Source organism: Azospirillum sp. A29 (genome assembly GCF_042604625.1).
Classification (GTDB): Bacteria; Pseudomonadota; Alphaproteobacteria; order Azospirillales; family Azospirillaceae; genus Azospirillum; species Azospirillum palustre.
This window is the reverse complement of sequence record NZ_CP170467.1, coordinates 102,501-217,843: the sequence shown is the minus strand read 5'-3', so window position 1 is coordinate 217,843 and position 115,343 is coordinate 102,501. Positions and strand designations below refer to the sequence as shown.

Below are 115,343 nucleotides of genomic sequence, written 5' to 3'. Positions count from 1 at the left end.
TCGATGCCGAAGCGCTTCACCTCGTCCGCCGCCAGCCGGGCGATCTCTGCCACCTGCTCGGCGGTCGGGTCGGGGTTGACGTAGGTGTCGGTGATGAAGTGGACGCCCTTCTGTGAGATCAGCGCGTTCATCGTCGCGGCGACCTTCACGCCGTCGCGCAGGCCGATCAGGCCACAGATGTGCGCCCAATGCTCGTTGAAGCGGCCGGTGGTGCCGCAGACCAGCGCATCGGCCTCGCCGCGGCGGACCATCAGGGCGCCGAAGACGGTCGGCTGGGTGCGGACCACATTGGCGGCATGGCTGGGCGAGACGCCGCGGCGGCCCATCAGCTTGCGGTAATGTTCGGTGAAGTTGTGATAGCGCGGGTCGCGGATGATCTCGATGACCTCCACGTCCTGGCCGATCTTCAGGCGCAGGCCCATCTCGGCAATGACACGCTCGATCACCTCGCGACGGCCGATCAGCACCGGGTGCGCGAGGCCGTCGTCGACCACCACCTGGGCACAGCGGATCACGCGCGGGTCCTCGCCCTCGGCATAGACGACGCGCTTGGGCGCGGTCTTGGCCTTGGTGATGACCGGCTTCATGAACAGACCGGAGCGGATGACGTACTGGTTCAGCTGGTCCTGATAGGCGCGGAAATCGGCGATCGGCCGGGTGGCGACGCCTGAATCCATGGCGGCCTTGGCGACGGCCGAGGAGACCTCGACGATCAGCCGCGGGTCGAAGGGCTTGGGCAGGATGTAGTCCGGGCCGAAGCGCAGCGATTCACCGACATAGGCCGCCGCCACAACGTCCGACGGCTCGGCGCGGGCGAGGTTGGCCATGGCGTGGGTCGCCGCGATCTTCATCTCCTCGTTCACCGTGGTGGCGCCGACGTCCAGCGCACCGCGGAAGATGAAGGGGAAGCACAGGACGTTGTTGACCTGATTGGGGAAGTCGGAGCGGCCGGTGGCGATGATGGCGTCCGGACGGGCCTCGCGGGCCAGATCCGGCATGATCTCCGGCTCCGGGTTGGCGAGCGCCAGGATCAGCGGCTTGTCGGCCATGCGGGCCAGCAGATCCGGCTTCAGCACCTTCGCACCCGACAGGCCGAGGAAGATGTCGGCGCCATCGATAACGTCGGACAGCGTGCGCGCCTCGGTGTCGTGCGCGTAGGCGTCCTTGTACTCGTTCATCTCCTCGTTGCGGCCCTTGTGGACCACGCCGATGCGGTCGACCAGCCAGACATTCTCGCGGCGGACACCCAGCGACAGCATCAGGTCCAGGCAGGCGATGCCGGCGGCCCCGCCGCCGGTGGAGACGACCTTGACCTTCGAGATGTCCTTGCCGACCAGCGCCAGCCCGTTCAGCACGGCCGCACCCACCACGATGGCGGTGCCGTGCTGGTCGTCGTGGAACACCGGGATCTTCATGCGCTCGCGGCAGCGGCGCTCGATCTCGAAGCAGGCCGGGGCGGCGATGTCTTCCAGGTTGATGGCGCCGAAGGTCGGCTCCAGCCGGACGATGGTGTCGACCAGACCATCGACGTCCAGCTCGTTCAGCTCGATGTCGAAGCAGTCGATGCCGGCGAACTTCTTGAAGAGGACGGCCTTGCCTTCCATCACCGGCTTGGCGGCCATCGGCCCGATGTTGCCCAGCCCCAGCACGGCGGTGCCGTTGGTGACGACGGCGACCAGATTGGCGCGCGCCGTCAGCTCCGCCGCCTTCGACGGATCCTCGGCAATGGCGGTGCAGGCGTAGGCCACGCCCGGCGAATAGGCCAGTGCAAGATCGCGCTGGTTGGCCATGGGCTTGGTCGCGACGACTGCCAGCTTACCGGGCCGCGGGTTGCGGTGATACTCAAGCGCCATCGCCTCAAAATCGCCGGACATCGGGTCTCTTCCTCCGGTTAACGAGATTTCAGTTAATTCTTTGGGTTCACTTCACCTGGATGGCGGTTATAGCCCATTCGGACTGATGCGCCAACCACCCGGAATACAGAAGGGGACGATTCGAACCAAATCGAAGCGTCCCCCTGATCTTACAGGAACCTTTACCGGGCCGGATGGATCATCTTTGGAATTTCCAAAACCGGCCCGCGCATGCTTGCCGCGCGTCTTGTGCAGGTGCTCACAGACGGGCCAGAGCCGGCTCCTTGAAGTGCTGCTGGTATTCGGCGACCGCCTTGCTCTCGTCGAACTCGCCTTCCATCTTGGCGACGACGACGGTGGCGACACCGTTGCCGATCAGGTTGGTCAGCGCACGGGCTTCCGACATGAAGCGGTCGACGCCCAGCAGCAGCGCCAGACCTTCGATCGGCAGGACGCCGGTGGCCGACAGGGTGGCGGCCAGCGTCACGAAGCCGCCGCCGGTGACCGCCGCCGCGCCCTTGGAGGTCAGCATCAGGATGACCAGGATGTAGAGCTGCTGCCAGATCGTCAGGTCGACGTTGAAGGCCTGGGCGATGAAGATCGCGGCCATCGACAGGTAGATCGAGGTGCCGTCCAGGTTGAAGGAGTAGCCGGTCGGGATGACGAGGCCGACGACATGCTTGGAGCAGCCGAACTTCTGCATCTTCTCCATCATCCGCGGCAGCACGGATTCGGAAGACGAGGTGCCGAGAACGATCAGCAGTTCCTGGCGGATGTAGCGGACGAAGTTCCAGATGCTGAAGCCGTAGGCCTTGGCGATGCTGCCCAGCACGACGAAGATGAAGATCGCCATGGTGAGGTAGACCGACGCCATCAGCTGGCCGAGAGCGGTCAGCGACGAGATGCCGTACTTGCCGATGGTGAAGGACATGGCGCCGAAGGCACCGACCGGGGCGACGCGCATCAGGATGCCGATCACGCCGAACAGCGCATGGCTGATCTTGTCGAAGATGTCCTCGACGGCCTTGCCCTTCTGGCCCATGGCGGACAGCGCGACGCCGAACACCACCGCGAAGAACAGGATCTGCAGCATGTCGCCCTGGACGAAGGCGCCGACGACGTTGTCCGGCACGATGCCGACGACGAAGTCCATGAAGCCGTGTTCCTTGGCGGAGGTGGCGTATTTCTGCACCGCGTCGGCCTTCAACTGGCCGGGGACGATGTTCATGCCGGCGCCGGGGCGGACGAGGTTGACGACGATCAGGCCGATGCCGAGGGCGAAGGTGGTCACCACCTCGAAATACAGCAGCGCCTTGCCGCCGACCTTGCCGACCTTCTTCAGGTTGCCGATGGAGGAGATGCCGGTCACCACCGTCAGGAAGACGATCGGGCCGATGACCATCTTGACCATCTTGATGAACAGGTCACCCAGCGGCTTCATCTCCACCGCGATGGACGGGTAGAAGTGCCCCAGCAGGATGCCGATGCTGATGGCGGTCAGAACCTGGAAGGTCAGGTTGGTGTAGAAGGGCTTCTTCACCGTGCCCTGCCGGACGGCGGTCGCGTCTGCGCTCATGCTGCTCTCCTCGTGGCGTTCCTCAGAACGGCGTTCCTGGCGGGGTGCCCGTTCTTTCGTCCGGCATTCGGCGCCGGCTGGGCGGGCGGCCCCCAACTGATTGCCTATGAAAGCAAGCGGTGGGCCAATTGCTGAATCCAGCAACATCAAGCATTTGGCGAAATGGCGAGGGCGAAAATCCGCACGACACGGGGTCCGGCGATGTGCGAAAATCCACACACTTCACAGCGCTGCGGCATCATTGTTGCGGCGCAGCATGACCAGGGGCGGCGTTGCTTATCCATCCGGGCGAACAGGCGACAGATTCAACCACCCCTCCCGCCCCGGGCGTGACGCTCTCGCCGGCGGCGCAGCTGGTGGCGCGGGCGCTGGAACGGCCGCGCCGGCTGCTGCTGGCCGCTCTGCTGCTGGGCGTGCCGGTGGCGGCCGGGCTTGCGGCGGGCTGGGCCTCGTCGCTGGCGCAGGAGGATCTGCGGGAGAGCGCCCGGGCGCAGCTGGCGCTCTACAACGCCAACCTGCGGGCGGAGCTGGAGCGGCATGCCGCCGTACCGCTCGCCCTGGCGCAGGATGCGGAGGTGCGCGCCCTGCTGGCCAACCCGACGCCGGATGCCGTCGACCGGCTGAACCGCAAGCTCCAGGACATCGCCCGCGCGCTGGATGCGCTGGCGCTTTACGTGATGGACGTCAAGGGAACGACGGTGGCGGCCAGCAACTGGAACAGCCCGGCCAGCTTCGTGGGTGAGAATTTCTCCTACCGGCCCTATTTCCGCATGGCGATGGACCAGGGCGAAGGGCACCATTTCGCGCTGGGCACCACGTCCCTGGTGCCGGGCTTCTACACCGCGAACCGGGTGGTGGCGGAAAACCGCACAGTGGGGGCGGTGGTGCTGAAGCTGGGCTTCGACCGGCTTGAATCGGCCTGGACGCCGGGCCAGGAGAGGCTGCTGGTCACCGACCGCGACGGGGTGGTCTTCATCACCAACGTGCCGTCCTGGCGCTATCACGCCCTGCCCCGCCGCCTGCCGATCAGCCTGCCGATCATCCCCGAAGGCACCAGCGAAGGGCTGGACGTGCTGCCCTGGGCCTTCGGCGGCGCGTCCGACCGCATCGCCCTGGAGGAGAAGGACGGGCAGAAGCGCTATCTGCTGACCTCCGTCGCCATGCCCGGCGGCGACTGGACCCTGCACAGCCTGACCAGCCTTGATCCGGTGACCGCCCATGCCTGGGTCGCCGGGTTGCTGGCCGCGGCGGCGGTGGCGATGGCGGCGCTCGCCGCCTATGCCGTGGCGCTGCGCCGGGTGGCCCTGGTGGAGCGGATCGCCCTGCAGGAGGAGTCGCGGGCGGAGCTGGAGCGCCGGGTCGCCGCCGCCACCGCCGACCTGCGTGCGGCGGAGAACGAGTTGACCCAGGCGGCCAAGCTGGCGGCGCTGGGCCAGATGTCGGCCGGTATCGCCCATGAGATCAACCAGCCGCTGGCCGCCATGCGCAGCTTCGCCGACAACGCGGTGGTGCTGCTGGAACGCGGGCGGCTGGACTCGGTGCGCGACAATCTGGCGGAGATCGCCGAGCTGACCGACCGCATGGCCGCCATCACCCGCCAGCTGAAGGGCTTCGCCCGCCGCGCCTCCGGCACGCTGGGGCCGGTGTCGGTGCAGGGCGCGGTGACCCAGGCGCTGGCCCTGCTGGAGGCCAAGCTGCGGCGCGAAGACATCACCGTCGAGGCCGATCTGCCCGACCAGCCGGTCCGGGTGATGGCGGAGGATGTGCGGCTCCAGCAGGTGCTGGTCAATCTGATCGGCAACGCCGCCGACGCCATGCGCGGCTGTCCGGTGCGCCGCCTGCGCATCGGGCTGGTCGCGGCCGAGGGTGAAGCCCTGCTGAGCGTCGCCGACACCGGCAGCGGCATCGCCGAGGCCGACCTGCCCCGCCTGTTCGTCCCCTTCTTCACCACCAAGGAAGCCGGCGAGGGGCTGGGGCTCGGCCTGTCAATCAGCCATGGCATCGTCGAGGATTTCGGCGGCAGCCTGACCGCCGCCAACCGCAACGGGAAGCCCGGCCATGGCGCCGTCTTCACCCTGCGTCTCACCACCACGGAGCCGTACGCCAAGGAGCAGAATCAATGAGCCGGTCCATTCCCGAGGTCGCCGGCCCAGAGGCCGCCGGCAGCGTGATCTTCGTCGATGACGAGCGCGCGGTGCGGCTGGCCGGACAGCAGGCGCTGGAACTGGCGGGGTTCGAGGTGACGGCCTGCGACGGGGCGGAGCGGGCCTTGCGCCATGTCGGCCGCGACTGGCCGGGCTGCCTCGTCACCGACGTGCGCATGCCTCAGATGGATGGGCTGGCCCTGCTGGCACGGGTTCAGGAGATCGATCCCGACCTGCCGGTCATCCTGATCACCGGCCATGGCGACGTGCCGATGGCGGTGGAGGCGATGCGCAACGGCGCCTACGATTTCCTGGAGAAGCCCTTCCCGTCCGACCGGCTGACCGAGGTGGCGCGGCGGGCGGTGGAGAAGCGCCGGCTGGTGATGGAGAATCGCCGGCTGCGGGCGCAGATCGCAGGGGGCATCGATCCGGCGGAGAGCATCGTCGGCCGCACGCCGGGCATCGAGCGGCTGCGCACCACCATCGCCGCCGTCGCCGACACCGATGCCGACGTTCTGGTGTTCGGCGAGACCGGCACCGGCAAGGAAATGGTCGCCCGCGCGCTGCACGCCGCCAGCGGCCGGCGCAAGAACCCCTTCGTCGCGCTGAATTGCGGCGCCATGCCGGAATCGATCTTCGAAAGCGAGCTGTTCGGGCATGAGGCCGGCGCCTTCACCGGCGCCGCCAAGCGCCGGGTCGGCCGGATCGAGCATGCCGGCGGCGGCACCCTGTTCCTGGACGAGATCGAGAGCATGCCGCTGGCCTTGCAGGTCAAGCTGCTGCGGGTGATCCAGGAACGGGTGGTCGAACCGCTGGGCTCGAACGAGCAGGTGCCGGTCGACCTGCGGGTGGTTGCCGCCACCAAATCCGACCTGCGGCAGGCGGCGGATGCCGGGAAGTTCCGGGCCGACCTCTATTACCGGCTGAATGTGGTGGTGCTGACCATCCCGCCGCTGCGCGAGCGGCGCGACGATATCCCGCTGCTGTTCCAGCATTTCGTCGCCCAGGCCGCCGCACGCTACAACCGCGAGCCGCGGGTGCCCAGCCGTGACCAGATCCAGCGCCTGACGGGGCAGGACTGGCCGGGCAATGTCCGCGAGCTGCGCAACGCGGCCGACCGCTTCGTTCTGGGGCTGGAGGATGTGGCGCCGGCGCCGGTCACCGCACCCTCCGTCCTGTCGCTGGCCGAGCAGGTCGATCTGTACGAGAAGGGGTTGATCCAGGCCGAACTCGCCCGCCACCGCGGCAGCGTGAAGGCCGCCATCGAGGCGCTGAACATCCCGCGCAAGACCTTCTACGACAAGCTCAAGCGCTATGGGCTGAGCCGTGACGACTTCCTCGACTGAGGGTATGCGACATTTTACACCCCGTTCGGCGAACGGAATGGTCATTGTCGCCGAAGGGTTACTGCGGCACCCTACCGGGGGTTGATCGGCGGCAATCGCGGATGCGGCGATGGACGGGGTGACTTCAAAAGCCTTCCGTTTCTTCAATCGCAGGACGGGAGAGCATTTCTACACGGCGAGCGCGGCCGAGCGGGACGGCATCATCGCCGGAATGGCCGACATGAGCTATGAAGGCGTCGCCTTCCTGCAGGGCGGCGGCGTCAGCAACCCGGTGTCGGTGGCCCGCTTCGTCAGGCTGGACACCGGAGAGCATTTCTACACCGCCAGCGTCACCGAACGGGACTACATCCTCCAGAACATGGCGGACCATTACCGTCTGGAGGACCCGCAGGCCTTCCTCGTCTCCGCGACCCCAAACTATCAATTCTCCCAGCCCGTCTACCGCTTCCTCGACACGGCGACCGGCAGTTATTTCTTCACCGCCTCCGAAAGCGAGCGGGACGGGGTGATGGCAAGCCTGTCGAGCTATCGCTACGAGGGGGTGGACTTCTATGCGAGGCCCACTCCGCCGCTTCCCCCTGCCCCGTCGGGCGCTTTCGACGGGACGTGGTATCTCCAGGCCTATCCGGACGTCCGCGATGCGGTGAATGCCGGCTGGATGACCGCCCGCACCCATTACGACGCCTTCGGCAGGCGCGAAGGCCGCCTGCCGAACGACGTGGCGGCACTGAATGGCGACGACCATTGGATCGCCTTCGACGGAGCGCCCGGCCATGTCCGGATTCTGAATGGCGGATCCGGCGATGACTTACTCGACGGGATCGACGGATACACCATTTCCACCAGCACGATGGTCGGCGGCCACACTGGCTACAGCGACTACAGTGACCGGCTGTTCGGCGAAACCGGCGACGACACGCTGTACGGTGCGCAGAACGACACCCTGAATGGCGGAAGCGGCAACGACACCTACTACGTCCATTCCGCCGGCGTGCTGGTGACCGAAGCGACCGATGCGGGCACCGACGAACTTGTCCTGATCGAGGACGGCATCAGCGGCTATTACACCTATTCCATGCCGGCCAACGTCGAACGCATGCGGGTGTTCATCAATCCGATCGCCGATCCGTCGGTTCCGACCATCGCGGGAAGCGCGGCTGACGACTGGATTTCCGCCGGCAGCACCAACAACGAAATCCAACTTCTGGGCGGCGCCGGCAACGACACGCTGAACGGCGGTTTCGGCAGTGGCGGCGGTGCGGTCGTGGAGGGGGGCGCCGGCGACGATTATCTGCTGGCGGTCGGATACAACGACGCGCGATTCTACACTTGGGTGGCGTCGGGCAACGACACGCTGAGCGGCGGTGACGGCGACGACACGCTGGTGGCCTGGACCGGCGACGACCGCCTCACCGGCGGCAATGGCGCCGACACTTTCCTGGTCGATCTCGGCTCTCCGCCGAACCGTCTCTGGCAGGATCCGAAGGCCTGGACCTCCTATCCGGGCCCCGACGGCAGCTCCTATGTCCTTGTGGTCGGGCACGTCGGTAACGACGGTCACGGACTTCCAGCCGGGCGTCGATGTGCTGAGCTTCCGCCACACCTCGCTCGGCCTTTCCGACATCATGGCGCGCTTCACTGACCGCGCGGACGGAATGGGCGTGGTGGCCAGCTTCACCAACGGTGAACTCGGGCTTTCGGCACCGGGCGTTACCGGCAACGGCTTCACGCTCTCGCTCGACAATGTGAAGCAGTGGCAGGTCTCGGCCGACTGGTTCTCGGTCTCTCCGACCTGACGGAACGGCCGGCCGATGGGCTGGCCGTCCCGTCCTGCAACTCTCCCATCGGGGCAGTTGACGAACGCCCAAGCTTGCCAGTGGTTCTGCCGGTTCCCATGTGCCGTCTCCACCCGTCCGGCCGGCGCCGCGGGTGGCGCGGCCGCACGGACCTTTCCTTCGTTCCGGCTGTTGTACCGATAGACCGTGCAGCACCGACGTCGAAGGGGACGGCCTGAGAATGTCACCGAGGATTAGCACCATGACCCCCCGTCTCCTTGCGGAGCTTCTGGAACCGATCCTGACCGCCGCGGATGACGACGAAGAGGCCCTGTCGGAGGCCGTGAACCTGACCGCTGAGGCCATGGCGGCGCTGGGCGCCACCGTGCTCGACCCCGACGGTCAGCCGGCCCGCGGGGTGTCCGATGAACGGGCCGTCGTCGCTGCGCTGAACACCCATGCGCACAACCTGATGCGCGACGGGCGTTTGGACGACGTCGTCGAGGCCCTTCAAGTGGCCGAGAGGATCGGCCGCATCGCCCATCTGCCGCATCACCCGCGAACCGTCTGACCACTCTTTTGGGAGAATGGCGCGGTCGTTCGTGGAAGCGGCTTCGCGGGTGCGGGAACTCCTTCCCTCCGTGCTGTTTGAGCGACGTGCCACCCAGCGCTCAACAGGGGAGGAGCCCTCGTGCCCACTGCGCCGCAGTCACATGCCCAGCCGACCGTGCTGGCGAACCCGCTGGAAAGCGAAATCCTGTCCCGCCTCCAGGACGATCTGCTGCCGGACCATCTGCTGACCCGCCGCTGGTATGCGGCGAAGGACGCCGGACGGCCGGTCGTGCGAATCGTAGATGCCCTGCCGCTGCCGCTGGCCGGCGGGGCGCAGGCCCAGCTCTGCCTGCTGCGGGTCGAACCGCCGGGGCGTGACCCTCAGCTCTATCAGCTTCCCTTGATCCTCGACCGCGGCACCGGCGAGGATGCATCGGCGATTGCCGGTTCCAAGGATTTGCAGATTCCCGGCCGGCTGCGCGACGGCTATGCCGATGACGGCGTGGTCCGTGCGCTGCTGGGCGCCATCCTGAAGCGCGACACGGTGCCGGGGGAAACGGCGCTGTCCGCCGGCCTGACCGCCGGCCACACCCGCGCCTGCGAGGCGCTGTCCGACCGGCTGCGCGCCGACGCCCCGCTGCACCGGATGACGGCGGAGCAGTCCAATACCTCCATCCGCATCGGCGACACCGCAATCCTGAAGGGCCTGCGCAAGCTGGAGCCCGGCATCCATCCCGAACTGGAGGTCAGCCGTTTCCTGACCGAGGTGGCGCAGTTCCCCAACACGCCGGCCCTGCTGGGCTGGGTGGAGCGGGCCAACAGCTCCGGCTCCACCACGCTGTGCGTCATGCAGGAACTGGTGCCGGAGGCGAAGGACGCCTGGGGCCATGTCACCGGCCACCTGAACGACCGCGTCGCCCGCTTCGAAGACAGCGACACGGCCAAGGCCGGCGATGCCGACAGCGTCGCCTTCCTGCGCCTGCTGGGGCAACGGACGGCGGAACTGCACCGGGCGCTCGCCACCCCCGGCGGCGGCGACGCCTTCACGCCGGAGCCGGCGACCGCGGAGCGGCTGACGGAGTGGGCGGGCGGCGTGCGCACCCTGGCCAAGCGCGTGCTGGAACGGCTGCGCGCCGCCGGTCCGACGCTGGACCCGGCGATTTCGGCACAGGCCAACGCGCTTGCCGCCAGCGAGGCCGCGGTGATGGCGCAGATCGACGCGCTGATCCCGGCGACCGCCGATCTCAGCGCCATGCGGCTGCACGGCGACTATCACCTGGGGCAGGTGCTGGTGTCGCGCGGCGACGTGCAGATCGTCGATTTCGAAGGCGAGCCGATGCGCCCGCTGGCCGAACGGCGGGCCAAGCATTGCATCCTGCGCGATGTCGCCGGGATGCTGCGGTCCATCGCCTATGCCGCCGCCATGGCGCGCGACGCGATGCCGGCCGGTCTCGACAGCCCGTCGCGCGACGCCCGCACGGCGTGGCTTTCCTGGTGGGAGGGGGCGGCATCCGCCGCCTTCCTCGACGGCTACCGCGGCGCCATCGGCGATTGCCCCGGTTTTCCGCGCGATGCCCAGGCGGCCCCGGCCCTGCTGAAGCTGTTCCTGCTGGAAAAGGCACTGTACGAGGTCGGCTACGAACTGGCCAACCGGCCGGGCTGGGTGGCGATCCCGCTGGCCGGCGTGACCGCCATCATCCGCGCCGATGCCGGTCCGGAGATCGCCAGCCGCGACCGTGACCGCATCGCCCCGGTGGACGAGCGCCGCCGCAGCCACTCCATGCCCTTCGGGGCGGAGGTGCAGGCCGACGGCTCCGTCCGCTTCTCCCTCTGGGCGCCGTCGGTGGCGTCCGTCCTGCTGTCGCTCGACGATGGCGGGCAGCCGGTGGCGATGGAGGACCAGGGCAGCGGCTGGTTCAGCCTGACCACGGCGCGGGCGCAGGCCGGCAGCCGTTACCGTTTCGTCCTTCCGGACGGGCTGGCGGTGCCGGATCCGGCCTCCCGCTACCAGCCGGACGACGTGCATGGCCTGTCCGAGGTGATCGACCCCGGCGTCCATGCCTGGACCGATGCCGCCTGGACCGGCCGGCCCTGGCACGAGACGGTGCTGTACGAGCTGCATGTCGGCACCTTCACGCCCGGCGGCACCTTCCTGTCGGCCATCGAGCGACTGGACGATCTGGTCGAGCTGGGCGTCACCGCCATCGAACTGATGCCGGTGGCCGACTTCCCCGGCAGCCGCAACTGGGGCTATGACGGCGTGCTGCCCTTCGCCCCCGACAGCGCCTATGGCCGGCCGGAGGATCTGAAGGTTCTGGTGCAGGAGGCCCATGCCCGCGGGCTGATGGTCTTCCTCGACGTCGTCTACAACCATTTCGGGCCGGAGGGGAATTACCTCCACGCCTTCGCCAACAGCTTCTTCACCGAGCGGCACAAGACCCCCTGGGGCGCGGCGATCAACGTCGATGGCGAGCGCAGCGGGCCGGTGCGCGATTTCTTCGTCCACAACGCGCTTTATTGGCTGGAGGAATTCCACCTCGATGGGCTGCGGCTGGACGCCGTCCATGCCATCATCGACGACAGCGACCGTCATGTCCTGGAAGAGCTGGCGGAGAGGGTTCACAGCCATTTCCAGAACCAGCGCCATGTCCATCTGGTGCTGGAAAACGACGCCAACCAGGCGCGCTTCCTGACCCGCCACCGCGAGGGCGATCCGCGCTGGCACTCTGCCCAGTGGAACGACGACCTGCATCACTGCCTGCACAGTGCCGCGACCGGCGAGGATGGCGGCTACTACGCCGATTATGCCCATGATCCGGCCAAATGGGGCCGTACCCTGGCGGAGGGCTTCGCTTTCCAGGGCGAACCGTCGGCCTACCGCGACGGCGAGCTGCGCGGAGAGCCGTCGGCCCATCTGCCGCCGACCGCCTTCGTCACCTTCATCCAGAACCACGACCAGATCGGCAACCGCGCCTTCGGCGAGCGCATCTCCCACATAGCCAAGCCTGAGGCTGTTCGCGCCGCCACCATCCTCTATCTGCTGGGTCCCGGCATCCCCATGCTGTTCATGGGCGAGGAATGGGCATCGGCCAAACCCTTCCCCTTCTTCTGCGACTTCGGCGAGGAGTTGGCCGAGGCGGTGCGCAAGGGCCGGGCGGAGGAGTTCGCCAAGTTCCCCGAATTCCAGGACCCCGAGGCCCGCGCCCGCATCCCCGACCCCACCGCGCCGGAGACCGCGGAATCGGCCAAGCTGGACTGGGAGGCCCGCGGGGCGCCGGAGCATGCCGACTGGCTCGACTGGTATCGCCGGGCGCTGGCCCTGCGGCGGGCGGAGATCGTGCCGCGGCTGGACGGCGTTCCCGGCGGTGCATCGAGCCACGGCGTCGCCGGCAAGACCGGCCTGACCGTCTGCTGGAAACTGGGCGACGGCAGCCGCCTGCATGCCTTCGCAAATCTGGCCGACAGCCCGGCCGCCGGCTTCCCCGAGGTGTCGGGCCGCGTGCTGTGGACCGAGGGTGCCGGGCTGACCGGCGACACGCTCGGCCCCTGGTCGGTGGTGCTGTGGCTGGAGGAAGCCTCCGCACTCGACCGGCTGGCCGACCGCATGGGGGTGGAGCGGTCCTTCGACAATGCCGCCGGGGAAACCGTGACGGCCAGCGAGGACACCGTCCGCGCCCTGTTGTCGGCGATGGGCGTGGAGGCGGGGGACGAGGCCGCCGCACTCGCCCATCTCGACCGGCTGGACGAGGAGGAGTATGGCCGCGCCCTGCCCCCGGCGGTGGTCCGCCGGGCGGGCGAGGCGGTCACCGTGCCAGTCATCCTGCCCCACGGCACCCGCACCCTGCGCTACACCCTGACGCTGGAAAGCGGGGAGACGCAGAGCGGCGTCGTCGGCTTCGGCAGCCTGCCGCGCTGCCGCTGCATCACCGCCGGCGACGTGACCTATGCCGAACGCCGCCTGCCGCTGGGGCGGCTGGCCCAGGCCGGCTACCACACGCTCCGGGTGGAGACGGAGCATGGTGCGGCGGAAACCCGCCTGATCCTGGCACCCGCCCGCTGCCATCTGCCGACGCCGATGCTGGTGGGGGAAAAGCTGTGGGGCCTGTCGGCGCAGCTCTACACCCTGCGCAGCGATCATGACTGGGGCATCGGCGATTTCGGTGACCTGCGGACGCTGGCCGACATCGCGGCGGCGCGTGGGGCGGCCGTGATCGGGCTGAACCCGCTGCACGCCATGTTCCTCGACAATCCCGAACATGCCAGCCCCTATTCCCCGGCCAGCCGGCTGTTCCTGAACCCGCTCTACATCGACGTCACCGCGGTGGCGGAATTCCTCGACGATGCGGATCTGCGGAAGGAGGTCGCCTCGCCGGAGTTCCGGCAGGCGCTGGACGCCGCCCGAGCCACGGCCAACGTCGATTACACGGCGGTGTCCGCGCTGAAGCTGCCGATGCTGGAAAAGCTCTTCGCCGGTTTCCGGACATCGGCCAAGCCGGACCGCCGCGCCGCCTTCGACGCCTTCCGGACCGAGGGCGGCATCGGGCTGGAGCGCTTCGCCATCTTCCAGGCCTTGCGCGAACGCTTCGCCGCCGAGGGAAAGGCGGACTGGCACCGGTGGCCGGCGGACTACCACGACGCCACGGCGCCGTCGGTTGAGCGCTTCGCCAAGGAGAATTCCGACCGCGTCGCTTATTTCTCCTGGTTGCAATGGCTGGCGGACGACCAGCTGCGTCTGGCGGCGGAGCGGGCCGCCGAACTCGGCATGGCCATCGGCTTCTACCGCGATCTTGCGGTCGGCGCCGATGCCAGCGGGGCGGAGACCTGGATGACGCCGCAGGCGGTGGTGGACGCCGCCCATGTCGGCGCCCCACCCGACCTGTTCAACCCGGCCGGCCAGGATTGGGGGCTGCCGCCCTTCCATCCCCAGGCGCTGCGAGCGGCGGGATATCAGCCCTTCATCGATCTGGTCCGCGCCAACATGCGCCATGCCGGTGCGCTGCGCATCGACCATGCGATGGCGCTCCAGCACGTCTATTGGATCCCGGACGGCCACCCGCCGGGCGAAGGCGCCTATGTCGCCTATCCGATGGAGGATCTGCTGGGCATCCTGGCGCTGGAAAGCCAGCGTCACCGCTGCCTCGTCGTCGGCGAGGATCTGGGCACCGTGCCGGAGGGCTTCCGCGAGCGGATGACCGAGGCCGGCGTCCTGAGCTACCGCGTTGTCTTCTTCGAATGGACCGAGGACGGCGCCTTCAAGGGGCCAGACGAGTATCCGGAACTGGCTCTCGCCACCGTCGGCAGCCACGACCTTGCCACGCTGCGGGGCTGGTGGGAAGGTGACGACATCACGCTGAAGGCCGAGACGGGCCTTTATCCGGCCGACGACGAGGAGGAGAAGCAGCAGACCCGCCGGTCGGCCGACCGTGGCGCCCTGGTCGATGCCCTGCGCGCCGCCGGGATCGCCCTGCCCGCCAGCCTCACGCCGGACAGCCCCTATGACGAGGCGCTGGACCATGCGGTGCACGCCTTCCTCGCCCGCACCAACGCCGCCCTGGCGGTGGCGCAGCTGGACGACCTGACGCGCGAGCGCGATCAGGTCAACCTGCCCGGCACCACCGACCAGTACCCCAACTGGCGCCGCAAGCTGTCGATGACGCTGGAGGAACTGGCCGACGCGCCGGAACCGGCGGCGGTCGCCGACATCCTGGCGGCGGCGCGTCCATCCTCCGCCCCCGTCCGCGCTTAAGTCCCTGATCGGTTCCCACTCCGCCCTTCCCATTCCGAGGAGCACACACCCATGGCCCCCGCCGCCGGCAAACCCATCCCTCGTGCGACGTACCGGGTCCAACTGAATGGCGAGTTCGGTTTCGACCGCACCGCCGCCATCGCCGATTACATCGCCCGCCTGGGCGTCAGCCATCTCTACGCCTCCCCCTACATGAAGGCGCGGCCGGGCAGCACCCACGGCTACGACATCGTCAATCACAACGAGCTGAACCCGGAGGTCGGCGACCAGAACGACTTCCGCGATCTGGTGGAGGCACTGAAGCGCAACGGGCTGGGCCAGATCCTGGACTTCGTTCCCAACCACATGGGGGTCGGCGGTTCCGACAACGAATGGTGGTTGAATGTGTTGGAGTGGGGGCCGGAAAGCCCGTATGCCGGGTATTTCGACATCGAATGGGAATCCGACTACCGTTATCTCCAGGGCAAGCTTCTGGTCCCCTTCCTGGGCGACCAGTATGGCGCGGTGCTGGTGTCGGGCGGGCTGGATCTGCGCTTCGATCCGGAGACCGGCAGCTTCGCCGTCTGGGCCTATGACAGCCACAAGCTGCCGGTGCGGCCGCAGGATTACGGCACCATCCTCGGAACCGACCACCCGGATCTGGAGCGGATCGGCGATGCATTCGCCCATCTTGCCTACGCCCGGCCCCATCAGATCGCGCGGGCCGGCGTTCAGAAGGCGGAATTGGCGACGCTGGTGGCGACACGGCCGGACGTGGCCGATGCGATTGCCCAACGGCTGTCCGTCTTCCGGGGTTATCAGGGGGAGATCGACAGCTGGGGTCATTTGCACGAATTGATCGGCCGGCAGAACTGGCGCGTCGCCTATTTCAAGGTCGCGGCCGACGACATCAATTACCGCCGCTTCTTCAACATCAACGAACTGGCCGGCCTGCGCATGGACGAGCCGGAGCTGTTCGACGTCGCCCACCGCATGGTGCTGGGGATGGTGGCGGACGGCACGCTCGACGGCATCCGCATCGACCACATCGACGGGCTGATCGACCCCAAGGGCTATTGCGAGCGGCTGGTCGCCGCGTCCTCCAAGCCCTTCTATCTGGTGGTCGAGAAGATTCTGGCCCGGCACGAGCGGCTGCGGGAGGACTGGCCCATCGACGGCACCACCGGCTACGAATATGCCAACCTGATGGGCGGCCTGTTCGTCGATCCCAAGGCGGAGGAGGCCTTCACCCGCCTCTATGCCGACTTCATCGGCCGGCGCGACGATTTCGAAGAGGTGGTGCGGCAGTGCAAGATCCGCATCATGGAAAGCGAGATGGCGAGCGAGCTGAACGTGCTGTCGCGCAAGGCGGCGCGCATCGCCCGCTCCAACCCCGCCACCGCCGACTTCACCGCCAACATCCTGCATCAGGCGCTGAAGGAGACCATCGCGCGCTTCCCCGTCTATCGCACCTATGTCGACGGCGGCGTGCCGAGCGATCTGGACCGCCGTGACATCGACTGGGCGATCTCCCAAGCGCGGCGGGTCGAGCAGGGACCGGACGGCTCGGTCTATGATTTCCTGCAACGCCTGCTGACCACCGATCTGGTGGCGGCCCCCAAGAGCGGCTACAGCCACCGGCAGGTCACCCGTTTCGCCATGCGATTCCAGCAATACAGCGGGCCGGTGATGGCCAAGGGGCTGGAGGACACCGCCTTCTACCGTTACAACCGGCTGGTGGCGCTGAACGAGGTCGGCGGCCATCCCGACCATTTCGGCGTCAGCGTCTCCGCCTTCCACCGGGCGAACCAGGACCGGGCCCGCAACTGGCCGGGCAACATGCTGGCCAGCACGACCCATGACACCAAGCGCGGCGAGGACACCCGCGCCCGCCTCTATGCCCTGTCGGAGATGCCGGAGGAGTGGGAGCGGCAGATCCAGACCTGGAGCCGGCTGCTGCGTGCCCGCCGTGGCGATGTGGAAGGCACCGCGCCGCCCGACCGCAACGACGAGTATCTGTTCTATCAGCTGCTGCTCGGCGCCTGGCCGGCGGAGCTGACCGGCGCCCCGGTCGACCGGATCGAACAGTCGGCGATGACGGCCTTCGCCGAGCGCATCGTCGGCGCCATGACCAAATCGATGCGCGAGGCCAAGGTGCATTCGACCTGGGCGGCGCCCAACGAGGCCTATGAAGGGGCGGTCGTCAGCTTCATCCACGATGCGCTGGACGTGACCCGCCGGAATGCCTTCCTGGAAGCATTCCTGCCCTTCCAGGCGTCGCTGGCCCGCATCGGCATGGTCAACGGCCTCGCCCAGGCCCTGCTGAAGCTGACCAGCCCCGGGGTGCCCGACATCTATCAGGGCTGCGAACTGTGGAATCTCAGCCTCGTCGATCCGGACAACCGGCTGCCCGTGGACTATGACGCCCGCCGCACGCTGCTGGAGGAGGTCGAAGGTGTCGCGGAGCGTGGTGCCGTCGCCGGCCTGCTGGAGCGCTGGACCGACGGTGCGGTGAAGCTGGCGGTGACCCGTCAGGCTCTGGCGGTCCGTGGCGAGATGCCGGAGGTCTTCAGCGCCGGCGAGTATCTGCCGCTGGAGGCCGCCGGCGAGCGTGCCGACCATGTGGTGGCCTATGCCCGCCGCAACGGTGACGCAACCGTGGTGGTGGCCGTGCCGCGGCTGGTCGGTCAGTTGGGCGAAAAGCCCGATTGGGGCAACACCGCCATCCCGCTGCCGCGCGGCACCGGCTGGCGCAATCGCCTGACGGGGGCGGAGGTCGAGGGCGGTGACGCGGTGATGGCGGCGACACTGTTCGCGGACCTGCCGGTGGCGCTGCTGTCCGCCGAGGGCTGACGGACAGTCTGGTACGGAAAAGGGCGCGCGGGTGACCGCGCGCCCTTCCTCATGTCTGGACCGCCTGGGTCAGCGGGCGGTACTGCCGGTGCCGGTGGAGGAGCCGCCACCCGTCGAACCGCCCATCGAGCCTGACGGCTGCTGGGTGCCGACCGGGCCGTCGGAACCGGTGCCCATCGAGCCGCTGTTGCCCAGGCTGTTGCCGCCGGTGCCGTTGGTCGAGCTGGAAGAGCCGGAACCGGTCATCGACCCGCTGCCCTTCGAAGAACCGCTGGTGGCGCCGCTCTTGCTGTCCACCCCACCCATGCTGCCGCAGCCGAGCTGGTTGTTCGACGTGCAGGGCGGGTTGGTCTGGTTTGAGTTGGTGCTTGAGCCGGCGCTGTTGGCCGCCGGGCTGCCGGAGATTGAACCGCTGTCGGCGGCGAAGGCCGGGGCGGCCAGCAGGGCCAGGGCGGTGGCGGCGCCGATCATCAGGCTCTTCATGGGGATTCCTTTCGCTGGGCGGCCCGTCAACGCCGGATGGCGGCGGGCCGGAAACTTGTCCGTGGGGTCCGGTTCGTCCCCGATTGCCATCACACCAACAAGCCCGGCCAGGAATGATCGCGCGGCCGGCCGAAACGAAAACGCCCGCCGAAGGGCGGGCGTTTCCACGTGTCTCGGCGACAGCGAACGGTCAGGCCGTGCGCGCCTTCGGCAGGCCGGCGGCCATGGCGGCGGAGCCGTGGAAAATCTCCAGCGCGGCCGGCGTGGAGGACGGGCGCAGGCCGCCCAGGATTTCGCCGGCGGCGCCGACGGCCTGGACCAGCGCGTCCGGCATCACCGGCTTGCGCAGCAGGCCCATGGCGAAGGCACGGGCTTCGGCGGCATGGTGATCGAAGCCGGTCATCAGCAGCGACGGGATACCATTCTCCTCCCACAGGCGACGGGCCAGGACCAAGCCATTCTCCCCACCGGCGAGATTGACGTCGACCAGCGCCAGTTCGGGACATTCGCGGGCACCGACCCGCGTAGCCTTGGCGGCGTCGCGCAGCGGTCCAACCACGGTATAGCCCGCATTCTCCAGAACGGCCTTCACGGCCGGACCGATCAGCGGATCGTCCTCGACGACAAGCACCTTCAAGACGGCATGCTCCCTTGAATGACGGTGCGGGCTTATAGCCCGTTCCGTCCGGTTTCCGAAGCCTGTTCGGCTTCGATCAACTGAACCGCCCATGTTTGTCGCGGTTCCGTTCCGTTCAAGAGGTCGAAGGGGTACTCCCTTCCGGTCATGGCGCCCTACTGAACGTCCGGGTTGGAAACATATACCATTGCGGAGCGTTTTACCCGGACGCGAGAGAGGATACACGCAATGGCATTCGTCGAACTGACCGACACGTCCGGGGAAACCGTTTTGGTGAACCCCATCGCCGTCGCCTACCTGCGCACCGCGGGCGACGGCGGCACCGATCTGTATTTCGCCGGCCGGGCGGAGCCGCTGAGGCTGACCGGGGCGCCGTCGGACATCGTCCGCACCCTGGAAAACGCCGCACCCACTCCGCCCGATCCTACCCTGTCGCTGCTGGCCTGACGATAAGCCCGGCCGTTATGGCAGGTTTTCAACGGGGGTAGTTCGGCGCGCGCTTCTCGAAGAAGGCGGTGATGCCCTCCGCCGCCTCCGCCCCATGCAGGGCTTCGACGAAGAAGGCGGCCTCGCGGTCGAGCTGGTCGTCGGGCGCGCCGAAACCGCTCTCGATCAGCCGCTTGGCCCGGCCGATGGCGAGCGTCGGCCCGTCCGCCAGCCGCTGCGCCCAGGCGAGCGCCTCGGCCAGCGTCGCGCCGGGCGCCACCACCCGGTTGACGATGGCAAGCTGGGCCAGCCGCGCAGCACCGATCCTGCCGCCTTCGAACATGATCTCGGCCGCCAGCTGCGGCGTCGCGGCACGGGCGAGGAAGGCCGACGCCCCGCCGTCGGGGTTGAGCCCGACCTTCACGTAGGCGAGCGTGAACACGGCATCCTCCGCCGCGACGATCAGGTCGCAGCCGAGCGCCACCGAGAAGCCCGCCCCGGCGGCGGCCCCCTCGACGGCGGCGATCACCGGCTTCGGGCAGGCGCGCATGGCGCGGGTCCAGCCATGGAAGCGCTCCAGGCTGGCGCGGGTCACCTCCGGGTCGGCCTTGGCGTTGCCGAGCAGCCGGCCCAGGTTGCCGCCGGAACAGAAGGTGCCGTTGGCACCGGTCAGGACGATGGCGCCCACCCCCGGATCCTCGGCCGCCTGCACCAGCGCGTCGCGCGCGGCGGCCATCATCTCCGGGCCCAGCGCATTCTTGGTGGCCGCGTCGTCCATCGTCAGCACCATCACGCGGCCCTGGCGCGCGACGGTCAATTGTCCGCTCATAGCTCGGTTCCCTCCCGGTTTTCGCTGCCCGGCCGGTATTTGAACATGCCTTCCGACGTGGCGATCAGGGCGCCGGTATCGGCGTGGCGGATCTCCGCCGCAATGCCGATGATCTTGCGCCCGCCGCCGCGCAGCCGGCCGATGGCGACCAGCGTACCGGTGCGTGCCTGACCCAGGAAGCTCGTCGACAGGGACAGCGTCACCACCCGCCGCACCCGGCCGGGGAAGGGACAGTATGTTGCCGAGAATCCGGAAACCGTGTCCAAAAGCGTCACCAGAACCCCGCCATGCACCACGCCGGCCCGGTTCAGGTGGCGGTCATCGATGGCCATCGCCAGCTCCGCCTCGCCCTCCTCCCAGCGACTCAAGGCGTAGCCCAGCAGGCGCTGGAAGCCCGATTCCGGCTCCCCGTTCAGCAGATCGTCCATACCCTGTTCCATCACGCGGCTGTTTCGTGCGCGAAGTAAAGCGCGTGAAGACGCTCCAGGTCCACCCGGTCGCCGCGTTCGGACAGCACGACCTTGCCCGACTGCATCAGATAGACATGGTCGGCGATCTTCAGGGCGCGGCTGGTGTTCTGCTCCACCAGCAGGATGGTCAGGCCCTCCGCCCGCAGCCGCGCCAGGATGCGGAAGATCTCGTCCACCACCACAGGGGCGAGGCCGAGCGACGGCTCGTCGATAAGGCAGACGCGCGGCTGCTCCATCAGGCCGCGGCCGATGGCGAGCATCTGCGCCTCGCCGCCCGACAGGGTGCCGGCGATCTGGCCGCACCGCTCCGCCAGCCGCGGGAACATGTCGAAGACCATGGCCTTGTTGCGCTTCCAGTCCTTGCGGCAGCCGCGCGGGAAGGCGCCCATCATCAGGTTGTCCTCCACCGTCATGTCGGGGAAGATCATCCGGCCCTCGGGGATCATCACCAGCCCGTCGGCCACCCTGTCCCAGGTCTTCGCCGCTTTGCGGCTCTGCCCGTCGACGCGGATGTCGCCGGAGGTGGCGGGCACCAGCCCCATGATGGCGCGCAGCAGCGTGGTCTTGCCGGCACCGTTCGGGCCGACGATCACCGTGGTCTTGCCGGCCTGCACCGACAGCGAGACGTCCCACAGCACATTGATCGCACCATAGCCAGCCCGCAGCGTCAGAATGTCGAGCGCGTTGGTCATGACGCCTCCGCAAGGGTGGTTTCGCCGGTGTAGCTGCGGATCACCTCCGGGTCGCGGAACACCGCGTCGGGGGAGCCGTCGGCGATGATCTGGCCGAAATTCAGCACCAGCACCCGCGTGCAGAGCGCGGCGATGGTGGCGATGTCATGCTCGATGATGACCATGGCGAGGCGGTAGCGGTCGCGCACTGCCGCCAGCCGTTCCATGAAGGCGCGCTTGCTGCTGGTTTCCAGCCCGGCCAGCACCTCGTCCAGCAGGAGGAGGCTCGGCTCGGTCGCCAATGCCTTGCCGACCTCCAGCGCCTTGTGCTCGGTCAATGCCAGTTCGCCGGTGGCTTCGCGGTCAGCCTTGTCGCGCAGGTTCAGGATTTCGAGGATCTCGTCGATCCGCTTCGGGTCCTTTTTCCCGGCGCCGAAGCGCTGGGCGACCAGCAGGTTCTCCCGCACCGTGCAGTGGCCGAAGGGGCGCGGGATCTGGAAGCTGCGGCCGATGCCGAGCCGTGCCCGTTTCCATTCCGGCAGCTTCAGCAGCGAGGTGCCGCGGAAGTCGAGCCGCCCGGCGGTCGGCCGCACCACCCCGGAGATGACGTTGAACAGCGTGGTCTTCCCGGCGCCGTTGGGGCCGACCAGACCGATGCTCTCCCCTTCGGCGACGGAGAAGCTGGCGCTTTTCAGCGCCTGGACGCCGCCGAAATTGACCTGGACGCCTTCAAGCGTGAGCATGGCGGCTCTCCTTCACCGGGCGGCGGCGCAGGGCCGGCATCAGCCCGCCGGGGCTGAACAGGATCATGGCGCAGAGCAGCACGCCCAGGATCATCTGGTGGCCATGCGGCAGGATCGGCTTGAACAGCAGCTGGTCGACCAGATAGATCGCCAAGGCCCCCACCACCGGCCCCCACACCGTGCGGTAGCCGCCGAAGATGGCCGCGGCGATCGGCAGCACGGTCCAGCCGCTGGAAAAGGCGTAGTCGGGGTCGAGGAAGCTGATGAAATGGGCGTTGAAAGCGCCAACCACCCCGGTGATGAAGGCCGACAGCACCAGCATCGCCGCCTTCAGGTGGGTGCTGGGTACGCCGACGACGCGGGTCGCCACCTCGGTGTCGTGCATCGCCTTCAGGGCGAGGCCCCAGGTGCTGCGCCGGATGGCGTTATAGGCGAGGGCCGCCAGCACCACGATGGTCAGGATGATCAGGTAGCCGCCCAGCTTCTCGCCGAAATCGAAGCCCAGGACTTTCGGAAAGCGCGGGATCGACAGCAGCCCGCCGGCCCCGCCGGTAACCGGCGTCATCTCGGTCGTCAGAATCTGGAAGATGTGGGCGTAGGCGAGGATGGCGAGCGCGAAATAGGGCCCGCGCAGCCGCAGCGCCGGCAGCATAGCGATGGACGACAGCGCCGCCCCCACCCCGCCCAGCAGCATGGATGCGAAGACCGGCACCCCCAGCTTCATCGCCAGCACGGCGGAGGTGTAGGAGCCCACCCCGAAGAAGGCGGCGTGGCCGAAGCTGACCATGCCGCCGAGATTGCCGAGCAGCGCCCAGGCCACCGCCACCCCGGCGATGGTCAGCGCCGCCACGATCAGCCCCAGCACATAGGCGTTGCCGCCGAACAGCAAAGGCACGCCGACATAGGCGACGGCGAGTGCGGCGATCAGAAGAAGACGGTTCATCTGGGAATTTCTCATCGCGCCAGTGCCCTCCCCCCGCCGAACAGGCCCGAAGGCGAGACGAACAGCACGACCAGGAACAGGATCATGCCCGCCAATTCCTGAAGCGAGGCCGACAGGTAGGTGACCGTCAGCGATTCGATGACGCCGATCATGATCGCGCCGATCAGCACGCCGGGGATCGAGCCCATCCCGGCCAGCACGGTGATGATGAAGGCCTTGACCGTCAGCACATGGCCCAGCGCCGGGAAGACGGTCTTGCCGGTGTAGATGGCGAAGCCGGCGAAGGTGGCGAGCAGGGCCGCGATCAGGAAGGACAGGATCTCGATTTTGCGCGGGTTGACGCCCATCAGCGTCGCCGCCGCCCGGTTGGACGACAGCGCCCGCACCGCGCGCCCCTGCCAGGAATGGTTCAGCCACCACCAGACGCCGGCCATAAGAACCAGCCCGCCGACGAAGGACGCGACCTCCGCATTCATCGCGAACAGCGTGTCGGCGACGACCAGGGAATCCTGGAACCAGGGATCGGACGTCGAATGGATGTCGGCCTTCCAGATCGACAGGATGGCGTTGGTCAGGATGATCCCCAGCCCGAAGGTGAGGATCAGCGAGTTGATCTCACGGTCCTGCCGGATGCGGCTGAGCAGCGCATAGACGATGGCCGATGCCGACCCGACGATCACCAGCGCCACCGGGATCGCCATCACCGGGTTGACACCATAGGTGGTTTCCGCCGCATAGGCGACATAGGCGGCCAGCAGCACCAGCTCGCCATGGGCGAGGTTGATGACCCGCATGGTCCCGAACACCAGCGCCAACCCGACCGCCACGGTCGCGTAATAGCCGCCGGCGAGCAGGCCGGAGAACAGTGCCTGGAGCGTCAGTTCAAGCATGGATGCGCCCTATTGGGGGGTGGCGGGGGGCGAAAGAGGGCCTATCCGCTCACCAGGGCACCGCCGGGAAGTTCATCGTTCCGTTGGCGGCGTCCTTCGGCCAGACCAAAACCACCTTGCTGCCCTGGTGCTGGCCCATGCGGTGGGTGAAGTTCAGGTTGTCGCCGTTCCTGTCGAAGGTGACGCGGCCGATCAGGGTGTTGGCGTCGGTCTTGCGCAGCTCGTCGGCCAAGCCGCCCTTGGACAGCGTCCCGGTATCGTCGGCGCGGACGACGGCGTCGATCAACAGGCGGGTCTGGACATAGCCGAACTGCCCCAGATAGTCGGGATCCTTGTTGAACAGCGTCTTGTAGGTGGCGGCGAACTCGACCGCCTCCGGCTGGGTGAATTCCACCGGGTAGGGCAGCATGGAGGTGCCGTAGACGTTCTCCATCAAGTCAGGGAATTCCTTGGCCATCTGCGCGGTGGCGAGCGACCAGACGCCGACCATCGCCTTGACCTGCGGTTTCAGCACCTTGGCTGCGCGCAGGATGCCGACATAATCGTTCTCGTAGCCGACCATGGCGATGACGTCGGGACGATCCTGCAGCTTGACCTTGTTCATCAGCGGCTTGAAGTCGCTGGTGGAGCCGTCGAACTCGTGCATGCCCACCGTGACGCCCTTGGCGGTCAGCGCGCTGTTGACCTGTTTGGCGAGGCTGCTGGTGGCGTCCTTGTTCAGATAGACGATGGAGACCTTCTTCGCGCCCATGTCCTGTAACATGCCGATCATGGCGAGCGCATAGCCGTCGGTGTTGTTGATGCGGAAGAAGGTGGGATAGCCGCGCTGGGTCAGTTCGGGGGAGACGCCGCCCGAGGTGATGTAGACCAGCCCGGCCTTCTGCGCCGCCTCCGAGGCCGGGCCGATGATGTTGGACCCGTAGCCGCCGGTGATTGCCACCACCCCGTCGCCGGCCAGCTTCTCCACCGCCGCCACGCCCTTGGCGGGGGAGGTTTCGTCGTCGATGGTCTGGACCTTGAAGCTGTGCTTGCCGGCATAGCTTTTGTTCGCCATCTCGACGGCAACGGAGATGCCCTCATGCATGCCCTGGCCGACGCGGGCGAGGCTGCCGGTCAGCGGCAGTTCGGAGCCCAGGAGGAATTCCTTGGCCTGCGCCGCCCCGGCGCCGAACGCCGCCGACAGAGCGAGGGCCGAGACGGTTACGAGATTGACGAGCGTCCGGGTCATGCTTTTGGTCCCTCCCATGGGCTTTGCTTTTTGAGGCTTTGTTTTTCGGAGTCTTTTCTCTGCGTCAGGCGGCCGTCACCTCGGCGGCGAGCGCGCGGAGGCCGCTTTTCAGCAGCTTGCCGGTCGGGCTGGCCGGCAGGGCCTCCATGGCGACGATGCGCGACGGGCGCTTGTAGGGGGCGAGCCGTTCGGCGGCCCAGGCTTTCAGCTCCTCCTCGGTCGCGCCGCGGCCGGGAACGAACTGGACGAAGGCCACCACCTCCTCGTTGCCGGCGACGGCATGGCCGACCACCGCGGCCAGCGTCACTGCCGGGTGGCTGGTCAGCACCCCCTCCACCTCCTCCGGATAGACGTTGAAGCCGGAGCGGATGACGATCTCGCGGATGCGGCCGACCACGGCGACGCAGCCGTCCGGTTCCAGCCGGGCGACGTCGCCGGTCTTCAGCCAGCCGTCGTCGGTGATGACCTGGGCGGTCAGTGCCGGTTCGCGATAATAGCCGAGCATGACGTTGGGGGCGCGGACCCACAGCTCCCCCGGCTCGCCATCGGCCACATCCAGGCCGGTGACATGGTCGACGAAGCGCATCTCCACCAGCGGCAGGGCCGGGCCGATGGAGGTGTCGCCGCGCGGCGCGTCCAGCCGGGTCTGCGTCACCGTAGGCGAGCATTCGGTCAGGCCGTAGCCGTTGTGCAGCGGCAGGCCGAAGACCCGCTCCACCGCCAGCTTCAGGTCGAGGTCCAGCACAGAGCCGCCCGATGACAGGTAGCGCAGGGCCGGCGCGGTGGGCGTGCGGCCGGTGACGGTGGCGTGTTCAACCAGCTTGGCGTACATGGCTGGAACACCCTGGTACACCGTCACCCCATCCTGTTCCAGGGCCTGCCACACCGCTGCGGGGGCGAAGCGGGGCACGGTGTGCAGGCAGCCGCCGGCATAGAGGGTGCCGAGGCAGGTCGAGGCCAGCCCGAAGACGTGGCTGACCGGCAGCACGCCATAGGTGCGGTCGCTGGGCCCCAGCCCGCGCATCCAGCCCGACACCGAGGCGACGAACAGCAGGCCGCGGTGCGACAGCATCACGCCCTTCGGTTTGCCGGTGGTGCCGGAGGTGTAGATCAGCGCGCCGACCTGCCGCATGTTGCCGGCATGGACCGGCTCCGGATCGGCGTCCAGCAGCGGGCCGACCGCCATCGGCGGCAGATCCGGGTCGGCGAGCGGCTCCGCGCCATGGCGGGCGGCGTGGGCAGCGGCCTCATGGGATACCGTATCGGTATAGAAGATCCGGCGCGGCTGGCAATGGTCGCGGATGCCGTCGATCTCGCGCTCCGACAGGCGGGCGTTGACGATGACCGGCCAGGCGTCGCACTCGCTGGCGGCCAGGATCAGGGTGACGGCGGCGAGGCCGTTCTCGCAGACGATCATCACCCGGTCGCCGCCGACCACCCCCAGCCGATTCAACTGCACGGCGGCGCTGCCGACCGCCTGGGCCAGCCGGCAGTAGCTCCATTCCTGCGTCCCGTCGAACAGGGCGGGGGCGTCCGGAGTCCGTTCCGCCCAGGCGAGTGCGGCGTTGCTGAGGCGTGGCGGCAGCGCCGCCACCATTTCAGTGAAATCGGGAACCGGCCGCCCGGCGGTCATGCCGCCTCCCGGATCATGTTGCGGGCGATGACGAGCTGCTGGATCTGGGTGGTGCCCTCGTAGATGCGGAACAGGCGGACGTCGCGGTAGAAGCGCTCGATCCCGTAATCGGCGATGTAGCCGGCCCCGCCATGGATCTGCACCGCGCGGTCGGCGACGCGGCCGACCATCTCGGTCGAGAACATCTTGCAGCAGGCGGCGTCGGTGTTGACGTTCTGCCCGGCGTCGCGGCGTCGCGCGGTCTCCAGCACCATGCAGCGGGCGGCATAGGCCTCCGCCCGGCTATCGGCCAGCATCGCCTGGATCAGCTGGAACTCGGCGAGAGGCTGGCCGAACTGCTTGCGCTCCATGGCGTAGGACAGGCTGTCGCGGATCAGCCGCTCCGCCAGGCCGACGCAGACGGCGCCGATGTGCAGACGGCCGCGGTCCAGCACCTTCATCGCCGTCTTGAAACCCTGCCCCTCCTTGCCGCCCAGGATGGCGCTGGCCGGAACGCGGCAGTCCTCAAAGATCACGTCGCAGGTGTGGGCACCCTTCTGGCCCATCTTTTTGTCGATGGGGCCGAGCGACAGGCCGGGCGTTCCGGCTTCGGCCAGGAAGGCCGACACGCCGCGGGCGTCGCGGCTGTCCAGGTCGGTGCGGGCGAAGACGGTGAAGAGTCCGGCCTGCGGCGCGTTGGTGATGTAGCGCTTGGTGCCGTTCAGGATGAAATGGTCGCCGTCGCGCCGGGCGGTCGTGCGGAGCGAGCCGGCGTCGGAGCCGGACTCCGGCTCGGTCAGGGCGAAGGCGCCGACGATCTCGCCAGCGGCCAGACGTGGCAGGTAGCGCTGTTTCTGCTCCGCCGTGCCGTCGATGACGATGCCCTGGGAGCCGATGCCGTTGTTGGTGCCGATCAGCGAGCGGAAGGCCGGTGAGGTTTGCCCCAGCTGGAAAGCAACCTGCACCTCGTCGGTCATCGACAGGCCGAGTCCGCCATACTCCTCCGGGATCGACAGGCCGAACAGGCCCATCTCACGCATCGCGCCGATCACCTCGGCCGGGATGGCGTCGTCCTCCGCCACCTTGTGCTCCAGCGGGACCAGCTTCTCGCGGACGAAGCGCCCCAGCGTGTCCAGCAGTTGATCCAAAACGTCCGTGTCCAAGGCCATGCGTGCTCTCCGTCCGGGGAGAATGATTTCAGGGGAAATCAAAAATCGAGGGGCGCCGCCTCGTCTGTTCGTTGGCCACGCTGACAGATGCGAAAATGCCTGTCAACAAAATGAAATTGAATTCCGTTAGACGAAATATATGTGGCGGATTGGAGGTCTGCCGCGCGTCTGCGCGGGCTTGCCAGCCGGATCGAAGCGGTTAACCTTTTTCCCGAAATCACGGCCTGGACCATCGGGCCGATAAATCGCAGGAGGGTTTGGGATGATCGACCTCTATTTCTGGCCGACGCCGAACGGCCACAAGATCACGATCTTTCTGGAGGAAGCCGGGCTGGATTACAGCTTCAAGCCGGTCAACATCTCCACCGGCGACCAGTTCAAGCCGGACTTCCTGGCCTTCTCGCCCAACAACCGCATGCCGGCGATCATCGACAATGCCCCGGCCGACGGCGGCGAGCCGATCAGCGTGTTCGAATCCGGCGCCATCCTCGTCTACCTCGCCGAGAAGACCGGCAAGTTCCTGCCCAGCGACGTGCGCGGCCGCAAGACGGTTCTCGAATGGCTGTTCTGGCAGGTCGGCGGCCTCGGCCCGATGGCCGGCCAGAACCACCATTTCGTCCAATACGCGCCGGAGCGCATCCCCTACGCCATGGAGCGCTACGTCAAGGAGACCAGCCGTCTCTATGGCGTGATGGACAAGCGCCTTGCCGACAACGAGTTCCTGGGCGGGGCCGAACTGTCCATCGCCGATATGGCGAGCTATCCGTGGATCGTCCCGCACGAACGCCAGCAGCAGGATCTAGACAACTTCCCCAACCTGAAACGCTGGTTCACCGCGATCAAGGAGCGGCCGGCGGTGGTGCGCGCCTATGAAAAGGGACAGGAGATCAACCCCAACCGCACGCCCACGGTGAATGAGGACAGCAAGAAGATCCTGTTCGGCCAGTCCGCCGACACGGTGAAGCGTTGAGCTCGGGTTCGAATTCCCCTCTTCTCCATGGGGAGGGGAATTCGGACAACTTCGTATAGCCCCCTACCACTTCGCGGCACCCGTTCGCGCCGCGCAGACTTTCGGGTGTCCCCGGCGTAGACGGGACCGTTCGTCTGACCAGCGTGTTGTTTTCGGTAGAGAATATCTACCGGAGATGCCGCGCCGATGAGCATCTGGCCACGCACCGACTCCGACGGCACCCTTCCGCAGAGGGCGACCGGTTCCGCAACCCCAATCGACATACAGGTCGCCCTGCGCGCCCTGCCCTCCATGCCGGAGTTGGCACGGGCATGGACGGAGCTGGAAAGCCGCTCCGACTCCTCCTTCTTCCTGTCCTGGACCTGGATCGGGCCCTGGCTGGCGCAGATGCCGGACGGGATCGAGCCGCAGCTGCTGGTCGCCCGCCAGGGGGGCGAAACGGTCGGGCTGGCCCTGCTCTGCCCGCGCCTGCGGCGACGGTTCGGGCTGCTGCCCAGCCGGTGCTGGATGCTGCACGAGACCGGCGACCGCGGCTATGACCGGTTGTTCATGGAGTATAACGGCATCCTCGCCGACCGCCGTTTTGCCGACGAGGTGACGGACGCCATGCTGCACTGGCTGGGCGAGCGGCTGAGCGCCAATGACGAGCTGGTGCTGGGCGGCCTGACCCTGGCGGCGGAGCGGGCGGCCCGGCGGGTGGCGGCGCGGACCGGCCACACGCTGCAACTGCGCGTCGCCGATTCCGCACAGTGGGTGGATTTCGCCACGGTGCGCGCGGCGGGAGGCGATTTCCGCGGCGGGCTCGGCCGCAACACGCGGGCGGCGGTGAACCGCAGCGAGCGGCTTTACCGGGCCCGCGGCGTGCTGGAACACCGCGTTGCCACGACGGTGGACGAGGCGCTGGAGTATTTCGCCGGGCTGGAGGTGCTGCATCAGGCCGGATGGCAGGCGCGTGGGCAGGCCGGGGCCTTCGCCAATGCCGCTTTCCGCCCCTTCCATCGGCGGCTGATCGCCGAGGGGATGCCGCAGGGCGCCGTGCGGCTGAGCCGGGTCAGCGCCGGCGGGCAGGCGGTCGGCTATCTCTACAACTTCGTCCACCGCAACCGCGTGCTGAACTATCAGGGCGGCTTCGCCTTCGAGGCCGACAACCGGCTGAAGCCGGGGCTGCTGAGCCATGTGCTGGCCATCGAGGACGCGCTGGCCCGCGGGGAGGATTGCTACGACTTCATGTCGACGCCGGCCGGGCACAAGCCGCTGCTTTCCAACGCCGAACAGCCGATGAACTGGCTGACGCTCGGCCCCGACCGGTTCAGCCGGCGGATGGAGGCGCATGTCCGCCGGGCGCGTGGGGTGATGGCCGATGCGGTCAAGCGGTCGCTGCGCGGATGGATCGCGCCGGCCAAAGGTATCTGAGTGCGGGATCCGAACGGGGGAATTGGCGATGAAGACCGGGATGACGGCCGGGCCGCTGGCCTGCGTGTTGGGCGACATGGATCTGGTGCGCCCATTGGGGCTTGCCGGCATCCGCTGTGCCGTGGTCGGGCCGCCGGACGGGGCGACCGCCCATTCCCGCTTCACCGCCCAGCGGATCCCCTGGCAAGGCGGCAATGACGGCACGCTGGTCGACCGTCTGCTGCGCTTCGGCGCCGCCCAGTCGCAAAAGCCAGTGCTCTATATGGAGGAGGACGCCCAGCTCCTGATGGTGTCGCGCAACCGCGACCGGCTGGCCTCGGTCTTCCGCCTTCCGCTGGCCGACGCCGAACTGGTGGAGACGCTGGTAGACAAGGGCCGGTTCCAGGCGATGGCGGAACGGCTGGGCCTGCCGGTGCCGCGGACCCGACGTCTGCGCCCTCTGCCGGGCAGCGAGGCGCCGGATCTGGATCTGCGCTATCCCCTCATCGTCAAGCCGTTGACCCGCCGTCCGCCCTGGGACGAGATCGAGGGGCTGGGCAAGGCGATCCGGCTGGACGGGCATGATGAGCTTCGCGCCCTGTGGCCGCGTCTGATCCCGGTCGGCATCGAGCTGCTGGCGCAGGAGCTGATTCCCGGGCCGGAAACGCGGATCGAAAGCCACCATGTCTATATCGACGCCGGCGGCGCTGTGGCCGGGGAATTCACCGGGCGCAAGATCCGCACCTACCCCGTCGATTACGGCCACAGCACGGCGCTGACTATCACCGACATCGACGGCGAGGGCGCCGATGTGGCGGCGCTCGGTCGGGAGATCGCGGCGAAGATCGGCCTGCGCGGCGTCGCCAAGTTCGACTTCAAGCGCGACCCGGAGGGACGGCTGCATCTGCTGGAGATCAACCCGCGCTTCAACCTGTGGCACCATCTGGGAGCGGTGGCCGGGGTGAACCTGCCGGCGATGGTGCAGGCGGACCTGACCGGCCGGCCCCGCCCTGCCCCGGCCAAGGCCCGGCCTGGCGCCTGCTGGTGCCACATCAGCAAGGACCGGCTGGCGGCGCGGGAGGGCGGCGTGCCGGCGGCGCGCTGGCTGGCTTGGGTGGCGCGCTGCGAGGCGAAGGCAATCGCGCCGGACGACCCGATGCCCTTCCTGCGGCCGAAGCTGGACCGGCTGCTCGCGCGCATGCCCGGCGGCATCCGGTCCGCCCGCCTCGTGAAGCCCTGAGCTCCGATACCCCATGAAGATCGCCCTGATCTCCGACATCCACGCCAATCTGGACGCGTTGCAGGCGACGCTTGACGCCATTCGGGCGGAGGGGGCGGAGCGCATCGTCTGCCTCGGCGACATCGTCGGCTACAACACCGACTTCGCCGCCTGCATCGCCCTGCTGCGGCAGTCCGGCGTAGTCTGCATCGCCGGCAACCATGACCGGGCGGTGGCGGGCCTGATCGGCACCGACGGGTTCAGCGGCCCGGCGGCGCGTGCCGTCGCCTGGACCGTTGCAAGGCTGGACGAGGACAGCCGCGCCTTCCTGACCGGCCTGCCCCTGACCGCCGATGTGGACGGCACGCTGGTCGCCGTCCACGGTGCCCTGCATCCGGAAATGGGCAAGGAGCTGGTCCGGCTCGACGATGACGGAAAGCGGGCCTTGAGCCTGCGGGCGCTCGCGGCGCATCCATCGGGCGCGCGGATCTGCGCCTTCGGCCACACCCACCGCGCCGGGCTGTGGGAATGGCGCGACGGGACGGTGCATGCGGTGCCGCTCGACAGCCCGGCGGGGGTGGAGTTGCGGGCGGAGGGGCTCTACCTGCTGAACCCCGGCACGGTGGGGGAGCCGCGCGGGGCCGACGCCCGCGCCTGCTTCGCCTGTTACGACACCGCCGCGCGCCGCGTCACCCTGCATCGCGTCGCCTATGCCCGCCGCGCCGCCTTGGCGAAGACCCGGCGGGCGGGGCTGGCGCCACGTTTTGCCGCAGTTCCGGCACCGGTTCGGATGAAGTTGATCGAAATACTGAGACTCCTTGGAGTCTACGAGTGGTTGAAAAGTGCACTTCCCCGCGGTGCGTCATCAATATGACAATCCCGTAACGCGGCTTCGCTTCAACAAAGACTGGAAAATGAGCATAATCCTGTGCGGGGGCAATGGTGACGCCGGGCTATGGACATTATCGGTATTTCAATCGGCGCTGCCGGCGGGGTGCGGACCCGGCCCGGCAGGACATCGCCGCCCCTGACCGCATCGCTGGCGCTGGGCCTTGCCATCGGCCTCGCCGCGATCCTGCCGGCCTATGCGCAGGAGACTGACGCCTCCCCCAAGGCGACCGTGGCGGACAGCGGGCCGGTGCGGCTGACCATCCTCTACACCCAGGGCACCACCGACCTGGACGAGACCGCCGGGCGCGGTGGCATGGCGCGGCTGGCCGGCATGATCCGGCAGGAGCGGGCCGCCCATCCCAACCTGCTGGTCCTGCATGGCGGACAGACGCTGGCGCCGTCGGTGCTCGCCTTCTACGACCAGGGCGCCCACATAATCGACCTGCTGAACGGCATGACCATCGACGCGATGGCCGCGCTGAACCGCGAATACCATCATGGCGACGACCGGCTGAGCGCCCGCGCCTTCGAGGCCGGCTTCCCCATCGTCACCACCAACGCGGTCGACCGCTCCACCGGCCGCACGCCGGACGGTCTGGAGGAGGCGGTGGTGCTGACCGCCGGCCCCCTGCGCATCGGCGTGATGGCGGCGACGCCGGTGCTGACGCGGGAGACCACCCGCACCCAGCGTACCGAGTTCCGCGATCCGGTGCGGGCACTGGCTGCCAAGGCCGCGGCCTTGCGGGCGGAGGGTGTCGATCTGGTGGTGGCGATGACCGGCTATGCCGGCGACACCCACCGCAGCGTGCTGGCCGCCCGGCCGGCCGACATCGTGCTGTACCAGGACCGCAGCCGCCCCTTCGCCGTCGATTACGACGGCCGGTTCCTGTCCGCAACGGTCGGGCCGCAGGCCGCCTGGGTGCTGGCGCTCGACCTGACGATGCAGCGGACCGCCGGACCGGACGGCCAGCCGGTGGTGAGCTGGACCCCGGCGCCGCGCCTGATCGACACGGCGACGGTGGCGCCCGACCCGGCGGTGCTGATCCAGGCCAGGGCCTATGCGGCGCGGCTCGACACCATGCTGCGGATGGAGGTGGGACGCCTCACCGCACCGCTCGACACCCGCAAGGAGTCGCTGCGGACGGGCGAGAACGCTTTTGCCAACGCGGTGGTCGACACGCTGCGCGAGGCGCTGGACGGCGACGTGGCGCTGTTCAATGGCGGCGGCATCCGCGGCGACCGCCAGTATCCGGCCGGCACCCTGCTGACCCGGCGCGACATCTACACCGAACTGCCCTTCCACGATGTCGGGGTGGTGCTGGACGTCTCCGGACAGCAGCTCTGGGATGTGGTGGAGAGCGGCGTGTCGGCGGTGGAGCAGTTGCAGGGCCGCTTTCCCCATTTGTCCAATGCCCGGGCCGAGATCGACCTCGGCCGTCCTCCCGGCCAGCGGCTGCGCAGCCTGTCGGTCGGCGGCAAGCCCGTCGCCCTGTCCGGCCGCTACCGTCTGGCGACCAGCAGCTTCCTGGCGGCGGGGGGCGACGGCTACGGCGTCCTGGCCGGCGCACCGCGGCTGGTGGAGGACCGCAACACCGAATTCGTCTCCACCCAGATGATCGACCAGATCGCCCGCAGCGGCGAGTTCGTTCCCCGGCTCGACGGCCGCATGACGGTGAGGCGGTGATGGACGGGCTGTCTTCCACCGCCTTGTCGTCCCCCCCGTTGCCGGCACGCGACGCGGCGGTCATGGACGGCACGGCACGGCGCAAGCCGCAGGCGCCGCCGCCGAGCCGGCGGCGGCGGTTCGGCATCGCCCTCCGCATCACGCTGGGCCTGTCGGTGATGGCGCTGCTGGTGCTGCTGATCGGCGGCGTGTCGATGTCCTCCTTCCGCCTGTTCCGGGCGGAGGTGGCTGCGCTGTCCACCAACACCCTGCCGGAGGTCATCACCAGCGCCGAACTGCACGGATCGTTGCAGAAGCTGGTGGCGCAACTGCCGCAGCTCGCCGGCGCCGCCTCGACGCCGCAGCGCCGGTCCATCTATGACGGGCTGGTGACGGAACTGGATTCGATGCAGCTTCTGGTCGCCCGCATGCGCGGCCTGATGAAGGAGGGCGATCCCGGCGCGGGCGAGCGCGACGGCAATGTCCGCCTGCTGGAGCAGACACGCTCCACCCTGCTGATCCTGGCCGCCACGGTCGCCGACCTGAACGCCGAGGTCACGCGCCAGATCGACTATGGCGACCGTCAGGCCGAAGCCGCCCGCGCGCTGAGCCGGCTGGCGGCGGCGATCGAGAGCATGCCGGACACCGGGGCCTGGGCGGCCCGCATCGGGGCGCTGATGGCGCGGGCGGCGGGAGCGACGCAGCTCGATCATCTCAGCCGCCTGAAGGGGGAGGCGCGGTCCGCCGAACGCACGCTGGCCGAACTGGCCCGCCTGTCGGGCGGCGCCCCCGACCCCACCGGGCAGATGATGTCCACCGTGCAGGAGGAGCTGTTCTCGCTGCTGGTGGCGCCGGGCGGGCTGTTCGAGAGCGCCATCGACAGGCTGCAGGCCCGCAACCGTGCCCAGGCGCTGACCGGACAGGCCCAGGTGCTGGTCGAGACGGTCGAACGCTCCACCCGCGCACTTTACGATTCCATCCGCGACCAGTCGGCCGAGCGCACAGATGCGCTGGCGGCGCTGATCGCCGAACGCACCCGCACGGTGATGGTGCTGGCCGCAACGTCGCTTCTGCTGGCAGTGTGCGTCTATTTCTTCTTCCGCCGCTTCCTGTCGACGCGGCTGGTGGCGATGAATCGGGCGGTGCTGGCCCGGCTGTCGGGAAACCGCCAGTCCCCCCAGTGCGGCATTGCGGCGCCGGCCGGCCGGCCGGTTCCGGTCGACCGGCAGGTTCCGGTCCCGGTGGATGGCGACGACGAGATCACCGACATCGGCGCCTCGATCCGCTATTTTATCGAGGAGATCGACCGGCGCCAGCAGGCCCTGGCCGACAACGAGCGGCGCTTCCGCGATCTGGTCGAAGGCTCGATCCAGGGCATCGTCATCCATCGCGATTTCCATGTGCTCTATGCCAACGACAGCTTCGCCGCCATGCTCGGCATGACGGTGACGGAGGTGGTCGCCCTGCCGTCCCTGCTGTCGGTGGTGGCGACGACGGAACGCCAGGCGCTGATCGAGGGGTACGACCGGCTGCTGGAGAACGGGCAGTCGACACCGCGCCGCCGCATCCGCGCTTGCCGGTCCGACGGCGCCGGGCTGTGGGTGGAGCTGACCGGCCGGCGCGTCGACTGGATGGACGGCCCGGCGATCCAGGCGGTGGTGGTCGACGTGACGCGCGAGGTGGAGGCGGAGCATGCCCTGCGCCAGTCGCGCGACGCCGCCGAACGCGCGCTCGACGAACTGAAGGCGACCCAGGCCAGCCTGATCCAGGCGGAGAAGATGGCCTCGCTCGGCCAGCTGGTCGCCGGCGTGGCGCATGAGGTGAACACCCCAATCGGCATCACCATTACCGGCGCCTCGCAATTGCAGGCGCTGATCGGCGAGCTGTCGGACCGCCACACGGCGAACGCGCTGAAGAAGTCGGACTTCCAGCGCTTCCTCAGCGACGGGATGGAGATGGCCAGCCTGATCCTGTCCAACAGCACCCGTGCCGCCAATCTGGTGCAGAGCTTCAAACTGGTCGCCGTCGACCAGTCCAGCGACGAGCGCCGCCCCTTCCTGCTGCGGGATTACATCGACGAGCTGCTGCGCAGCCTGCACCCAACCTACAAGGCGCGGACGGCCCTGACCATCGACGTTGCCTGCCCGGCCGACCTGGAACTGGACGGCTATCCCGGCGCGCTGTCGCAGATCCTGACCAACCTGATCATGAATGCGCTGGTCCATGCGCTGGACCCGGAGCAGCCCGGCCGGATCGCCATCGCCGCCCGGCTGCTCGGTCCCGACATGGTGGAGCTGTCGGTCGGCGACGACGGCAACGGCATCGCGCCGGACGTGTTGCCCAAGATCTTCGACCCCTTCTTCACCACGCGGCGCGGGGCGGGCGGCAGCGGGCTGGGGCTGCACATCGTCTACAATCTGGTGACCGGCCGCCTGCACGGCGCCATCGGGGTCGAAAGCCATCCCGGCGAAGGCACACGGTTCACCCTGCGCTTTCCCCGAGTCACCGCGGGCGCCTAGAACCGACCGCCGCTTTCCGACCCGCCCGGTCCCGGCCTGCACCTGTCCGCGGACGATCGGACATCCGCAGGTATGGCGCCATCCGCCCAATCCAGGCCCGCCCGTCGGTGCCGGTTGAATTCACGTGCAAACAGTCGGTTTCCTATACAGGTTTCCAATGTTTTTGTCGTTATGCGGGAGCTCGAACAAAATGAATTTCAATCGGCGCGATTTTCTTGCGACGGCCACGGCTGCTGCGGGCACCTCTCTGCTGCCGTTCGGTCCGGCGCGGGCGGCGACTGCGAAATACATCCGCTACAGCGCGACCAGCGACGAAGGCAAGGCGATGCTGCGCAGCTACGCCACGGCCGTGCAAAAGATGGTGGCCCTGCCTCCCGATCATCCGCACAACTGGTTCCGCAACGCCTTCGTCCATTTCATGGACTGCCCACACGGCAACTGGTGGTTCTATGTCTGGCATCGCGGCTTTATCGGCTATTTCGAAGAGACGGTGCGCAAGTACAGCGACAATCCGAATTTTGCCTTCCCCTATTGGGACTGGACGCTCCTGCCGCAGATCCCCAACGAGATGTTCGATGGCGCCCTGACCCCGGTCAGCGAAGCCTTCCTTCCCTACACCAAGGATCTGAAGACCTTCACCGCCTACATCAAGCCGGCGATGAAGGCCTATTGGGACACGCTGAACGAGGCCCAGCGCAAGCAGCTGGACCTTCGCGGCTACAGCAGCTTCGACAAGCTGTGGGACGACGTCACCGGGTGCAGCCACGGCAAGTGCGATCCCGGCAACCAGGCCTTCGCCGCGACCGACCGTGCGCGCTACCTGACCCGCGAGAACCCGAAGCTGGACGACAAGACGGCGAAGGCCTGCTCGCCCCACACGGTGCTGACCGGCCTGCTGCCGGTGGACTACTACAACGCCGACGTGACGCACAGCTTCACCAGCTCCAAGACGGCGTCGCACAACGTCATGCCGGGCAAGGACACCCAGTTCTCGGTGCTGGAGGGCCAGCCGCACAACCTCGTCCACAACTACATCGGCGGTGTCGGCCCGTGGGATCCGGGCCCCTACGGCAACATGACCAACTTCCTGTCGCCGGTGGATCCCGTCTTCTTCCTGCACCATTCGAACATGGACCGCCTGTGGGACGTGTGGACGCGCAAGCAGCAGCGGCTGGGCCTGCCGATCCTGCCGACCGACAAGGAGGAGCTGTCGCAGCTGTCCCGCGAGCCCTTCCTGTTCTTCGTCCGTGCCGACGGCAGCTATGTCCTCGACGGCCGCGCCGGTGACTATCTCAGCACCGAACGGTTCCAGTACGAGTACCGGCACGGCTTCGGCGACGCGGAATCGGCACAGGTGGCGGCGGCCAAGCCGTCGGCTCCGGTCAAGGGCACGGTGGCGAAGGGCGTGGGGTCGGTCCAGCTGTCGGCGGCGCCGTCCAGCCCGGTGGTGATGGCGGTCAAGGTAACCCGCCCGGCCGGCAGCAACGCCCCGCGAAATTTCGACCTGCTGATCAACGCGCCGGCCGGCGTGACGAAGGTGACGGCGGACAGCCCCTATTACGGCGGCACCATCGGCTTCTTCGGCCCGGCCATGCACGGCATGGCGGACGATGCCACCTTCACCCTGCCGCTGCCCGAGCCTGCGCGCACCTCGGCATTGGCCCAGAGCCCGGCCGCGCAGGCGGCGACGCCGGCAACCGCAACGCTGGAGGTCCGCATTGTCCCATCCAACGGCACTGCCACCGCCGCACCGGCGGTCAAGGCGGTCTCGCTCCACACCCTGTAAGGCGGCTTGGCAGGCCGGCAGATTGCCGGTCGCCCTGCTCGCGCTGCTGGTCCTCCTGACGGGCCAGCCCGCGGGCGCGGCATCGGCCGGCCAGTCCGGGAGACCGGACGGGAATGGGGAAACGACGCTCGCCCTGCCGCATCCGCCGCGGCAGGGCGAGGCCGCCATTCTGGCGGTCACCCTGGGCGTGCTCACCCGCGGACAGACGGTGGAGGTCACGACGGCGGACGGCGAGCCGATCGGGACCGCCGCCCCTTTCGGCCCCCAGCGCGGTCAGGGTGCCGGGACGGTCACCATTCCGGTGCCGGCCGGGGCCCTGCGGGACGGTCGCCTGACGCTCCGCCTGCGCATCACCGCCTCCGGCTCGCCTCCCCGTCCGCCGACGGCGGAGGAGGTTGGAGAATTGCGGCTGTCCGTCATCGGCCCGCCGCGCTGACGGCGGCGGTCAGGGCGGCGGTCAGCGCACCGGCCCGTCGAACCAATGCCGGCCCTGGCGGTCCTCCACCTCGATCACCCAGACGTCGGGGTCGTAACGGAGCTGGCGGGCGATGTAGGCGTCGGCGTCGGCCTCCGGCACCGGGTCGGCGCCGGTGCCGCGCGCCCAGAACAGCCGCTCGCCATCGGCCTCGCGCGTCTGGACCAGCACGGAGAAGGTCCGGTCGAGCCGGTTGATCTTCAGAATCACGGTGCCGCGGCTGGGGTCGCCCTTGCGGACCACGGTCATCGCCACGCCCTGGGAATCGGCCGTGCGGATGTGGGCCGAGACCCAGAGATGCGTCGGAAGGCGGTCGTCCATTGCCGTGACGGGCTCCTGATCGTCAGCTCTCGCTGACCTGGGATTTTCGCTGTTCTTCGATCCTCGCTCTGCCCGGCCGGCCGGTGTACAGAAGAGGGTATGGCTACACTCCTGGACGCTCTCAACGCCGCCGTCAACCACCACATGGCCGGCTATGCCGATGCGGCGGCCGACGCCTACCGGCGGATCCTGGCGACGGAACCGGCCCAACCCGACACGCTGCACCTGTCCGGCGTCCTGCGGGCGCAGACCGGCGACGCGGCCGCCTCCGTGCGGTGGATCGCCCGTGCGGTGCGCGTCCGTCCGGCCGCTCCGGCGCCCTGGGGCCATCTTGGGGCGGCCCTGCGGGCGGCGGAGATGCCAGAGCGGGCGGAACCGGTGCTGCGGCGCGCCCTGGCGCTCGATCCGGCCGACGGCGACGCTCTCGAGGCGCAAGGCGCTTCCCTGCATGCGCTGGCGCGCTACCCCGATGCGCGGCGCTGGCTGGAGCGTGCGGCCCGGCTTCGGCCCGGCCATGCGGCAACCTTGCTCAATCTCGGCACCGTCCTGCGCGACCAGCGCCGTTTCGACGAGGCGGAGGCCTGCTTCGACGCCGTGCTGGCGCGCCAGCCCTCCCGTGCCGACGCCCATCTCGCCCGCGCGGTGGGGCGGCTGGTGCGCGGCGACCTGCGCGCGGGATGGGAGGGGTTCGAACGCCGCTGGCAGCGCTTCGCCACCCCGCCCTGGGCCGGACAGCCTCCAGGCGGCGCCACCATCCTGCTGCACATGGACCAGGGCTTCGGCGACGCCATCCAGTTCGTCCGTTATGCCCCGCTGGTGGCGCAGATCGCCGCGGCGGGCGGCGGGCGGGTGATCCTGGAAAGCCATATGCTGCTGTACCGGCTGTTCAACCGCTGCCTGGGATCGACGATCCAGGTGCTGTCGCGCGGCGAGGACCCGCCGCCGCACGACATCCATTGCCCGCTGATGAGCCTGCCGCGGGCCTTCGGCACCGGCCTGTCGGATATTCCGGCCGCCGTGCCCTATCTCGCCCCGGATCCCGGCGACCTTGCCCGCTGGCGCGACCGGCTGGACGGGCTGGATGGACCGGGGGAGGAGGACGTAGCCCTCCGGGTCGGGCTGGTGTGGGCCGGCAACCCCCAGCACCGCAACGACCGCAACCGCTCGATCCCGGCGGCGGCCCTGCTTCCGCTGCTGATGGTGTCCGGCGTGCGCTTCGTCAGCCTGCAAACCGGCGAGGCCGCCGCCGGGCTGGACCGCCTGCCCGGCGTGACGGTGCCGAACGCGATGGAGCGGGTGCGCGACTTCGCCGACACCGCCGCCCTTCTCGCCAACCTCGACCTGCTGGTGACGGTGGACACCGCCATCGCCCATCTTGCCGGGGCGATGGGCGTGCCGTGCTGGCTGATGCTTCCCCATGTGCCGGACTGGCGCTGGCTGCTCGACCGGGCCGACAGCCCCTGGTACCCGTCGCTGCGCCTGTTCCGCCAGCCGCGCCCCGGCGACTGGGCCACGACGCTCGGCACCGCCGCCGCCGTGCTGAAAGCGCAGGCTGCCCGCGCCGTCCGGACCGCCCGGTAGAAGCGGCAACTTCGGCGGGAGCTTTCTGCCCCTCCGCCCCGGCGGCACTAGGCGAAACTTTCCTAGCTGGCGGCAATTTCCGGCCCCGCCGTACAGCTTGTTGAAAGAATATAGCGTTTTCAATGGTTTGGATCCGGAGCGGCAGTTGGCATTCCGCTTGCTAGATAGGGCGCAGAAGACCTTTGCCCTTTCTTTCGGAGACCCCCGGCCATGAGCATCTTCGGTTCGATGACAACCGCCGTTCTCGGCCTGAATGCCCAGTCGAAGGCGCTCGGACATATCTCGGACAACATCGCGAACAGCTCGACCATCGGCTACAAGCGTGTCGATTCGGCCTTCGAGACGATGGTCCTGCAGTCCAGCCAGCGTCTGCACGAGCCGGGCGGGGTCACGGCGCAACCGGTCTTCATGAACAACATCCAGGGCAGCCTGACCCAGGTGCAGAGCCCGACCAACATCGCCATTCAGGGCCAGGGCTTCTTCAGCGTCACCAAGGTGGCGACCCAGGGCTCCAGCACGCTGGTGCAGACGCAGACGGGCACGGTCAATTCGTCGGCCGCCTTCTACACCCGCGCCGGCGACTTCGAACTGGACAAGAGCCGCTATCTGGTCAACAGCGCCGGCTATGCCCTGAACGGCTGGCTGGTCGATCCGGTGACGGGCGTCCTGCACAAGGACCAGGTGGCGCCGATCCAGGTCAACTCCCTGATCGACAAGCCGGTGGCGACCAACACCATCGACCTGGCGGCCAACCTGCCGGCGACGCCCAAGGAAGGCGAAAAGGTCCCCGACAGCAGCATCCAGATCTTCGACAGCCAGGGCAACCCGCGCACCGTCAACTTCAAGTGGCGGCAGCAGGCGGACAGCAGCTGGCGCATGGTCCTGGACGCACCGGGCTCCAACACCAAGCCGGTCGACGGCACCTTCTCGGGCAACCCCGCCACCGTAACCTTCGGCCAGAACATCGCCGGCCAGACCGCGGTGGCACAGGTCAACGTCATCACCATCGCCGGCAACAACACCAACGGCCAGGACAACCTGCGCATCGGCGACACCTACTCGGTGAAGGTCGACGGCACCAACTACAGCCTGAAGGTCACCGCCGACAACATCGGGTCGCTCCGCACTTATTCCGGTCTGGCCGGCGCGCTGGCCAACCAGATCAACTCCGCCTCGCCGGCGGCCTCGGTGCTCGCCACCTCGTCGGGCCAGACGATCCGCGTGACCGCCCGCAATCCCGGCACGCCGTTCAAGCTGAACACGGACGTGGTGTCCGGCACCAACACGACCAACACCATCGTCAATCAGACTTCGACTGCGGCGACCGCCAGCGCGGGTGAGATCGACAAGTTCCAGTTCCCGCAGACCCAGGTCGAGGTCGGCGACTCCTTCACCATCAACGTGAACGGAACGCCGATCAGCTACACGGTGACCGCCGCGACCTATCAGAGCTATTCGTCGGTGAGCGACGTCGTCTCGCAGCTGGCCGGCAAGATCAACCAGGCGCTGGGCTCGTCCGTCACCGCCTCGTCGGCCGGCAATATCCTGTCGATCCAGGCCAATGCGGTGAACACCAACGTCACCTCCAGCGCCACGGTGACCAACTCCTCCACCGCGGTGAACACGATGAGCTCGCTGCCGTCGGTCTCCAGCGTGGCCGGCGTGCGCCAGAGCCGCACGGTGACCCTGACCGGCACGCCGGGCGACATCGGCACGCAGTACACCCTCAGCATCAACGGCACGGCGGTGACCTACAGCACCACCGGTGAAGAGATGACGATGGAGGACATCACCGCGGCGCTGGCGAACAAGATCAACTCCAACACCTCGCTGCCGGTGACGGCAACCGCGCAGGGCGGCGTCATCACCGTCACCTCGAAGACCGCGGCCAGCCCGACCGGCACCAACACGATGACCGGCACCGGCACGGTGACGCTGAACGGATCCACCATCGACATCGGCGACACCTACAACATCACGGACTCCGGCGGCACGACCTACCCGCTGACGATCACCAACGCCAATTACGGCCTGTACGACACGCCGGCCAAGGTCATGCAGTATTTCGCGTCGGTCGTCCCCGGTGCGACCGCCAGCGGCAACACGCTGACGCTGGCCGGTGCGAGCGGCACGGTCGTCGACGCCCCCGCCGCCCAGTTCACCCTGGACCAGAGCGCGGTCGCCGGCCAGACGCCGGCCCATATCGGCCTGACCTTCGGCAAGACCCCGGAGACGGTCGGCACGCTGACCAACATCTCCACGGCCCTGGTCGGCACCGGCTCGGCGGTCAGCGCCGCCAACCAGTCCGCGGGATCCGACGCCAACGTCACCTTCACCGTCGATTACGGCTTCGGCCCGCAGCAGATCACGCTGAACCTCGGCAAGTACCAGAAGCCGGGCGGCCTGACCCAATATGCCGGCGAGGAGATCAACGTCACCCAGCTGGTCCAGAACGGCGCGCCACGCGGGCAGTTCAAGGACGTGGTGTTCGGCGACAACGGTACTGTCATGGTCAATTACGACAACGGACGGTCGAAGATGGTGGCGAAGGTGCCGATCATCACCTTCAACAACCCCAACGCCCTGCAGCGCGAATCCGGCGGCGTCTTCATCGAGAGCGAAGAGGCCGGCAAGCCGAACTTCAACGATCCGGAGACGAACGGCGCCGGTGCCGTGGTGGCGAACAGCGTCGAAAGCTCCAACGTCGACATCGCCGACGAATTCACCAAGATGATCGTCACCCAGCGGAGCTATTCCGCCAACGCGAAGATCGTCACCACCTCGGACGAAATGCTTCAGGAAGTGCTGGGGCTGAAGCGCTAAGCGCGGTCCTGACCTTCTGATTGCCTGATCGCTTCTCTACCGATCGCCAGCTTCCCGATCGCCGGTTCCCTGATCGTTTGAATGGGGGGCGGCAGCCGTCCCGGCACCGCCCCGACCATCCCGATCCGTGAAAGGTCTCCCGCCATGTCCCTCTTCGCAGCCTTGAACAGTGCCACGGCCGGGCTGCGCACGGTCCAGACCAGCGTCAAGCTGGTTTCGGACAACATCGCGCAGGCCAACGACCCGAACCGCACGCGCCACACCGCCCAGCAGTCGGTGGACGCCAGCGGTCAGGTGGTCAGCACGACCTATCGGCGGGAGGTCGACAAGGCGTTGATGGCCCAGGTCATGGACCTGACCTCGCGCGATGGCGGATCGCAGGTGACGACCACCTACATGCAGCAGCTGGGCGACCTGATGCGGACCACCAACGGGACGCCGCTGCTGAACGAGTATTCCGACAAGTTCCAGGCCGCGATCAAGACGCTGTCCACCTCGCCGGAGGATGAGACCGCCCAGTACCAGCTGGTCCAGGCGGCCGAAAGCTTCTCGCGCGAGATCCGCCGCGTGTCGGAGGGGGTGGAGCAGATCGACCGCGACATGAAGACCGACATCACCAAGTCGGTCGACACGGTCAACGACCTGCTGAAGCAGATCAACTCGATCAACAACGACATGGTATCGCTGCAGGGCCAGGGGGCCGCCGCCAACAGCGTCGCCGACAAGCGCGACGGGCTGGTCCGCGAACTGAGCACCTACATGGGAATCCGCACGGTGGAGCGGCCGGATGGCCGGCTGGCGATCTTCACCCCGTCGGGCCTGGCGCTGGTCGATGCGCAGCCGGCAAATCTTTCCTATGACGGCGGCAACATCAACCTACAGGTCGGCAATCAAGTCACCTCGATCAACAACCACCTGACCACCGGCAAGCTGGGCTCGCTGATCCAGATGCGCAAGGACGGCTCGACCACCGAGCCGCCGACCCCGGCCAGCGGCGACCCGACGACGGAGATCATCCGCAAGCTGCGCTCGCAGCTGGACGAGTTCGCCAAGGCCTTCACCGGCCCGACCAAGCCGGGCGAGCCCACCAGCTTCGCCGACGCCTACGACAACGGCGGCACGGCCGCCGCCGGCGAACAGGCCAACCAGTTCTTCACCGGAACCGACCGTTTCACCATCAACATCAACGCCAAGCTCCTGGACAACACCAGCAAAATCAAGCAGTCCGCCATCGACGACATCGTCAAGTCGGTCAATGCCGCCGGCCGCAGCTTCAGCGCCGACGGCCTGCAGATGAAGGACACCACTTACAGCGCCATGGGCAGCGCCATCACCGGCACCTGGATGGCCGCGGCCAAGACCGCCAGCACCGCCGCCGATTCCAACAAGGAGTCCATGCAGCTCCTCAGCGAGCGCTACCAGTCGCAGACCGGCGTGAACATCGACGAGGAAATCGCCCAGCTCCAACAGCTCCAGACCTCCTACCAGGCTTCGGCACGGGTCATGCAAGTGGCCAATGCAATGTTTGATGCGCTGGAGGCGGTGGTCCGATGAGCTCGATAACGGGAGTCAGCAGCTACTCGAAATATCTGAGCCTTGTCCGGAACCTGTCCGGGGGCCAGAACGACATCAACAAGCTGTCCGAACAGCTGACCACGGGCAAGAAGTCGGTCGATCTGAACGCCTACGGTCCGGAGGTGCAGAAGCTTCTGGACCTCAGGGCGGAGATGGCGAAGAAGAGCAACTACATCCAGAGCATCAACACCGCCGCACCGCGCGTTGCCGCGACGGACAAGGTGCTGACCTCGATGGAGTCGATCGTGTCGAGCTGGACCTCCAGCACGACCTTCCCCTTCCAGCCCGGTCCGGCCAGCGTCACCACGCCGACCAACACCAACCCCGACGGGATGAAGCTGTCGATCGACGCGTCCAAGTCGACGCTGACAGTCGGCGCCAAATACACGGTTACTGCGGTCCCGTCGCAGCAGGGCACCAACGGCACCTTCGACGTCACGGTGACCGACGGTCTGGGCGGCAAGACCACCCGCGCCATCAACCTGGGCACCACCCCGCCCAACGACGGCAAGGGCTACAACTTCAACATCTCCGGCGGCCCCGGCGAGGGCGCGATCCTGAACCTGACCTTCGACAGCCTGAAGGCGGCGTCGAGCAGCAGCTTCTCCGTCAGCTTCCCGCAGGCCGACCAGGTCAAGGACCGTGCCGAGGGCGCTATGCGCGACATCCAGGCGCTGCTGAACCAGCGCTTCGGCGACCGCTACCTGTTCGCCGGCTCGCGCTTCGGGACGGAACCGGTCACCGACCTGACGGCGACGACGCAGACCAGCAAGATCACGCTGAACGGCGCGGTGGTGAACACCGACGATTATTTCGAGGTGACTGTCTCCGGCAAGACCTTCGGCTATCAGATCCAGGCATCCGACCCGAAGACGCTGACCTTCGTCGCCCAGACGCTGACCACCCAGATCAACGCCGCCACCCCGCCGCTGCCGATGACGGTGTCGACCTCCAACGGCATCATCTCCCTGGTCGGCCAGCAGCCGGGGCAGAAGTTCGACCTGTCCGCCCGCGTCGTCAACTCCGCCACGGTGGAGAACACCGCGACCGCGCCCTCGACCACCCAGGCGCCGACGGCCACCCTGCCGCAGATCGACCGCTTCACCCTGAACGGCGCCGCGGTGGACATCGGCGACACCTTCGAATTCACGGTCGCGGTCGGCGATCCCGACGATCCGTACAACCAGAACTACTATATGAAGAATCCGACCGAGCCGCACGACCTGCCGCCCTATCAGTCCTACAAGGTCAGCTACACGGTCAGCGACACCGACTATGCCGCCGGCGTCACCAATGTCGGGCAGGTGGCCGACAAGCTGCGCCAGCAGTTCGGCAACCTGAACCCTGCCCCGCCGGTCACCATCGACGCGCTCGGCAACGGTCCGGGCATCGCGCTGACCAGCACGGCCAATGCCGATCCCAACCACCCCGGCCGCTCGTCGCTGTTCTCGACCAGCGCCAAGGTGACGAACGGGTCGCTGCAGAACACCATCTCGGTCGGCACGCTGCCGCCGGAGCAGGACAGCCAGACCGCCGTGCCCAATGCCGAGCCGCCGGACCTGCCCTTCTACGATTCCGAATATCTGACCAAGGGCAAGAATCCCGACGCGTACCGCAAGTCGCAGGTGACGATCGACGACAACCTGAACCTGACCTATGGGGTCAGCGCCGACGATCAGGCGTTCCAGACGCTGGTGAAGGCGATGCAGCTGGTGCGGACGGCGGCGGCCAACCCCGGCAAATGGACCGAATACAGCACCCAGGCGCGCGAGATGCTGACCCAGGCATCCGACCAGATCCGCTCGGTCCACGCCAAGGTCGCCTCCGACGCCGCCACGCTGGAGACCAACAAGGACGCCCACACGGACTCGGTCGCCACCCTGACCGACCGCGTCGCCAAGATCGAGGGCATCGACCAGACCGAGGTCGCGGCCCGGCTGAGCAGTGCGATGAATGTCCAGCAGGCGACCTACACCGTCGCCGGCCAGACACAGAAGCTGTCGCTGCTGAATTATCTGGCCTGAAAAAGAAAGGAGGCGGCCAGACCGGCCACCCCCTGCTTTCCGTCAGAACACGCAGCCGATCACTTGGAACGGCCGGCCGACTGGGTGAAGTTGTCGTAAGGCAGCTCGGCCACGCGGAACCACAGCTGCACCTCCTCCAGGAAGGGCTTCCAGCTGTCGTAGACGGCCTTGAAGTCCGGGTTGGTCTTCGCGATGTCGTCGTACAGCTCGAAGGCGATCTTGTGGGCGGCTTCCATCAGGTCGCGCGGATAGGGGCGCAGCAGAGCGCCCTTGGCGACCAGACGCTTCAGCGCCTTGGCGTTCTCGGCGTCGTAGCGGGCGGTCATCGCGCCGTTCGCCTCGGCGCAGGCCGCGGTCATGATCGCCTGATAGGACTTGGGCAGCGCCTCCCATTCCTTCTGGTTGATGTAGAGCGAGACCTGCGGCCCGCCTTCCCACCAGCCCGGATAATAGTAGTATTTGGCGACCTGGACGAAGCCCAGCTTCTCGTCGTCATAGGGGCCGACGAACTCGACGGCGTCGATGGTGCCCTTTTCCAGCGCCGGGTAGATGTCGCTGCCGGCGATCTGCGTCGGAGCGGCGCCCAGCTTGGCCATGATCTGGCCGGTGATGCCGGCGATGCGGATCTTCAGGCCGTTGAAGTCGGCCAGCGACTTGATTTCCTTGCGGTACCAGCCGCCCATCTGGGCGCCGGTGTTGCCGGCCGGGAACTGGACGATGCCGTGCTTGGCGAAGAAGGTGCGCATCACCTCCTGGCCGCCGCCATACTGGAACCAGGCGTTCTGCTGGCGGGCGTTCGGGCCGAAGGGAATCGCGGTGTCGAAGGCGAAGGTCGGATCCTTGCCGACATAATAGTAGCCGCAGGTGTGGCCGCACTGGACGGTGCCGTTCTGCACGGCGTCCAGCACCTGAAGACCGGGGACGATCTCACCGGCGGCATGCACGCGGATCTGGAACTTGCCGTCGGTCGCCTCGGACACGCGCTTGGCGATCAGTTCCGACGTGCCGACGAGGATGTCGGTGCTCTTCGGGAAGCTCGAAGCCAGACGCCACTGGATGGCCGGCTGGCTCTGCGCGATGGCCGGGGCCGCGAGGGTCGAGGCGGCAACGGTCGAAACGGCACCGACGCCGGCCTTGGTGAGAAACGCTCTTCTTTCCACTCCCGCTACTCCGCAAGATTATTGCTATTGCCGACAATTTCCGCGACCCGCGATGAATCAGGGAATTTCAGCGACTTAGGCGAGAGCGTAACAAAGCATCCGATGCGGCGCCCTGCATCGCATAAATGTGCATGCCTGCCTTTCGAGGGTGTAACCGGCACCCTCGAAGAGCTTACGCAGGGACGGGTCAGGCGGGGGTGCGCAGGCGTCCCAGGAAGACCGACAGCGGCGGCATCACCAGCGTCCGCCCATCGGCGGTCAGCTCCGGCGGCAGGGCGCCCGGCGCGCGGGGAATGGGCAGGGCTTCCGGTTCGCCACGGCCACGCAGAGCGAATTCCGCCGGCCGGTCGGCCATGTTGAAGACGGCGAGGAGACGGTCGTCGCCCGTGCTGCGCTCGAAGGACAACAGGTCGCCATGCTCCTCCACCGCGGTGACGCCGCCGCTGCGCAGCGCTTCCAGGTCACGGCGGAGCGAGAGGGCGGCACGCCAAACCGCCAGCGGGCTGCCCGCGGTCCGTTCCTGCCGGTCGACGGCGAAGTCGCGATGGGTGTCGGGCACCGGCAGCCAGGGGTCGGCGACGGTGAAGCCGGCATGGGGCTCGGCGGCCCGCCAAGGCATCGGCGTGCGGCTGCCGTCGCGTCCCTGGAAATCGGGCCAGTAGGTGATGCCGAACGGGTCGCGCAGTTGGTGCTGTTCCAGTGCCGCGTTGGGCAGGGCCAATTCCTCTCCTTGATAGAGGCAGACTGTGCCGGGCAGCGAGGCCGCCAGCGTCGCCAGCAGGGCGTTGAAGGCCTGTGGATCGGCGCCGGCGGGCAGCCAGCGGCTGGCGGCCCGCTCCACATCGTGGTTGGACAGGCTCCAGCAGATCGACTCCGGCCGTCCGGCGGCGCTCAAGGCCTGGGCGAACCCCTTGGCGCTGAAGGGTTGCTTGGCCAGAGACAGGGTGTAGGCGGCGTGCAGTCCCTGCGGCGTGCAGTAGGCGGCGATGCGTTGGCCGGCACCGGGCTGGCTGGACAGCTCGCCCAGAAGGACGCGGCCGGGATAGCGCTCCACCGTCTCGCGCAGGCGGGACAGGATGCTGCCGATGGCCGGGTGCATCATGTCGTAGATGTGCTGTTGCAAGGCGAAGGGCTTCAGCGGCGGTTCGGACCCGCGCCAGACGGCGGCGGGGTTGGAGCGCAGTTGCGGGTCATGGGCGAAGAAGTCGACGGCGTCGATGCGGAAGCCGTCGACCCCGCGCTCCATCCAGAATTCGGCCGTCTCGCACAGCGCATCCATCGCCGCGGGGTGGTGCAGGTTCAGCGCCGGCTGGCTGGACAGGAAATGGTGCAGGTAATATTGCCGCCGCCGCGGCTCCCAGCTCCAGGCGGCGCCGCCGAACACCGACAGCCAGTTGTTCGGCGCGGTGCCGTCGGGCTTGGCGTCGGCCCAGACATACCAGTCCGACTTGTCGTTGTCGCGCGACCGGCGGCTTTCGACGAACCAGGGGTGGGCGTTGGAGGTGTGGCCGCAGACCAGATCGACCAGCACCTTCAGTCCCAGCCCATGGGCGCGTTCGATCAGCCGGTCGAAGACGGCGAGATTGCCCATGCGCGGATCCACCGCCCGGTGGTCGGCGACGTCATAGCCGAAGTCGGTGCGCGGCGACGGGTAGAAGGGGCTGATCCACACCCCGTCGACACCCAGCGAGGCCACATGGTCCAGCCCCTCGATCACGCCGTCGAGGTCGCCCCAGCCGTCGCCGCCATGGTCGCGGAAGCTGAGCGGATAGATCTGGTAGAGCGCCGCCCCGTTCAGCCAGGACAGGTTCGGGCCGGACGATTGGGAAAGGGAAAGAGTGTGGGGCAAGGCAGCAGGCTCCGCGCCGGGTGGTGCACATGCGGGTCGCAGAGGTGCGGCTCGCGGTATCAGCTTCCTGCCTCATGGCTAACGAAAGGTTACCGGCCGTTCGTCGTCACAGGACTAGGTCGTTGGGCGGGACCGGCCATCGGGACAGAAACTTGCGGGTGGGTGCCCTGAGCCTTGGCCGTTGGGAGGCGCTGCGGCTATACCAGCGGCGCGGTTATGGCGGCTCTGGCCGGGGAGCGGAAATGCGGCGCGACGGAACGGCGGTTGAAACGGCCATGGCGAAAGGCGAAAAGCGGCTGGGCCGTTACCGGCTGCTCGACCTGATCCGGCAGGACGGCGACGCCCGGCTGCACCGCGCCCTGGATGCCAACGGACAGGCGGTGGCGCTGTGGACCGTGCCGCTGGCCCGCCTGTGCGCCGATGCCGCCGGGCTGGAGAAATTCCGGCGGATGGCGGGCGCCGCGGCCCGGCTGTCTCACCCGGCCATTTCGGCAATCCTGGCCTCCGGCGAGCTTGCCGGCACCGCCTTCGTTGCCACCGCACCGGCCGATGGGCCGACGCTCGCCACGAGGCTGGCCGACGGACCGCTGGAGTGGGAGGACACCGTCGCGACGCTGGACCGCGTGCTGGACGCGCTCGCCGCAGCCCATCGGGCCGGCGTGATCCATGGCGCGCTTGGCGCCGACACCGTGCTGCGCGCCGGACCGGCGGCGGTGGTCGCCGGGTTCGGACGTGCGGCCTTGACCGCGGTAGCGGTGGACCGGTGCGACGATCTGGCCGCCGCCGTGGGGCTGACCGAACGGCTTCTGGCCGGGCACGACCAGCGGCCGGGGGTGTCGGCCCTGCTGGCGACATTGCGCGCCGATGGGGCTGGAGCGTTTCCGGATGCAGGTGCGCTGCTCCGGGCCGTCAGCGCGTTGAATGGAGCGTCCGCTCCGTCGGCTGGCGCGGCACCGGGACGAGCCCGCCGCTGGCCGCTGCTGCTCGGCGGCATTGCCGTGCTGGGCGGCTTGGCTGCGGCAGCGGTCCTGGACCGGCCTGCCCCGCCTCTACCGCCACCCGTGGCGATGGTCAAAGACGCGTTGCCCGAACCGGCATCCGAGCCGCCTGCATCCTCCCCTACAGCGCCCCCTGCACCGGCACCCTCCCTGCCGCCGGTCCCTCCCCCGGCAGCACCCCGGCAGCCGCAGGTCGCGGCGGTGGCGGCGGCGCTGCGCTCCATTCCCTGCGCGCTGGTCGGCGTGGAAACGACCGGGGGGAGGCTGCTGGTTTCGGGGACGGTCGCCGGGGCCCGGGCGGAGACGGCGGTGCGCGAAACGGTCGAGACCCTTGCCGCCGGCTGGGACCATGGCTTCGACCTCGCCAGTGCGGATGCGCAGTTCTGTGCGCCCCTGGGCAGCGTCGCCATGGCGCTGGACGCCAACCGCGGCTTGGCCGAGCCGTTGACGGTGAGCATGCCGGAGGGGCCGGCGCTGAATGCCGGCGATCAGCTGATGCTGGAGATCCGGGCGCCGGCCCGTCCGGTCCGGTTGCAGGTCGATTATTTCACCATCGACGGCAGCGTCGTGCATCTGCTCCCCAACCCGTCGGACAGCGCCATCGCGCTTGCGGCAGGCGCATCGCGCCGGCTGGGCGAGAGGGGGGAGGACGGGAAGCCGGGGACCGGGCGTTCCTGGACCATCGGCCCGCCCTATGGAACCGAAATGCTGCTGACCATCGCCACGGCGGTGCCTCTCTTCGCCGCCCCGCGGCCGGAGCAGGAGCCGGCAGCCGACTATCTGGCCGCATTGACCGATGCGCTGGCCGCGCTGCCGGACGATGCCCCGGCGGCGCTGGCGGATGCCCGCTTCATCGCCACCGGGCCTTGACCGACAGGGTGACCGGCAAGGCTCGATGGATGGATCCTGCCGGGACGGTCAGGCAGTCGCGGCGAAGCGTCCGACCACCACCGTCACATTGTCCATTCCGCCGGCCGCATTGGCGGCATCCACCAGCGCGGCGGCGGCAAGGGCGGGGTCGGATTCCTGACGCAGGATGCGGGCGATGACGCCGTCCGGCAGCATGCCGTTCAGCCCGTCGGAACAGAGCATGACGACATCGTCCGGCATCAGCGACTGCACGCTGACGTCCGGCTCCACATCCTCAGCCGTGCCGAGCGCGCGGACGATGATGTTCCGTTGCGGCGCGGTTCCGCGCCCGCCATTGTCCAGCCATATCTGATAGAGGCTGTGGTCGCGGGTCAGGGTGCGCAGTTCTCCGTCGCGCAGGCGATAGACCCGGCTGTCGCCGGCATGGAACACCGCCATGTAGGCGGTTCCGGGAATCCGCCACAGCCCGGCGACGGTGGTGCCCATGCCGCGCCCCGACGAGAACCCGCGGGCCAGATTCAGCTCGTGGATCGCCCGGTTGGCCTGCTGCACCGCAGACCGTGCAACCGACAGCCCATGGCGCACCGCCGGCTCTGTCGCCGCCGGGTCGGTCTGGGTGCGGTCGGCGTCGTCACGCTTCGCCAGAGCGATCGGATTGGACGGCGCATGGTCCAGCAGGATGCCGGAGATCACCTCGACCGCCTTGCGGCTGGCGATGTCGCCGCCGGCATGACCGCCCATGCCATCGCAGACAACCGCGAATTCCCCGGCAATGTTGACCTGGAAATCGTCCTCGTTGCGGGAACGGGCGCGGCCGACGTCGGTCAGCCCGGCGACGGTCAGGGCAAAGGCAACGTTCGGCATTCAGGCGGCGGCTCCCGTCTCGCATCTGGGCCGGCTCGATTGGAACCGGTCCCATCAGGGCCGAAAGCACCGGCGGGATACCGGCGGCAAGGGAAAGGAGCGGCGGCCGTTTGCCCGATAATGGCGCAAGCCCCGCGAAAGATACAGCGGCGATTGCATTGGGGCGTTACAGGCCGGCGATGCTCCGCTGGCGTCGCGCATCCGATGTGGTAAGGTCCCCCGATATGCCGTCGGACAAGGGGTGGACCGCCATGGTCGGCAGTATCGGCATCGCGCTCAGCGGTTTGACCGCCCAGACCCGGCGGCTCGACGCCTCGGCCGCCAACGTCGCGAATGTGCGCTCCACCGGGGCCGTTCCGAGCGCCGACGGCGGGGCGGACGGCAAGCGAGCGGCCTACCAGCCCATCGCGGTCGCGCAGAGCGACGCCAATCCCGGCACGCGCACCAGCTTCACGCCGATCACGCCGGCCTATTTGCAGGAATATGCGCCCGACGACAGTGCGGCGAACGGCGACGGCATGGTCGCGGCGCCGAACGTCGATCTGGCGACCGAGCGCATCAACCAGATGGCGGCCAGCCGGGCCTATGGCGCCAATGTCGCCGTGGTCCGGACCCAGGACGAGATGTTGACGTCCCTGCTCGATTCCAAAGTCTGACCGACGGGAAGCTCGGCTGTCGGGATCTGTTGGTGAGAACTCAGACGGTGATGTTCAGAGTCTGACCGCGCGTCGGCGTGACGTTGCCGCCGCCGGAGCCGCCACCGGAGCCATTGCCCGACTGCATCAGGGTTTCCACCGTCGCCTGCTGCTGTTCGGCATTCTGGTTCAAAGCCTTGACGCCGAAAGCCATTTGCCCCTGCGCCTGCATCAGGGACATCGCCGCACCGGCGGTCGATGACGTGACATCCATACCCATCCTGCCCCCTGCAAGCCGCGCCCCTGGAACAGGGCGTCCTCAGATCACGACATTGACCCGACCGGCGGATGTGCCGGTGGAAGTGGTCGCGACCGAAGCGGAGTGTGCCACGAATGCCGCGGCGGCGGAAGCGGTCGACGTGACCGGAGCCGCGGTCCGGGGGGTGGAAGCGGTGGCGGTACCGGCCGTTGCAGTCCCATCGGTCCCGCCGCGCCCATAGGCCGCAGAGCGGCCGCCGGCCTGTCCTCCCGTTTGGCTGCCCTGGCCGCTTGCGCCGACCGTCAGCTTCAGCAGGGAGGCGCGTTCCGCGTCCTTTTCCTTCTGCTGGGCTTCCTTGTACTGCTTCAGGGCGGCTTCGGTCGGAATCTGCGAGACGGTCTTCCCGTTCGCCGGGTCGCGGTACAGCATCACCAGCCGCGAGGCGTCGGTGTCGTAGCTGAAGGCGACGGTCGGGAAGCGGTTGACCAGCGGCTCGGTTGTGCCGGCCGTATCGGCTTCCGCCTGCGGGACGGTGCTGGAGGTCGGAGTCCGGGTGCCGGCCCCTGGGTCAACGGCATCGCTGCCGCGGGGCGTCATGAAGGCGAACGGCCGCGAGACCGTCGATGTGGCCACCGCCACGTTCATGACCAGATTGTCCGGATCGGTGAATGTTGAACATTAAATTACCTTAACCCTGGCAGCGCGTAAAGGGTTTCTTTACACTTATTTGGAGTAGGGATTCTAACTCATATGGAGAAAGGGGATTTCCGATGCGCAAAATATTTAGGTCGGAAACTAAGATACTCCTGTCCACATGCTTGCGGTGACTGCCCCGGTCGTCCTAAAGCGTTGAGCTATGGCCACCATCCTCGAAGCCTTGACGCTGGCGCTCGACCTGCATCTCGCCGGCCGTTTCGGTGAGGCGCAGGAACTCTATACCCGCATCCTCGATGTCGAGCCAGAGCAGCCGGACGCGCTGCATTATCTGGGCGTCCTCGCCGGACAGATCGACCGTGGAGAGTTCGGCCTGACGCTGATCGGCAAGGCGCTGGCCCTGCGGCCGGAGGCGGCCGACATTCACGCCAACCGCGCCAATCTGCTGCGTGGGCTCGACCGGCTGGACGAGGCCGAGGACTCCTACCGCCGCGCGCTGGCCCTGCGCCCCGATTTTGCGGAGGCCTGGACCGACCGCGCCTTCGCCCGCCATGGCCGCGGCGATCCGGCCGCCATCGACGCCACCGCCACGATGCTGGAGCGCGCCCTGCGGATCGAGCCGGCACTGGATCCGGCGCGGGAAAAGCTGGTCGATCTGCTGCATGCGCGCGGCCGTCTGCGGCTGGAATCCGGGCAGGTGACGCCGGCGCTGTCCGACCTGATCCGGGCCGCGGCACTCGACCAGCAGGATGCCGATATCGCCTTCCTTCTGGGCAATGCCCTGTTCGCCGCCGGGCTGCGCGCGGATTCGGTGATCGCCTTCCGCAACGCGCTGGCCCTGGTGCCGGATTTCCTGTCGGCGGCGCTGAATCTCGGCATCGCGCTGGCCGCGACCAACCATGCCGCCGCGGCGCTGGCCCCGCTCCGCCATGCCGTCCGCATCGACCCGGCCCATCCGGCGCCCCGCGACACGCTGGCGCTGGCGCTGCGTTCGCTGGGCCATGCCGAGGAGGCCGACGCGCTGCTCATGCCCGCGCCGCCCCTGCAGCCGGTCAAGCCGGCCCCCAAGCCCGCTCCTCCGTTCCGCCGGCCGCGCCGTCGGTCCTGAGCGGCGTTCGTACCCCCCGGTCTAAACCGCCGCCCTAAACCGCTGGCCGCTCGGCCAGCACCACCAGCCCCATCACCGGTTCGCCGCTTTCGAAGCGCAGCCGGTCGTGGTCGCATCGCCCCAGCACAAGCCCGGCATCCGCCACCGCGGTGCGGATGTAGGCTTCGGCATGGGCATAGCGGCCGTGGGTGGCGACGCGGTGGGGCCGTCCGTCGGCCGGGTCCAGTACCTCCACCGTGAAGGCCAGCCGGCCGCTGGGGCGTAGCGCGGCGCAAGCCGCGGCAAGAGCGTCGTCGAGGACGCCGAAGTAGCAGAACACGTCGGCCGCCATGATCAGATCGAAGGCCAGCCGATGCGTGGCCAGGAAGCCGACCAGCTCCGCCGCATGCAGCCCGTCATACAGGCCGCGGGCACGGGCGCGGTTCAGCATGCCGTCCGACAAATCGACGCCGACCAGCCGGCGGGCGTAGGGCCGGAGCGCTTCGGCGCACAGCCCGGTGCCGCAGCCGGCATCAAGCACGTCGAGGTCGCCGGCCGGGACATCATCGGACAGCAGCCCGGCGAGAAGGGCCGGGGCACGATAATCCAGCTCGGCCAGCTTGCGGTCGAACTCATCGGCGAACAGGTCGAAGGTCTGGCGCACATAGTCGTCGGGCGCGCGCGGGTCGGCCTCCTCGCCGGCGATGGCGGCACCGATGTGGCGGGCCAGCGGGTTGTCCGGGTGGTCGCGCCGCCACAACCTAGCCAACGCCGCCGCGTCTTCCTCCCCGCCCTGTTCGTGCAGCAGATAGAGCACGGCGCCGAGATTGTCATGGGCATCGGCCCAGTCCGGCCGAAGGGCCAAAGCCCGCCGGTAATCCACCGCCGCCCCACCGAAGCGGCCGAGGTCGCGCAGCAGGTTGCCGCAGTTGTTCCAGGCCTCGGCATGGTCGGGACGAAGGGCGAGCGCCTGACGGAAGGCGGCTTCCGCCTCGTCCTGCCGCTCCGCCTGACGCAGAACGGAGCCGAGATTGTAGTGCGCCATCCCCTCATGCAGGCCATGGAAGACGGCGGCCCGGTAGGCGGCGGCGGCCTCGTCCAGACGGCCAAGCGCGCGCAGGGCGTTGCCGTGGTTGTTGTGGGTGCCCGCGAGCGTCGGGTCGGAGGCCAGCGCCTGGGCATAGAGCGGTTCCGCCCCCGCCGCGTCGCCGGCCGCGGCCAGCGCATCCGCCTGCCGGCTGAGCTTAGCCGCGGGTGGCACGGCGATTCCCGCCAGCCCCCTGCGCAACCCGCCCCGCAAGGACGAGCGTGACCCTGCCATCGCGTGTTCTCCCCTCTTCCGCAGGTCGATTACCCGCCGATATCAATGGCATCTTTACCGTGATCCACCGATGATGGCACTCCCTTTGAGGGTGCGGGCAGTCAGGGACGGGGCCGGAACGTGGCGAAGCACACCAACATGCTGGCGCAGGCAGTGGCACACCATCAGGCCGGGCGTGCCGCCGAGGCGGAGCGCGGCTACCGCGACGTGCTGACCAAAGACCCGGGCAACGCCGACGCGCTGCATCTGCTGGGGGTGCTGGCCCTGCAATCGGGCCATGCGGAAGAGGCGGTGACCCTGATCGTCAAAGCCCTGGCGCAGACCAGGGGCGTCGCCGATTACTGGGACAATCTGGGCAGCGCGCTGTCCGCTGCCGGCCGGACGGACGAGGCGGTGCAGGCCCACCGCAACGCCACCATCTTGGACCCGCAAGGGGCGCAGCGGCGGCACAATCTGGGCAATGCGCTGGCAGCCCTTGGCCGTCACGACGAGGCACAGCGGGCCTTCGCCGCGGCGCTGGCGTTGAAGCCGGATTATGCCAAGGCCTGGTACAATCTCGGCAACGGCCATGCCGCGCTGCACCGCTATGGCGGGGCGGTGACGGCGCTGGACCGCGCGGTGCAACTGGCGCCGGGCATGGTGGAGGCACACAACAATCTCGGCGACGCGCTGGCGATGGCCGGCCGGCTGGACGAGGCCATCGCACAGCACCGGCTGGTGACCCGGCACCGCCCCGACGATGCCACCGCCTTCTACAATCTGGGTGCCGTCCTGCAACAGAAGAGCGCTTTCGAGAGTGCCGAGATCGCCTATCGTCAGGCTTTGAAGCGCAACCCGCACCACAGCGCCGCGCTGAACAATCTGGGCAGCGTCCTGAAGCGGCTGGGCCGTCCCGATCAGGCGGAGCTGTGCCACCGGCAGGCGCTGGACCTGCACCCGGAGTTCGTGGAGGCGCGCTACAATCTCGGCAACGCCTTGCAGGCGCAGGGGCGCTACGAGGAAGCGGCGGCCTGCTTCGAGGAGGCGCTGGCCCAGCAGCCCGACCTTGCCACCGCCACCTACAACCTGTCTCTGCTGGCGCTTCTTCACGGCGACATCGCGCGCGGCTGGGCAGGGTACGAACGGCGCTTCGCCGCCGGCGAGGCGGTGCCGAACCGGCGCTTCCCGATTCCGCGCTGGGGTGGAGAGGTGCTGCGCGGCAAGAGGCTGCTGATCTGGCGCGAACAGGGCGTGGGCGACGAGATGATGTTCGCCTCCTGCTATCCGGACGTCGTCGCCTGGGCGGGTGGACCGGTCACCATCGAATGCGATCCGCGTCTAGTGCCCCTGTTCCGCCGCTCCTTTCCGAAAGCCACGGTGCGGGCCGAAAGCTGCACCGGTGACGCTTTCGGCGAGCCCATGCGGGAAACCATCGATCCGCCCGACTGCGACCTCCAGGTTGCGGCGGGCGACCTGCCGGAACTGCTGCGCGGCAGCCTGTCCGCCTTCGAACCGCAAGGCCCCTGGCTGGTGGCGGACCCGGCGCTGGTGGAGCGGTGGCGGGAGCGGCTGGCGGGGCTGGGCCCGGGCCAAGGTCTGGGCCTGCGGGTCGGCATCGGCTGGCGCAGCCAGCTGATGACCGTCGACCGCAAGGCCGCCTATGTGATGCTGGACCAGTGGGGACCGCTGTTCGCCGTGCCCGGCCTGGTCTTCGTCAATTTGCAGTATGGCGACTGCGAAGCGGAGATTCGGGCGGCGGAGGAACGCTTCGGCGTGACCATCCACCGCTGGGCCGATCTGACCCTGAAGGACGATTTCGATGGCGCGGCGGCACTGACCGCCAATCTGGATCTGGTGATCTCGCCGGCGATGTCGGCGGGCGAACTGGCCGGTGGGCTGGGGGTTCCGGTCTGGCGCTTCGGCAGCCGCGACTGGACCCAGTTGGGCACTGAAGCCCGCCCCTGGTTCCCGACCATGCGTCTGTTCCAGCCGGGGCCGGGCGAAGCGCTGGATTCGATCATCGGAGCCATCGCCCAGGCATTGCGCGCCATGATGCCGGAACCCAAGCCCGCTCCCGGGGAGAAGGCGGTTCCCGAACCGGAAACGCCCGCCGATTTCGATGCGCTGCTGAACCATGCCGCCGACCTTCACCGCAACGGCCGGCCGGACGAGGCGGAAGCGGCCTACCGTGCCGCCATTGCCACCGATCCCCGACGCGAAGCTCTTGGTCATCCCGACGCCCTGCATCTGCTCGGGTTGTTGATGCACCAGACCGGGCGGAACGACGATGCGCTCGCCCTGATCGGCGAAGCGCTGCGCATCGACCCGGCCTTTCCCCAGGCCTGGAACCATCTGGGGCTGGTGCATGAAATGGAAAAGCGCCACGCCGAATCAACCTTCGCCTTCGCCCGCGCGCTGGCCCTGCACCCGGCCTATCCGGAGGCGCTGACCCATCTGGGCCTTGTCCATCAGATCGGTGGCCGGCCGGCCGAGGGCATGCGGCTGCACCGCCGCGCCATCGCCATCCAGCCCGACCATATTCCAGCCCATGCCAATCTCGGCCATGCCTGCGAGCTGACCGGGCAGACGTCGGAGGCGACTGGCCATTACCGCCGCGCGCTGGCCCTGCAACCGGAGTCGGCCGAGGCCAACAACAACCTTGCCACCATGGCGACGCTGGCCAACCGGCTGGACGAGGCGAAGTGCCATCTGCACCGCGCGCTGCGGGTCGATCCCGGCTTTGCGCTGGCGGCCTGGAATCTCGGGCTGATGGATCTCGCCGACGGGCGCATCGCGGAAGGCTGGGCCGGCTATTCGCGTCGCTTCTCCGCCCGGCAGTTGCAACGGGCCCGCCGCATCGACCGGCCGGTCTGGATGGGCGAGGCGCTGCGGGGCCGGCGACTGCTGGTCTGGTCGGAACAGGGCGTCGGCGACGAGATCCTGTTCGCCTCCTGCTTCGATGCCTTGAACGGGTTGGACGGGCCGGTCACCGTCGAGTGCGACCGGCGGCTGGTCAGCCTGTTCGCCCGCTCCTTCCCCGGGGTGGCGGTACGGGCTGAGACGGCGGACCCCGCCGGGCGGGAAACGATCGATCCGCCGGATTGCGAGTTGCAGATGCCGGCGGGCAACCTGCCCGCCCTGGTCCGCGACAGGGTGGCGCGTTATCCGGACCGTCGGGCCTATCTGCGTCCCGATCCCGGCCTCGTCGCCCAATGGCGAGACCGCCTCGCCGCCCTGCCCGGCCTGAAGGTGGGGCTGGCATGGCGCAGCCAGATCGTCACCGCGCAGCGTGCCGCCGCCTATACCGGCCTTGCCGACTGGGCGGCATTGCTCGACATGCCCGGCATCAGCGTGGTGATGCTGCAGTATGGCGACTGCACCGCCGAACTGGCGCGGGTGGAAACGGCAACGCGCCGGCTGCACCGGTGGGACGACCTGAATCTGAAGGATGATTTCGAAGGCGTTTCCGCCCTGATCGCCAACCTGGATCTGGTGATCTCGCCGGCCACCGCGGTCGGCGAACTGGCGGGTGCGCTGGGCACACCGGTCTGGCGGCTCGGCACCCGCGACTGGACGCAGATCGGCACCGGAGTCCGGCCCTGGTTCCCGACCATGCGCCTGATCCAGCCGCAGGAAGGCCAGGGGTTGGCCGACGCGGCCCGGCGGGCGGTTCATGCGCTGGCGGCGCTGGTTCCCACCGGATGAGCGACAGCCATAGCCTGCTTGCCGAGGCGTTCGACCGTCACCAGTCCGGCGGTTTCGACGAGGCGGAGCATCTTTACCGCCGCATCCTCGCCGGTGAGCCGGCGGAGGCCGAAGCCCTGCACCGCTATGGCCTGCTGGTCGCGCAGCTTGGCCGGCTCGAGGAGGCCGACGGGCTGCTCGCCCGCGCGCTGACCCTGAACTCAAGAGCGAGCGAGGTGGCGGTCAACCACGCAAAGATCCTGCGCGCCCTGCACCGGCCGGAGGATGCCGCCCGCCGGTTCCACCATGCCCTGGCCTTGTCGCCCGCTCTTCTGACTGCGCTGGAGGGGCTTGGCCATGCCGAACGCGAAGCCGGCCATACAGCTGCGGCGGCGGAATCCTATGGCCGGGCGGCCCGGCTCGGCACCGGTGCGGCGGTGCTGCATCGATGGGGCATCGCGCTGGACAGCCTCGGTCGGCCTGAGGCGGCGGCAGAGGCGTTGCGATGCTCCGCCCACCTCGATTCCACGGTTCCCTCCGTCGCCGTCAGGCTCGCCGCAATCCTCGAGCGGCTGGGATGCCAGGGCGAGGCTGCAGGCTGGTATCGCCGCGCGCTGGTGCTTCAGCCTAGCCGTGACGAGCTGCGTCGAGCGCTCTCCGACATCGCCGGACCGGCCGTTAGCCAGCCACCACTGGCATAACCCTTTGGTTCAAAGGGTCTGTTCGCCTCCGGATGGTAGTGCGCGAAGTGATTTCAAGACCCCACCCCTGCGACCCACTGTCATACGTCTGAACGGTTGAGGCATCTTTTCGCATGATTTGACCGCATAAAACGCAAGATTAAGGTTGTTCGGCGGTTCGGATGGGTGAACACTGCTGTTACCGGACCGTCACATTGGGGCGGGACGCGGACTGATCACATGGAGAGCGACTCATGCACACTGAAGCTCGCCTTTCGTCTCTGCAGGAAAAGCACATGCGCTTGGACCGGGCGATCCTCGACGAGGAGAAGCGCTCATGGCCGGATGAGAGCGCAGTAAAGCGCCTCAAACTCGAAAAGCTGCACGTCAAGGAAGAGATCGATCGCCTGACGCGCCCCGGCCCGCTGAATTGATCCCCCAATCACAGCAATGTCCTTTGATCTTCACCCTTAAATAGGGGTTAAAGGCCGGGTTGAGGTGGACCGCCTCATCCCGGCCTTTTGACATCCGAATTCCGGAAACAGCCGTCAGCCGCCGGCCCGGCGGACGCGCTCAAGGTCAGCCGCCACCTTGGGAAGGAGGTCGGCCACCCGTTCGCCGGGACCGGTCCAGAACAGCCGCATCGACGGAAACCAAGGCCGCACACCGGTGCCGAGCGCCGTCCAATCGCCCGTGCGTCCCAGCCGCCAGACCGGCACGCCGAGCGCTCCGGCCAGTTCGCCGGTGGAGGTCGCCGGAGCGATCACCAGATCCAGGGCCGACATCAGCGCCGCCGTGCCGTCGAGATCGTCGCGCAGGTCGAGGTCGGCAAAGTCATGCGGCGCCCGGCCGAAAGCGGCGCGCGCCGCCGCCAGTTCCGCATCGCAGTCACCATATTGCAGGTTGACCGGGATCAGGCCGGGCAAGGTCAGCACCGGCCGCCAATCTTCGATGCGCGTGTAGTCGGGCATGCGGTCGGGATCGAGCTGGCTGCTGCGCCAGACGGTGCCGACCCGCAGGCCGTCTCCCAATCTGGACAGACGCCGCCGCCAAGTCTCGACCGCCGCCGGGTCGGCGCGCAAGGCCGGTCCCACAGCGGCGCCCATAGTGGCGAAGGCCGACAGGGTGCCGCCCAATCGGCGAGACAGCGATCCGATGGGGACATGGGCGTCGATGTCGGACGACGGCTCGCCGGGCGAGGCGGGGGCTGGCCGCACCGTTGCGCGGGGGAAGGAGCGGGCGAACAGCGGTACGAAGCGGGGATCGCACTCGACGACGACATGGCCCCCGTCATGGTCGGCCCAGGCGATCAGCTCCGGCAAACGTTGTGCGAACATCAGCTCGTCGCCGATGCCCTGTTCGCGCCAGACCAGAAGGCGCTTCCCCGACAGAGGCCCGCCGCCCCACAGAGGGGCACCGGGGCGCCGGAATGCCGCCGCCATGTCGCGCGTGTCGAAGCGCCGGTCATAGCCGTCCCAGCCCCGCGCCAGCCGGCCGGCCGTCAGCTCCAGCAATCCGCCATTGAAGGCCGCCGCCGCGTGGCCGGGCTCAACCGCCAGCGCGCGGGCGCACCATGGCCCCGCCGCGGCCGGATCCCCCAGTTCGCGCAGCAGCCGGCCGCGGTTCGCCATTGCGTCGGCCAGGGCGGGGATGAGCGCCAGCGCACGGCGCCCTGCCCGTTCCGCCGCATCCAGCCGGCCGAGGCGGCGCAGCGCCACCGACAGGTTCATCCATCCGGCCTCCAGACCCGGTGCCCGACGGAGCGCCTGTGCATGCCCCCGCTCCGCTTCGGCCCAACGGCCCAGCCGGGCGAGGGCGACGCCGAGATTGTCGTGCGCCTCGGCCAGATCCGGGTCGGCCGCGACCGCCTTCCGATGGAGGTCGGCCGCGGCGGCGCTCCGCTCCAGCGCGTCGAGTGCATTGCCGAGGTTGGTCAAGGCCGCCGCACTGTCGGGCTGGACCGCCAGTGCGGTCCGGAAACTCGCCGCCGCCGGCTCCGCCAGCCCGAGTGCCAGACGGACATTCCCCAGGCTGATATGCGCCGTCGCATATTCCGGAGCCTCGGCGACCGCAGCGGCGATGCGCCCCTCCCCTCGCGCCGACGCGCCTGACTGGTGGGCGAGCAGGCCCGACAGGTGCAGGGCCACCGGGTCGCGCGGACGGCTTGCCAGCACCCGCTCATAGAGGGGAGCCGCCTCATCCCAGGCACCGCTGCGATGGGCGGCGATCGCAAGTTCCAGAAGCCTGTCCGGGTCGGGGTCCGGATCTGCACCGTCGGTAGCCCCGGAGTCGCCACCCCCTGCCCCGATCGCTGCCGGACTGGCCGCCCTGCCCCGCGGCGACGCACTGGCACGCAACGCATTCGTCATCCGGGCAATCGCGGCCTCAAGTCCTTCGTCCTGACTAGGCTGGAACAGCCGCATGGTCGGGAACCAGGGGCGGGCGCCGGTGGCAAGCTGCGTCCAGTCGCGGCTGCCGAAGCGCCAGACCGGGACCCCCAGCGCACCGGCCAGTTCGCCCGCCGACATCGCCGGCGAGATCACCAGATCCAGATTGGCGGTCAATGCCGCCGCGCCATCGAAATCGTCCTTCAGGGTCAGATCGGCCCAACGGTGGATGGTCACGCCGAAGCGCTCTTCCGCCGCCCGAATCTCGGCCTCGCAGTCGCCATACTGCAAATTGACGAAGGTTAGGTCGGGCACGGCGAACAGCGGTCCCCACTGCTCCAGCATCACATAGGCGGCCTTGCGGTCGGCGGTCATCAGCTGGCTGCGCCAGCCGATGCCGACCCGCAGGCCCGGGCCCAGCGCCGCCAACCGCTCCCGCCACCGCTCCACCAGAGCCGTGTCCGGCACCAGCCAGGACGATCGGGCGGGAAAGCGCTTCAGATCGGCACGGAGCAGGCGCGGCAGGCTGCCGGCGGCGATCTGGAGGTCGGCGTCGCGCGGGTCGGCACTCTCCGGCCGGACGTCGGCGCCGGGGAAGGATCGCGCAAAAAGCGGCACCAGCCGGCGGTCGCATTCGATCACCAGACGACCGGCGCGCCGCATCGCCTCCTCATAGCAGGAGGCGAACAGGATCTCGTCGCCCACCCCCTGCTCCCGCCACACCAGCAGCCGCCGCCCGGCAATGTTCTCGCCGCGCCATGCCCGCATGGTCAGCCGGCGCCGCTGGTCCTGGAATTGCGGCGTGGCGAAGCGCCAGTCATGGTCGGCCCAGCCGGCACGCAAGGCGCCCGTTTCCAGCAACAGAAGGGAGCGGTTGTATCGCGCCTGCGCGTGCTTTGGGTCGGCTGCCAGCGCCGCGTCGAAGGCAGCAAGCGCCTCCTCCTGCCGGCCGTGCCGTTTCAACAGATAGGCAAGGTTGCCGTGCGCATCGGCCAATGACGGCGCAAGCTCGATGGCGGTCCGGTGGCAGCTCTCCGCTTCCGCAATCCGGCCCATCGCTTCCAGGGCATTGCCGCGGTTGGTCCAGGCGACGGCAAGGCTGGGGTCGCAGCGGGTTGCACGGTCCAGAATTCGCGCCGCCTCGTCGAAGCGGAGCAGCTTGTGGAGGGCGCCGCCCAGATTGCTGAGGACATCGGCCGTTCCCGGCGTCAGGCTGACCGCAATGCGATGGACCCTCACCGCATCCCCAGGGGTGTCGGCCAGTTCGGCAAGGTGCCCCAGAGCGGGCGCCAGATCGGGGCGCAGGCGCAATGCACGGATGACGCCGCACCGGGCGGCCGCCACCTGCCCGGTGCGGCGGAGCAGCGCCGTCCGGTTTACCCAATGGCCGGCACCGTCCGGCTGTACGGCGACGCAGGCGCGGGATGCACGGTCGGCAGCTTCGAGCTGGCCCAGCCCCTGTTGGACTTCGCACAGGGCGGCACGGGCGGAAGCGTTGTGCGGGTCGGCGGCGGAGGCCCGGACCAGCAAGTCCTGCGCCTCCTCCAGCGAACCGCGCCGCTTGGCCAGCACACCGCCCAGATGCAGGGCGACCGAATGGCCGGGCGCCCTGTCGAGAAGTTGCCGCACCACGGACTCCGCCAGCGCAAAGTCGCCGGTGCGGTAATGGGCGACGGCTTCCGCCATCTTCCAGTCATCGTCGGGATCCGGCCTGGCGGGCGCAATCGTGGCCGGCTGCTGGGCCGGTTGCTGCGCCTGCGGCCTGCCGGACGCCATGCGCTGCAACTCCTTCGCCATCCGGGCGAGCGCCCCGTCCAGAGCTTCGCCGGGAGTCGGCTGGAACAGACTCATGGTCGGGAACCACGGGCGAACCCCGCTGCCCAACTGGGTCCAGTCGCGGGCACCGAAGCGCCAGACCGGAACCCCCAGCGCACCGGCCAGTTCACCCGCCGACATCGCCGGCGAGATCACCAGATCCAGATTGGCGGTCAGTGCCGCCGCGTCATCGAAATCGTCCTTCAGGGTCAGATCGGCCCAGCGGTGGATGGTCACGCCGAAGCGCTTCTCTGCCGCCCGAATCTCCGCTTCGCACTCGCCATACTGCAAATTGACGAAGACCAGGCCGGGCACGGCGAACAGCGGTCCCCACTGCTCCAGCATCACATAGGCGGGCGTGCGCTCCGACGTCATCATCTGGCTGCGCCAGCCGATGCCGACCCGCAGGCCCGGTCCTAGTCCCAGCCCCGCCAGCCGCTCCTGCCATCGCTCCACCAGCATCGGGTCCGGCACCAGCCAGGGCGCCTGCCCGTCGAAACCGGACAGGCTGGCGCGCAGACGGCCCGGCAGGTCGCCGGCCGGGACATGGGCATCGACGTCCGGCGGCTGGATGGTTTCATCGCCGCGGGCATCGACCGACTCCGCCCTGACAGTCGCCTGGGGGAAGGAGCGTGCGAACAACGGCACCAGCCGGCGGTCGCATTCGATCACCACATGCCCGGCCCGCCCGATCAGCGACGGGTAGCAGGAGGCGAACATGATCTCATCGCCGACCCCCTGTTCCCGCCAGACGAGCAGACGGCGACCGGCGGGATTTTCACCCTGCCACAGCGGGGCGGCGATCCGCCGGTTCACATAGCCTTTCGCCCAGAACCGCCGACGGTAGCCGTCCCAGCCACCGGGCAGATCGCCGCGGGAAAGCCGCAGCATGCCGCGGTTGAGATGCGCCGTGTTGAGCGATGGATTGACCGACAGGGCAAGGTCCATCCAGGGTTCGGCTGCGGTATCGTCCTGATGGCATTGCCAGAGCATCATGCCGAGGTTGCCGGCCGCTTCCGCATGCCGGCCGTCGATCTCCAGCGCACGCCGATGCGCGGCCTCCGCCTCGCCGATACGGCCGAGCCTTTGCAGGACCAGACCGTAACCGGTCAGCGCGGACGGGCTGCCGGCATCGATCGCCAGGGCTCGCCGGTACATCCGTCCCGCCTGGGAAAGGTCGTCACGGTCGAGCAGCAGGCCGCCGAGATTGACAAAGGTCTCCACGCTGCGCGGGTCGGCCACCGCGGCTCTGCGATAAAGACGTTCGGCATGGTGGAGTTCGCGCCGCAGGATATGGATGCCGGCAAGATTGACCAGAGCCTTGCCATAATCGGGACGGAGCCGCAGGGCTCGCCGATACCAGCGCGCCGGCCTTTCGGAATCGGCTTCCAGGTCGTAGCGGTTTTCCAGCGACGTGCCGTGGTTGTTCACCACCATGGCATCGCCCGGACTGAGTGCCACCGCGCGGCTCAGCACCAGGGTCGCCGGGCCCATCTCTCCCAGTTCGAGCAAGGCCACGCCCAGATTGTTGCACGCCCCCTGCATCGCCGGTTCGCGGTCCAGCGCCAGACGGAACTGCACGACCGCTTCCCTCAGGCGCCGCGTGCCCTGAAGGGCGGTGCCGTAGCTGAAGTGCAGCTGCGCAATGCCGGGATGGGCCGCGACGGCCGCAGCCAGGACGCCGCAGGCCGCCTCGTGGTCGCCACGGCTGTTCAGCAGGGCGCCCAGTTCCAGCGACAGATCCTTATCGCCCGGCGCGTCCTGCAGCGCGCGGCGCAGACAGGCCTCCGCATCGGGATGGCCCAGGTTACGCAAACAGATCGCCAAGTGCCGCCATGCGGCGGAATGGGAAGGGTCGGCCTGCACCACCGCATAGAAGGCGTTGGCTGCCGGAGAAATCTGGCCCAATTCCCGTTGCAGCACGCCGTAATTGAAACGGGCCGTCAGGTTGTCCGGCCCCATGGTCAGCGCACGGGCGTAGGCCTCCGCCGCCTCATGCCGCCGGCCGAGGCGCTGAAGCACGGTGGCGCGGTTGTTGTAGGCCTCGACATAGCGGTCGTTCTGCCGGATTGCGACCACATAGGCGGCGAGCGCCTCCTCCAGCATGCCGAGATCGGCCAGGACATTGCCGAGGCTGTTGTAGGCCGTGGCGAAGCCGGGCTGCACCGCCAGCGCGGCCCCCAGATTGGCCAGAGCCTCCGCGGTGCGGCCGGTCTGGTGCGCGATGATCGCCGACAGGTGCAGTGCGTCGGCATGCGCCGGATCATCGGTCAGGATCCGGCGGTAAAGCGCCAGCGCCTCGGCAAAGCGGCCGGCGCGATGCAGCGGTAATGCGGCGTCGAGCAGCTCGGCGACGGTCACGGCGTCCGATCGGTGGTCGGTGGGTCTTCGTCGTCGCCGGCGGCGCTGTCGGCCATACCGCCATCCAGCGATCCGCCATCCGCCGTCCTGAACAGCTTGCGGCAGAGCTTGAGCGCCCGATAATAATTGCGGCTTTCGACCAGACGCACGATCTCGTCCAGCGTCTTGGAAGCGTCCGGCCGCGCTTCGCGGGTTTCGTCCAATATCGAAGCGAATCGTTGAAGATTCAGCGTCGAATCTTCCGGGAAGATGTAGACGAGCTGAATGACGAAATAGAGCTTCTTCTCGATGCAGTCGATCTGCTCTTCCTTCAGAACCTCGCGCCCGCGCAGGAAGTTGGCGGTGTTGTAGAGGAAGAACGAACCCGGACGGTCGCCGGCACCGATGACGGCACCGTTGATGATGACCTTCTCGTTGGGACGAAGCACGAACTTGAGTGGCATGAGTAGGGAACCCGGGGCTTGCGGGCCGTTGCCGACCGGCCTTTGCCGGACCGGTCCGGCCCAAAAAAGAAACGGGCGGCGGCCTGATGCCGCCGCCCGCCGGGCGTGATCCTACCCGAACTCGCCGTCGGAACTCTACGCCTTAGAACAGGCGCAGGATCGACTGCTGCGACTGGTTGGCGAGCGAGAGGGCGATGGTGCCCAACTGCTGCCGGGTCTGCAGCATCAGCAGGCTGGCGCCTTCCTCGTTCTGGTCGGCCAGCGTCAGCTTGCTGGCGCCTTCCGTCAGCACGTCGCTGAACTCCTTGGTGAAGTTCTCGCGGGTCGTGATGATGTTCAGGTTGGTCGACAGCGACTGCGAGGCCGAACGGATCGTCGCCTTCGCGTTGTCGAGGCCGGCCACCGCCTTGTCGATGTCGGAACGGTCCGTCCAGTTGTTCTGCGCTTCGTCGAGCTTCAGACCCTGACCGCTGGTGGTCAGGTTCACCGCGTTCACCGTGATCGCGTTCGTGTTCGTCTCGTTCAGCTGGACGGTGATGTCGTTCTTGGAATTGGCGTCGGAAATCTGCTTGGTGACGATGTTGGCCGAGCAGTTGGCCGAAGCCGCCTTCTTGATCGTCTTCGCGTCGACATCCAGGTGGACGGTGCCGCTGTCGAATGCGAACGCCTGGTCGCCGCCCGTCAGCTTGCCGTCACCCTGGTCGTTCATGCCGTCGCGGGTGACCTGGGCGCCGTTGGAGTTGGTGACCTGGATTTGCAGATCGACCTTCTTCTCGATGGTCGAGATGCCGTTGCCCTGGTTGTTGGCCGCTTCCAGCAGGCGGCGGTCGACCGTGAAGGACACGACGGTGCCCGACGCGAAGCTTTCCGAAATCTTCTTGGTCAGCGCGTTGGTGGCACTGGAGGTCAGTGTGAAGTCGGTCACCGCGCCGGCCGTGGCGTTGCCGGTGAGGGTGATCGTGCCGGTTGCGCTGACGGTTGCGGAGGCGACGTCCTTGCCGACCAGACGGCCGGTACCGGTCAGTGCCGTGCTGATCGAGGCCTTCAGCTGGGTGGCCACCTGGGCCGAAGCGTTCTGGCCGACGGCGACGTCGCCCTTCGTCGCGGTGTAGCTGAAGGACTGGCCTTCCACCGTGATGGTGAAGATGTCGCCTTCTTCGATCGTCCCGCCGACATTCACCGTCGACACCTGCGCCGAACCGGTCTTGGCGGCCGTCGTCAGAGCGGTCGAGGTCGTCTGGGTGTTGTCGAAATAGGAGATCGTGCGGCTCTCGGTGCCGTCCGACACGATGAAGTCACGGGAACGACCGGCGGCGCCGCGCACCTCGATCTGAACGTTGGAGAAGCTGCCCGTCGAGCCGGACATCGTGCCCGACAGCTTCAGGCCGGTCAGGCCGTGCGCGCTCTCCGCGGTGGAGATATCGGACGTCTTGCCTTCGATCGAGCCGTCGCCCTTGACGCGGATCGAGTAGGTGTCGGCCGACTGCACGTTGGTGACGCGGGCGTTGTCGACGCCGGTCATGCTGTTGACGGCGGCACGGGACGCGCTGGTGCTGTCCATGGCCATGCCGTTGCCGGCAATCAGGTTCTTGCCGCCGTAACCGCTGTCGGCGGCGAGCTTGTCGATCTGGCCACGCAGCGTGTTGAACTGGGAGGCGAGCGACTTGCGGGTGGCGATGGAGGCGGCATCGTTGCCGAGCGCCGCGTAGGCGGCGGTGGTCAGGCCCTTGGCCTGGTCGACCATGGAGTCGATCGAGGTCAGGCCCTTGTCGGCGGCCTGGATGGTGCTGATCGACTGGCCCATCGCGTCCTTCAGCGACGTCAGGTCGCCGGCGCGCTGGTTCAGACCCTTGGCCGAGAAGAAGGCGGTCGGGCCGTCGAGGGCGGTGTTGACCTTGTTGCCCGTCGACAGGATGTTCTGTTTTTTGTTGATCTGCTCCTGCGTGCTTTGCAGCTGCAGGAGGTTGGTCCGCATGGAAGAGGACAGGGTAACGTTGCCGGCCATGGTAGCCACTCCTTTGGAGGATCAATGTCCGGAAGCGCACTGCTTTCGAGGCGCTTGAACCGGAAGGGGACTAATTCCCCCGCCAAAGGGGTAGGCAAAAAGCGGGCCAGTTCAAATTTGCCGGGTTTCCTTGGTAATCCGTGCCGATGGGCAGCAAACGGCCCGGCAAATTTTGCCTATCCATCGGCAAATTCTGCCGGTCAGGCGGCAGGGCTTGCCGGGGCGGCAGATTCTGCCGGGCACTTCCTGCCGGGCAGGACAACCGTTTCGCACACCGCCAGCGGCCCGGCGACGAGCGCCGCGCTGCCCCAGGACCAGCCCACGCCGAAGCCGGACAGCAGAAGCCTGCGGGGGCCGGCGGTCAGGCTGTCGGCCAGCGAAGCGGCAAGTGCCAGCGGAATGGAGGCGGAACTGGTGTTGCCGACCTCGCGCAGGGCGACGACGGTGCGGTCGGCAGCGACGCCAAGCTTCTGGCCCAGATGGCGGATCATCTGGGCATTGGCCTGATGCAGGACGAGGTGGTCGACCATGTCCGTGGTCCAGCCGGCGCCGTCGAGCGCGGCACGCACGCTTCCCGGCACTTCGCGCAGGGTGAAGGCGAAGACCTGGGTCCCGTCCATGAACAGGCGTGCCGGCCGGTCCGGATGGCGCATCCCCCCGCCGTCGGCCGCCAGATAGGGTGCGCCGGCCCCATCGCTGCCCAGGTCGAAGGCGATCGGTTCCGCGCTGTCGTCAAGCTCCAGCGCCACCGCGGCGGCCCCATCGCCGAACAGCGGAGCGACCGCCCGGTCTTCCGGGTCGATCAGCCGCGAGGTGGTGTCGCCGACCAGCAGCAGCGCCCGCCGCCCGGCGGGCTTCAGCATCCCGCCGGCGACCCACAGCCCATAGACGAAGCCGGAGCAGCCATGGGTGATGTCGAGCACCGCCGCGCCCTTGCGCAGCCCGAGCCGCCGGTGCAGCAGCGACGCGGTGCCGGGCAGCGTCTGATCGTGGGTCTGGGTCACCAGAACCAGCAGGTCGATGCTGTCCGGCTCCCACCCCAACCCGTCGAGCAGGCGGCGGGCGGCGGCCTCGGCAAGGTCACTGGTGCATTGTCCGGGGGCAACGATCCGCCGCTCCTCGATCCCGGTGGCGGCGGCGACCTTGCGGGCTGCCTCCTCACCGAAGCGGCGGGCGAGATCCGCAACCGTCTCACGCCCGTCCGGCACGCAGCCGACGATGCCGCGCACGCACACCCCGTCGATCCGGCTGGCGACCATCTCCGCCTCCCCCGTTTTCCTGCAGCGTCACAAGCGGCCTCAGCAGGTGATGCCGCCGTCCACTGTAAGGGTCTGACCCGTGATGAAGCCACCGCCGTCGCTCAGCAGGAAACGCACCAGCGGCACCACGTCCGCCGCGGTGCCCAGCCGGCCCAGCGGGGTGCGGCGCACGATCTGGTCGCGCTGCCCGTCGGACAGGCTGCCCGACATCTCGGTGTCGAGATAGCCCGGCGCCACCGAATTGACGGTGATCGCCCGGCGCCCGACTTCCCGGGCCAGTGCCCGGGTCAGCCCGTCCAGCCCGGCCTTCGACGCCGAATAGGCGGCCAGACCGACGTAACCGCGCTGTCCGATGATGGAGGATATGTTGACGATGCGCCCACCCTGTGCGCCCACTCCGCGGGCCACCAGCTTGGCGCGCAGGAAGGCGCGGGCGGCCTGAAGCGCCCCGGTGAGATTGGTCTGGATCACCGCCTCGGCATCGACCTCCGGAAAGGTCGCCAGCACGCCTTCGCGGGCGATGCCGGCATTGTTGACCAGCCCCCACAGCGGCGAATTGCCGCCCCAGGCGACAGCGGCGTCGAAAAAGGCGCGGACCTCCGCCCCATCGCCGATCCGGCAGGGGTGCCAGAACAAATCGGGGCCGGACAGCCGCTCCAGCGCGTCAGACGGGGCGCGGCTGCAGGTGGAGACCCGGTAGCCGTCGGCTAGCAACGCCTCCACCAACGCGAGGCCGAGGCCACGGCTGCCACCGGTGACGATGACGTGCCGTTTGGCCTGGGAGCCGTCGTCCACGGTCGGATGGGCAGCGGTCATTGTCGTCCCTTTCGGCTCTTCTTGCCCGCAGCGCTCAGCGGGATATGGTCGGCGAAGGTCAGGGCGCGCGGGCGTGCGGCGGGCGGCAGATCGGCGGCGGCGGCGCGCAGGCCGGCGCGCAACGTTGCCTCGTCCACGCCCGGCGCCGCCACGATGGTGGCGGTCAGCAGATGGCCGGTGATCGGACTCGGCACGGCCATGACCATGGCATCGGCCACCCCGTCGACCGCCAGCAGGCGGCGTTCCACCGCTTCGGCGGAGACCTTCACCCCACCGACATTGACCACCCCGTCGAGGCGGCCGGCGAACAGCACCCGGTCGCCCTGGCGCTCCACCAGATCGCCGGTGGACAGCCAGCCCTCGCCGTCGGCCACTCCGGGGGCGGCGCGCGGGCTGCGCACGTCCAGAACGCCGTCGACGATGCGGAGCGCCAGCCCGTCGGGCGCGTCGTCCAGCCAGGCGGCGGGAAAGCCGGCGCGGCCGTCGGCGACGGCGAACAACGCACCGGCCTCGGTCGAGGCGTAGATATGGCGCAGCCGGGCATTGGGGAATCGCGCTGCCAGCCGGTCGAGAAGAGGCTGGTCGGCGGCCTCACCCCCCAGCGTCACCGCGGCCAGCGGCAGTTCCGCATCGCCGAGCGCCATCAGGAAGGCGCGCCAGAAGCTTGGCGTGCCGCTGACATGGGTCACGGCATGACGGCGCGCCGCCTGCGCCAGGGCCGCGATGGTGCCGCCACTGCCACCGGGCACTGCGACCAGCAGAGCCCCGGCGGCGGCGGCGGTCAGCATCACCTGAAGGCCGGCGAAGGCGCCGGGATCGTAGGTCAGCAGCCAGCGCGCCCCGTCCTCCGCCGCGCCACGCAGACGGCCGCGCAGCCGGGCGAAGTCATGGCGCAGGCGCTTGGGCGTGCCGGTGGTGCCGGAGCTCTCCAACGTGACGGTGAAGCCCTGCTCCGGCTGCCAGCCCTCCGGATCTGCGGCGCCACGGGCCAGCAGAAGGCCCTGCCCCGCCGCTTCCGCCGCCGCCAGAGCGGCCAGCACGCGCGACGGCCGGTCGGCCGGCACGATGCCGCCCGCCGGAACCGGCAGTGCCGTGAGATCCGCCCAGACGAAGCTGTCCTCCCCTTCGATCAGGCGGAAGGCGGGATGGAGCCAGTCGGGGCGGCGGCCGGTCATGCCGGGACGGTGTAGAGCGCCGCCAGTTCGCCGACGGTGGTGAACTGGCGGAAGCCCTCGCGGAAGGGGTCCTGGCCGGTCCGCTGTTCCAGCACCACCAGCAGCGTCGCGAGGTCAAGGGAATCGATGGGCAGATCGCCGTCGAGGAAACGGCTGTCCGCCGTCAGGGGCGGCAGCACCTCCCCCTTGTCGGCGGCGATGCGGCCGAGTTCCTCGGCAATCAGGGCGAAGATGCTGTCGGTCATGGTCTGCTCAAACTCAACGGATCGGACGGCCCGGATCGACCGTCGTCGCAATCGTCCAGAAAGCTGCGGATGGCGGCGGTCACCGGGCTGGCGGCCTCGATATGCGGCAAGTGGCCGGCATTGTCGAACACCCGGTAGAGCGCGGCCGGCGGCAGCCGGTCGGCCGGCGGCATCGGGATGATGTGGTCTTCGCGGCCCCACATCACCTGGATCGGCATCGGATAGGTGCTCCAGTCCACCGGCGGTCCGCCACCGGCATGGGCAGCGAAGGACCGCTCGACGATGCGCTCCAATCCGGCGCGGCGGACCGGGTCGGCGCCCTGCGCGTGCAGCACCTCGCCGAAGCGGGGAATCAGCGGCGAGGGGCCGGCGAACAGCCGTTCGGCGCAGACGCGTCCTTCCGCCACATCGGCGGGGGCTATGGCCCGCCGCAGGAAGCCCAGGTCGAATGGCGTGCCCAGGCCGGCGCTCGACAGCAGGGTCAGGCTCGCCACCCGGTCGGGCGCCACGCTGGCCAGCTCGCGCGCGACATAGCCCCCCATCGAATGGCCGACCACATGCACGCGCGGCAGTTCCAGCCCGTCGAGGAATTCGAGCAGCCACGGCGCAAAGTCGGAAACCAGGCCGCTGCCGACATCAGGCGTCGATCCGCCATGGCCCGGCAGATCGACGGCGATGGCACGCCGACGAGCCGACAGGGCGGACAGGTTGAATTGCCAGGTCAGGCGGTCGCCGGCAAAGCCATGCAGAAGCAGCACGGGCACGCCGCCGCTGCCCACCGAAAGATAAGCGGCAGGGCCGCCGGCGACGGTGGCGACACCGGCGCGCAGACGGCTTCCTTCCGAAACAGGGCCGGCCGAAACGGGGCGGGCTGAAACAGGCCGGGAAACGGGCACCGCTCAGGCCGCGACCGGCGCACCCGCCAGGGCCAGCAGGTCGCCGACCGTCTTGGTCTTTGCCAGCTTCTCGCCTTCGACCACGACGCCGGTCTTCTCGTCCACCAGCGCGATGAAGCTGATGACCGCCAGCGAATCCCAGGCCTCCAGCGATTCCAGGGCCTCGTCGCCGGTCAGCGTGCCGGGATCCAGTTCGAGCATCTCGTCAAGAGCGAGAAGGAATTCGTTGCGATCCATCAGTTTTTCTCCTTGGTCGAACCGGCGCCGGGTCAATGCAGCGACTTTTGCCGGACCGAGCGGTTGATGTCCACCCAATCGGGGTGGTCACGAAGAGTTTTGCAACAATCCTGCCAGCTGAAGACGGGGTTGGCCGGCAAGAGCGCCTCCAGCAGGCGGCGCACCAGCTCATAATCGGCGGGTTCGTCCACGCACCAGCGCTGGCCTTCCAGATCGCTGTCCAGCGGCAGGTCGGGCACCAGCGCCGTCCCCAGCCGGAAACGGTCGGGGCGGCGGTAGAGGTAGGGGGTGACGTGTTCCCGCTCCGCCGGGTCGGTGGCATTCGCCGCCGCCTCGTCCAGCAGACGGCGTGGAAAGATCTCGGCGTCCAGGCCGCGCGGACAGCGTGTGCTGTCGATCGACAGATAGTCCAGCGGCTGGCCATCCTGAAAGGCGGCGATCAGCCGGCCGACCAGCGCCGGATCGATCAGCGGACAGTCGGCGGTGACGCGCACCACCAGATCGGCGTCGGCCATCGCGGCCGCGCCGGCGAAGCGGCCCAGCACATCCTGCTCGTCGCCGCGGAAGACGGCGACGCCAAGTCCGTGCGCGCACTCCGCCACCGGGTCGTCGGTGGCATTCACCGTCGTCGCCAGCACCACCGCATCCAGGCCGGGCGTGCGGGACAGCCGCTCCAGATGATGGGCCAGCAGAGGCCGGCCGGCGGCCGGCATCAGCACCTTGCCCGGCAGCCGGGTCGAGGTCATGCGCGCCTGCGAGATGGCGACGATCCTCTGCCTGCCCGGGGGCTTAGCCATGCGGCCCCTCCCCTGGAGGCGCCAGCATGTCCCAGCCCAGCGGCTCTCCCCGGCGAAGGCGGCGGACGGCGCGGCGGCCCAGCACCTCCGGCAGATGCCTGGGCGCCATCCCGAAGCCGGGACGGATGGAGCGGACATTGGCGGCGGTCAGCGGCTCTCCCGCCTTAACGTCGGCAACGACATAGAGGGAACGGCGATAGTCGCGGCCACCGGCCTCGCTGGGCTTCACCCCGTAATCGACGCGGCCCATGGCGGCGGTCGCCGTGCGCACGGCATCGGCCATCGCCTTGAACTCCGCCGGCTCCAACGAAAAGGCGCTGTCGACACCGCCGTCGGCGCGCGACAGGGTGAAGTGCTTCTCGATCACCGTCGCACCCATCACCGCGGCGGCGACCGGCACCGCAATGCCCTGGCTGTGGTCGGACAGGCCGGCGGTGACGCCGTCGAAAGCCTCGGCCAAGTGAGCGATCGTCCGAAGGTTGCAGTCTTCCGGCGGAGTGGGATAGCCGCTGACGCAGTGCAGCAGGGCGAGCGGGACATCGCCCGCCGCGGCCACCGCCTCCTCGATCTCGCCCAGCGTGGCAAGGCCGGTGGAGATGATCAGCGGCTTACCGGACCGTGCGGCGCGGCGGATCAGGGGAAGGTCGATCACCTCGAAGGAGGCGATCTTGAAGGCCGGGGCATCAAGATCCTCCAGCAGTTCGATGGCGGTCTCGTCGAAGGGAGAGCTGAAGATGGTCAGCCCGAGCGACCGTGCCCGCTCGAACAGGGGGGCGTGCCAGTCCCACGGGGTGTGCGCCTCGCGGTAGAGGTCATGCAGGGTGCGTCCGTTCCAAAGCCCGCCCTCCAGCCGGAAGCCGGGACCGTCATGGGCGATGGTGATGGTGTCGGCGGTGTAGGTCTGCAGCTTGACCGCGTCGGCCCCCGCCTCCTTCGCCGCATCCACCAGCGCCAGGGCACGGCCGAGGTCGCCATTGTGGTTTCCCGACATCTCCGCGATCAGGTAGGGCGGATGCCCCTGCCCGATCGGGCACCCCGCGATGGACATCGGCGGTCGGCTGGGGAGACGGCCGTTGGCATGGCCTGGAGCGGGATTCGACACGGACAGGTTTTCCAATCGGATCGGTCTGACGGACCCAGTCTTTCACGAAATCATGAAGGAAGGTTAATTTCCGGTGGCCGGTCCGCCGCCGCGCAGCAGGGTCCGCGCTTCCTCGCCATAGGCGAGCAGCCTTTCGACGCAGCGGGTGCGGTCGCCGATCTCGACGAAGCGCGCCTTGGCCGCAAGCCTGGCCTCGGCGAGGGCCCCGGCATCGGTGGCGAGCGTCACGGCACGCGCCAGATAGGCATCGCGGCCGGACACGCAGAACGCCGGGCCGGCATTGCTGGCGACATCGCCCGAACCATAGCTGATCACCGGCACCCCCTCCGCCAGGGCATAGGAGGCGCCGCCGCCGCCGCCCTGGCGCGGCGGATTGAGGAAGACGTGGCAGCGGGCATAGAAGGCGCGGATGTCGGCGACATGGCCGAGGCAGCGCATGCGGTCCCGATTGCGCAAGGCGGCAAGCCGGCCCGGCAGTTCCTTCACTTCGCCGGCGAAGACCAGCGCGCTGCCCGGGCAGCGCTCCAGAATCTCGTCGAACAGCTCCAGAGTTTCCGCCCCCACCTCCAGGTCCAGGCGGGTGCCGACCACCGCAAAGAGGAAAGTGTCGTCCGGGAAGCCGGTTTCGACGCGCTTGCCGTCGGACGGCGGCGGCGTGAAGCCGAAGGTGAAGGGGCGGAAACGGCGGGCGAACGGCGCCCGGTAGAGGGCCGGGATGGAGCGGGTGTGGTCGTTCTCCTCGTACCCCAGCACGATGTGGGCGAGCGAGACGGTGATGCTGGAGGTGGTGGGGATGGCGACCACCGGTCGGGCATCGGCCTCCGCGTACAGGTCGGCCACGATGTTGGACCCGCCGAAGGCGACGATGAGATCCGGATCGTAGCCGTCGATGGCCTCCACGATGACGCGCAGCTTGTCCTGGCTGAAGGCCGGCTCGGTGAAGGAGGCGACCTTCACCTGCCGGCCGAACATCTTCAATGCGTAGACGCCTTCCAGATCGGCCGCGACCTCCGCCACCATCGGCGGGATGAAGACATTCTCGACCCTGGCGGGCATGCCGTTGACGTTGATGATGGCGACGTCCAGCCCGAAATCGTCCTGCATGCGGGCGGCGAAGTCGAAACAGTCGCGGGTCGGCTGGTGTCCCTGGTTGGTGAACTGGTTGGTCACCACCGCGACGCGGCGGATCGGCCCGTCGCGAAAGGCCGCCCGCGCCGGCGTCAGCCCCCAGCGCCGCGCGATCTGCCGGACCATCGCCGTGTAATAGCGGAACAGGTCGCAGGCGACGAAGGTCGCCATCTTCTCGCCGCTGGCGGTTCCCAGGAACAGCTGCCGCGAGATGCACCAGTGGGTGTAGTGCAACGCCGCCGGATCGGCGCTGTCGCCGCCCAGGATCAGGTAGTGAAGGATGCGCTCCAGGTGATAGAGATCGCCGGTCAGATGGAACAGCACGGAACGCAGCCGGATCGTGTCGTTCACCGGCACGTCGCGCTCAAGCCGTTCGGCAAGCTCCATCCGGTCGTCGAACTGCATGGTCCGGCGGATCTCGTCGCAGAGCGCCGTGAAGCGGTTGAGTTTGCCGGCGTCGATTTGCCGGTCGGTGAGAAAGACCGTCAGGGCGGCGGCCGCGGTCACGCGGTCGGATGGAACCGTTCCCGGCATCGTCTTGACCCTTCCACTCCAGACAGCCTTCCCGTGTGTACCGCCGCCACCGCAAGCCGTGCAAGCGGGCACTGCCTTCGGCAATCCATGGGCGATGTGTGCAACGCAGCATAAGCCGTTGCGCAAGGCGGTGGATTACGACACACTCAGAATAACCATATTTTTACAAGGGGAACTGAGATGGCTGGCTTCGACTCCATCGCCGGTGCCGCCGGCGTCGTAACCGGGTTGATCGAAAAGGCCGTTGCCGAACTGGACGCGATGTCCGATGCCGCGAGCGAGATCGCGCCGGAGGTCGGCGACCTGACTGGCGTGCTGGTGGAGGCGCAGCGCATCGCCGACCGGGCCTCATCGGAATTGCGCCGGCTGACCCAGAAGCTGTCGCGGACGGCCGCCTAAATCTTCAGCCCGGCGACACCGTCCAGGATCACCCCCTCGGTCAGGGCACGGCGTTCCAGCTTGGCGCCGAACAGCTTGGCACCGGTCAGATCGGTCCTGGCGAGGTCGCAGCCGCGCAGGTTGGCGAAGGACAGGTCGGCATTGCCGAGATTGACCGACCGCAGGCAGGCGCCGCTGAGATCGGCATAGCGTAGCTTCGCCCCCGACAGGTCGGCGGGGCGGGAGCGCTGCTCGTCGAACACCAGGGGACGCAGGTTGACGTTGCGCAGGTCGGCGTTGTTCAGCTTGGCGTTCCGCAGGCTGATGCCGCGCAGGTCGCCGTCCGTCAGCTTGGCACCGCGCATATCGGCGCGGTCCAGCACCGCGGCCTGCAACTGCACGCCGGAGAGGTCCAGGCCGTAAAGCGTTGCCCCGGCCGCGCGCAGCATGGTCAGGCACATGTGGGCCAGCGACGGCGCATGGCGCAGGTCGAAACCGGACAGGTCGAGCATCGCGCCCTGCGCCCCGCTCGACCCCACCCAGGTCATATGGTCGGCCAGCAGGCCTTCCAGGGATCGCCCCAGTTCCGCCACCACCCGGCCGACCGGCTTGTCGGTCAGCGCCTCTTCCACGTCGGCGTCGGTGAGGTCGGCCATCACCATGGTGGCGCCGGTCAGCACCGCGCCGCGCAGGCAGGCGCCGCGCAGATCGGCGCCGGACAGGTCGGCCCCCTCCAGGTTGGAGCCGGTGAAATTGGCGCCGCGCATGGTTGCCCGCACCAGCTTGCACCCGCGCATCACCGCGTCCGAGAAGTCGGTATGGACCGCCATGATGCCCGACATCCGGGCGTTGGTCAGGTTGGCCCCGGACAGGTCGGCACCGTCGGCTTCCGCCGGGCTGGACTCGATCTGCACCATGTGCAGATGGCCGGAGCGGTCCTTCTCGGCCAGAGAGCCGTCGCGCAGATCCGCCTCGAACAGGTTGGCGCCGACCAGGATGGCGCCACGCAGACAGGCGCCGCGCAGGTCGGCCTTGATCAGGCTGGCCCCGTCGAAATTGGCCTGACGAAGGTCGGCAACGAAGAAGGAGGCACAGTCGAGCCGCGCACCTGACAGGTCGGCGCCGCGCAGGCTGGCGCCGACGAAATCGGCATGGGCCAGATCGCGTCCCGATAAATCCAGGCCGGACAGATCGCAGAAGGACAGATTGGCGCGCGCCCCGCCGACACGGGCATTGCGGAACATCTCGTGTTTCCGCACGGCCTGATCGAGCTGTGCCTGATCGAGGCGCCTGAGCGTGCGATTCTGCACCATGGTCCCCTGAACTCCCTTTCCAGCGGCCAGTCTGCGGCAAGCCGGCTTCAGAAAGGGTTAACTCATGCCGCGGACTCGTTCTCCATGGCCGGTTCCCCGCCGTCAGCCGGACGGTTTCGTTCCGACAGACCCCGCTCCGACAGGATGGAGGCGATGACTCCGCGCAACTCCTCCGGCGACACCGGCTTGTGCAGAAGCCGGCAGCCGGTGGCGACCGCCTCGCGGATGCGTTCGGGCGCGGTGTCGCCGGTCAGGATCAGGCCGGGCACCGGACGGCCCAGCCGCTCCCCCACCTTCGCCACCATCTGCACGCCGGTCAGCCGGCCCGGCAGGCGGAAATCGCTGACAATGAGGTCGGGAACGGGCGTGTCGGCCATGGAGTCGGCCTTGGGGGAGCCAGCCTGGAGCCTGGCCCCGCCGATCAGCGCCAGCGCATTCTCGCCCTCATCCGCGACGACAACGCGATAGTCCCAGCTTTCCAGCAGCAGCCGCACGGCATCGCGCTGGATCGGGTCATCCTCCACCACCAGGATCAACCGATCGCCGGCCACCACCGGATCGGCGTCCTGCACCGGCGCCGCGGTCGACACCCGTTCGGTTCCGACCACCGGCACGCTGACCGCGAAGACCGAACCGCGGCCCTGGTGCGACCGGACCTCCACCGCATGGCCCAGGAGCGCCGCCTTGCGACGCACCTTGGCGAGGCCGAGGCCGAGGCCCTGGCGGCGGTCGCGCTCCGGATTGCCGAGCTGGACGAAATCCTCGAAGATGTTGTCGAGCTGTTCGGGCGGGATGCCGGTTCCGGTGTCCCACACCTCCAGGCGCAGCCACCGGCCCTGACTGCTGCCCTGATGGCGGCAGCCGATGGTGACGCGGCCCTCGTCGGTGAAGCGGATGGCGTTGCGCACCAGATCGCCCAGCATGCGGGTCAGCAGCGTGCGGTCGGTCCGGATCACCATCCGGGTGGGCATCGCGCGCAGGAGCAGCCCCTTTTCCGCCGCCATGCTGCGGAATTCGGCCAACAGATCCTCGAACACCGCCGACACCGGTACGTCGGCCAACTGCGGCCGCACCACGCCGGCATCCAGCGTCGCCACCTCCAGCAGGGCATGCAGAAGCTTCTCGCCGGCGTCCAGCGCCTCGCCCATCTTCTCGCCGATTGCATGGTCGCGGGTGTTGGCGAGGCGTTCCATCAGAATATGATGAAAAAGCCGCAAGGCCTGGAAAGGCTGACGCAAATCATGATTGGCGGCCGACAGGAAACGGCCCTTCGCCTGATTGGCCCGTTCCTTTTCCTCCAGCGCGCGGCTCAGCTTCACGTTGAGGGCGCTGAGCGCTGCGGTGCGCTCCTCCACCCGCTGCTCCAGCTGGACATTGGCCTGTTCGAGCTGGGCGTTCGCCTCCGTCAGGGCCTGACGGGCCAGCGCCTCCCGTTGCAGGCTGGCGGCGCCGAGCAGGGAGAGGCCGGCCAATGCGGCGACGCCGGCGACCACGACGATAAGGCCGCGCTCCATCCGGATATACCAGGGATCCAGCACGCTGGTGCGGGGGATCGTCACCGCCGACAGGATCGGCAGGCCGGCCATCCGCTTCAATCCGAGAATCGACGGCTTGCCGTTTACCATCCATTTCGCATCGACCCGGATGGTTCCCGCTTCAAGCCGTGGCAGCGGGCCGAGCGACGGGGCACCCGATCCGGCGAGGCGGACTCCGTCGGGACGGTACAGACCGACCGAGCGGGCGCTCGCGTCGAAGGGATTCAGCACCGGATCCAGGGCCGCCAGCGGCACGGCCACCAGGACCGCACCGTCGAAAACGCCCGCCGCGGTGTGGATGCGGCGGGCGAGAAGAATGGCCGGCTGTCCCGCCACATGCCCGGAGGCCGGCAGGATCCGACGTTCCTCCTCCGGCGATAAGGGGCGGACCAGAAGCGACAGGCCGTCGCTGGTTTCCGGCTCGGCGAAGGCGACGGTGGGACCGTACAGCGCCGTCCCGTCGGCACTGAGCAGCGTGACGCGGCCGTTGCGCTCCACTGCCATCGCCTCAGGCAGTGTGCGCTGTGCCCAGGAAGCCAGGCCACGCCCGTCCATCCGGGCGGCGAGCTGTTCCAACAGGCCGACGCTGGCGTCCAGCACGCCACGCGCTTGGCTGTCGAACAGGATGGCCGCTTCCCGTGCGTCCTTCTCGGCCCGGTCGAGCGTGTCACGATAGTCGAGGGCGGTGACGGCGGCCCAGGAAGCCGTCCCCAGCAGCGCCAGCATCGCGCACAAGAAGGCGACAAGGATCCGTGGAGAGGCAGCGAGACGGCCGGGGCCGACGGCTAACGACAGGGAAGACGGAGGCATCTGTGGCGATGACATCGGCCCGGTCACACGGGCATTGGCTGGACCCGCGGCAGACGATGCCGAAGCTCCTTCCAAAGCGGCGGCGACTGGTGGGTGACGGTCATCGGCGGGAAATCCTGGGCGGTGGCGGAGCTGGGCGGGTGACAGGAGAGCGGCCGGGTCGCCAGCGACTGGAATACCAATCGATGCGGGCGAAGCAGCCAAGAGCAAGTTTCAACTTTTCCGAATGTTCGAATGACAAATCAACCCGCAGTTCCCCGTTCGGTTGACGGTTTGGAACTAAAGCTTAGCCCCATTAGCCAGAGGAACAATATCACAGGAAGAAATGTCACGCGATCAGTCTTGGCGACTATGCCCTACATCGTAATCACCTGTCCTTTAGGTTAAGGCAGGTTGAGCCAAACCGCGAAACAGTCCGACTGCAATTGTGCGCGCGTTCACTATTTTAGATAAAGTGAGTCGCCACTCTTTTTGGTTGCGATCCAGGCATCGGAAACGCAAATAGGCCGCGCGCGCGGGAGGCGCGGCGGCGTCGCAAGGACGGGACGATCAAATCAGGGAGGGGGTGCGGACGTCTGCGTCTCGCCACGCACGATGAGGATCAGGCCGTCATCCGCCGCCTCGATCTCCTTGCCGGCATCGCGGGGGATCGGGACTTTCTGACGGCGGCAGAACAGCAGAAGCAGCGCCAGCGTCTTGCTGGGGGTGAAGACAACCTCCCGCGATCTGGAGGCGCCGCTTTGCTGGATTTGGACCGACAGGCCGCCATCGGAGGTCGGCGTCACCGTGGTGACGACGCCCAGCGGCAGGTCCGTCTGGTTCGGAGCCTTCTGGTACCAAGCGAGGGCTTTCTTCAGGGCGGAATTGGTGAAGAACAGTTCACGTGTCTCGACGATCATTCCATCCCTGACCAAACACTCACGCCCGGCCGCCCTCCAGTCCCGGATTGAGCCGGAACGTGATCGCGCGCCCCAGTTTGGATTCCCGCAGAAGGATCTGCTTGGTTTCCAGCAGCTTGATGGCCCGGTTCACATTGGGCCGCTGCATGCCCAGCGCATCAGCCAGTTCGGACTGGAGCACCGGAACGGAGCGATCGAAATGGAGCCTCCGGCTCAGATAGGTGAACACACGAAGCGCCTCCAGAGTGATCTCGCGGTCAGTCGAAACGGCTCTGGAGATGACGTCATGATGATGCAGCATCGTGGCCTCGGTACGCAAGGTTGTCAGGTTGCTGGGGCGATAATCGGAATGGTTCGGCGTTGCGCCCCGCAGGCCCGCGGTGCCGGATGAAGTCTGCGATCCCGTGTTCGGTTGCGTCATCGTCCCTTCTCATCCGCTGTGGCCGGCGAAGGCCGGCGTTTTCGAATGAGATGACCGTACCGCAGGATTATTGTTCGCGTATGTCGCCACGATTTCGCGGCTGACATAATTGGTGTCTGTGGAAGCAATCATGAAATTGGTTTGAAACCACAGGGGTACCAGTCGCCGCTCAAAAACCGCGCGATGCTGTGCCGTTTTGTCGCGGGAACCGGCCCGGTTACAGCCCTGTTTCAAACCTCATCTGCCCGGCAAAGGAGCGCCGGGGCTGGAAGGAGACCCGTCATGCACCGACTGATCCTGCTGCGCCATGGCCAGAGCGTGTGGAATGCGGAAGATCGCTTCACCGGCTGGACCGACGTCGGCCTGACCGACCGCGGCATCGCCGAAACCCACAAGGCCGCCGAATTGCTGAAGGCGGCCGGCATCGACGTGGACATCGCCTTCACCTCGGTGCTGAGCCGGGCAATCGAGACGCTGCACCTCGTCCTGCGCGACATGGACCGCTTGTGGCTGCCGGTGCACAAGCACTGGCGCCTGAACGAGCGGCATTACGGCGCGCTGCAAGGGCTGAACAAGGCGGAGACGGCGGAGCGCCATGGGGCCGAGCAGGTGTTCCAGTGGCGGCGAAGCTGGGACGTGCCGCCGCCGGCCATCGAACCGGACGATCCGCGGTCGGCCGTCACCGACCGCCGCTACGCCGGGCTCGCCAAGGCGAACCTGCCGCGCGGCGAGAGCCTGAAGGACACCACCGAGCGCGTCATCCCCTTCTGGCGCGACGAGATCGCTCCGGCCCTGCGGCTGGGAGCCCGGGTGCTGGTCTCCGCCCATGGCAACAGCCTGCGCGGGCTGGTCAAGCATTTGGACAATGTCGACGACCAGGACATCCCGCTGTTCGAGATCCCGACCAGCCGGCCGCTGGTCTATGAGCTTGGGGCGGACCTGACGCCGCTCCGCCGCTACTTCCTGGGCGAGAACGGCGCGGTCGAGGAGATCGGCTGGCCAAAGCGCGAGGGGACGAACAAAGACAGCAGCGCCGCGGCTTGAACCTGCCTTTAGGGTGTCGCGCCACGCCGCTTCGGGCCGCGGCCGGTGCGGGGGCCGCCCCGGTTGGGAGCACGACCGGCCGGGGCGCCCTCCTTCGCCACCGGATGGTGGAAATGGTGCTGATGCGCCGGCTTCTCGCCATTGCCCCGCTCCGGCGGACCGCGCCGGCCGCCGCGGTGCTCCTCGACACGGCTGCTGTAACAATTGTCGCAGACGCGGAAGCGATGGTTGGCCTTCAGCCGCGCACCGCAGACCGGGCAGGCGCGGGCGAGCGAGCGCTCGGCGAGCGTCCGCTCGATGAAGGCGTTCAGGTGCGCCCGGCGCTCCTGGCACAAATCCATTTCGGGATAGGCGTCGGGGAAACGGTAAGCGAGCCAGGCGTAGGCGGTCAGTTCCTTCACCGCGCGCTCGGCCTTCTCCAATTCCACGTCGGTGCCGACGCTGTGACGGAAGCGCTCGGCGGCATCGGGGGCGGCGTTGGGGATGCCCCTGCCCTGGTTGACCGCCCAGCCGCCCAGAAGGCGCAGGTTGTTCTGGTCGCGGGTGTCGATGGGGCAGCGGGCGAGCATGTCGCGCTGGGCCAGCGGCAGCTTGGCGCGGTCCACCGCGGTCGCCGCTTGGATGCGCTGCTCCAGGTCGGTCATGCGGAAGGTCTGGTTGGCGCGCAGCAGTTCCTGCCCGGCGGTGCGCAGCACCTTGGCGAGGCTGTCGGTGTCCAGTTCCTGCGCGATGGCCTCGACATGGCTGAGGTTGGGCGAAATCCACGAGCGCGGATCTTCAGGCGGCACCGGCGGCGAGGTCAGCGCCCGGCGCACCGGGTTGATGCTCTCGCCGTCCAGCACGGCGACGCGGCCTTCTTCCCTCAGGCCGTAGCGGCCCGCACGTCCGCCGATCTGCCGGATTTCCGACGCGGTCAGTTCGCGTTCCTCCCGCCCGTCATATTTGCGGGTGGTGGACAGCACGACGCGGGCGACTGGCAGGTTCAGCCCCATGCCGATGGCGTCGGTCGCCACCAGCACGTCGGCGGTGCCCTCGCGGAAGCGGCGCGCCTCGGCCCGGCGGACCTCCGGCGACAGGGCGCCGTAGATCACCGCGACATTGTGATTGCGGCCCAGCAGGTCGTGGCGCAGCGCCATCACGTCCTTGCGGGAGAAGGCGATCAGCGCGTCGCCGGACTTCACCTCCTCCAGCTTCACCCGCTCCTCCTGCACGCGCAGCGGCGACTTGCGGGTGAACTCGACGACCTCCAGCTCCTCGCCCATCGCGTCGGCCAGACGCTTGACGTAGGGGATGGCGTCGGCCGAGCCGGTCATCAGGATTTCCGGCGCCGCCACGCCGGCCACCGCCTGGGTCCAGGCCCAACCGCGGTCGGGATCGCCAATCATCTGGATTTCGTCGATGACGCAGGCGCCCCAAACCTTGCTGGTGTTCACCATCTCGATGGTGGAGGAGGTGAAGGCGGCGCCCGGCCGCACGTCGCGCTCCTCGCCGGTGACGAGACTGCACGGCCGGCCGCGCGTCTCCAGCGCCTCCTGCCCTTCCAGCGCCAGCAGACGCAGCGGGGCGAGATAGCAGCCGCTCTCCGCCTCGGCCAGCCGGTCCATCGCCGCGTGGGTCTTGCCCGAGTTGGTCGGGCCGACGAACAGCCGCAGCTTGCGGATCATCGCGCGGGCGGTGGCGAAGCTGTCGAGATAGACGCCCATGCCGGACGCGTCTTCCAGCCGCTCCCGCCGGACCTTCAGGCCGGCACGGGCGGCGGCGGTGGAGAAGGCCTCCTCCATCGCGTCGAGCAGCGTCTGCAAACGCGGGATCCGGCCGCCGAAGCCGACGACGCGGCCCAGCTCGTCGGCGAAGCCCTTGGGCCGCCAGGAGTCGCCGAAGCCGGCCGCCCGCTGCGCCATCGACGCGACCCAGCCGTCGACCCGGTCCTTGGCCTTGGCGATAGCGGGCGAGGACAGGCAGGCGCCCTTGACCCGCTTGCCCAGCGCCTTGGCCTGCGGCCGGCCGAACCCCTCCTCGATTGTCAGCAGGCCCCACAGGTCGGCCTCGATGTCAGGAAGGGGACCGAGTGCCACCTTGAAGCGCAGCTTCAGTTTGCGGTCGGTGCCGGGGATCTGGACGACATGGTTGACCGCGACCGTCCAGCGCGCCGGGGTGCTGTCGGCATCCACATCGATCCCGTCGCCACGCACCACGGCGGCCACCGCGCGCAGGGCGTCGCGGCGGTCGAACTCGTCAGCGGTGCCGGGGGTACGGCCGGAACGGGCGTTGTCGGAAGTGTCGTCGGTCATGATCGTCTTTTCTTGAAATTGCCCCGGTGATGCAAGCGCTTCGGCCGGTCATATCGGCCGGGCGGCCGGTCCGGTAAGGCCGTCAGGCTCTGCCCTCAGACAACAGCCATAGAGCGCCAGGGTCTCTCTTTATGGCCGGGGTCTCACTTTATGGGTCTGACCGGTCGATTCGGCAAGCCGAATCCCCCGATGGGAGCAAGCCCGGGCTAATTCGAATCCGTCGCCGTTTCGCCGATCTCGCCCGTGCGAAAAGGGGGGAGGCACGGCCACATAGAGCCACGCAGGTTTGGTGGTCCGACCCCAACGGGTTAGCCGCCGCTGCCCGGCGGACAGGCCCGGCACCGGGTCAAGCCGGACCGGCCGCCAGATCGGTCGTGTAACGTTTAATGCTTTGTTCCGATTAATTTTTTTTGGGAGATGCGCATGCCGAATCCTCGTGAGGTCCTGGAACTGATCGAGCGCATGCGGTGCATTTCGAACGACGGCGAGCGCCGGGCCCTGATCGAACGGCTGGGCGCGGCCGACCGTCCGACGGTGCTGTCTTTCCTGAACGCGCATGGGCTGAACGTCTGCATGACGTCGGACGCGGCACTGGCCGCCTTCGGCGCCTCGGACGTGCTGCTGCGCGACGGGATCGGGTTGCAGGCGGTTCTGCCGGTGCTGGGCATGCCGGCCGGCCTGAACATGAACGGCACCGATTTCATCCCGCTGCTGCTGAAGACCCTCAGCCCCCGCAAGGTCGCGATCTACGGCACGGCCACCCCGTGGCTGGACCGCGCCCGCGTGGCGCTGGAGACGGCGACGCCGCACCGCTACGCAGACCTTCAGCATGGCTTCCACCCGGTGGAGCATTACATCGCCCAGGCGCGGGCCAACCGCCCCGACGTGATCCTTCTCGCCATGGGCATGCCCAAGCAGGAACAGGTCGCCGCGGAGCTGAAGCGCGCGCTGGATCATCCGGTGCTGATCGTCAACGGCGGCGCCATCGTCGATTTCCTGGCAGGCCGCTTCAAGCGCGCTCCCGAGGCCGTCCAGCGCTCCGGCCTGGAATGGGCCTTCCGTCTGGCGCAGGAGCCCCGCCGCCTGTTCCGCCGCTATTGCATCGGTGCCTTCGGCTTTGCCTGGAGCACCGTCCGCCTTCGCCGTGCCGCATCCCTCCGAACCCGCGGGACGGGCGCCGCAGCGCCCGCTTCCACCCGGATCTCTCCGTCATCGATCCGGCGGTCGCCTATCCAGAAGGAGCTTTGAGACGTGGAAAACCTTCCCCAGATCAACAACGGAGGCCACGGCGGCCCGCCGGCTCCGGCGTGGCCCACCCAGGTCGGCCACCATGTGCCGCGTGAGTTCGACGGCCCCGCTCCGGCGATGGGCCCCGACTTCCGCTTCATCCTGCGGGTGCTGGCGGCGCACAAGACGCTGATCATCCTCATCGTGCTGGCGCTGACCGCCCTGTCGGCCTTCGCCGTCTCGCTGATGAAGGACAAGTACACGTCCGAAGCCCTTCTGCTGGTCGACAACCGGCAGGTCCGCGTCGTCCGCGCGGAAGACCAAGCGCTGAACTCGATCACGCCGGAAGATGGCGCGATCCTCAGCGAGATCGAAATCCTGAAGTCGACCGCCGTGCTGTCCCAGGCGGTTACCGACCTGAAGCTGGCGACGAACCAGGAATACAACCCGCCGGTCCAGGCCGACGAGACGAAGCCCTTCGTCGAGCGCGCCACCGCCTGGACGCGCGAGCAGGCCCATGCCGTGTTCGGTCCGGAACTGCCGGGCGTCGTCCAGGCCGTGCTGGCCCACGGCGACAACATGACCAAGGACACCCACCTGCGCGAGACCCGTGCCGCCGACAGCATCGACGGCGTGCTCGACCGCGTCCGCCGCAACCTTGAGGTCGGCGTCGTCGGCCGGTCGCGTGTGATCCAGGTCCGCTACACCGCCGGCGACCCCGAGATCGCCCAGAAGGTGGTGGACACCGTCGTCCGCCGCTACATGGAAACCCGCCAGCAGATGGACCGCGACCTGTCCACCAGCGCCGTCGCCTGGCTGGAAGACCGCATCGCCACCCTGCGCAAGGAAGTCGCCGCCGCCGATACCAAGGTCGACGCCGTCCGCTTCAAGGCCGGTCTGGTCAAGAACGGCACCAACGGCCTGATGGCCACCACCGAGTTGGAGCAGGCCCGCCTGCGTCTGGCCGAGGCCGCGGCCAACCGCGCCCGCGCCGTCGCCCAGGCCCAGACGCTGGAACGCAGCGCCGGCAACGGCGGCAGCCTCGCCTCGCCCGTCGTCGCCCAGCTGCGCGCCACCGTCGCCTCGATCTCGACCGAGCTGGCCCAGCTGTCGCGCCAGTACGGTCCGAAGCACCCGCGCATCCAGGAACTCCAGGCCCGCCTGAACGAAGCGAACTCCTCGCTGCAGCAGGAGGTCCGCCACGAGATCGGCGGCGTCCGCGAGGCGGCCAACGTCGCCATCGAGCAGGAAAACGCCCTGAAGGCGATGATCGCCAAGCTGGAATCCGGCTATCAGACGATGACCGAGGAAGCGGTGCCGCTGCGCACGCTGGAGGCCGAGGCCCAGGCCAAGCGCCAGCTGCTGGACAGCCTGCTCGGCCGTCTGGAAGAGGTGCAGGCCCAGCAGGACAACCGCGCCTTCCCGACCGCCGTCAAGCTGGTCTCGGCGCCGCAGGTTCCGCATGAGCCGTCAGGTCCGTTCCGCATCCTGATGCTGCTGGCCGGCTTCGTCGCCTCGCTCGCCGTCGCCGTCTTCATCGTCTTCGGCATCGAGCTGTTCCAGCGCCGCATCCGCACCCCGGAAGCCGTCCGCCGCATCCTGGGCGTGGGCACGGTCCACATCGTCCCGCACCACTCCACCCGCGGCACCCGCGGCCGCCTCGACCAGATCTTCCAGAACCATCCGTTCTCGCTGTTCTCGGAATCGATGCGCGCCCTGTTCCGCAACCACCTGTCGGATCTGGGTCCGGTCGGCTCCATCGCCGTCACCTCGGCCCGCCCGCAGGACGGCAAGACCTCGATGAGCCTCGCCGTCGCCCAGGTCGCGGCTCAGGCCGGCCGCCGCGTGGTGGTGGTCGACACCGACTTCCGCCGGTCGCGCATCGACGGCCTGTTCAACCTGTCGGCCAAGAAGGGCCTGTCGGACTGGGTTTCCGGCACCGCCACCCTGGATGAGATCGTCCACACCAGCGAGGACGCGCCCTATGCGATGATCCCCGCCGGCCGCCTGATGCCGGAGACGCTTGACCGCTTCAACGTCGACGGCCTGATCCACCTGATGGCCGGCCTGTCGCCGCACTTCGATCTGGTGGTGTTCGACACCGCCCCGGCACTGGCCGTGTCGGATGCCCGCATCGTCTGCGGTGCCGCCTCCAAGGTGCTGTTCGTCAGCCGCTGGGGCCACACCACCGCCAGCGACCTGCAGGCGGTCGCCGACCTTGGTCCGATCGACCACAGCAAGTTCGTGGCCGTGATGACCGACGTGAACCTGAAGAAGGCGGCGTCGCGCGGTTACCAGGGGCCCTACAACAGCTACATGGCGACCCGGAAGTACTACGGCGACACCACGCTGCGGACCGCCCCGTAACGCGGGAATCCGGAGTGACCTGAAGCTCCTTCGACCCAGAGGCCCTTTCCTTCCGGACGCTGCGGCGCCCGGAGGGAGGGGCCTCTCCATGACCGGAACCGGCCGCTGGCCGCTTCGACCGGCCCCCGCGACAGGAAGAGAGAGCCCCTCCGCATGACCGAACGTCCGAAGCCCGGTTTTCCGAAATGGCACCCGACCCATTGGCGTCCGAGCCGGCGCGACCTGCTGTGGACCGCCGCCGCCGGTGCGGTGCTGGCGAGCTGCCGCGGCGCCAGCGGTCCGACGACGGCGGAAGCCGCCGCCACCCAGCCGCAGGCGGCGGAGCCGGCGGTGACCCTGCGCGAAGCCTGCCGTGCGCTGGGCGTCCGCCACGGTGCCGCCCGCGACCATTTCATCGATCCGGAAGACCCGATGCTCGACCGGCTGATGGCGCGCGAATGCGACGTCGTCACCCCGGAGAATGGCGGCAAATGGGGCGTCTTCCAGCACACCGAGGGCAATTACGACTGGCGCCGCTTCGACGCTGCGGTTGAACTGGCGCGCAGCATCGGCGCCACGCCGAACTGGCACACGATCATCTGGCAGCATATGGGCATGCCGCCCTACATGAAGCTTCCGGCAGGCCGGCAGGAGGAGCTGGACATCTCGGAAAGCGCCTATTTCTCGCCGGATGGCAGCTTGAGCGCCGAAAACGTCTGGCCGCGCTTCACCGGCGTGGTCGAGGCGGTGCGGCAGCGCTACGGCGACGTCTTCTACCGCATCGACGTGGCCAACGAGGTTTTCTTCTGGGAGACGGTGGAGAGCCACCCGAAGGAACAGGACCGCTACGGCTTCCGCCGCGGCATGTGGTGGGTGGCGGCCGGCGGGGCGGAGAAGGGGCAGGAATGGCTCGATCCCTTCTTCCACCATGTGCACAAGGCCTTCCCCAAGGCGAAGCTGGTGCTGAACGAGTTCGGCATCGAGATCGACGAGGGCTGGCAGCAGCGCAAGCGCGCCTATCTGCTCGACTGGCTGACCGGTGCGGTGAAACGCGGCGTGCCGATCCACGGCCTCGGCCTGCAAAGCCACCTGATCGGCGGCAAGCCCTATGACAGCGCCGGCATGCGCAAATTCCTGCGCGCGGTCGACAGGCTGGGCCTGTCCGTCCATCTGACGGAGATGGACGTGGACGAGACCCGCCTGCCCCGCTCCTGGTCGCGGGCGGAGAAGGACCGGGCGATGGCCCAGCTGGCCCGGCAGTATCTGGCCGACATGCTGGACAATGCGCGGGTGGAGGAACTGTGCTGGTGGCACCTGCGCTCCGACCTGAATTTCATCGCGCGGGAGCATCCGGACCTGGGTGCCCACCCCTCCCCCTATGACGAGCAGTCCCGGCCCCTGCCGCTCTACACGGCGGTGGTGGAGACGCTGCGGGAGAAGGCGCGCACCGGCAAGGCGCGGTCGGGGTGACCGCAGCCCGGGTGACGCACCGCGGGGGTAAGCCGTCCGCGCCGTCCACCCCCTGCGATAGGCCCGCGCACTTTCTCGTTCGCGCGCGCGCGTCCGGTGCCGCTCCCGTTTAGAGTCCCTGAATGCGTCCTGTACCCATCTGATGGAGAGGTCGATCGTGCAGAACACAGCCGACACATTGCCGATGGATCGCCTGCCCGCCGATCGCTCGGCGGACGATGCGCTCGTCGAGCGCTACCGGCGGAAGTTCCACCTCTCGCCGACCTACCCGCTGACGGCCGAGATGGTGCAGCGCCACTGGGACCTGGAGCGGCGGCTTGCCCGCGAACTGCTGGACAGCAAGCCGGACGAGCGCTGGGACGTGTTCGAGCAGGCCTATACGACGCTCTACACCAGCTGTCCGTGGCTGAACGAGGCGGAGGACGATGCGCACACCCGCAACGACGAGCTCGACTTCCGCCATTTCCTGACCCTGCTGGGCGGGCCGCAGGACGTCTATGAGGTGGGATCGGGCAAGGCCCGGCTTCTGCGCTACCTCGCCCGCCACGGCTACCGCTGCGTCGCCACCGAGGTGACGCGCGAGCGCGGTGCGACCTGGATCGAACAGGATTCCAACGTCACCTGGAAGAACAGCGACGGCATCCACCTCTCCAGTTTCGAGGCGGCCGACCGCTATGACAGCGTGATCTCCACCCATGTCGTGGAGCACATGCATCCGGAAGACGTGCTCACCCACATGGAGAATGTCCGCACCATCCTGAAGCCGGGCGGCAAGTACATCCTGAGCATGCCGCACAAATACGCCGGCCCGGCCGACCTGTCGGAGGTGTTCGGCCTGAACGAGCCGATCTGCATGCATCTGCGCGAATATGGCTGGGGCGAGACGGAAGCCATGCTGCGTCAGGCCGGCTTCAGCCGCGTGGAAGCCGTCTACATCCTGCCGATGGCGGTGCGCCGCCGGATGAACCTGCATTTCGCCAGCCGCGCCTATCTGGGCTATGCGAAGCTGGTTGAGGCATTTTTGGGACGGCTGCCGTTAACCCTTAATCGCAAGCTCGGAAGGGTTGGTCAGCTCTATCTGTTCCGGCCAGAGGTGTTCGTGGTGGCCCATAAGCCCAAGTGACACCCGTTTGAGCGCTACGAAAAAGCGCTAAATCAAATACTTACCGACATGCCGAACCCCTTTGTTGCTGTAATGCATCGACAAAGGGGTTTTTCGTGTCTCTTTCTTTTCACAAGGGATAGTGGCATTAGAGCCGCATTTCGCTAAAATTTGAAATACCTCGTTAACCTTTTCCGGCCAGATTGGGTTTCAGCGAAATTCACGGAAAAGAGGATACTTCCAATGGCAACGAGCCCCGTCGATACGACCTTCGTCGTCAATGCCTCGGGTGTGACTGCCGGAGGAGTCTGGCCGCACTTCAAGTTCCTCGTCGATGGCGTCGCCGTCGGCCAGGCGACGGTCAATTCCACCAGCGCCGGCCGGTACAGCTTCACCACCAAGGTGGCTCCCGATGCCGCGCACAAGGTCCAGATCGTTTATGACAACGACTGGCTGTCGACCGACAAGGCCGGCATGTACCGCGACCTGATCGTCAAGTCGATCGAAGTCAACGGCAAGACCATCGCTTCCAACAGCTCGACGGTCTCCTACGCCGCTGACGGTCAGGGCACGCTGTCCGGCCGCGAAATGCTGTCCTGGAGCGGCTCGCTCGATTTCAACATGTCCAAGGACATGTTCACCGGCTCCACCGGGACCCCGACCACTCCGACCACCCCCACCACGCCGACGACCCCGACCACCGGCGGCACGCCGATCGTCGTGAATGCCTACGGCAATGCGGCCGGCGGCGTGAACGCCCACTTCAAGGTTCTGGTCGACGGCAAGACAATCGGTGAAGGCACGGCCGGCACGGCCGCCAAGGACTTCACCTTCAACGCGAATGTCAGCACCGACGTCGCCCACAAGGTCCAGATCCAGTACGACAACGACGCTGTGGTCAACGGTGTCGACCGCAACCTCTACGTCAACAAGATCACCATCGGCGGCCATGCCGTGAACCCGACCGACAGCATCGTGTCGATCGACAAGGGCGCCCTGGACGGCAAGGACATCGTCGCCGGCCAGCAGGCCATGTGGTGGAACGGCACCATGGAGGTGAAGGCCGACAAGTCCTGGTTCGCCGGCAGCACCACCCCGAACAACCCGTCCACGCCGACCCAGCCGAGCCTGTCGGTCAGCGACGTGACGGTGACCGAGCCGACCGGCTCCAAGACCGCCGGCGGCATCCAGGGCTTCCTGCACACCCAGGGCAACCAGATCGTCGACGAGGCCGGCAACACCGTCCGCCTGACCGGCGTGAACTGGTTCGGCGGCGAGGGCTACAACTACGTGCCCGCCGGCCTGTGGGCCGACAGCTACCAGGGCCACTTGGAAAAGATGAAGTCGGTCGGCTTCAACACCATCCGCATGACCATGTCGGACGAGATGTTCGACAGCACGGCGGTGACGAACGGCATCGACTTCTCGAAGAACCCGGATCTGGCCGGCCTGACCCGACTGCAGGTCTATGACAAGGTCATCGACTATGCCGGCAAGCTCGGCATGAAGGTGATCCTCGACCACCACCGCAACGACGGCGGCGCCGGCACCAACGAACACGGGCTGTGGTATACCGACAAGCACCCGGAATCGACGGTGATCGCCAACTGGAAGATGCTGGCCAACCATTATGCCGGCAACGAGACCGTCATCGGCGCCGACCTGCACAATGAGCCGAGCGTCAGCGCCACCTGGGGCGGCAGCGCCGCCACCGACTGGGCCTCGGCGGCCGAGCGCATCGGCAACGCCATCCAGACGGTGAACAAGGACTGGCTGCTGTTCGTCGAAGGCACGGAGTGGAGCAGCACGCTGGCCGGTGCGCAGGCGCGCCCGATCCACTTCAACACCCCCGACAAGCTCGTCTACTCGCCGCACGCTTACGGCCAGAGCGTCGGGCAGTTCAGCTGGCTGAACGACCCGAACTACCCCAACAACCTGCCGGCCCAGTACGACAAGATGTGGGGTTACCTGTACAAGAACGACACCGCGCCGATCATGCTGGGCGAATGGGGCGGCCAGTTCACCAGCTCCGCCGAGCAGACCTGGGCCAAGACCATGGCCAAGTACCTGAACGGCGACTGGAACCTGGACGGCAAGAGCGACATCGCGGCCGGCGACAAGGGGATGAGCTGGACCTTCTGGGCCTGGACCCCGGAATCGGGTGACGTCGGCGGCATCCTGATGGACGACTACAAGACCATCAACCCGACCAAGGCGGCCATCGTGAAGGGCGCCATGGAAGGCTCCGTGTTCGATACCCCGACCACCACCGCCAACACCGCCAACGCCACCTTCACGGTGAAGCTGTCGGCCGCCTCCGGCACCCCGGTCACGGTGGATTACTCCACGGTGGACGGCACGGCCAAGGCCGGCTCCGACTACACCGCCACCAGCGGCAAGCTGACCTTCGCCGCCGGCGAGACTGCCAAGACCGTGACGGTCAAGGTGCTGAGCGACAGCGTGACGGAAGGCAACGAGACCTTCGGCCTGAAGATCTCCAACGCCACCGCCGCGACCATCGCCGACGCCACCGGCACCGGCACCATCGTCGACGCCTCGGCTGCCAAGGCCGCCGCCGCTTCGCTCAGCTCGGCCGACCTGCTGGCCCACACGATGAGCGCCGCCAACGATACGCCCACCGCGACCGCCGCCGACCTGGCGACGACGCAGCAGCTTGCCAGCCATGACGTGTTCGGCGTCACCTTCGACACCTATCACGACCTGCACACGACCGACACCAGCCTGGCGCACGCCGCCTGACCTGTCCGGTTCGTCTGACCGGAAGAGTGCCTGAAGAAAAGAGGTCCGGCAGCATTGCTGCCGGACCCTTTTTCCGTTACCGGGGATGGACCTGAGAGGATCAGCCCGGCACCGGCGAGGTGGCGGTGCCGGGCATCATGGCCGACACGCCGCCGACCGGCGCCGGATGCGGGATGTCGGGGATGGTGACCTCGGCCACCGCCTTGCCGGGGTTGCCGGCGACCACGCTGCGCCGCGGCATCGGCTTGGTGACGACGGAGGAGGCGGCGACGATGCATTCGTCGCCGATGCTGACACCGATCACCACCGCATGCGGCCCGACCCAGACGCCGTCACCCAGTTCCGGGTAGTGGGTGACGCGGCCGGTGGAGAGCAGATCGTCCTTCTGGCCCAGCGTGACGCCGTGGAACAGGGTGACGTTGGCGCCGATCCGCGCGTTGGCGTTCACCACCAGTCCCCAGCCATGCAGGATGCGCAGCCCCGGTCCGACCTGGGTTTCCCAGGGCAGATCCATGGCGGCGGAATGCTGGGTCCACCGGTGCAGCAGCCGGCAGGCGGCCAATAGCGGCTTCCCCAGCGGCCCGCCCATCCGGTTCAGCGCCTGACAACTGCGCAGGGTGAAGGTCACCCGGAACATCCGGTTGCCCGCCAGCAGCTTCAGCACCGCCCCGAGGCCGGAGCCCCCGCCGTAACGGGTGGCGTCCGCCGCAACCGTCTGCCGAAATGTGTAGTGCGGAGCGTCCTGCATCGCGGTGTCATCCTCTCCGATCAAGCATTGTCACGCCGGCTGTCGGGCTGGCCGTCAGACCGGCTCTCAGGCCGACTTTCAAGCCGCCTCTCAAGCCGTCTGCGGCCGGCGACGAAATCGGGCCGTCATGCGGAACAGCATGGCGCGGTCGGCCTTGCCGAAACTCGGCCCGAACAGGGCGGCGATGGCGAACAGCATGGTCAGCCCGACCTTGGCGGCGGCGAAGGTCGGGTTCACCTCGAACCCGAACAGGGCGAGGCCGGCCAGATAGGCGATGGCGGCCGGCGCCAGGATGCCCGTCACCCGCAGCGCGCTCAGCGGCGGCTCGTTCGGGCTGAGGCGGCGGCACATCGCCTCGGTGGCGACCAGCATCACCAGCTCGCGCACCAGCACGCCAATAGCGCCGCCCATCAGGCCGAGCGGCCCCAGCGTCACCGCCATGACCAGCGTGCCGACGGCCAACCCGCCCAGCGAGATCGCCGGCAGGACGCCGACCTTCTTGGTCTTCACCAGCCCGACCTCGGCATGCATGCGCACGCCGTGGACGACATAAGCCAGCACCAGCAGCGGCATGCAGGGCAGAACCGTCTCGTACTCGGCAGACGCGATCAGCCACAGCACCTCCGGCGCGGTCAGCGCCATGCCGAGCGCCGCCGCCGACAGCAGCACGACGAACAGGTAGAAGACGAATTCCGACTGATCGCGCCCGGCGGTGCTGTCCTGCGCCTCGATCCGGCTAACCGACCAGATCTGCAGGAAGGAGGCGGTCAGGAACATGTAGAGCATGGTGGCGAGCCGCAGCCCGAACGACAGCACGCCGACCGCCGCGACGCCCATCAGCAGGTTGACCAGATAGCGCATGGCGAACTGGTTGCCCATGTCCAGCATGGTCTGCGGCATGAAGGGCAGGCCCAGCACCGTCACCCGCTTCAGGATGCCGAAGGAGAAGCCGACGCCGTTCGCCGCCAGGATCGCCACCGTCAGCGCGATGCCCAGCCCGACGAAGGTGATGGCGTTGGCCAGGAAGATGCCGGTCACGCCCAGATCCATCACCAGCAGGAAGCTGAGGTTGAGGCCGATCAGCCCCACCGCCTTGCCGACCGAGATCAGCAGGCAGGTGCCCGACCGCTTGTGGACCCGGTAATAGGCGAGCGCCAGCTCGAACACGGCGCTGAAGGCGATGCCGGCAAAGGCGAAGGCGATGATCGGCCCCTGGTCGGTGCCGCCGAACAGCATGTCGCTGGCACCCCAGCCCGCCGGCAGGGCCACCGCCAGCAGCGCCAGCGAGGCGGCCCACAGACCGATCATCGTGGTGCTGACCACGCGGGACCGGCTGCGATCGTCAGGATGTTCGAAATAGACGACGGTGAAGGCGTTGATCATGCCGATCATCAGCATGACCGCAACGATGTCGCCGACGACGCTGATCAGGGCATAGACGCCGAACTCCGCCGGTGACAGGACCTTCGCATAGAGCGGCAGCAGAAGCAGTCCCGCAGCGCGGTTGACCACATTCGCCACCATGAACATCCAGCCATGTTTGATGATCGTACCAGCTTCGACAGCCATCCGGTTTCCTTCGCCCCCTGTAGTCCGCTTCTTCTTCCGGTCTCGCCTGCTGGGGAGAGCATCGCGTCCGCCCCGTCGCATGGGTCCATGTCGCATGGACCGTTTCCGAAGGGTGGGCCGCACGGGCGCAGATAAGGAAAAAGAACGCGCCAAATCTTGGCGGAGGTCGGGACAGCGTCAATTCGGCCTTGAAGAGACCGGAACACTCTTCGGTGCTAGTCAGCACGGCTTCGGTCAGAGATCCTGGACGTTCCGAGTATGCTTTCCGGCGAGTTCGCACGCTGCCTCTTGCGCGCCGCAACAGGCAAGGGTGCGTTCGCGCCACGCCCCCGCTCGGAATTGCTGGAGGGCTCCCTTCGGTCGATCCGGCTGACCGACCCACCCCGCAAGTTCGGCGATCATCCCCGTTCGCGCCGCCGCTTTCTGTCCGGTCGGAGGAGGTATCGACAGCGCATACCTAAAAATTGCGGGTATCGAGGGTACCGGCGGGGGTGCGACACCACCTTACCGTTAACCCGAAACGCTATCCCCGCTGGGGACCGCATCCGAAAGTATCCCCAATAATATTCGGACCCCCGCACCCTTCGAAACACCGGTGGTATCGCGGACGCGAAATCAACGTCCGTATGCACTGTTGCTGGCCGAGCTTCCTCATCCTAATTCGTCCTCAACGAACAGCGGATCGGCCCATCAAAATCATGAAAGAGTGTTCTTTACATAAATGCGCCTCTGCCGATGCGGGGGCGCAACAAAGTAAAGACCGGCCGAATCCCAAGAGACGCTGATGACGAGCGACCATCCGCACGAATAGCCGTGCGGTGGCTGGCATTCCCTTCAACCACGGGACCTGCGATGAGCAAACTGGACCCAGAAGTGGTCATCGATCTGACCTCGGCGAAAAAGGCGACGATCCCCACGATCGCCCCCGGGCTGCTGCTTGCACTCTCGGATGGATTGGTCCTCGCCCTGGTAGGGTGGACGCTCAACCATTTCCTCGGCTTCGATGCGCTGACCGAGCCGATGGAAGCCGCCGCCTGGCAGCGGTCGCTGGTGACCGGCCTGATGCTGGTGCCTCTGGTGAAGTCGGTGTTCGGCATCTACACGCTCGGACGCTTCGACTACATGGAACGCACGAGACGGACTTTTCAGGCGGCCTTTCTGTGCTGCGCCGTGCTGGCGGTGCCGTTCATCGTGATGGAGGGCTTCCGCTCCTTCTTCGTGGAAGCGCTGTCGATCGCGCTGCTCGGCTTCGCGGTCACCTACGTCGCCGACCTGCTGCTGATCCAGGGCCTGCTGTCCAGCGCGCTGGACTGGCGTACGCCGGTGATGATCGTCGGCGCCGGCCCGCAGGGTGCCGCCATCGCCGAGAAGCTGCAGCGCCTGCCCTGGCTCGGCATGCGGCCGGTCGGCTTCGTCGATGACGACGACAGCCTGTGGCAGACCCGCGTCGCCGGCCTGCCGGTGATGGGTCCGGTGGAACTGCTGGCCAAGTCGCCTGCCGTCGCCGGCCAGGCCAGCGCCGCCATCGTCGCCGACATGGGCCGCCACGGCAACGACCTGACCGGTCTGGTCCGTACCCTGCCCTTCCGCCAGGTCTACTGCGTGCTGGGCGAAGGCAATGTCAGCGCCGTCGATGCGACCTACCACAACCTGCACGGCTCGCTGGCCCTGCGCGTCAGTGTCCGTCCGCCGACCGGCTACCTGCGCATCCGCCGCGCCATGGACATCGTCCTGTCGGCGATCCTGCTGGTCCTGGTGGCGCCGCTGATGCTGGGCCTTGCCGTCGCCATCCGGTTGGACAGCCCGGGCCCGGTGATGTTCCGCCAGAAGCGCTGGGCCGGTGGCAAGCAGACCTTCGACCTGCTGAAGTTCCGCTCCATGCATGTCGATGCGGAAGAGCAACTGCAGCATCTGCTGGCGAACGACCCGGTCGCCCGCGAAGAGTACATGACCTACCACAAGCTGACGGTCGACCCGCGCATCACCCCGCTCGGCCGCTTCCTGCGCAAGACCTCGCTCGATGAGCTGCCGCAGTTGTGGAACATCCTGATGGGCGACATGAGCCTGATCGGCCCGCGCGCCTACATGCCGAAGGAACTGCCGGAGGTGGGTGACTCCGCCGCGGTGATCGGCACCGTCCGTCCGGGCCTGACCGGGTACTGGCAGGTGTCGGGGCGCCACCGCACCACCTTCCAGGAGCGTGTCGCGATGGACGTCTTCTATGTCCGCAACTGCGGCCTGCTGTTCGACTTCTTCATCCTCTGCAAGACCGCCGTGATGGTGCTGAAGGGCGACGGGTCGTAACCGGCCCTCTCTCCCGAACCGGATGCCAGCCGGACCCCCGCGCCACCCTCGCGGGGGTCTTTTTGTTGGAATCCTTAGGATCCATTCCCTTTATCGGGCGGCAAAGGGAGGGGGTGGCGCGAAAGCGGCTACCCCTTTCGGGCCCGGCCTCCTTCGGTCTAATGCCACCGCCCGGCTACGAGATGAGGGGTGTCATCCGCATCTTCAGTGCTGCACAGCCGAACACGGTACGGCAGCCTAAGGGAAAGCCGATGAAAATCCTGGATTTTCTGGAAAAAAGCATCGCCGTCATCGGCATCATCGCCTTCGGAGGCTCGGTGCTTCCGCTGATGCTGACCGGCGGCGACCCGCTCGCGGGCGATCTGGAATCGGCCGGCGTCACCATCCTGTATGGCGGTCTTTATGTTCTGGTACTGGCCGCCATCGCGCTGCGGCCGGCCATCGCCTTCCAGATCCCCTTCGCCAGCCCGGCGCTGACGGCGATGATCGCCTTCGCCTTCCTGACCGCGCTTTGGTCGCTGTTCCCGGACATCACGCTGCGCCGGTCGATCGCCTTCATGTTCACGACGGTGTTCGGCATCTGGCTCGCTTTGCGCTTCCGTTTCCCGGAGATCATGCGGCTGCTGGTGGTCGGGCTGTCGTTCCTGATGTTCGTCTCCTTCTTCATGATCTTCGCGATGCCGACCATCGGTCTGGACAGCGCGCAGCATGTCGGCGCCTGGAAGGGCGTGTTCTTCCAGAAGAACGTGACCGGCCGCATGATGGTCTGGCTGGTGCTGGCGCTGGTCTGGCTGGACTGGCAGAAGGAAATGGGCCGCTGGCTCACCCGGCCGCTGATCCTGCTTGCGATGCTGCTGATCGTGATGAGCCGGTCCGGCACTGGCCTCGTTACCTCGGTCCTGGTGTCGGTGGCCCTGCTGTCGACCACCATGCTGCGCGGCAGCATCCGCAACTTCGCGCCCACCATGGCGCTGCTGCTGGCCCTGCTGGTGATCATGGTCACCGCCGGCGCTACCTTCTGGTACGACGTGCTCTACGCGCTGGGCCGCGACCCGACCCTGACCGGCCGCACCGTGCTGTGGGAACACATCGTCCACTCGGTCGGCGAGCGGCCGCTGCAAGGCTATGGCTACGCCGCCTACTGGTCCGGCTTCAACGGACCGGGCTCCAGCTTCACCCGCGACTGGGGCATTACCTCGGCCCACAGCGGCTGGCTGGAACTGACGCTCGACCTCGGCCTCGTCGGTGTCGCGCTGGTGGTGGCGGTGCTAGGCCGCATGCTGTTCCAGGGCTTCTTCGCCGCCCGCTACGGCAACAGCCGGCCGGAAGCCGCCTGGGCCTTCGCCGTCGGCTGCGCCCTGCTGGCGGTGTCGGTGTCCGAAAGCGTGTTCGCCGAACGCCATTCGATGAACTGGGTGATCGCCACTATCGCCGTCGTCCGGCTGATCCAGCAGAGCCGCTGGCAGCGCCTGCTGAATGACCGGGCGGCCGAAGAGCACCGCCTGCGCCGGAACGCCGCAGCCAGCGTCCCCTCCCCCGCTTATGCCGGACGGGCCGCCTATGCCGGCCCCTATCCCGGCCCCCTGTCCCGGCAGTAGCGGCAGGGCGCTCCAGTCCCCCGTCCCCTGCGACCTTTCCCATTTCCCTTCGACCGAAGGCAGACCCATGAGCCCGAAGAACGAGCCGGCAAGCAGCAACCGCCCGGCAAACAGCGAACAGGCGACCAACAATCAGGTTACGGTCGTGATCCCCACCCGCAACCGCCCGGACATGGTGATGCGGGCGGTGCGCAGCGCTCTCGACCAGACCCATCGCGACCTCGACGTCATCGTGGTGATCGACGGTCCGGATCCGGCCACCGCCTCGCATCTGGCGACACTGGCCGATCCGCGGCTGACCGTGATGGAGCTTGAAACGAACCACGGCGCCGCGGAGGCCCGCAACATCGGCGTGCGCGCCGCACGAGGCGACTGGATCGCCTTCCTGGACGACGACGACCATTGGATGCCGGAGAAGGTGGAGTTGCAGATGGCGGGCCGCCCGGCCGGCATCCGCTTCCCCATCGTCAGCTGCCGCTGCCAGGTGGTGACCGCCCGCGGCACCTTCGCCTGGCCCCGGCGTCTCGCCACCCCGGTCGATGCCATCGGCGACTATCTGTTCGTCCGCCGCGGCCTGTTCAAGGGCGAGACTTTCGCCCCCACCACCACGCTGCTGGCGCCCAAGGCGCTGCTGCTGCGCAACCCGGTCCCCAAATCCCGCTTCGACGACTGGGAATGGCTGATCACCTGCGGCCGGATCGATGGGGTGGCGCTGGTCCACATCCCCGACGTGATGGCCGTCCACTACACCGAGGAAAACAACCGCGTCACCCTGTCGACCTGCCACAACATCAACCAGGCGCTGGAATGGGCCGAGTCGATGCGCGACCACCTGTCGCCGCGCGCCTATGCCAGCCTGCTGTTGCAGGCGACCGGCGGCGAGCAGGCGGCCCGCACCGCCGGCACGCGCTGGCGGATCCTGAATTCGGCTCTGCGCGATGGCCAGCCGACACCGATGGCTCTCGCCACCTTCACCATGCATTCGCTGATGCCGGTCGGCCTGCGCCGCCGCCTGCGGCAGGCCTTGTTCTCCGCGTCCGACGCTGCCTGAGCACGAAAAGGACCCCGACGCCTATGGACAGCACCAACGACATCCGCACCCCCACCGGCCAACCGGATGCGCCCACCCGGACCGTCGTCGTGTTCGCGACGCCGGGCGCACTCGATGGCGGCGGTGGCATCGGCCGCATGACGGGCTATGTGGTCGACCAGTTCGACAGGTCGGGCACGACCCGCTCCATCATCCTCGACACCCGCGGTACCGGTAGCGTTCTGCTGTCACCCTTATATCTCGGCGTAACCCTGGCCCGGCTGGGCTGGATCCTTGCCCGCCGCCGGGCTTCCGTCGTGCACATCAACGTGTCGGAGCGTGCGAGCTTCCTGCGCAAGGCGGCGGTCCAGCTGGTGTCGGGGCTGATGTCCTGCCCGACCGTCGTCCACCTGCACGGTGCCTCCTTCGTCGAGTTCTTCGAGGGCGGCATGTTCGCCCGCGGCATCAGCCGCTGGCTGTTCAACCGCTGCGGCCGGGTGGTGGTGCTCGGCGACAACTGGCGCGACTTCCTGGTCCAGTCGGTCCGCACCGATCCCCGCAAGATCCGGGTGCTCTACAACGCCGTGCCGGATGTCGGCGCCGACCTCGGCGCGCCGAAACCGCCGGCACCGGGTGCTGTCCTGTCCCTGCTGGTGCTCGCAAACCTGTCCGAGCGCAAGGGCATCGGCACGCTGCTGCGCGCCTGTGCGCTGCTGAAGGAGCGCGGCCAGCCCTTCCGGGTGACCATCGGCGGCGGCGGCGACGTCGACGGCTACCGCGCCATGGCGGCCGAACTGGGGGTGGCGGAGGAATGCCGCTTCCTGGGCTGGATCGGCCGGGAGGAAGCGCATGCGCACATCCGGTCGCACGACATGCTGCTGCTGCCCTCGACCCATGAAGGGCTGCCGATGGTGATCCTGGAGGCGCTGTCGGCGCAACTGCCGGTCATCACCACGCCGGTGGGATCGATCCCGGAGGTGCTGACCGACAGCGAAACCGCCCGGATCATCCCGGTGAACGACCCCGGTGCCCTGGCCGATGCCGTGAATGAGGTCGGCCACGACGCGGACCTCTATCGCCGGCTGGCGGAGAACGGCCGCCGGCTGTTCCTGAAACAGTTCGTCATCGACGCCTACGCCAAGTCGCTTCTGGCGATCTACCAGGAGCTGGACCGCGGCGCCGTCGAGCTTTCCGGGGACCTGGACAAGCTGGCCGGATCGGCCGCCACCGCATCCAAACGGCGGTAGGCCATGGTCACGCAAATATCGATGATCGGATTAGAAAACAATCAATGCGGGCATAGCCGAAAGGGAGTCGCACATGCACAGGTTGGGTAACCATACCGGCAGGCCAACCCGTTCGGTCGCTCCACAGCGTACGAATGCTGCATCGCGTAAACTTGCACGTGAACGCTGCCCGGCCTCCGGCTGCGGCGCGTTCCAAAGGGCGGCAGCCCATCGGCCGCACCGCGACGCACCTGTCACGGCCTGATTGTCGGGCCGTCAAGGAACAGAGGCCGAAAACATAACAAGCCCGCCGCAGCCGTCGAAAGACGGACGTCACACGGTAAAAGCCGGGGCGCAACGCAGGAAAGGCGGGCCGGGAAAGGATCAGGAGCGGACATGATCTATATCGTCTCCCCCGGCGGTACCCAGGAGAAAGGCGGAATGGGCCGTGTGGTCGACAACTTCACGACCGATTTCCGGCAAAATTGCCCGGACGTGAAGTTCGAGGTGATCGACAGCTACGGCCCTGGCAAATTCCACCTGATGCCCCTCTATTTCGCGCGGGCGACCGCGCGGCTTGCCGGTTGCTTTGCCGCCAGCAAGGCCGATCTCGTCCACATCCATATGGCCGAATACGGCAGTGTCCTGCGCAAGGGCATCCTGATCGCCATGGCGCGCACCTTCGGCGTGCCGGTGATCCTGCATCTGCATGGCGGGCGCTTCCCCAAGCAGTTCAAGGACGCCGGTCCGGTGATGCGCTGGGCGATCCGCCGCATGATGGCGATGACCAGCGAGATCGTCGTGCTGGGCGAGTTCTGGCGCGATTGGGTGGCCGAGGCTTTCGGGCCGGAGGCGCGTCAGCGCACCACCCTGCTGCACAATGCCGTGCCGGGTCCGGCATCGCCGCCGGTGCGCGACGATGCGGAAGAGGACTTCGCCGGCCCGGTCCGCCTGCTGTTCCTCGGCCGGCTGATCAAGCTGAAAGGGATCGACGTCCTGCTGAACGCGCTGGCGTCCCCCACCTGCCGCGACCGCAACTGGCAGGTCACCATTGCCGGGGACGGCGATCTGGAAACCTACCGCAGCCTCGCGACGGAACTGGGCATCGCCGACCGCGTGCGCTTCACCGGCTGGCTGGATCAGGCCGGCTGCCGGCGCGAGCTGGCCGGCGCCCATGTGCTGGTCCAGCCGTCGATGTTCGAAGGTCTGCCGATGTCCGTCCTGGAAGCGATGGCGGAGGGACTGACCATCGTCGCCACCCCGGTCGGCAGCGTCCCCGACGCCATCGCCGACGGGGAGACCGGACTGCTCGTTCCGCCGGGTGACGTGGCTGCGCTGGCCGATGCGCTGGCGCGGGTGATCGACGACCGCACCCTGCGCCGCAACCTCAGCGCCGGTGCCCGCGCGCGGTGGGAGCGCCAGTTCGACGTCGCCGTGTTCCGCGAACGGCTGCTGGAGATCTACCGCCGCAACGCGCGCGGCAGCCTGAGCACGTCGCCCGCCGTTCCCGCCGGACCGGTTCCGGCCGCCGGACCGGCAGGCCATTCGAAGAGCACCACCGGCTGATCCGAAAAGCGGCAGGCCTCTCCCGGCTCAGGCCGATCGAGCCCAGGCAAAGACCTGGGCCCGGACCCGAACCGGGAGCATCGACATGAAGGAAGGGGCACCATGAAAAACGCCATTGCCAATCTGGTGCGCTGGTCGGGATTCGGTGCGATGCAGCGGTTCCTGAAGGCGCGGAATGCGGTCACCATCGTCGTCTACCACGATCCGGCCCCGGAGGTGCTGCGCGAGCATCTGCGCTGGTACGCCAAGCATTACGGCTTCACCACGCTCGATGCCGTCGCCACCGCGATGGAGACCGGCCGCTGGGACAAGCTGCCGGATTATCCGCTGGTCATCACCTTCGACGACGGGCACCGGAGCAACACCGCGCTGGCGCCTTTGTTCCGCGAATTCGACCTGCGTCCGACCATCTACCTGTGCAGCCAGATCGTCGGCACCGCCCGCCCCTACTGGTGGAAGACCGCCGCCGCCGACGGCATCGGGGTGGAACGGCTGAAGCGCGTGCCCGACCCGGAACGCCGCCGCCTGCTGGCCGAGGCCGGCAACGATCCCGACAAGGATGGCGAAGACCGTCAGGCGATGACCTGGGACGAGATCGCGCGGATGACCGATGTCGCCGATTACGGCGCCCACACCCGTACCCATCCGATCCTTCTGCAATGTGATGACGACCGCTGCTCCGACGAGATCGCCCTGTGCCGTGCCGAGCTGGAGGAGGCGCTGGGCCGATCCTGCCGTCATTTCGCCTTCCCCAACGGCGATTTCAGCGACCGCGAGGTGGAGGAGATCCGGCGTGCCGGCTACCGCACCGCCCGCACCATCGACCCCGGCTTCAACGACGCTTCGACCGATCCCTTGCGGCTGAAGGCCTTTCCGGTGTCCGACGACGCCACCGTGGAGTGGCTCAGCGTCCAGCTGACCGGTATCCCGGCCTGGCTGCGCAAGCGCAAGGCCGCGAACACCGGCGATTCGGCCAATGGGGCAACGCCCGAATGGACAGGTTCGATGGTAAAGCCCAAGTCGGCAGGCGTATGACCGTAAGCGCAGGCGCCAAGCCGAACGTCAAGCGTCCCGCGACAAGCTCTATTACGGGACAACAGAGTGGCTAACCACAGACTTCAATCCACTCCTATCCTTTGAGCCCTCGCAAACCACCGCGAGCATCACAATAAAATTGCATATCAGGCGGATGCGAGAACAAGGAGCCGGAAAACAGCGGGACACATGACAGGGGGTAGCCGGACCTACCCCCGACAGCGTCCCGGCCGAACACCCGGCTCTCCGTTCAGACCGACCGGCTTCCCGACCGAACCCCCGTTACGACACCCCCTTTACGACAACCCAAGTCGACCGAACCCAGCAGGAGTTTTCAGAGACATGCGGACCGCCACCCTGACCGACACGACCCTGACCGCTCCCGCCCTGCCGGAAATCCGCGCCTTCATCGTGGAGAATTTCCTGCTCGGCAAGGACTCCGGCTTCGACAACAGCGAATCCCTGTTGGAATCGGGGATCATCGACAGCACCGGCATCATGCACGTCGTCGCCTTCCTGGAAGAGCGCTTCGGCATTGCCGTGGATGACGACGACATGGTCGCCGACAACCTGGAATCGGTGGACCGCATCGCCGCTTTCGTCGGCCGCAAGCAGGAACTGCGCAACGCCGCCTGATCCCAAGGGGAGCGGGAATGCGAGCGGCCAAAAGACGGGCGAAGAAGGACATCACCATGGCCCATCTGGTTCACCAGTTCCTCAGCGAGACGGCCAAGCGGGATCCCTCCCGCACCGCGCTGATCGCCGGGGATGCCCGCCGCAGCTTCGCCGAGCTGGACCGTGAAAGCGACGCCGTCGCCTGCGCGCTCCAGTCAGCGGGGATTGCCCGCGGCGACCGCGTCGCGGTGATGCTGGAGAACTCCATCGAATATGTCGCCGGCCTGTTCGGCACGCTGAAGGCCGGCGGCGTGTTCGTGCCCGTCAACCCCTCCACCAAGGCCGACAAGCTGACCTATCTGCTGGCCGACGCCGGCATCCGGGTCCTGATTGCGCCATCCGCCTTGGCCCGGCAGGTCCTGCCGGCGCTGGAGACGGTGGAGACGCCGCCGACGGTGCTGTGGGTGGGCGCCGGCCTGCCCGACGGTGCCACCGGCCTGCTCTATGCCGACGCGCTGGCCGCACAGCACCGGCAGCCGGCCGAGCCGGGCCTGATCGACCAGGATCTGGCGGCCATCATGTACACGTCCGGCACCACCGGCCGGCCGAAGGGCGTGATGCTGACCCACGCCAACTACGTCAACACCAGCTGGGCAATCTCGACCTATCTGGAGAACACCCCCGACGATGTGGTGATGTGCGTCCTGCCGCTGACCTTCGGCTATGGCCTGTCCCAGGTGCTGACCGGCGCCCGCGTCGGCTTCACCCTGGTGCTGGAGCGTTCCTTCGCCTTCCCGTTGGAAACGCTGAAGCGGATGGTGCAGCACCGCGTCACCGGCCTGCCCGGCGTGCCGACCGTTTTCTCCACCCTGCTGGGGCTGGAAGCGGCGAAGACCGCCGATCTCAGCTCGCTTCGCTACCTGACCAACGCCGCCGCCCCGCTGCCGGCCGCCCATCTCCAGCGGCTGCGCGAGCGCTTCCCCCAGGCGGTCTTCCATTCCATGTACGGCATGACCGAGTGTTGCACCCGCATCAGCACGCTCGATCCCGCCGAACTGGAGCTGAAGCCGGCTTCGGTCGGACGCGCCATCCCCAACTGCGAAGCCTTCGTCGCCGACGAGGAGGGCAGTCGCCTTCCTCCCGGTCAGGTCGGCGAGCTGGTGGTGCGCGGCGCCAATGTGATGCGCGGCTATTGGAACCGGCCGGAGGAGACAGCCCGGCGTCTGCGCCGCGGCCCGCAGGGCGAGACCCTGCTGTTCACCGGCGACCTGTTCACCCAGGACGCCGAGGGGCACCTCTACTTCGTCAGCCGCAAGGACGACGTCTTCAAATGCCGTGGCGAGAAGGTCAGCCCCAAGGAGGTCGAGAACGCTCTGTACGAGCTGGAGGGTGTGCTGGAAGCCTGCGTGATCGGCGTTCCCGACGATGCCGACGGGTTGGCGGTCAAGGCCTTCCTCGTCGCCCGTGACGGTGTCGCCTTGTCAGACGCGGCGATCCGCCAGCACTGCCGCGGCCGGCTGGAAAGCCACCTCGTGCCGAAATTCATCGAGTTCCGCGACAGCCTGCCGAAGACCGACTCCGGCAAAATCCGGCGGGCGGAACTGGTGGAGGAAATCGGCAAGCTGGCACGTCCGGCGGCGGCATCCGTCCGCTCCCCCGCATAGCGGGGAACGGGCAGGACAGGAGCGGAACGCTCCCCCTACAGAACACCACCACGAACACTACCCACCCCAGGACAGAGAGCACGCTCATGTGTGGTGTCGCCGGAGTTCTCGCAGGATCGCGTGCCGAACCGGCCGGTCTGGACGAGCTGAAGCGCATGATCGCCATGCTGGGCCATCGCGGCCCGGACGGCTACGGTTTCTACCGTGACGACCGCATCGGGCTTGCCCATGCGCGTCTCAGCATCGTCGGTCTGGCCGGCGGCTTCCAGCCGATCCACAACGAAGACCGCACCCTCTGGATCAGCTTCAACGGCGAGATCTTCAACCATGTCGAACTGCGGCGGGAGCTGGAGGCGCGTGGCCACCGCTTCTACACCCAGACCGATACCGAGGTGATCGTCCACGCCTTTGAGGAATACGGCCCCGCCACTTGGGCCAAGCTGAACGGCCAGTTCGCCATCTGCCTGTGGGACACCACGCGGCGCGAACTGTGGCTGGTTCGCGACCGGCTCGGCATCCTGCCGCTGTTCTATGCCCGCCGCGGCGACCACCTGGTCTTCGCATCCGAAGCCAAGTCGCTGTTCGGCGGCGGCCGGGTGGCTCCGGCCTTCGACCCGGCCCGCCTCGCCCAGGTCTTCACCCACTGGAGCACCGCGCCGCACGGTAGCGTGTTCGCTGGGGTGGAGAGCGTGCCGGCCGCCACCGCGATCCGCGTCGACTCCACGCTGGCGCTGCATGTCGACCGCTACTGGCAGCCCGATTTCGCTACCGACCCGGCGCTGGCGAAGCTCTCGCTGGACGAGGCCGCCGACCGGCTGGAGGAGAAGCTACTCGACGCCATCCGGCTGCGGCTGCGCGCTGACGTGCCGGTCGGCGTCTATATCAGCGGCGGGCTCGATAGCTCGGTGATCGCAGCGCTGGCCCGCAAGCTCGACACCACCCACATGCACAGCTTCGGCGTCCGCTTCACCGATGCCGGCTTCGACGAGACGCCGCAGCAGCGGCTGGTCGCCGGCCATGTCGGGACCGAGCATCACGACATCCTCTGCAGCCCGCAGGACATCCAGGCCGCCCTGCCCGACGTCATCCGCCATGGCGAAACGCCGCTGGTCCGCACCGCCCCCGCCCCGCTGTTCCTGCTGTCGCGTCTGGTGCGCGAGAGCGGCATCCGCGTCGTGCTGTCCGGCGAGGGTGCCGACGAGTGGCTGGCCGGCTACGACATCTTCAAGGAGGACAAGGTCCGCCGCTTCTGGGCGCGTCAGCCCGACAGCAAGGCGCGGCCGAAGCTGCTGGGCCGCGTCCATCCCTTCGCCGCCGTCAACGGCCAGAAGGACAGCCCGCTGTGGCAGGCCTTCTTCAAGCGCGGGATGATGGACACCGACGAGACCTTCTACGCCCACCGCACCCGCTGGCGGAACACCGCCTGGTCGCAGCGCCTGCTGTCCGCCGATGTTCAGGCCACCGCTGACGATGCCGCCTTCGAGGCGCATGTCGCGGCCCATCTGCCGGATGGCTGGTCGCGCTGGTCGCCGCTGGCGCGCAGCCAGTGGGCGGAGATCGCCACCTTCATGACCCCCTACCTGCTGTCGGCCCAGGGCGACCGCGTCGCCATGGCCAACAGCATCGAGGTCCGCTACCCCTTCCTCGACCCGGCGGTGGACGACCTCTGCGCCGCCCTGCCGGACCGGGTGAAGATGCTGGGCCTGCGCGACAAGCTGGCTCTGCGCCGGCTCGCCGCCCGCCATCTGCCGGCCGAGATCTTCCAGCGGCCGAAGCGGCCCTATCGCGCGCCGATGACCACGGCCCTGTTCGGCGACGGCGCCCCGGACTATGTCCGCGACCTGCTGTCGCCGGAAGCCCTCGCCCGCTACGGCCTGACCGATGCCGCGGCCGTCTCCGCCCTGGCCGACAAGGCCCACCGCCAGAACGGCCGCATGGCAGGCGAGCGGGAGGAGATGGCGCTGGTCGGCACGCTGACCCTGCAGATGCTGGCCCACTACGTCCACGACGAACTGCCCCAGAGCATCCGCGACCAGCGGGCCGCCCTGGACCGCGCCGAAATTCACGTGCTGGAGGATCTGGCCGGCAACGCCCGGACCGCCGCACCCCAGCCCACCGCGGCCTGATCGCCGCGACCGTTTCCGACCGACGATGCATCAACCCCCATTGGGAACCGTGACCATGCTGAACGCCCTCACCTCGTTCGACTCCAAGGCCCTCGATCTGGATTGCGCGGCCGCGGCTCGCGAGATCGAAGACGCCATCCAACGCATCGTCGCCCATGATCTGCGCCGCCAGGGCATCGTGCTCGGCGTGTCCGGCGGCATCGACAGCTCGGTCTGCGCCACGCTCGCCGTCCGCGCCCTCGGGCCGGAGCGCGTGCTGTGCATCCTGATGCCGGAAAAGGAAAATTCGCCGAAGAGCACCCGCCTCGGCACCCTGCTCTGCGAGCATCTCGGCGTGACCCCGGTGATGGAGAACATCACCGGCCCGCTGGAGGCGCTCGGCTGCTACGAGCGGCGCGACAACGCCATCCGCCGGCTGTTCCCGGAGTTCGGCCCAGGCTGGAAGCAGAAGATCGGCCTGGCCGGCAACCTGCTGGATGCCGACCGCGTCAACTACTTCACCCTGACCGTCGAATCGCCGGACGGCGAGCGCCAGACCAGCCGCATGCCGGTGGACGTCTATCTCGATGTCGTCGCCGCCACCAACCTGAAGCAGCGCATGCGCAAGACGGTCGAATACACCCATGCCGACCGCCTGAACTACGCCGTGCTCGGCACGCCGAACCGGCTGGAATATGAGCTGGGCTTCTTCGTGCGCGGTGGCGACGGTCTGGCCGATCTCAAGCCGATCGCCCATCTCTACAAGTCGCAGGTCTACCAGATGGCGGCCTATCTCGGCCTGCCGGCGGAAATCCAGGCGCAGTCGCCCAGCACCGACACCTACACGCTGCCGCAGTCGCAGGAGGAGTTCTACTACGCCCTGCCCTACGACAAGCTGGATCTGGCGCTCTGCGCCTACGGTCGCGGCGCCAGCGAGGAGGAAGCCGCGGAAGCTCTGAACCTGACCGTCCAGCAGGTCCACCGCGTCTACAAGGACATCACCGCCAAGCGCCGCACCTCCGCCCGCATCCTGCGCGATGCCCATCTGGTGCAGCCGGTGTCCGTCGGGGATGAGGCATGAGCGTCATCGACTGGAAGCAACGTGGCGTCGCCCGGTATGAACCGGGCGACCACGCCTCCCTGGAGGCATTCCAGCGCGCGCATTTCGGGGCCGAAGCAATCCAGCTGTCCCCAGACCACTTCCATTGGCTGTTCGAAGAGCCGCCGGAACGGGAGCATGAAGGACCGCAGCTCTGGCTGTGCAAGCGGAACGGTGCGGTGGTCGGGCAGCAGGGCGGCATCCCCTTCGCCCTGAAGGTCGGCGAGCGCAACCGCCGGGCCTCCTGGGCGATCGATCTGATGGTCGCCCCGGAATGGCGCCTGCGCGGCGTCGGCCCCGCCCTGTCGGAAACCCACACCGGAGCCAGCGATCTCGCCGTGTCGCTGTCGATGACGGAGGCCGCCTACAAATCCTACAAGCGCGGCGGCTGGCTCGACCTCGGCAATGTGCCCACATATCTGCGGGTGATCGACCCTCTGCGCTGCCTGCGCGTCAGCCCCTATGGCGGCGGTCTGGCCAAGCTGGTCGCCAGGGTGGGCAAGCCGGCGTTAGCGTCGGCCTCGATGGGCTATGGACTTTCGGCCAAGCTGCTCGGTGCCCGGCTGGTGGAGATCGACCGTTTCGACTACCGCGTCGACGACCTCTGGGAGGCGGCGTCGCCGCAGCATTCGGTGATCGCCCGGCGCGACTGGGCCTTCCTGAACTGGCGCTTCGACCTGTCCCCCCAGGCCGACCGCTTCCGCCGTTTCTACGTCATGCGCGGCGAGACCGTTCTGGCCTATGTCGTGCTGCGGGTCGATCACTGGAAGGGCGAACCGGTCGGCGTGGTCTGCGACTATCTGGCCCGGCCGGGCTGGCTGATGGCGGCCTTCTCGCTGATGACCGAACTGGCGCGCCGGGAGGGTATGGTTGCACTGATGTGCAGGACGCTGAACGCCCAGGCGGCGCGGCCGCTGTCGATGATGGGCTTCCTCTGCCTGAAGAACGGCCTGCGCACGCCGACCCGCATGATGGTGCGGCCGGCGCTCGACCAGCCGGAACTGACCGGTACGGTGGGCGATCCGAAGAACTGGTTCGTCACCATCGCCGACAGCGACATGGGCTTCAAGGCGTTGGGCGAGTAGACGAAGAGCCCAAACTCCAAACGCGAGAAGGCCGCCTTCCCACAAGGGAGGCGGCCTTTTCGCTGATCGCGATAAAATCGAGTTTCAAGTGACGGGATGCGTCTTCAGATCGTCCATGAAGCGGCTTACCGCTGTGCATGGCGCCCGGTGAGAGATCAAGCCGATCGAGCGATTAGTAAGGCTTAGCTTCAGGCATTGCTGCCCGTCCACATGCCTCCTATCGACGTGATGGTCTGTCACGGCTCTCAAGGGAGCTCTGGTTTAGAGGTGGGTTTCCCGCTTAGATGCTTTCAGCGGTTATCCCGTCCATACTTAGCTACCCGGCCATGCCACTGGCGTGACAACCGGTGCACCAGAGGTATGTCCATCCCGGTCCTCTCGTACTAGGGACAAATCCTCGCAAAACTCCGACACCCACGGCAGATAGGGACCGAACTGTCTCACGACGTTCTAAACCCAGCTCACGTACCACTTTAATCGGCGAACAGCCGAACCCTTGGGACCTGCTCCAGCCCCAGGATGTGATGAGCCGACATCGAGGTGCCAAACGACTCCGTCGATATGGACTCTTGGGAGTCATCAGCCTGTTATCCCCGGCGTACCTTTTATCCGTTGAGCGATGGCCCGTCCACGTGGAGCCACCGGATCACTATGGCCGACTTTCGTCTCTGCTCGACTTGTCAGTCTTGCAGTCAGGCGGGCTTATGCCATTGCACTCGTCGAGCGATTTCCGACCGCTCTGAGCCCACCATCGCGCGCCTCCGTTACACTTTGGGAGGCGACCGCCCCAGTCAAACTACCCGCCATGCAGGGTCCCGGACCCGGATAACGGGCCACGGTTAGATGCCAGAGACTTCAAGGGTGGTATTTCAAGGTTGGCTCCACACGAGCTGGCGCCCATGTTTCCAAGCCTCCCACCTATCCTACACATGAAGTCCCTAGCACCACTGCAAAGCTGTAGTAAAGGTGCACGGGGTCTTTCCGTCTGACCGCGGGAACTCCGCATCTTCACGGAGAGTTCAATTTCGCTGAGTTGGTGTTGGAGACAGCGGGGAAGTCGTTACGCCATTCGTGCAGGTCGGAACTTACCCGACAAGGAATTTCGCTACCTTAGGACCGTTATAGTTACGGCCGCCGTTTACCGGGGCTTCAATTCAGAGCTTGCACTCCTCCTCTTAACCTTCCGGCACCGGGCAGGCGTCAGACCCTATACGTCGCCTTGTGTGGCTTCGCAGAGCCCTGTGTTTTTAGTAAACAGTCGCTACCCCCTGGTCTGTGCCCCCCGCCATGGCTTGCGCCACAACGGGGCCCTCTTCTTCCGAAGTTACGAGGGCAATTTGCCGAGTTCCTTCAACACCATTCTCTCAAGCGCCTGGGTATACTCTACCAGTCCACCTGTGTCGGTTTGGGGTACGGTCTGTAAGGCGGGGCTATTTCCTGGAACCGGTCCACAGCACGATCAATCCGATAAGATCGTACACGCTTTCCAATCCGTCACCTCCGCCAGGCCCACGAATATTAACGTGGTTCCCATCGACTACGCCTTTCGGCCTCGCCTTAGGGGCCGGCTCACCCTGCGTGGATTAACCTTGCGCAGGAACCCTTGGACTTTCGGCGACAGTGTTTCTCACACTGTTTGTCGCTACTCATGTCAGCATTCTCACTTCCGATACCTCCAGGCGGCCTCACGGACACCCTT

At 67.9% G+C, this 115,343-nt stretch carries 83 protein-coding genes and 1 rRNA gene (2 of these 84 cut by a window edge); 44 read left to right on the top strand and 40 right to left on the bottom strand.

The window, feature by feature from the left end; genetic code table 11:
* Both ABNQ38_RS29035 and ABNQ38_RS29030 read right to left on the bottom strand, forming a co-directional pair.
* Positions 1–1,874 carry the 5' portion of an NADP-dependent malic enzyme gene (locus ABNQ38_RS29035; RefSeq protein ID WP_377810790.1) on the bottom strand. The gene continues 439 nt to the left of window position 1, outside the view, so only the first 1,874 of its 2,313 coding nucleotides appear in the window; its start codon is at positions 1,872–1,874; the stop codon falls past the left edge of the window.
* A 238-nt stretch (positions 1,875–2,112) separates the two neighbouring features.
* The gene (locus ABNQ38_RS29030; protein WP_377810789.1) at positions 2,113–3,429 is read right to left on the bottom strand and encodes a dicarboxylate/amino acid:cation symporter; all 1,317 of its coding nucleotides are present in this window, start codon (positions 3,427–3,429) and stop codon (positions 2,113–2,115) included.
* A 329-nt stretch (positions 3,430–3,758) separates the two neighbouring features.
* Between ABNQ38_RS29030 and ABNQ38_RS29025 the strand changes: the two genes are divergently transcribed.
* From ABNQ38_RS29025 to treY, 7 genes are all read left to right on the top strand, one after another.
* Positions 3,759–5,552 carry an ATP-binding protein gene (locus ABNQ38_RS29025; RefSeq protein ID WP_377810788.1) on the top strand — a complete coding sequence of 598 codons (1,794 nt, stop codon included), beginning with the start codon at positions 3,759–3,761 and terminating at the stop codon, positions 5,550–5,552.
* Positions 5,549–6,919 (top strand): sigma-54-dependent transcriptional regulator, encoded by a 1,371-nt coding sequence (locus ABNQ38_RS29020; RefSeq protein ID WP_377810787.1) that lies wholly within the window; start codon positions 5,549–5,551, stop codon positions 6,917–6,919. Before ABNQ38_RS29025 ends, ABNQ38_RS29020 begins: the two co-directional genes overlap by 4 nt.
* A 109-nt stretch (positions 6,920–7,028) precedes the next feature.
* A complete protein-coding gene (locus ABNQ38_RS29015) occupies positions 7,029–8,561 on the top strand; it encodes a hypothetical protein (RefSeq protein WP_377810786.1) in 1,533 nt (510 codons plus the stop codon).
* Positions 8,545–8,715, top strand: coding sequence for a hypothetical protein (locus ABNQ38_RS29010; protein ID WP_377810785.1), 171 nt, complete (start codon positions 8,545–8,547; stop codon positions 8,713–8,715). Before ABNQ38_RS29015 ends, ABNQ38_RS29010 begins: the two co-directional genes overlap by 17 nt.
* A 241-nt stretch (positions 8,716–8,956) precedes the next feature.
* Entirely contained in the window at positions 8,957–9,265 is a 309-nt protein-coding gene (locus ABNQ38_RS29005; protein ID WP_098737678.1) for a hypothetical protein, read from the top strand.
* Positions 9,266–9,385: 120 nt separating this feature from the next.
* Complete coding sequence (gene treZ / locus ABNQ38_RS29000; protein ID WP_377810784.1) at positions 9,386–14,992, top strand: malto-oligosyltrehalose trehalohydrolase; 5,607 nt, start codon at positions 9,386–9,388, stop codon at positions 14,990–14,992.
* A gap of 51 nt (positions 14,993–15,043) precedes the next feature.
* Positions 15,044–17,824: a malto-oligosyltrehalose synthase gene (treY, locus tag ABNQ38_RS28995; RefSeq protein WP_377810783.1), complete on the top strand. Its 2,781-nt coding sequence runs from the start codon at positions 15,044–15,046 to the stop codon at positions 17,822–17,824.
* 69 nt (positions 17,825–17,893) lie between these two features.
* On the opposite strand, the gene ABNQ38_RS28990 is transcribed toward treY, so the two are convergent.
* The gene (locus ABNQ38_RS28990; protein WP_377810782.1) at positions 17,894–18,307 is read right to left on the bottom strand and encodes a hypothetical protein; all 414 of its coding nucleotides are present in this window, start codon (positions 18,305–18,307) and stop codon (positions 17,894–17,896) included.
* 190 nt (positions 18,308–18,497) lie between these two features.
* Positions 18,498–18,938 carry a response regulator gene (locus tag ABNQ38_RS28985; RefSeq protein WP_244592578.1) on the bottom strand — a complete coding sequence of 147 codons (441 nt, stop codon included), beginning with the start codon at positions 18,936–18,938 and terminating at the stop codon, positions 18,498–18,500.
* Between the two features lie 234 nt (positions 18,939–19,172).
* Between ABNQ38_RS28985 and ABNQ38_RS28980 the strand changes: the two genes are divergently transcribed.
* Positions 19,173–19,391 (top strand): hypothetical protein, encoded by a 219-nt coding sequence (locus ABNQ38_RS28980; protein WP_377810781.1) that lies wholly within the window; start codon positions 19,173–19,175, stop codon positions 19,389–19,391.
* Between the two features lie 28 nt (positions 19,392–19,419).
* On the opposite strand, the gene ABNQ38_RS28975 is transcribed toward ABNQ38_RS28980, so the two are convergent.
* The 9 genes from ABNQ38_RS28975 to ABNQ38_RS28935 all read right to left on the bottom strand — a co-directional run bounded on the left by ABNQ38_RS28975 (position 19,420) and on the right by ABNQ38_RS28935 (position 27,925).
* On the bottom strand, positions 19,420–20,199 hold the full coding sequence (locus tag ABNQ38_RS28975) for an oxepin-CoA hydrolase, alternative type (protein ID WP_377810780.1): 780 nt from the start codon (positions 20,197–20,199) through the stop codon (positions 19,420–19,422).
* Complete coding sequence (locus ABNQ38_RS28970; protein ID WP_377811127.1) at positions 20,196–20,639, bottom strand: PaaI family thioesterase; 444 nt, start codon at positions 20,637–20,639, stop codon at positions 20,196–20,198. The genes ABNQ38_RS28975 and ABNQ38_RS28970 overlap by 4 nt, the downstream gene beginning before the upstream one ends.
* Positions 20,639–21,361 carry an ABC transporter ATP-binding protein gene (locus ABNQ38_RS28965; RefSeq protein ID WP_377810779.1) on the bottom strand — a complete coding sequence of 241 codons (723 nt, stop codon included), beginning with the start codon at positions 21,359–21,361 and terminating at the stop codon, positions 20,639–20,641. The genes ABNQ38_RS28970 and ABNQ38_RS28965 overlap by 1 nt, the downstream gene beginning before the upstream one ends.
* The gene (locus tag ABNQ38_RS28960) at positions 21,358–22,083 is read right to left on the bottom strand and encodes an ABC transporter ATP-binding protein (protein WP_377810778.1); all 726 of its coding nucleotides are present in this window, start codon (positions 22,081–22,083) and stop codon (positions 21,358–21,360) included. The genes ABNQ38_RS28965 and ABNQ38_RS28960 overlap by 4 nt, the downstream gene beginning before the upstream one ends.
* Positions 22,070–23,026: a branched-chain amino acid ABC transporter permease gene (locus tag ABNQ38_RS28955; protein WP_377810777.1), complete on the bottom strand. Its 957-nt coding sequence runs from the start codon at positions 23,024–23,026 to the stop codon at positions 22,070–22,072. Before ABNQ38_RS28955 ends, ABNQ38_RS28960 begins: the two co-directional genes overlap by 14 nt.
* An 11-nt stretch (positions 23,027–23,037) precedes the next feature.
* The gene (locus tag ABNQ38_RS28950) at positions 23,038–23,916 is read right to left on the bottom strand and encodes a branched-chain amino acid ABC transporter permease (protein WP_377810776.1); all 879 of its coding nucleotides are present in this window, start codon (positions 23,914–23,916) and stop codon (positions 23,038–23,040) included.
* Positions 23,917–23,965: 49 nt separating this feature from the next.
* A complete protein-coding gene (locus tag ABNQ38_RS28945; RefSeq protein ID WP_377810775.1) occupies positions 23,966–25,144 on the bottom strand; it encodes an ABC transporter substrate-binding protein in 1,179 nt (392 codons plus the stop codon).
* A 64-nt stretch (positions 25,145–25,208) separates the two neighbouring features.
* Positions 25,209–26,777 (bottom strand): class I adenylate-forming enzyme family protein, encoded by a 1,569-nt coding sequence (locus tag ABNQ38_RS28940; protein WP_377810774.1) that lies wholly within the window; start codon positions 26,775–26,777, stop codon positions 25,209–25,211.
* Positions 26,774–27,925, bottom strand: a complete 1,152-nt coding sequence (locus ABNQ38_RS28935) for an acyl-CoA dehydrogenase family protein (protein ID WP_377810773.1) — start codon at positions 27,923–27,925, stop codon at positions 26,774–26,776. Before ABNQ38_RS28935 ends, ABNQ38_RS28940 begins: the two co-directional genes overlap by 4 nt.
* Positions 27,926–28,187: 262 nt before the next feature.
* On the opposite strand from ABNQ38_RS28935, the gene ABNQ38_RS28930 reads away from it, so the two are divergent.
* From ABNQ38_RS28930 to ABNQ38_RS28895, 8 genes are all read left to right on the top strand, one after another.
* A complete protein-coding gene (locus tag ABNQ38_RS28930) occupies positions 28,188–28,895 on the top strand; it encodes a glutathione binding-like protein (protein WP_377810772.1) in 708 nt (235 codons plus the stop codon).
* Positions 28,896–29,081: 186 nt separating this feature from the next.
* Positions 29,082–30,308: a GNAT family N-acetyltransferase gene (locus ABNQ38_RS28925; RefSeq protein ID WP_377810771.1), complete on the top strand. Its 1,227-nt coding sequence runs from the start codon at positions 29,082–29,084 to the stop codon at positions 30,306–30,308.
* Positions 30,309–30,336: 28 nt separating this feature from the next.
* Positions 30,337–31,527, top strand: a complete 1,191-nt coding sequence (locus ABNQ38_RS28920; RefSeq protein WP_377810770.1) for an ATP-grasp domain-containing protein — start codon at positions 30,337–30,339, stop codon at positions 31,525–31,527.
* A 13-nt stretch (positions 31,528–31,540) separates the two neighbouring features.
* A complete protein-coding gene (locus ABNQ38_RS28915; RefSeq protein WP_377810769.1) occupies positions 31,541–32,380 on the top strand; it encodes a metallophosphoesterase family protein in 840 nt (279 codons plus the stop codon).
* A gap of 81 nt (positions 32,381–32,461) precedes the next feature.
* Complete coding sequence (locus ABNQ38_RS28910; protein ID WP_377810768.1) at positions 32,462–34,081, top strand: bifunctional metallophosphatase/5'-nucleotidase; 1,620 nt, start codon at positions 32,462–32,464, stop codon at positions 34,079–34,081.
* The gene (locus tag ABNQ38_RS28905) at positions 34,081–36,579 is read left to right on the top strand and encodes an ATP-binding protein (protein WP_377810767.1); all 2,499 of its coding nucleotides are present in this window, start codon (positions 34,081–34,083) and stop codon (positions 36,577–36,579) included. The genes ABNQ38_RS28910 and ABNQ38_RS28905 overlap by 1 nt, the downstream gene beginning before the upstream one ends.
* A gap of 190 nt (positions 36,580–36,769) precedes the next feature.
* Positions 36,770–38,365: a tyrosinase family protein gene (locus ABNQ38_RS28900; RefSeq protein ID WP_377810766.1), complete on the top strand. Its 1,596-nt coding sequence runs from the start codon at positions 36,770–36,772 to the stop codon at positions 38,363–38,365.
* A gap of 22 nt (positions 38,366–38,387) precedes the next feature.
* Positions 38,388–38,801, top strand: coding sequence for a hypothetical protein (locus tag ABNQ38_RS28895; protein WP_377810765.1), 414 nt, complete (start codon positions 38,388–38,390; stop codon positions 38,799–38,801).
* Positions 38,802–38,822: 21 nt separating this feature from the next.
* On the opposite strand, the gene ABNQ38_RS28890 is transcribed toward ABNQ38_RS28895, so the two are convergent.
* Positions 38,823–39,161 carry a DUF1491 family protein gene (locus tag ABNQ38_RS28890; protein WP_109050458.1) on the bottom strand — a complete coding sequence of 113 codons (339 nt, stop codon included), beginning with the start codon at positions 39,159–39,161 and terminating at the stop codon, positions 38,823–38,825.
* 99 nt (positions 39,162–39,260) lie between these two features.
* Between ABNQ38_RS28890 and ABNQ38_RS28885 the strand changes: the two genes are divergently transcribed.
* The 4 genes from ABNQ38_RS28885 (at position 39,261) to ABNQ38_RS28870 (ending at position 47,164) form a co-directional block, all read left to right on the top strand.
* Complete coding sequence (locus ABNQ38_RS28885) at positions 39,261–40,742, top strand: tetratricopeptide repeat protein (RefSeq protein ID WP_377810764.1); 1,482 nt, start codon at positions 39,261–39,263, stop codon at positions 40,740–40,742.
* A 210-nt stretch (positions 40,743–40,952) separates the two neighbouring features.
* The gene (locus ABNQ38_RS28880; protein WP_377810763.1) at positions 40,953–43,565 is read left to right on the top strand and encodes a flagellar hook-basal body complex protein; all 2,613 of its coding nucleotides are present in this window, start codon (positions 40,953–40,955) and stop codon (positions 43,563–43,565) included.
* Between the two features lie 144 nt (positions 43,566–43,709).
* On the top strand, positions 43,710–45,119 hold the full coding sequence (gene flgK, locus ABNQ38_RS28875; RefSeq protein ID WP_377810762.1) for a flagellar hook-associated protein FlgK: 1,410 nt from the start codon (positions 43,710–43,712) through the stop codon (positions 45,117–45,119).
* Positions 45,116–47,164 (top strand): hypothetical protein, encoded by a 2,049-nt coding sequence (locus ABNQ38_RS28870; protein WP_377810761.1) that lies wholly within the window; start codon positions 45,116–45,118, stop codon positions 47,162–47,164. The genes flgK and ABNQ38_RS28870 overlap by 4 nt, the downstream gene beginning before the upstream one ends.
* Positions 47,165–47,223: 59 nt before the next feature.
* On the opposite strand, the gene ABNQ38_RS28865 is transcribed toward ABNQ38_RS28870, so the two are convergent.
* Together ABNQ38_RS28865 and ABNQ38_RS28860 are read right to left on the bottom strand one after the other, a co-directional pair.
* The gene (locus ABNQ38_RS28865; RefSeq protein WP_109050463.1) at positions 47,224–48,324 is read right to left on the bottom strand and encodes a TRAP transporter substrate-binding protein; all 1,101 of its coding nucleotides are present in this window, start codon (positions 48,322–48,324) and stop codon (positions 47,224–47,226) included.
* Between the two features lie 187 nt (positions 48,325–48,511).
* Positions 48,512–50,173 (bottom strand): alpha-amylase family glycosyl hydrolase, encoded by a 1,662-nt coding sequence (locus ABNQ38_RS28860; RefSeq protein ID WP_377810760.1) that lies wholly within the window; start codon positions 50,171–50,173, stop codon positions 48,512–48,514.
* Positions 50,174–50,448: 275 nt separating this feature from the next.
* Between ABNQ38_RS28860 and ABNQ38_RS28855 the strand changes: the two genes are divergently transcribed.
* Positions 50,449–52,041, top strand: a complete 1,593-nt coding sequence (locus ABNQ38_RS28855) for a serine/threonine protein kinase (protein ID WP_377810759.1) — start codon at positions 50,449–50,451, stop codon at positions 52,039–52,041.
* 48 nt (positions 52,042–52,089) lie between these two features.
* Here ABNQ38_RS28855 and ABNQ38_RS28850 read toward each other — a convergent pair whose 3' ends face one another.
* A complete protein-coding gene (locus ABNQ38_RS28850; RefSeq protein ID WP_377810758.1) occupies positions 52,090–52,905 on the bottom strand; it encodes a PP2C family protein-serine/threonine phosphatase in 816 nt (271 codons plus the stop codon).
* A gap of 224 nt (positions 52,906–53,129) precedes the next feature.
* Here ABNQ38_RS28850 and ABNQ38_RS28845 point away from each other — a divergent pair, with 224 nt between their 5' ends.
* Positions 53,130–53,561 (top strand): flagellar basal body rod protein FlgC, encoded by a 432-nt coding sequence (locus tag ABNQ38_RS28845; protein ID WP_377810757.1) that lies wholly within the window; start codon positions 53,130–53,132, stop codon positions 53,559–53,561.
* A 40-nt stretch (positions 53,562–53,601) separates the two neighbouring features.
* Here ABNQ38_RS28845 and ABNQ38_RS28840 read toward each other — a convergent pair whose 3' ends face one another.
* Together ABNQ38_RS28840 and ABNQ38_RS28835 are read right to left on the bottom strand one after the other, a co-directional pair.
* Positions 53,602–53,814 carry a hypothetical protein gene (locus ABNQ38_RS28840; protein WP_377810756.1) on the bottom strand — a complete coding sequence of 71 codons (213 nt, stop codon included), beginning with the start codon at positions 53,812–53,814 and terminating at the stop codon, positions 53,602–53,604.
* Positions 53,815–53,859: 45 nt separating this feature from the next.
* Positions 53,860–54,444 (bottom strand): hypothetical protein, encoded by a 585-nt coding sequence (locus ABNQ38_RS28835; protein WP_377810755.1) that lies wholly within the window; start codon positions 54,442–54,444, stop codon positions 53,860–53,862.
* 211 nt (positions 54,445–54,655) lie between these two features.
* Between ABNQ38_RS28835 and ABNQ38_RS28830 the strand changes: the two genes are divergently transcribed.
* On the top strand, positions 54,656–55,561 hold the full coding sequence (locus ABNQ38_RS28830; RefSeq protein ID WP_377810754.1) for a tetratricopeptide repeat protein: 906 nt from the start codon (positions 54,656–54,658) through the stop codon (positions 55,559–55,561).
* 34 nt (positions 55,562–55,595) lie between these two features.
* On the opposite strand, the gene ABNQ38_RS28825 is transcribed toward ABNQ38_RS28830, so the two are convergent.
* Positions 55,596–56,801, bottom strand: coding sequence for a tetratricopeptide repeat protein (locus ABNQ38_RS28825; RefSeq protein ID WP_377810753.1), 1,206 nt, complete (start codon positions 56,799–56,801; stop codon positions 55,596–55,598).
* A 180-nt stretch (positions 56,802–56,981) separates the two neighbouring features.
* Here ABNQ38_RS28825 and ABNQ38_RS28820 point away from each other — a divergent pair, with 180 nt between their 5' ends.
* The 3 genes from ABNQ38_RS28820 to ABNQ38_RS28810 all read left to right on the top strand — a co-directional run bounded on the left by ABNQ38_RS28820 (position 56,982) and on the right by ABNQ38_RS28810 (position 61,638).
* The gene (locus tag ABNQ38_RS28820) at positions 56,982–60,545 is read left to right on the top strand and encodes a tetratricopeptide repeat protein (RefSeq protein WP_377810752.1); all 3,564 of its coding nucleotides are present in this window, start codon (positions 56,982–56,984) and stop codon (positions 60,543–60,545) included.
* Positions 60,542–61,225 carry a tetratricopeptide repeat protein gene (locus ABNQ38_RS28815; RefSeq protein ID WP_377810751.1) on the top strand — a complete coding sequence of 228 codons (684 nt, stop codon included), beginning with the start codon at positions 60,542–60,544 and terminating at the stop codon, positions 61,223–61,225. Before ABNQ38_RS28820 ends, ABNQ38_RS28815 begins: the two co-directional genes overlap by 4 nt.
* 233 nt (positions 61,226–61,458) lie before the next feature.
* Positions 61,459–61,638 carry a YdcH family protein gene (locus tag ABNQ38_RS28810; protein WP_109050474.1) on the top strand — a complete coding sequence of 60 codons (180 nt, stop codon included), beginning with the start codon at positions 61,459–61,461 and terminating at the stop codon, positions 61,636–61,638.
* A 114-nt stretch (positions 61,639–61,752) separates the two neighbouring features.
* On the opposite strand, the gene ABNQ38_RS28805 is transcribed toward ABNQ38_RS28810, so the two are convergent.
* The 12 genes from ABNQ38_RS28805 to ABNQ38_RS28750 all read right to left on the bottom strand — a co-directional run bounded on the left by ABNQ38_RS28805 (position 61,753) and on the right by ABNQ38_RS28750 (position 78,404).
* Positions 61,753–67,767, bottom strand: coding sequence for a tetratricopeptide repeat protein (locus tag ABNQ38_RS28805; RefSeq protein ID WP_377810750.1), 6,015 nt, complete (start codon positions 67,765–67,767; stop codon positions 61,753–61,755).
* Positions 67,764–68,210, bottom strand: coding sequence for a flagellar biosynthesis repressor FlbT (locus ABNQ38_RS28800; protein WP_377810749.1), 447 nt, complete (start codon positions 68,208–68,210; stop codon positions 67,764–67,766). Before ABNQ38_RS28800 ends, ABNQ38_RS28805 begins: the two co-directional genes overlap by 4 nt.
* 142 nt (positions 68,211–68,352) lie before the next feature.
* Positions 68,353–70,215 carry a flagellin gene (locus tag ABNQ38_RS28795; protein WP_377810748.1) on the bottom strand — a complete coding sequence of 621 codons (1,863 nt, stop codon included), beginning with the start codon at positions 70,213–70,215 and terminating at the stop codon, positions 68,353–68,355.
* A 200-nt stretch (positions 70,216–70,415) separates the two neighbouring features.
* On the bottom strand, positions 70,416–71,474 hold the full coding sequence (locus ABNQ38_RS28790; RefSeq protein ID WP_377810747.1) for a 3-oxoacyl-ACP synthase III family protein: 1,059 nt from the start codon (positions 71,472–71,474) through the stop codon (positions 70,416–70,418).
* Positions 71,475–71,513: 39 nt separating this feature from the next.
* Positions 71,514–72,290: an SDR family NAD(P)-dependent oxidoreductase gene (locus tag ABNQ38_RS28785; protein WP_377810746.1), complete on the bottom strand. Its 777-nt coding sequence runs from the start codon at positions 72,288–72,290 to the stop codon at positions 71,514–71,516.
* Positions 72,287–73,465: an AMP-binding protein gene (locus ABNQ38_RS28780; RefSeq protein ID WP_377810745.1), complete on the bottom strand. Its 1,179-nt coding sequence runs from the start codon at positions 73,463–73,465 to the stop codon at positions 72,287–72,289. Before ABNQ38_RS28780 ends, ABNQ38_RS28785 begins: the two co-directional genes overlap by 4 nt.
* Positions 73,462–73,710, bottom strand: a complete 249-nt coding sequence (locus tag ABNQ38_RS28775) for an acyl carrier protein (protein ID WP_085083545.1) — start codon at positions 73,708–73,710, stop codon at positions 73,462–73,464. The genes ABNQ38_RS28780 and ABNQ38_RS28775 overlap by 4 nt, the downstream gene beginning before the upstream one ends.
* A complete protein-coding gene (locus ABNQ38_RS28770) occupies positions 73,707–74,474 on the bottom strand; it encodes an alpha/beta fold hydrolase (protein WP_377810744.1) in 768 nt (255 codons plus the stop codon). Before ABNQ38_RS28770 ends, ABNQ38_RS28775 begins: the two co-directional genes overlap by 4 nt.
* Before the next feature lie 135 nt (positions 74,475–74,609).
* Positions 74,610–74,843, bottom strand: coding sequence for an acyl carrier protein (locus ABNQ38_RS28765; protein WP_377810743.1), 234 nt, complete (start codon positions 74,841–74,843; stop codon positions 74,610–74,612).
* 32 nt (positions 74,844–74,875) lie between these two features.
* A complete protein-coding gene (locus ABNQ38_RS28760) occupies positions 74,876–75,640 on the bottom strand; it encodes a cytidylyltransferase domain-containing protein (protein WP_377810742.1) in 765 nt (254 codons plus the stop codon).
* Positions 75,633–76,688, bottom strand: a complete 1,056-nt coding sequence (gene pseI, locus ABNQ38_RS28755) for a pseudaminic acid synthase (RefSeq protein ID WP_377810741.1) — start codon at positions 76,686–76,688, stop codon at positions 75,633–75,635. The genes ABNQ38_RS28760 and pseI overlap by 8 nt, the downstream gene beginning before the upstream one ends.
* A gap of 117 nt (positions 76,689–76,805) precedes the next feature.
* A complete protein-coding gene (locus ABNQ38_RS28750; RefSeq protein ID WP_377810740.1) occupies positions 76,806–78,404 on the bottom strand; it encodes a glycosyltransferase in 1,599 nt (532 codons plus the stop codon).
* A 180-nt stretch (positions 78,405–78,584) separates the two neighbouring features.
* Here ABNQ38_RS28750 and ABNQ38_RS28745 point away from each other — a divergent pair, with 180 nt between their 5' ends.
* Complete coding sequence (locus tag ABNQ38_RS28745; RefSeq protein WP_377810739.1) at positions 78,585–78,803, top strand: hypothetical protein; 219 nt, start codon at positions 78,585–78,587, stop codon at positions 78,801–78,803.
* Here the strand turns inward: ABNQ38_RS28745 and ABNQ38_RS28740 are convergent.
* The 4 genes from ABNQ38_RS28740 to ABNQ38_RS28725 form a co-directional block, all read right to left on the bottom strand.
* Positions 78,800–80,095 carry a pentapeptide repeat-containing protein gene (locus ABNQ38_RS28740; protein WP_377810738.1) on the bottom strand — a complete coding sequence of 432 codons (1,296 nt, stop codon included), beginning with the start codon at positions 80,093–80,095 and terminating at the stop codon, positions 78,800–78,802. The two genes, ABNQ38_RS28745 and ABNQ38_RS28740, sit on opposite strands and share 4 nt — an antisense overlap.
* A 62-nt stretch (positions 80,096–80,157) precedes the next feature.
* Entirely contained in the window at positions 80,158–82,356 is a 2,199-nt protein-coding gene (locus ABNQ38_RS28735; RefSeq protein ID WP_377811126.1) for a hybrid sensor histidine kinase/response regulator, read from the bottom strand.
* Between the two features lie 638 nt (positions 82,357–82,994).
* Complete coding sequence (locus ABNQ38_RS28730) at positions 82,995–83,339, bottom strand: hypothetical protein (RefSeq protein WP_174470736.1); 345 nt, start codon at positions 83,337–83,339, stop codon at positions 82,995–82,997.
* Positions 83,340–83,358: 19 nt separating this feature from the next.
* Positions 83,359–83,760: a helix-turn-helix domain-containing protein gene (locus ABNQ38_RS28725; protein WP_098737729.1), complete on the bottom strand. Its 402-nt coding sequence runs from the start codon at positions 83,758–83,760 to the stop codon at positions 83,359–83,361.
* 282 nt (positions 83,761–84,042) lie between these two features.
* On the opposite strand from ABNQ38_RS28725, the gene gpmA reads away from it, so the two are divergent.
* Positions 84,043–84,804 (top strand): 2,3-diphosphoglycerate-dependent phosphoglycerate mutase, encoded by a 762-nt coding sequence (gpmA, locus tag ABNQ38_RS28720; RefSeq protein WP_377810737.1) that lies wholly within the window; start codon positions 84,043–84,045, stop codon positions 84,802–84,804.
* 8 nt (positions 84,805–84,812) lie between these two features.
* On the opposite strand, the gene ABNQ38_RS28715 is transcribed toward gpmA, so the two are convergent.
* The gene (locus tag ABNQ38_RS28715) at positions 84,813–87,095 is read right to left on the bottom strand and encodes a helicase-related protein (RefSeq protein ID WP_377810736.1); all 2,283 of its coding nucleotides are present in this window, start codon (positions 87,093–87,095) and stop codon (positions 84,813–84,815) included.
* A 423-nt stretch (positions 87,096–87,518) separates the two neighbouring features.
* Between ABNQ38_RS28715 and ABNQ38_RS28710 the strand changes: the two genes are divergently transcribed.
* From ABNQ38_RS28710 to ABNQ38_RS28690, 5 genes are all read left to right on the top strand, one after another.
* Positions 87,519–88,343 (top strand): WecB/TagA/CpsF family glycosyltransferase, encoded by an 825-nt coding sequence (locus ABNQ38_RS28710; RefSeq protein WP_377810735.1) that lies wholly within the window; start codon positions 87,519–87,521, stop codon positions 88,341–88,343.
* 3 nt (positions 88,344–88,346) lie between these two features.
* Positions 88,347–90,689, top strand: coding sequence for a GumC family protein (locus tag ABNQ38_RS28705; protein ID WP_377810734.1), 2,343 nt, complete (start codon positions 88,347–88,349; stop codon positions 90,687–90,689).
* Positions 90,690–90,842: 153 nt separating this feature from the next.
* Entirely contained in the window at positions 90,843–92,138 is a 1,296-nt protein-coding gene (locus tag ABNQ38_RS28700; RefSeq protein ID WP_377810733.1) for an endo-1,4-beta-xylanase, read from the top strand.
* Between the two features lie 157 nt (positions 92,139–92,295).
* Positions 92,296–93,261 carry a class I SAM-dependent methyltransferase gene (locus ABNQ38_RS28695; RefSeq protein WP_377810732.1) on the top strand — a complete coding sequence of 322 codons (966 nt, stop codon included), beginning with the start codon at positions 92,296–92,298 and terminating at the stop codon, positions 93,259–93,261.
* A 222-nt stretch (positions 93,262–93,483) separates the two neighbouring features.
* Entirely contained in the window at positions 93,484–96,000 is a 2,517-nt protein-coding gene (locus tag ABNQ38_RS28690) for a cellulase family glycosylhydrolase (protein WP_377810731.1), read from the top strand.
* 100 nt (positions 96,001–96,100) lie between these two features.
* On the opposite strand, the gene ABNQ38_RS28685 is transcribed toward ABNQ38_RS28690, so the two are convergent.
* Positions 96,101–96,748 (bottom strand): serine acetyltransferase, encoded by a 648-nt coding sequence (locus ABNQ38_RS28685; RefSeq protein ID WP_377810730.1) that lies wholly within the window; start codon positions 96,746–96,748, stop codon positions 96,101–96,103.
* 90 nt (positions 96,749–96,838) lie between these two features.
* Positions 96,839–98,317 (bottom strand): lipopolysaccharide biosynthesis protein, encoded by a 1,479-nt coding sequence (locus ABNQ38_RS28680; RefSeq protein ID WP_377810729.1) that lies wholly within the window; start codon positions 98,315–98,317, stop codon positions 96,839–96,841.
* 852 nt (positions 98,318–99,169) lie between these two features.
* Between ABNQ38_RS28680 and ABNQ38_RS28675 the strand changes: the two genes are divergently transcribed.
* The 11 genes from ABNQ38_RS28675 to ABNQ38_RS28625 all read left to right on the top strand — a co-directional run bounded on the left by ABNQ38_RS28675 (position 99,170) and on the right by ABNQ38_RS28625 (position 113,644).
* Positions 99,170–100,621, top strand: coding sequence for an exopolysaccharide biosynthesis polyprenyl glycosylphosphotransferase (locus tag ABNQ38_RS28675; protein ID WP_377810728.1), 1,452 nt, complete (start codon positions 99,170–99,172; stop codon positions 100,619–100,621).
* Between the two features lie 251 nt (positions 100,622–100,872).
* On the top strand, positions 100,873–102,219 hold the full coding sequence (locus tag ABNQ38_RS28670) for an O-antigen ligase family protein (RefSeq protein WP_377810727.1): 1,347 nt from the start codon (positions 100,873–100,875) through the stop codon (positions 102,217–102,219).
* A 67-nt stretch (positions 102,220–102,286) separates the two neighbouring features.
* Positions 102,287–103,270: a glycosyltransferase family 2 protein gene (locus ABNQ38_RS28665; RefSeq protein ID WP_377810726.1), complete on the top strand. Its 984-nt coding sequence runs from the start codon at positions 102,287–102,289 to the stop codon at positions 103,268–103,270.
* A 23-nt stretch (positions 103,271–103,293) separates the two neighbouring features.
* Positions 103,294–104,496, top strand: a complete 1,203-nt coding sequence (locus ABNQ38_RS28660; protein WP_377810725.1) for a glycosyltransferase family 4 protein — start codon at positions 103,294–103,296, stop codon at positions 104,494–104,496.
* 375 nt (positions 104,497–104,871) lie between these two features.
* Positions 104,872–106,041 carry a glycosyltransferase family 4 protein gene (locus tag ABNQ38_RS28655; RefSeq protein ID WP_377810724.1) on the top strand — a complete coding sequence of 390 codons (1,170 nt, stop codon included), beginning with the start codon at positions 104,872–104,874 and terminating at the stop codon, positions 106,039–106,041.
* A gap of 102 nt (positions 106,042–106,143) precedes the next feature.
* The gene (locus tag ABNQ38_RS28650; RefSeq protein ID WP_377810723.1) at positions 106,144–107,076 is read left to right on the top strand and encodes a polysaccharide deacetylase family protein; all 933 of its coding nucleotides are present in this window, start codon (positions 106,144–106,146) and stop codon (positions 107,074–107,076) included.
* 342 nt (positions 107,077–107,418) lie between these two features.
* Positions 107,419–107,712, top strand: coding sequence for a phosphopantetheine-binding protein (locus ABNQ38_RS28645; protein WP_098737743.1), 294 nt, complete (start codon positions 107,419–107,421; stop codon positions 107,710–107,712).
* 17 nt (positions 107,713–107,729) lie between these two features.
* Positions 107,730–109,355 (top strand): class I adenylate-forming enzyme family protein, encoded by a 1,626-nt coding sequence (locus ABNQ38_RS28640; RefSeq protein WP_377810722.1) that lies wholly within the window; start codon positions 107,730–107,732, stop codon positions 109,353–109,355.
* Between the two features lie 86 nt (positions 109,356–109,441).
* Entirely contained in the window at positions 109,442–111,481 is a 2,040-nt protein-coding gene (asnB, locus tag ABNQ38_RS28635; RefSeq protein WP_377810721.1) for an asparagine synthase (glutamine-hydrolyzing), read from the top strand.
* 55 nt (positions 111,482–111,536) lie between these two features.
* Positions 111,537–112,541, top strand: coding sequence for an NAD(+) synthase (gene nadE / locus ABNQ38_RS28630; RefSeq protein ID WP_098737746.1), 1,005 nt, complete (start codon positions 111,537–111,539; stop codon positions 112,539–112,541).
* The gene (locus ABNQ38_RS28625; RefSeq protein WP_377810720.1) at positions 112,538–113,644 is read left to right on the top strand and encodes a GNAT family N-acetyltransferase; all 1,107 of its coding nucleotides are present in this window, start codon (positions 112,538–112,540) and stop codon (positions 113,642–113,644) included. The genes nadE and ABNQ38_RS28625 overlap by 4 nt, the downstream gene beginning before the upstream one ends.
* 151 nt (positions 113,645–113,795) lie before the next feature.
* Here the strand turns inward: ABNQ38_RS28625 and ABNQ38_RS28620 are convergent.
* Positions 113,796–115,343, bottom strand: a 23S ribosomal RNA gene (locus ABNQ38_RS28620); it runs 1,197 nt beyond the window's last position.

Excerpts from the sequence above, each read along its gene's own strand:
- ABNQ38_RS28715 (WP_377810736.1), bottom strand. The coding sequence starts at position 87,095 with ATGACCGACGACACTTCCGACAACGCCCGTTCCGGCCGTACCCCCGGC.
- ABNQ38_RS28750 (WP_377810740.1), bottom strand. The coding sequence starts at position 78,404 with ATGCCGGGAACGGTTCCATCCGACCGCGTGACCGCGGCCGCCGCCCTG.
- ABNQ38_RS29020 (WP_377810787.1), top strand. The coding sequence starts at position 5,549 with ATGAGCCGGTCCATTCCCGAGGTCGCCGGCCCAGAGGCCGCCGGCAGC.
- ABNQ38_RS28675 (WP_377810728.1), top strand. The coding sequence starts at position 99,170 with ATGAGCAAACTGGACCCAGAAGTGGTCATCGATCTGACCTCGGCGAAA.
- ABNQ38_RS28810 (WP_109050474.1), top strand. The coding sequence starts at position 61,459 with ATGCACACTGAAGCTCGCCTTTCGTCTCTGCAGGAAAAGCACATGCGC.
- ABNQ38_RS28845 (WP_377810757.1), top strand. The coding sequence starts at position 53,130 with ATGCCGTCGGACAAGGGGTGGACCGCCATGGTCGGCAGTATCGGCATC.
- ABNQ38_RS28980 (WP_377810781.1), top strand. The coding sequence starts at position 19,173 with ATGGCATTCGTCGAACTGACCGACACGTCCGGGGAAACCGTTTTGGTG.
- ABNQ38_RS28740 (WP_377810738.1), bottom strand. The coding sequence starts at position 80,095 with ATGGTGCAGAATCGCACGCTCAGGCGCCTCGATCAGGCACAGCTCGAT.
- ABNQ38_RS28855 (WP_377810759.1), top strand. The coding sequence starts at position 50,449 with ATGGCGAAAGGCGAAAAGCGGCTGGGCCGTTACCGGCTGCTCGACCTG.
- ABNQ38_RS28965 (WP_377810779.1), bottom strand. The coding sequence starts at position 21,361 with ATGACCAACGCGCTCGACATTCTGACGCTGCGGGCTGGCTATGGTGCG.
- ABNQ38_RS28835 (WP_377810755.1), bottom strand. The coding sequence starts at position 54,444 with ATGAACGTGGCGGTGGCCACATCGACGGTCTCGCGGCCGTTCGCCTTC.
- ABNQ38_RS28700 (WP_377810733.1), top strand. The coding sequence starts at position 90,843 with ATGACCGAACGTCCGAAGCCCGGTTTTCCGAAATGGCACCCGACCCAT.
- ABNQ38_RS28900 (WP_377810766.1), top strand. The coding sequence starts at position 36,770 with ATGAATTTCAATCGGCGCGATTTTCTTGCGACGGCCACGGCTGCTGCG.
- nadE (WP_098737746.1), top strand. The coding sequence starts at position 111,537 with ATGCTGAACGCCCTCACCTCGTTCGACTCCAAGGCCCTCGATCTGGAT.
- ABNQ38_RS28930 (WP_377810772.1), top strand. The coding sequence starts at position 28,188 with ATGATCGACCTCTATTTCTGGCCGACGCCGAACGGCCACAAGATCACG.
- ABNQ38_RS28880 (WP_377810763.1), top strand. The coding sequence starts at position 40,953 with ATGAGCATCTTCGGTTCGATGACAACCGCCGTTCTCGGCCTGAATGCC.
- ABNQ38_RS28735 (WP_377811126.1), bottom strand. The coding sequence starts at position 82,356 with ATGCTGGCGCTGCTGGGGACGGCTTCCTGGGCCGCCGTCACCGCCCTC.
- treY (WP_377810783.1), top strand. The coding sequence starts at position 15,044 with ATGGCCCCCGCCGCCGGCAAACCCATCCCTCGTGCGACGTACCGGGTC.
- ABNQ38_RS28680 (WP_377810729.1), bottom strand. The coding sequence starts at position 98,317 with ATGGCTGTCGAAGCTGGTACGATCATCAAACATGGCTGGATGTTCATG.
- ABNQ38_RS28795 (WP_377810748.1), bottom strand. The coding sequence starts at position 70,215 with ATGGCCGGCAACGTTACCCTGTCCTCTTCCATGCGGACCAACCTCCTG.
- ABNQ38_RS28665 (WP_377810726.1), top strand. The coding sequence starts at position 102,287 with ATGAGCCCGAAGAACGAGCCGGCAAGCAGCAACCGCCCGGCAAACAGC.
- ABNQ38_RS28850 (WP_377810758.1), bottom strand. The coding sequence starts at position 52,905 with ATGCCGAACGTTGCCTTTGCCCTGACCGTCGCCGGGCTGACCGACGTC.
- ABNQ38_RS28730 (WP_174470736.1), bottom strand. The coding sequence starts at position 83,339 with ATGATCGTCGAGACACGTGAACTGTTCTTCACCAATTCCGCCCTGAAG.
- ABNQ38_RS28950 (WP_377810776.1), bottom strand. The coding sequence starts at position 23,916 with ATGCTTGAACTGACGCTCCAGGCACTGTTCTCCGGCCTGCTCGCCGGC.
- pseI (WP_377810741.1), bottom strand. The coding sequence starts at position 76,688 with ATGTCCATCGCGGGGTGCCCGATCGGGCAGGGGCATCCGCCCTACCTG.
- ABNQ38_RS28800 (WP_377810749.1), bottom strand. The coding sequence starts at position 68,210 with ATGCCACTCAAGTTCGTGCTTCGTCCCAACGAGAAGGTCATCATCAAC.
- ABNQ38_RS28925 (WP_377810771.1), top strand. The coding sequence starts at position 29,082 with ATGAGCATCTGGCCACGCACCGACTCCGACGGCACCCTTCCGCAGAGG.
- ABNQ38_RS28890 (WP_109050458.1), bottom strand. The coding sequence starts at position 39,161 with ATGGACGACCGCCTTCCGACGCATCTCTGGGTCTCGGCCCACATCCGC.
- ABNQ38_RS28905 (WP_377810767.1), top strand. The coding sequence starts at position 34,081 with ATGGACGGGCTGTCTTCCACCGCCTTGTCGTCCCCCCCGTTGCCGGCA.
- ABNQ38_RS29010 (WP_377810785.1), top strand. The coding sequence starts at position 8,545 with ATGGCGCGCTTCACTGACCGCGCGGACGGAATGGGCGTGGTGGCCAGC.
- gpmA (WP_377810737.1), top strand. The coding sequence starts at position 84,043 with ATGCACCGACTGATCCTGCTGCGCCATGGCCAGAGCGTGTGGAATGCG.
- asnB (WP_377810721.1), top strand. The coding sequence starts at position 109,442 with ATGTGTGGTGTCGCCGGAGTTCTCGCAGGATCGCGTGCCGAACCGGCC.
- ABNQ38_RS28655 (WP_377810724.1), top strand. The coding sequence starts at position 104,872 with ATGATCTATATCGTCTCCCCCGGCGGTACCCAGGAGAAAGGCGGAATG.
- ABNQ38_RS28660 (WP_377810725.1), top strand. The coding sequence starts at position 103,294 with ATGGACAGCACCAACGACATCCGCACCCCCACCGGCCAACCGGATGCG.
- ABNQ38_RS28815 (WP_377810751.1), top strand. The coding sequence starts at position 60,542 with ATGAGCGACAGCCATAGCCTGCTTGCCGAGGCGTTCGACCGTCACCAG.
- ABNQ38_RS28935 (WP_377810773.1), bottom strand. The coding sequence starts at position 27,925 with ATGGCCTTGGACACGGACGTTTTGGATCAACTGCTGGACACGCTGGGG.
- ABNQ38_RS28945 (WP_377810775.1), bottom strand. The coding sequence starts at position 25,144 with ATGACCCGGACGCTCGTCAATCTCGTAACCGTCTCGGCCCTCGCTCTG.
- ABNQ38_RS28870 (WP_377810761.1), top strand. The coding sequence starts at position 45,116 with ATGAGCTCGATAACGGGAGTCAGCAGCTACTCGAAATATCTGAGCCTT.
- ABNQ38_RS29030 (WP_377810789.1), bottom strand. The coding sequence starts at position 3,429 with ATGAGCGCAGACGCGACCGCCGTCCGGCAGGGCACGGTGAAGAAGCCC.
- ABNQ38_RS28765 (WP_377810743.1), bottom strand. The coding sequence starts at position 74,843 with ATGGATCGCAACGAATTCCTTCTCGCTCTTGACGAGATGCTCGAACTG.
- ABNQ38_RS28830 (WP_377810754.1), top strand. The coding sequence starts at position 54,656 with ATGGCCACCATCCTCGAAGCCTTGACGCTGGCGCTCGACCTGCATCTC.
- ABNQ38_RS28670 (WP_377810727.1), top strand. The coding sequence starts at position 100,873 with ATGAAAATCCTGGATTTTCTGGAAAAAAGCATCGCCGTCATCGGCATC.
- ABNQ38_RS28745 (WP_377810739.1), top strand. The coding sequence starts at position 78,585 with ATGGCTGGCTTCGACTCCATCGCCGGTGCCGCCGGCGTCGTAACCGGG.
- ABNQ38_RS28785 (WP_377810746.1), bottom strand. The coding sequence starts at position 72,290 with ATGACCGCTGCCCATCCGACCGTGGACGACGGCTCCCAGGCCAAACGG.
- ABNQ38_RS28650 (WP_377810723.1), top strand. The coding sequence starts at position 106,144 with ATGAAAAACGCCATTGCCAATCTGGTGCGCTGGTCGGGATTCGGTGCG.
- ABNQ38_RS28970 (WP_377811127.1), bottom strand. The coding sequence starts at position 20,639 with ATGGAACAGGGTATGGACGATCTGCTGAACGGGGAGCCGGAATCGGGC.
- ABNQ38_RS29015 (WP_377810786.1), top strand. The coding sequence starts at position 7,029 with ATGGACGGGGTGACTTCAAAAGCCTTCCGTTTCTTCAATCGCAGGACG.
- ABNQ38_RS28790 (WP_377810747.1), bottom strand. The coding sequence starts at position 71,474 with ATGGTCGCCAGCCGGATCGACGGGGTGTGCGTGCGCGGCATCGTCGGC.
- ABNQ38_RS28990 (WP_377810782.1), bottom strand. The coding sequence starts at position 18,307 with ATGAAGAGCCTGATGATCGGCGCCGCCACCGCCCTGGCCCTGCTGGCC.
- ABNQ38_RS28685 (WP_377810730.1), bottom strand. The coding sequence starts at position 96,748 with ATGCAGGACGCTCCGCACTACACATTTCGGCAGACGGTTGCGGCGGAC.
- ABNQ38_RS28780 (WP_377810745.1), bottom strand. The coding sequence starts at position 73,465 with ATGACCGGCCGCCGCCCCGACTGGCTCCATCCCGCCTTCCGCCTGATC.
- ABNQ38_RS28645 (WP_098737743.1), top strand. The coding sequence starts at position 107,419 with ATGCGGACCGCCACCCTGACCGACACGACCCTGACCGCTCCCGCCCTG.
- ABNQ38_RS28955 (WP_377810777.1), bottom strand. The coding sequence starts at position 23,026 with ATGAACCGTCTTCTTCTGATCGCCGCACTCGCCGTCGCCTATGTCGGC.
- ABNQ38_RS28885 (WP_377810764.1), top strand. The coding sequence starts at position 39,261 with ATGGCTACACTCCTGGACGCTCTCAACGCCGCCGTCAACCACCACATG.
- ABNQ38_RS28775 (WP_085083545.1), bottom strand. The coding sequence starts at position 73,710 with ATGACCGACAGCATCTTCGCCCTGATTGCCGAGGAACTCGGCCGCATC.
- ABNQ38_RS28920 (WP_377810770.1), top strand. The coding sequence starts at position 30,337 with ATGAAGACCGGGATGACGGCCGGGCCGCTGGCCTGCGTGTTGGGCGAC.
- ABNQ38_RS28710 (WP_377810735.1), top strand. The coding sequence starts at position 87,519 with ATGCCGAATCCTCGTGAGGTCCTGGAACTGATCGAGCGCATGCGGTGC.
- ABNQ38_RS28690 (WP_377810731.1), top strand. The coding sequence starts at position 93,484 with ATGGCAACGAGCCCCGTCGATACGACCTTCGTCGTCAATGCCTCGGGT.
- ABNQ38_RS28760 (WP_377810742.1), bottom strand. The coding sequence starts at position 75,640 with ATGGCTAAGCCCCCGGGCAGGCAGAGGATCGTCGCCATCTCGCAGGCG.
- ABNQ38_RS28975 (WP_377810780.1), bottom strand. The coding sequence starts at position 20,199 with ATGAGCGGACAATTGACCGTCGCGCGCCAGGGCCGCGTGATGGTGCTG.
- ABNQ38_RS28625 (WP_377810720.1), top strand. The coding sequence starts at position 112,538 with ATGAGCGTCATCGACTGGAAGCAACGTGGCGTCGCCCGGTATGAACCG.
- ABNQ38_RS28725 (WP_098737729.1), bottom strand. The coding sequence starts at position 83,760 with ATGACGCAACCGAACACGGGATCGCAGACTTCATCCGGCACCGCGGGC.
- ABNQ38_RS28915 (WP_377810769.1), top strand. The coding sequence starts at position 31,541 with ATGAAGATCGCCCTGATCTCCGACATCCACGCCAATCTGGACGCGTTG.
- flgK (WP_377810762.1), top strand. The coding sequence starts at position 43,710 with ATGTCCCTCTTCGCAGCCTTGAACAGTGCCACGGCCGGGCTGCGCACG.
- ABNQ38_RS28940 (WP_377810774.1), bottom strand. The coding sequence starts at position 26,777 with ATGACCGCCGGGCGGCCGGTTCCCGATTTCACTGAAATGGTGGCGGCG.
- ABNQ38_RS28640 (WP_377810722.1), top strand. The coding sequence starts at position 107,730 with ATGCGAGCGGCCAAAAGACGGGCGAAGAAGGACATCACCATGGCCCAT.
- ABNQ38_RS28910 (WP_377810768.1), top strand. The coding sequence starts at position 32,462 with ATGGACATTATCGGTATTTCAATCGGCGCTGCCGGCGGGGTGCGGACC.
- ABNQ38_RS28960 (WP_377810778.1), bottom strand. The coding sequence starts at position 22,083 with ATGCTCACGCTTGAAGGCGTCCAGGTCAATTTCGGCGGCGTCCAGGCG.
- ABNQ38_RS28840 (WP_377810756.1), bottom strand. The coding sequence starts at position 53,814 with ATGGATGTCACGTCATCGACCGCCGGTGCGGCGATGTCCCTGATGCAG.
- ABNQ38_RS29005 (WP_098737678.1), top strand. The coding sequence starts at position 8,957 with ATGACCCCCCGTCTCCTTGCGGAGCTTCTGGAACCGATCCTGACCGCC.